Genomic DNA, 92,114 nt, shown 5'->3' on the forward strand with positions numbered 1-92,114 from the left:
CGGTGACATCGCGGCGGGCGCTGACTGATCGTCGTTGATCTGAAAGCGCGGATGCCCGGACAGGGGATGTTCAGAACAGCAGGCGATGCTGGCCAGGTTCGCAATACGGCCTGGCCTTAAGCCGCGACCTGGCTGCTGAGGGTGCCCCCGGTGGCCGTTGCAGGGCCTGCTGTCTGTGATCCTCAGTCAGACGGCAGCGTCAGCAGACGGCGCGGGAAATGGGTCAGTCGCTCAGCGCCCTGCCTCGTCACGCGCACCGTTTCACTGAAGGCCAGGCTTTGCGCTGAAATATAGAGGTGAAATACCATATCCTCCTCCAGCAACCACCGGGCTTCAGGGTGAAAGGCGCAGGAAAAATCGCTGGGACGTGGCGTACGCGTGTAGAGCCCCAGCGCATAACCGGTCACGTTGGGGTACGTGGGGCGCACGCCTGCGGCGAGAACCGCCTCGCGCGCTATCGCATCGATATCCCGTGCGCAGACGCCTGGTTTTATGGCGGCAAGCTGCCGATCCTGTATCGCGATCAGCTGCCGGGCCAGCTCAGCTCGCGCGGGGGGGATCTCACCAACAACTAAAGGACGCATCAGACGGGCGCTGTAATGCCTCACTCTGGGGATCAGCTCAACGTGCAGCACCTCGCCGCACTGCAGTCGCTGCTCGTGGCCGCTGGCATGAAGAAATCCCGCATCTCCGCTGGCTATTACGATTGGCCCTGTCTCTCCACTATCCGCGCCCAGGCGCAGAAAATCTCCCGCCGCCATCGCCGCCACGTCACGGACGCGCCAGCCGGCGCGCGCATGGTTGCTGATGTTATGCAACGTGGCATCGGCTATCGCCGCCGCCTGACGCAGGGCATCCAGCTCTGCCGGAAATTTTACACCTCGCAGCCTGTCGCTCAGCGCCGGGAGATCCTGCCAGGTCGCCTCAGGCAGGTAGCCCGACAGCTGCTGCCAGCTGTGTACGGTCATGCCATACGAGTAAAAGTCCGCGCCGATGCGTGCCTGGCGATAGCCGCGCCGTGCCAGGCTGGTGGCGACCGCGCACCAGGGATCTTCGTCGTCGCGATAACTTTCGACCACCAGCTGCGGGCACTGGCGGCGGCACGGTGCCTCATCCAGCTGGCGTAGCACCATCCAGGGTTCCCCGTTCAAAGGCACCAGGCAAGCCCGGTACAGGGTCTCAGAGACGGTATAGCCGAGCAGCCAGGCGAGCAGTTCGCCGTGATCGACGATCATCACGTCAATGGCGGCTTGTCGCATGGCGGCGCGCAGGCGGCTCAGGGCATCGGGGATCATCAGGCCTGATCATCCCGCTGGCAGATATCCAGGATGGCGAGCAGATAGATGCGCACCATATCGAGGTACTCGCTGATTTCAACGCGCTCATCCGGCATGGTGTTGTACTTGCCGCCGGGACCGCAGACGATCCCTTCCATCCCCGCATGCTGGTAAAAGTGGGCGGCATCGGTACCATAAAACGCCGGGGGGGTAATAACGCCAGTGGGCTGATCGCTGCCGCGAACGGTTTTCCAGGCGCGGTTTACGGCCTGCACGATGGGCGACGCGGGCGAAACTTCAAACGGCAGCATGGTGGGTTTATCGCGGATGCCGTCATCGAACAGCTCAGCCTGCAGCCCCGGATAGCGCGCACAGAGCCTGTCCAGCAGCGCCTGCAAATCGGCCAGCACACCGTCCACCGTCTGGCCCGGCGCGAAACGCGCCGATCCCTTCAGACGCACGAAGTCGGCGACCTGCGGGGGACGCCACTCCTCCAGCTCGCGTCCTAACGCGCCATGCACGGTGCCAATATGGCCGCGGTTGATTTTCCGGTGTTCGCTGCTTTTCGCCCCGCTGAAAATCATGCCGTTGATTTGTGGGATCAGCTCCACCGCGGCGCTGATGGCGTCGACCGCCTCTTCTCGCTTCGACAGATGACGCGTGTTGCCGGTGAGCTCGATGGTAAACATCAGCGAACCGGCGTGCATGGTCAACGCCTGCAAATCGGTGGGCTCCGCGTTGATAAAATAATCAGCGCGCACCCCCTGCTCTATGGCGGCCAGTGTGCCTATGCCCCCCTGCAGTTCACCCACGACGTAGGTCAGGATCACATCGCCTTTGAGCCTGACGCCCGCATCAATCAGCGTTTTCAGCGCGCAGAAATAGGCGGCATCGCCCGCTTTCATGTTGGAGACACCAATGCCGTAAATGAATTGATCGTCAATCTTTCCCGCCCAGGGATCGACGGTCCAGCCTTCAGTAACCGGGTTGGTATCCAGATGACCGTTAAACAGCAGGCTGTGACCGCCGCCACTGCCTGGCAGTCGGCCAATCGCGTTCAGGCGATCGCCCGGCACCGGCTGCAGCGCCGTTTCCAGCCCAAGCTGCGCCATCTGCTCAGCCATAAAGCCTGCCAGCTGGCGCTCGCCGTCGGTGGCGCTGTAACTCTTGTGTTGCACCATTTTGGCCAGGAAAGAGAGGCAAAACGCGCGATCAATATGATGAATTAACTGTTCAGGATTCATGGGCTTCTCATCAGGCTACGGACGGGGACAGGTCGGGAACATGCACAGCATTAAGGAGCGCACGCGTGTAAGGGTGTTGCGCCAGGGACGACATCTTTTCGCCGGGCAGAACGTCGACCACATCGCCGCGATACATCACAGCCACGCGGTGGGCAATCTGGCGGATCAGGTTGAGATCGTGCGTGATAAACAGGTAGGCCGTGTCATACCGGTGGCGCAGCGCCAGAAGCAGCTCAATAATGGTGGCCTGTACCGATACGTCGAGCGCTGCGGTTATTTCGTCGCAAATCACCAGCTCCGGTGGGTGGGCAAAGGCGCGGGCAATCGCCACACGCTGTTTTTGTCCGCCTGAAAGGGCATGGGGATAGCGGGTGGCGAACGCTGGCGGCAGCCGTACTTCTTCAAGCAACCGCGCCACCGCCTGTGCCTCTGTTTCGCCAGGCGGTAAGCCGTAGAGGCGAAGCGGACGCGCCACAATCTCGCCGATGGTCATGCGCGGATTCAGCGAGGCATCAGGATGCTGAAAGATCATCTGCACGCGGCGGCGATACGCGTTGTCCATCTGGGCGCGCCCCTGCAGAGCGCGGCCACCAACATTTATCTCGCCGCTGAACGGTACGAGTCCGGTGATGGCTCGCCCCAGCGAGGATTTACCGGAGCCAGATTCGCCTACCACCCCAAGGATTTCGCCCTGATGCACGGTCAGCGACACCGCGTTTGCCGCACGGGTGGTGTTGGCCTCGCGCTTCAGCAGGCGATCGATCAGGCCGTGACGACCGTAATCGACGCTGAGCCTGTCCAGCGTCAGCAGCGGCTGCGTGCCTGCGGCGTCAGTCATCAGCCGCTGCTGTGGGTCTGGCACCGCGGCAATCAGCCGACGGGTATAAGGGTGTTGCGGTGCACTGAACAGCGTGCGCGTCTTCTCCTGCTCCACGATACGACCTTTATCCAGCACGCAGACGCGATCGGCTACTTTGGCAACCAGGGCCAGATCGTGAGAAATATAAAGTGACGCCACACCGGTTTCGTCCCGCAGACGCTGGTAGAGTTCCAGAATCTGCGCTGAGCTGATCACATCCAGCGCCGTGGTAGGCTCATCAAAAATCAGGCAGTCCGGCTGACAGGCAAACGCGGTGGCGATCAGAATGCGCTGCTTTTCTCCTCCCGAGACCTGATGCGGGTAGCGTCGCATCATGCGGGCCGGATGCTTGAGTTCTACATCCTCTAGCAGAGACTCAGCCAGCTGCTGGGCTTCACGGGCGTTAAGCCTGCGATGACGCCTCAGCACTTCCGTGACCTGCTCGCCCAGCGTCAGGGTCGGGTTGAGCGACGCCGTGGGGTCCTGAAAGATCATGCCCAGTTTTGCGCCGCGCAGCGCCATCAGCGCGGGTGCCGGTAAGTCCAGCAAACTGTTACCGTTGAGGCGGATATCCCCGCTTTTCTCCTGCGCGTTGCTCGCCAGCCAGCGCATGATGGCCCAGCCGAGCGTGGTTTTACCCGAACCCGACTCTCCGACAAGACCCAGCACTTCGCCAGGTCTCACCTGTAAAGTGATCTCGCGCAGTACCGGCAGTGTCTCCCCCGTCGCGAGGCGGTAATCCAGGCTGTAATTGTCCACCGACAGCACCGGTGCGGGTTGTGTCATCATCCGTGGCTCCGCGGGTTGAGGACGTCGCGCAGCCCGTCACCCAGTAAATTAAACCCAATGGCGACCAGGGCGATCGCCAGACCCGGGATCAGCATCATCCAGGGCGCGCTGAAGAAGTAAGTGCGCGCCTCGGACACCATCAGCCCCCATTCAGGTTCGGGCGGCTGTGCGCCCAGGCCCAGAAAACTCAGGGTGGCAAACAGCATGATGGCAAACGCAACGCGAATCGTGGCCTCGACGATGATGGGAGCCAGAATATTGGGCAGCATCTCGCGCAGGATGATGTAGTGGCCCGCTTCACCGCGGGCAATCGCCGCACTGATATAATCCTGCTGGCGCGCCGCCAGCGCTACGCTACGGGAGATGCGAACCATGCCCGGCACAAAGGCGACAGTAATCGCCAGCACCGCATTCATGCTGCTCTGCCCCAGCGTGCTGACAATCAGCAGCGCGAACAGCAGGCTCGGGATAGCCATCACCGCGTCCATGGTGCGCATCATAAATTCATCGATTTTGCCGCCCAGATAGGCACTGGCGGTGCCCAGCACGGCGCCCACCACCATCGCGAGTGCGGTTGCCAGCAGAGAGAGCAAAATGGTGGCGCGTGCGCCCACCATCACCCGGCTGAAAATATCGCGTCCCATCTGATCGGTGCCAAACCAGTGTTCTGCACCCGGCGGCTTATAGCGCGTCAGTATCGAGATCGCTTCTGGATCAAAAGGTGCCACATGCGCTCCGCCAGCCACCATCAGCAGGGCCAGCAGAATAATCAGCAGGCCCGCCGCGCCCTGCGGGGAGTGCAGTAAACGTTTCAACAATTCAGGCATAGGAAATCCGCTTATCCAGAATGACGTAGGCAAGGTCTGCAAGGAAATTCACCACCGAATAGGTGGCCGCCAGGATCATCACGCCAGCCTGAATAACCGGCAGGTCGCGCGCCTGTACCGCCACGATCAGCTCGCGACCAATACCGGGGATGGCAAAAATCTCCTCCACGACCACAATGCCACCGAGCAGATAGCCCACATCCAGAGCCACAATGGTGATGGTGGGCAGCAGACCGTTTCGCAGCGCATGACGCCAGAGGATACGCCGGCGTGAGAGACCCTTGAGCCAGGCCGCACGAATGTAATCTGTGTGCAGCACGTCCACCATTTCAGAGCGCACCATGCGTGAGACGTGGGCCACCAGGATCAGCGCCACGGTCACAGCGGGCAGGATCAGGTGTTGTATCCCGCTGACGAGGTTTTCGCTCAGCGGCACATAGCCGGTAGCGGGCAGCACCTGCCAGACGTCGGCAAACAGCAGCAGTACCAGCGTCGCGGTAACAAACTCGGGAAAAGAGATACCCATGTATGAAATCACGCTCACCAGCACATCCGCGGTTTTCCCGCGACGCACCGCGGCCCAGATGCCGAGCGGCATGGCGATGATCAACATCAGTACCAGCGCACAGGCCGCCAGCAGCAGCGATCGTGAAAGCGCCGTCAGCAGCGTGGGCCCGACCTCCAGCCCGTTACGCATGGAGAGGCCAAAATTGCCCTGTAGCGCCTGCGTCAGCCAGTGCCAGTATTGCAGCCAGGCCGGGGCATTCAGCCCCAGGCGCTCGCGCACCGCAGCCAGCGCTTCCGGTGTAGCATTCTGACCCAGCAGGGTGACAGCCGCGTCTGCCGGCAGCAGCTGCGTGATGCCAAAAACCAGCAGCGACACCACCAGCAGGGTGTAGATCATCAGCAGCAGGCGTTTAAGCAGATAGCTCGCGGTCACGGTTTCTCCTTACACAGCGCGCACGGGCGCGTTGTCGGTCAGCCAGACGTGGTCGAGACGAAATACCGCGCCGCGGGGATGCAGGTGATAGCCCGCCACATGGTCGCGGCTGGCGGCCAGCAGATCGAAGAAGGTCGGGATCACTGACGGCACGTCGTCATGCATCAACTGCTGCGCTTTCGCATAGAGCGCCGTGCGCTGGGCATCGTCACGGGTTTCGCGTGCCGCCTGAATGGCGCTGTCAAAATCGGCGTTATTCCAGCGGGTTTCATTCCAGGCCGCCGTTGAGGTGTAGAGCAGGGAAAATACGGCGTCTGGCGTGGGTTGCATATTGTAAAAACCCACGTAGAAATTGCCTTTTTTCCACACCTGATCGAGATAGGTGCTGTGCGCCATGGTCTGTACCCGGATGCGGAAGCCGCCTGGCCGGGCCATTTCACGCAGCGCTATCCCCAGCTGGGTACGCGTCGCAGGCTTGTCCGAGGCCACAAGGGTTAAATCAAGGCCGTTGGGGTATCCTGCCTCTGCCAGCAGCGCTTTGGCTTTGCTGTAATCCACGGCTTTGCGGACCAGATCGGCGTAATAGGGATAGGCGGCATTGATCGGGGTGTCGTTACCCGGTGAACCCAGTCCATCAGCGACAAAGTCTACGGAGGCCTGACGATCCACGCACAGCGCCAGCGCCTGGCGCACGCGCGCGTCGTTAAACGGCTTCTGATCGCAGCCCATGTTTACGTTCAAAAACTGTCCTGACGCGACCCGAAGCGGCAGCACGCCCGATGATTTGGAGAGGCGGGCGAACTCGCTCGACTGGGCACTCAGCATCAGATCGGTATCGCCGGAAATCAACGCTGAACTCTCTGCGAGGCCATCGGGATAAACCACAACCTCTACGCCGTCGAGGTAGGGACGTGCCGGATCGTAATAGTGCGGGTTACGCTTCACCACAATTTTGCGTTCAGGATCGTATGACACCAGCTGAAACGGGCCTGCACCCAGTGAGGTTTTACTCAGCTTATCTATGCCTCCCTGGGCAACTGCGGCGGGAATGATTTTGGCGTCCGGGTAGGCGAGCATCACGGGCAGATCCGCATAGGGCGTTTCAGTTTCAATCAGTACGGTGCTGTCGTCCTTCGCGCTGACCGCGTTAATGGGGCCGATATTATGCAGCGCGGGTGAGGCGTTTTTTGGATCGAGCAGGGCCTGCAGGCTGGCAACCACATCCGCAGAGGTTAATGGTGTGCCATCGCTGAACCTTAAGTCCGGTCGCAGGGTAAACGTCCACTGCCGGAGGTCGTCACTCGCCTGCCACGACTGCGCCAGGTCAGCTTCGGCTTTCATCTGCTGCGTCAGGCGGGTAAGACCGCTGTAGAGCAATTCAGCAACCAGATACTCCGGATTTACGCGCACCTGATGCGGATTTAACACACTGACCGCCTGGTCGACACTGATGCGCAGGACTCCCCCTTTACGGGGCGTTCCGCCCGGTGTTGCGCTGGCCACCTGTGCGGCCCGGGATGTGAAAGACCAGGGCAGCATGGCTGCGCCGGTCAGAGCAGTCGAGCAGGCGATAAACTGCCGCCGGTTTAATCCTTTCATTGCGCACATCTTCTCTTCCTCGCTGGTTCAAATACCCTGGGTTGGCTGAAAATCGTCGGCGAGATACGCCAGAATGGACTGCGAAAGGGCAATAACATCTGCCATTGTTGTAAATTCATCGGCGGCATGAATACGGTTGTCGGGGCGCGCCAGGCCCCCGAGTAAAATTTCCTGAATGCCCGCCTGCTGCACCCAGCCCATGTCGGAGCTGGTGGCAGATCCCCACGGGCGGAAGGACGCGGCGGGAAAGCCAAAGCCCCGGCTCAGGGCAGCCTGCCAGCGCGGCCAGTGCGGCCCGTAAGGATCGGCTACCGGTGCCAGATGGCCAATCATCTGCACGGCGACATGCAGTGCACGGCTCTCTGCCATCGCCTGCGTGATGCAGCGGTTGAGCTCCTGCCAGACATCCTCAAAGGCTTCTTCGGGGGCATACCGACGATTGATCAGCAGTTCAAAACGCTCAGGAATGGTGGATCCTTTACTGCCGCCCTGTACCGCAGCCAGCGTCAGCAGTGACGTGAGCGGTTTTCCCTGATAATGCGGTGGGGAAGGCATGGCAGAGATGCGCTGCTCCACCTGCCCTTTAAGCTGATACAGCGCGTTCATCAGCGGAAGCGCGGCTTCGATGGCATTAATGCCTTCAACAGGATCGCCAGAGTGCGCTGAGCGTCCGGTCACAATGACCCTGAGATCCAGGCTGCCAAAGCAGCCCGCCCAGATGCGCGGCACCGCGCCGCCGTTGAAGCTCAGCAGGTGCCCGGAAAACTGTTGCTGCTCGGCAAGGTAGCGGATGCCGGGATAGAGCCCGCCCTCTTCATCAGTGCAAAGCAGAAAAACCGGGTTAAAGCGTAGCGGCAGGTGACAGGCCTGTGCGGCCCGAATTGCCGCCATGGCCGCTGCAATCGTGCCCTTCATGTCGGCCGCTCCACGACCATAGAGCCTGCCTTCGGCCTCAGTCAGGGCCAGAGGAGGAAACCGCCAGCCGTCACCGGCCGGAACCGTATCGGTGTGAAAATAGAGATTGCAGTTTTCAGCCGCCCCGCTGTTGAGCGTCGCCAGCAGATTGACGCGCTCACCCTGTGCGCTGCCATCGGGTGCCTGCCACAGCGCATCAGGCACTGAGACGCGCTGAAAATGGAAATGCATGGGTGATAACAGCTGCGTCATCAGGTCTGCGAACGCCGCATAGCCGTTGCCCGGCGGGAAGCAGGTATCAACGGAAAGCATGCGCCGCATGTCATCCGCTATGCGCGTCCCGTCCTGGACGATTTTTTCTAACGCGCTGTTAAAGCGGGAATCTTTCGTCATAAGACGCTCGTCTGTTGTATTTCTATATAGTTTATAGATAATGCAACTCAACAACGCGGGTCAATCGGTAATCGCAGACATGCAAAAAAACTATGACGCAGATAACAGAGCTTCTTTTACCCGGCTGAGTGAAGGAGAGGGCGCACCCCTGTATGAGGTCGTAAAGCGCCGTCTCAGCGAGTCTATTCTGAGCGGAGAGCTGCCTGCCGGAACCATCCTGCCAAGTGAAAGCAGTCTGGCGGCGGAATTTGGCGTCTCCGTTGGCACCATGCGCAAAGCGCTGAGTGCGCTTACCGCGGAAGGGATGCTGATGCGTCGGCGCAAAACCGGCACGGTGGTCACCGGCTGGGCCCCGCTGCATAACCTCAGTCACTTCTTTCAGTATTTTCGGCTGCACGATAAAAGCGGTGGGTTGCTCCAGTCCGACACCACTCTGCTCGATTATCAACAAAGCAGCGCGACACCGGACGAAGCGGAAAAGCTACAGATTGCCCCGGGTGAGCCGGTATACCGGCTGAAACGTCTGCGTCGCGTGAAAGGCCTTGCCGCCATGCACGAACAGCTGGTGCTGCCCGCTGCCCGCCTGCCCGATTTTCCGCTGGCCGAACATCTGCCGCCGCTGCTTTACCGCTACCTGTTTGAACGCTATGACGTGCGCGTGGCCGCCGTGCGTGAGCAGATCACCGCGACTCTGGCCAGCGAAGAGGATGCGGAACGACTGGAGCTGGATTTGCCGCAGGCGGTGCTGGTGATTGACGAGATCTCATTTGACCAGAGCGCGACGCCGGTGATCCTGGCGCATCATCGCTTCAGTACTGAACATTTTATGTACGTTAATGAGATCAGGTAGGAAGAACAGGGGCGCGTGGCCAGAAGTAAAAGGCGTGGAAGGGAGCGCCCGGCTTACGCTGACTCTGCTCTGTCGCCAGAACAAGCAGGAAAAAACAGCCAGCTTCGTTCGCTTTTAATGAAAAGGATGGCATGCGCCCCACGCTTTCCGCTTCACTCAACCGGCGTAACAGGTGCCCGCCTTTTAGTTAAAACAGTTAATTTACGCAGTAAAACCTGCATAAAAAACCGTGTCATTCGGGACTGCTGGCTATTTTAAACGCGCTGAATAGCTTATAACGATCTGCGCTGGCAGGCTGAAATAATCAGGCGTCACCGACCGGTGAGTTTCACTGTCAGTCATCTGTGAATGTTTTGGGTAACTCTGGCTGGGCGCGGATAAACATTCATCTTCACCCTGTTATTAACGCCGTCTGCCCCAGAAAAACAGTGAATTCATGAGGGAATATGAAAAAGAGCGTCGCCGCTTTCCTGATGGTTTTTATGATCCTGTCGCCTGCTCTGGCCAGAGCAGACCTGACGTTTGAGCAGGCTGTTGATGAGATCGCGCAGCATCTTACCAGCCTGAACCCCATTACATGGGTCGCGCCCGGTGAAAAATATCACCTTGTTATTTTCATCGATAATCAGTGCGTTTATTGCAGTCAGATCGTGAAAAATATCCATCACTATACTGATGCAGGCTTTTCCGTGTCGTTTTTGACGGTTGCGCCACCGGCTATTCGCGATCAGGTCACTGAAGATATGGCCAGGGTGTGGTGCTCAGCCACGCCTCAGGAAAGTCTGCGAAATGCCATGGCCGGTTTTTTACCCGCTAATGGCGCTACCCCGGAATGCACTGACACGATAAAGTCGCAGTCTGCACTGGCGGAACGTATCGGTATTCGCGCCACACCTGTTATCGTGGTTATGCAGAAAAAACCTCTCCTGTTCGTGGGGATGAAAACGCCTTCCTTTATGCTGAAACAACTTAATGAGCAGCCGCAGTAAAGGTCATATCGGCCACTGGCAGAGCGCGTAGTGCTGTCTTCGCTTTTCTTCCTGTCAGATGCGTAAGTCAGCAAATTCAGCGGGAGATATCACCTGCTGATCCCGGTCAGGGAGCGGATTTCTCAGGCGATAAAAACCGCTACCGCTTTTATTTTGAAGCGGTGACGGTTTTGCTCTCTGCCGCGTCATCATCGCGCCGGAAGTCTCTTGCCTGCGCGTAACCCCTGCGGGCGTCCGTGAAACACGCGCTATGCGGTAGCAGACCAGAATCATTTCCTCATCTCCCCCTGCCCGTCGGTATGACCGGTATGGCCATAGACGCCAGAGGCGCTTTTGTGCCTCTTTTACGATCTACTTCAAACTATCACTAACTCCTCTGGGTAAACGTCAGATTTCAGTTGCCTGATCCTCTCTCTTCACCGAATAGTAAGTAGAACGTTTTAGTAGAACGTTCTACTTCCTTTTACCGCGCCCCAAAGGCGCATTCCAGGGTTTTGAATCGGAGAAAACAGCATGAGTCTGTTCTCGGGATTAATTAAATCGTTATCAAAATTGTCGATGATAGGCCGCGCCCTGATGCTGCCTATCTCACTGCTGCCAGCCGCAGGCCTGCTGCTGGCGTTCGGCGATAAGTTTCACCTGCCGTTGATGATGAATGCCGGAGGCGTAATCTTTGATAATTTGCCTATGCTGTTTGCCATCGGTTCAGCCGTCGGGCTGGCATCAGAATCGGGCATTGCGGCACTGTCGGCGGCCGTATCGGTTTTCATTACCAATATCACCATCGGCACGGTTATGGGCATTACCCCGGAAATGGCGGCACAGGGGGGAAAATACGCGCTGGTAGTGGGCATACCAACGCTGCAAATGGGGGTATTTGGCGGGCTGCTCTGCGGTATTCTCGCCGCCTGGTGCTATAACCGTTTCCACACCCTGCAGCTGCCTGAATTTCTTGGCTTCTTTTCCGGTAAGCGCTTTGTGGCGATTGCCACCGCCTGCTCATCTTTTTTAATGGGTTTGCTGCTGCCCTACGTCTGGCAGCATATTCAGTCCGGCATTGACGCGCTTTCCGTGATGGTAAACGGCGATAATCAGGCCGCCTCAACCTTTATCTTTGGGCTGGTTGAGCGCGCGCTTATTCCGCTCGGGCTCCACCATATCTGGTATCCCTCTTTCTGGTATTCATTTGGCGACTACACAACCCAAACCGGACAGGTGATCCATGGCGATCAAACCATCTGGTTTAAAATGCTCGAAGAGGGCGTGAAATCGTTCAGCAGCGATACCTATCAGAACGCGGGCAAATTTATGCAGGGTGAGTTTCCGCTTATGCTGTTTGCGCTGCCGGCCGCCTGCCTTGCTATGTATCACGAAGCGCACACGGCCAATAAAAAGATTGCTGCCGGGATCCTTTTTTCCGCTGCGCTCACCTGCTTTCTGACCGGGATTACCGAGCCGGTCGAGTTTACCTTTATCTTTGTGGCACCGGTGCTGTATGTCTTTAACGCCATTATGGCAGGCCTGGCCTACATGATGATGTATCTGATGCATGCACACATTGCGAAATCGTTCTCTGCTGGCTTTATCGATTATCTGTCGTTTGGCATCCTGCCTTCTTTTAACGGCTATCAGACTCACTACCTGAATGCGGTGATTATCGGTGTGCCGATGGGACTGATTTACTACTTCACCTTTCGCTATGTCATCCGCCGTCTGGATATCAAAACCCCGGGGCGTACTGCGGTAACGGCGAACGTGAGTGATAAGTCCGACAACGAGGTTGCCACGGAGATCATTGGCTTGCTTGGCGGCGCGCAAAACATCAATACTGTGGGCGCCTGTATTACCCGCCTGCGTCTTGATGTGGTGAAAAGCGATCTGGTGGATAAAGATGGCCTGAACGGCGTCGGCGCGCGCGGCGTGGTCTTTATTGGCGATACGGGCATTCAGGTCATTTTTGGTGCCCGCGCGCAGTTCATCGCGCAAACCATGCAGACGATGCTGGCAAAATAACGGGCAGTCGCACTCTCCGGCGTGAGCCGGAGGGCTGAGCCCAGGGGCAGGATGAATTTTTCAGGAGCCGGTTTGAAAAAAGTCAGCATCATCGATGTTGCTAAAGAGGCGGGCGTCTCTGTCTCGACCGTTTCGCTGGTGCTGCGGCAGAAGGGCAAGATCTCTGACGCGACCATTGCCAGAGTACAGGCCGCTATTCAGCAGCTGGGTTATGTGCACAACGTGGCCGCGGCGAACCTGCGCGCCAGCACATCGAATCTGATCGGTCTGATCCTGTGCGACTTCAGCGACAGCTATGCGGTAAAAGTCATGGCGAGCGTAGTTAAGGAGCTGGAAAAGCAGGGGTTTATGGTGTTTCTGGGCCAGCCTCAGGATAATGAGGGAAGCCTCGAACGCTGCCTGCTTTCATTTAATCAGCAGGGCGTAGCGGGTGTCATCTATCTGACTTCTGACACCCGTCAGGCCTCTTTGCCGGATCGACTCCGTTTGTGTCCGCTGCCGTTAGTGGTGGTTTCGCAAACCCTGCTGGATGAGACCTGTGATCTGGTGATGCGCGATAATCGCCAGGCGGCCGCGCTGGCCACGCGCTATCTGCTGGCGCGCGGACACCGCAACATTGGCTATATCGGCGGAGAGGCGGATTGTCTGCTGCGTTTGCAGCGTCTGCAGGGGATTCGTGCCTGCCTGCGACAAAACGGCATTGTGCTGAAAGAAGAGACCGCGCCGACGTGCAGCGAAGAGACTTTTGCCGCCAGCCAGGCAACGCGTCATCTGCTGGACAATAATACCACCCTTACCGCGCTGCTTTGCCATTCACCAACGGCGCTGATTGGCGCGATAAACGGTATCCATCAGGTGGGGCGCACGCTGGGCAAAGATCTTTTCCTTACGCAGCAGGTTGCGCTGATCGGCTTTGAAGATATGCTGCACGTTAACCTGACGTCGCCATCCTTATCTTATGTCTCATCCGCCAGCGAGGAGACCGGACGGCAGGCCGCAGAACTGATCATCAGTAAGGTCAGAACGCCAGATTTACCGACGCAGCGCATTTTGCTCAGCGGTGAGCTGGTGGTGCGCGAGTCAGCCTGAGGTGAGCATCAGGCCAGCGACGTGCGCGCTGTCCGGCAGGCAGGAAGCGGTCGCGTGGCGGGTAATGGGAAAGTCGGCGGGCGGACGCATTGTCGTCTGATGCGGGCCACATCCCTGTGTGCCACGCCGGGGATGGCAAAGCTTATGCCCTGCCTCGCCGGTTACTGTGCCTGTTGCTGATTTTTTTCTGCTTCTTTTTTCTCTTTTTTGTGTGCCATGTGATGCCCTACAGCACATCCGGCCGCCGCACCCGCGACACCATGATTTTTAATATGTCCTGCGGCTCCGCCGACGACGGCACCTTTCAGACAACCTGCAGCATCAGCCTGGGAAGCGACCGATAACAGCAGGCCAAGGGTGATGACTAAACACGACAATTTACGCATCTGAATACCATCCTCATACGCATTAACAGCACGTTGCTGGTAATTAGCCTGATGAGCATAGTCGTTACGGCAAGGTAGCAGAGGCTAAAGCAGGCTCTGTTGTGTTTCAGTTTAACAAGTGTTGTTTCCTGGCGTAAAAAGTGACGCCTTTTACTCTTTTATTACTCTGGCTTAACATCTGCGCCGCGCCTGGCCTCCCGCCGACAGCGTTCAGAACAATACTGCACCTGCTCCCAGTTCTTCTCCCATTTTTTTCGCCAGGTCATCGGTTTTTTACACTGCCTGCAGTAGCGTACTGGCAGCGATTGTTTATTTCCCTTAAAGGTAGACATTTTTCCTCACATTCAGCGGGTCTGGATTCTGCTTAAAAGCCGTCAATTTCTCTGAGGCCTCGACATGAGCGTCCGGCGGATTCCGTGACCATCACACCCGGCGCAGGGATAAAATCCGTCAACAGGTGATAGACCCTTTCCATGATCTCCTGACGCGTCATATTGCCCTGATAGCTGAACACATCTCGCGGCAGCCAGTAAGTTTTATCGCCTCCGTCCGAGATACTGTGTCGGAATCCATTGTCATTCATTGCTTTGAGGAGCCGCCTGTAGTCACCGGCAGCATCCACTTCACCCCGCAATTCAATTGAAATGTCATATATGGGCATGGCATGTCTCCTTAAACATGAAGGCCTCATTTAAGTTTACTTAAGTTTTCTGTTTGTGCCATTTTTCTTGCTTACTTCTTTCACCTCCCTGCAGCTGCAAGATAAATCCTGTTGGGGGCCATCAGCAGAGAGGGGCTGGCGCTGATAACTCGCCTCGACAGGCAGGAAATAGCCGCCTGAGCAGCAATAAAACGGCTTCTGCGACCCATAGGCCTGCCATCATTTTTTCCTGTTGAACTCTGTAAATGTCCTTAACTAAGTTTTTTAAGGAGGCGCAAGAACAGGCCGGTAAATCGCGCAGATTTAATTGGGAGGTGGGTTATTTACTTCAGGAAAAATTAATCATAAAGCGGTCTTTAAATATAAAGCGGTCTGAATGATTCAGGGATTACTCCTATTATCTTGCTTTGTTTTACGCCGTCACAAAATCAGTGATAATCTGTCTATACTATCCGCTGCGTTAATGCCCTTTATCAATAATTATCTGTTGCCAGTTTATATCAGGGGTTTTTATGAAGATAATTGTAAGTGGGCGCGGTTATCCTGAAAAGCGCAATATCATCGTTAATGAGAAACATACCTATCTCGATTTTAAATACAAAAATATCTGGCTCTATTTAAATAAGATAAGAAATAAGGCCACGAAAGCTAACAAGACTTTTGTTTTTTATCCGGTCAGTTTTTTAATGCCAGACGATGCTCAGGTTATTCATCTGTTTAATGAGGTAGCCTGCACGGATAAACGCTGGGTTTCTACTTTTGAAACGGAACTGCCCCGGGTGTTGCCTGTTCCAGGGGTGCCCAAACTGGCTAACCCAGCGCTCAGAAAGCAACTCCGCCTGATCGCGGCGCCGCAGTGTGTCGCAATTGTGGCAATATCCGAAGCCACAAGACAGATTCAGCTCAGGCTGCTTAATGCCTTTCCTGAAGAAGCACCGCTGATTATTTCTAAACTGCATAAGCTTCATCCGCCGCAGCCTGTGCTTTATCAGGGGCAACGGCCGGAACAGGAAAGCCGTCTGATTTTCACCTTCGCTGGAAACGAGTTTTACCGGAAAGGCGGAGCAGAAGTCGTGCTTGCTTTTAGTGAGCTGGCCAGCGAGGGGATCGTCAGCGCCCGTGATGTTCAGGTGAATATCGTGGGTGATCTCAGGAACCGATATAATTTTGCGCACGGCCGCTATCAGGATGAGGACTATTTTTATCAGCACATTGAGACGTTAATCAGAGGGAATGCTCTTTTCAGCCATACGGCCTCGCTGCCGAATCATGCGCTTATCGATCTGTTTAAACGCACGCATGCCGGACTCCTGCCCACCTGGCAAGATACCTACGGCTTCTCGGTGCTGGAAATGCAGGCCTGTGGCTGCCCGGTTATTTCAACTAACGTTCGGGCACTGCCGGAAATTAACCCCTCAGAGGCAGGCTGGATGATTGAATGTCCCCTGAACGATATGTTTGAACTGACAATAAACTCCGCCGAGGATAAAGCCTCGCTGAGAAGATTCATTGTCTCGCAGCTGAAATCCACTATTCAGGACATTTTAGCAAACCGCGAGGCTCTGCTGTCACGTTCAAAAGCAGCATTAACCCGCATTCAGCAGGTTCACGATCCGGTGCGTTTTAAAGAGCAGCTCAATGCAATCTATGCCCTGGCCTAATGCCTCTCCAGCCCGACCCAGCGACGGCCTGCCAGCACCGTTAGCCCGGTGATGGTTACACCGGCCGCAAGATGCATGGAGAAATCAATCAGGTGTAGAGTGGTGTTGTGGCACAGCGACAGCAGCACGGAGGACATAAACGCAATGCCGCATCCTGCCAGCGCCAGGCTTCTTCCCGGCCTGAGCGAGCGCGTGCGGTGCAGGCTCACCACGGTGATCACCATCATCGGCAGGCTGGCAGAAAGCATAAACAGGTAGCAGTGCACGCCTTCGCCAAACCGCCCCGCTCCCGCAGTCGGCTGTGACGCCGACAGGTTGCTCAGGTTGAGGGCCAGCCACACCAGCGCCATCAGCACCCGCCATAACACGTTGGGCGGCTGCCGTCCGGCAAGACTGAGGGTAAAAGATCCCGTGATGGCGCTGAGGCCTAAAACAAAAGAGAGCAGTAACGTCAGCAGCGCTGTCAGCGCGCCAGGCTGCGACCAGTCGGTATAGCGGCTGTGCAGTGCCCAGCTGCTGAGCGCGCCGCACGGCAGCGCCAGTGCGGTCCAGCCCGCCACGCGCCACAGGGTTGGCCATGTCCGTCTGACGGGCTGTACCGACGCGCTAAGTTGATCGATGAGTGGATCATGATTTCTCATGTCTGCCGCTTCCATATTTACGAAGGTTGAGCATGGCGCGATGCAACAGCGATTTGACGGCAGAGAGCGACAGATTATTTTCTGCCGCTGCCTGCGCCAGGGTCTGGTCGCGCAGATGGACCGATTCCACAATTTGCCGCTGCCGTTCCGGCAGGCTATTCAGGCAGTCGGTTAAATCGTGCAGGCTGGCTTCACGCTCTTTCGGCTCAGCCAGTTGCCTCTGCAGCGCCTCATCATCCTGGATTTCCTGCCGGCGCCCACGCTGACGCAGCGCGTCAACCGCCCTGGCGGAGGCGATAGCCGCAACCCAGGGCAATATCGGTCGGCGCGGGTCATAAGTGTGACGCACGCGATGGACCGCCAGTAGTGTCTCCTGAATCACATCGTCAACCTGTCCCTCATCGGTGATTTTATGGCGCACGAAAGCCCGGATGGCGGGCACCATCGCTTTCAGTAACTGGTTATAGGCTTCTTGATCGCCAGCCTGCGCGCGGGCCATCAATGCTGGCCAGTGCTGAGCGCGCGCGTCAGTAACGGGCATCGCCTGAACGATAAGGCTGAGAGACCCGGCTTTTCGTGTTATTCACGCATTAACCTGTCTATGATTTTTTGCTGCCTTCGGCCGCGTGTTCCAGTGCCGAAATAACAATACGGGGCGTCAAAACCTGTGGCAAGACCACGGGCTTTCCTCCATCGGCAGGATATACCACATAGAGCGGCAGCCCACCGCGACCAAAATCACTCAGGGCCTGCTCTACGTCCGGGTTATATTTGGTGGAATCCGCAATCATATAAATGGTGCTGGTGCGCGCCATGGCCGACTTTACTGCCTGCGTCGATAAAGAGGTGCGATCGTTCACCTGACAGGTAATGCACCAAGAGGCGGTAAAGTTTACCAGCACCGGCTTGCCCTGCCCTTTGATAGCGTCAACGTTTTGCGGTGACCAGGCGACAGCGGCGGCCTCGTCACTTTCCGCTGTTTCAGCAGAGGGGGCTGAGGTCTTCACATCCAGCAACGGCGGCACTGTCAGCAGCACAAAGAGGGCCGTGGCAAGATGCAGTAATGCGTGCCGTTGCCCCATCATCCGGCGCTTTTGCGCCATGCCGTAAAGCCATGCGGCAAAGCTGAGCAGCAGACAGCACGCCAGAATAGCGGCCAGCGCCGCTGAACCAGCCTGACGTTCCAGCACCCAGATGAGCCAGCCCACCGCCCCCAGCATCGGAAAGGCCAGGCCGTGTTTCAGGGTAATCATCCAGGCTCCGGGGGCAGGTAGCGCGCGCGCCAGCAGCGGAAAAAAGGAGATCAGCGTGAAGGGGGCGGCGAAACCGAGCGCCAGCGCGGTGAAAATCACCACGCTGATGAGGGGCGGCTGCGTCAGCGCATAGCCTACCGCGCTGGCCATAAAGGGCGCGCTACAGGGTGTCGCCACCACGATTGCCAACGCGCCGGTCAGAGCCGATCCCACCAGGCCGCCGCGATCGCCGCCCACCTCGCCGACGCGCTGCAGGCTCAGCCCGACCTCAAACAGGCCAAACAGATTCAGCGCCGACGCCAGCATCACCAGAATCAGCAGCGCAATCACCCGCGGCGACTGAAGCTGAAAGCCCCAGCCAACAGAGGCGCCGCCAGCGCGTGCCAGTAGCAGCACGGCCACCAGCACCAGCATGGTCACGACCACGCCCAGCAAAAACGCCATGCCTTCGGCGCGCGCCTGTGCCGGTTTATCGTGATGGCGGATGAGGCTCAGCGCCTTTAGTGAGATCACCGGAAATACGCACGGCATCAGATTAAGAATAAGGCCGCCCAGAAAGGCGGCGGCAATGGCTGTCAGCATAGCAGGCTCACTCAGAGAGGGTTATGCGGGATTGGCCTGACGGTATTTTTTCACCGCATCCATGGCTTTCTGGATATGTGCATCCGGGTTTTTGTCGGTGTAGCTGAGCAGGATTTTGCCGTCTGGCGCAATCACGTAGGAGGTACGATCGGAGAGCGTTTTCCCTTTGAAATCCATGGTGCTTTTATATTCCGCGGCCACTCTGGCACCCGGATCGGCAGCAACGGTAAACTTGTCGCGACATTCAAGCTGCGAGAATTTGGCAATCTGATCGGTGTTGCCCGCAGTCACCCCAATTACCGTTGCGCCCTGCTTGTTAAACGCATCGGTTGCTTCGGCGAAGTCATGCGCCTCCAGCGTGCAGCCTGCGCTAAACGCCGCCGGGAAGAAATAGAGCACCACCGGGCCTTTTTGTAGCGCCTGCTGAAGGGAAAAAGAGGTGGCCTTTCCGGCCAGCGCGGCTTCAAGGGTAAAATCAGGCGCTTTGTCACCCACCTGCAGTGCGGCAAAGGCGCTTGTCGCAGGCAGGCTCAGCGCGAGCAGCGTGGCAGCAGCCAGGGTCTTCAGGTTTTTTTTCATACGCATGTTATCTCTCCACTAACGATCGGGCTGGGTTATCTCAGGGCTCTGATAAGAGTTTCGCTGAGGAGAGCAAAAAGGTTTCGCTGAAAGAAAAAAATTCTGCCGCCGTGGATAAAATCTGCAGCAGCGATCCTGTGTTACCCTGTTGCGCCGCGATAATTGTCAGCGAAGGTGAAATAAGGATGAATAAAAATCAAACGCCAACGCCGCACGATGCGGTGTTCAAAACCTTTTTGTCGCATCCGGATACCGCGCGCGACTTTATGGCGCTCCATCTTCCGCCCGCACTACTCAAGATTTGCGATTTGACCACGCTAAAGCTCGAGTCCGGCAGTTTTGTGGAAGATGATTTACGTCCCTATTACAGCGACGTGCTCTACTCCCTGAAAACCACGCGGGGCGACGGCTATGTGCATGTTCTGATTGAACACCAGAGCTCGCCAGACAAGTATATGGCGTTTCGCCTGATGCGCTATGCCATCGCTGCCATGCAGCGCCATCTCGACGCCGGACATAACGCGTTGCCGCTGGTGATCCCGGTATTATTTTATCAGGGCAGGCGCAGCCCCTATCCCTACTCGATGAACTGGCTGAGCCTGTTTGATGACACCGAACAGGCTGCCGCGCTCTATGGCGGGCAGTTTCCGCTGGTCGACGTGACGGTGATCCCTGATGAAGACATTATGCAGCACCGCAGCATGGCGGCACTGACGCTCCTGCAGAAGCATATACGTCAGCGCGACCTGAGCACCCTGCTTGACCAGCTCGTCACCCTGATGCTGACCGAATTTATGACCGGACAACAGGTAATGGCGCTGATAAACTATATGCTTCAGGCCGGGGAAACCCCGGATGTGAAAGCGATGATCCGTGAACTGGCACAGCGCGTGCCGCAGCATGAGGATGAACTGATGACCCTTGCACAACAACTTGAACAGATCGGTCGGAAACAGGGTCTGGAACAAGGTCTGGCACAGGGGCGACAGCTTGGTGAGCAGGAGGCCAGCCTCAAGATCGCCCGCAATCTGCTGGACAATGGTATGGATGTGGCTTCCGTCATGAAAATGACCGGCCTGTCAGAAGATGATCTGAAGCAGATCAATCACTGATGAAAAGCGGGCCGGCTCCACCCGCTGCTGAGCAAAGCAGGTGCAGACGGCCATACCATGCGCTGGCGCAGACCAAGAGAGAGGCCGTGTTCAGCGAGATCTGCCAGGCAGACTTTACGGAGCGCAGGCCATTACTGCCATCTGCTTCGCCGACGGATTTACCGCAGAAGCCGGGGTTACTGCGCGAACTGTTTCAGCAGCTGCGCCGCCGTGGCTGCTGACGATCCCGGGTTCTGGCCGGTAATCAGCAGACCGTCCTGCACAACGTATGAACCCCAGTCCTCGCCTTTTGAATAAAGGCCGCCTTTAGCAATCAGCTCATCTTCAACCAGGAAAGGCACGACGTCAGTCAGACCGACGCCTTCCTCCTCACTGTTAGCGAAACCCGTTACTTTTTTGCCTTCAACCAGCGGGCGACCTGCGGCCGTTTTCACATGGCGCAGCACGCCCGGTGCATGACACACCAGTGCGACCGGTTTGTCTGCCGCAATAAAGTCCTCAATCAGGGCGATAGAGTGTTTATCTTCCGCCAGATCCCACAGCGGACCGTGTCCGCCCGGATAGAAAACCGTGTCAAAATCAGATGCCGAGACGCTGTCCAGACGCACCGTCGAGGCGAGCTGTGCCTTCGCCTCTTCATCTGCCTCAAAGCGATGAGTCAGTTCGGTCTGAGAAGCGGGTTCATTACTTTTAGGATCCAGCGGCGGATTGCCTCCCTGCGGGGAGGCCAGCGTAATTTTTGCGCCAGCGTCTTTGAAGGCGTAATAGGGGGCGGCCAGTTCTTCCAGCCAGAAACCGGTTTTACGGCCGGTATCACCCAGCCGATCGTGTGAGGTCAGGACCATCAGAACGTTCATCTTCCTTCTCCGTATAATAAAGGTGCCCCGTTAAAAGTAGACCAGTCGTCTAGATTTTGCTGCAAAAAAAGCCGTTCCCGGCTTATTTTATTCTGCGCCTAGGAGAGAGGCTGAAGCATGTGCTGCGTGACACGCATGGCTGTATCAAAGGGGCGCGTATTGCGCGCGATCTTGACCATGATGCTGGCACCCACCCAGAGTTGATAAAGGCTTTCCGCCACCTGTTCCGGCTGTTCTTCTGTGCGTAAGGACTTTTCGGCAACGCCCGCTCTGATCGCCTTTGTCAGACGGCTGATGATGCCAGCCGTGCCCTTTTCAAGCGTCTGCCGCATTGCCTCTGACAGATCGGCAACTTCAGCACCGAGCTTGACGGCCAGGCATTTGCCCTGACACGTCTGAAAAGATTGCGTCTCCCGCCACTGCTGCCAGTAGCACATCAACTTTTGCTGCATCGTGCCGTCAGACTGACCCAGCGTTCTGTCCATCGCGGCCAGATAGTCATCAAAATAGCGTTCAAGCATGGCGACGCCAAAGGCATCTTTGGAGCCAAAGTAGTGATAAAACGAACCTTTCGGCACGCCTGCTTCGGTCAGAATCTCATTGAGACCGACCGCCGAGTAGCCTTTGCTGGCCATGATGCGCTCGCCTGTGGCGAGGATATGCTCGCGAATGTCTTCTTTATGAGGGGACGCTGCACTGTTCATAACCTGGTTATACTCGTTATTAGACCGGTCGTCTAAAGATGGCGGTATTTTTGCAACGAGTCTATCACGCATTTAGCCGGAAAGATAAAGGGCTTATTTATCAGGGGAAAAGCGGTTCCCCTGCGCGCTGACAGTTCGTCACGCCTGACCGGGCACAGGGGAAAGAGGCAAAGCGATCGCTGCTCAACGAATGCCTCCGCCGCGTTCCGCCGCAGCCTGGCGTTCTTCCGGAAGAGACGCCTAGCGCCCTTTTTTCTTGCGCCCTGGCTGGGTAAAGCGTTTGCGATTGCCCGTGCGGTCGTCGCTCTTCTCGCTTTTTTTCGGGGCGCTGCCCGTTGCCGGCTTTTTCACGGGACTGCTCTTCGCAGGCGCTTTTTTCTTTGCCGGTTTATCTTCTGATGAAGAGTTCTCAATCAGCCTGAACAGCTGCGCCAGCTCGTCATCGGTAAGATCGCGCCATTCCCCCAGCGGAATGCCTTTCAGGTTGACGTTCATGATGCGCGTACGCTCCAGCTTTGTCACCTCAAAGCCAAAGTGCTTACACATGCGGCGTATCTGGCGGTTAAGCCCCTGTACCAGCGTAATGCGAAAAACAAACGCGGACTCTTTGACCACCTTGCATTTCCTGGTCACGGTGCCGAGCATCGGCACGCCTGCGCCCATACCCGTAATGAAATCGTCGGTGATCGGCTTATCAACGGTGACCACATACTCTTTTTCGTGGTTATTGCCCGCACGCAGGATCTTGTTGACCAGGTCGCCATTGTTGGTGAGAAAGATCAGCCCCTGTGAATCTTTATCCAGACGGCCAACAGGAAAGATACGTTCGCTGTGGTTAACAAAGTCGCGGATATTGTTGCGCTCGCCCTCTTCCATGGTTGTGATGATGCCAACCGGCTTGTTCAGCGCAATCAGCACCAAATCTTCTTCGCTGCGAGGCTCAATCAGCTGGCCATTCACCTTCACGCTGTCGCCGGGAAAAACCTGTGCACCCACCGTCGCACGTTTGCCGTTAATAAATACGTTGCCCTGTTCGATATAGCGATCCGCATCGCGGCGTGAGCAGATGCCACTCTCGCTGATGTATTTATTCAGGCGTGTGGATGAGTTGAGCAAGAGAGACCTCCAAAAGGCGCGGACTATACAATAATCGGGCGGCTAAATCCTGTGAATCAGGCAGGACTGACCATTATTCTTTACCTGAAGCCGTAACGCGACGGCAGACAGCGCTTATGTAGCATATTCCCACTGCCTTTTCCCGCTTTCCTGATGCCAGCCTTGCCAGCGCCATCACAATTTCCAATGACCCGCCATCTTGTAACTTCTCAGGCTGCATGACAGCATCCAGACATGTATATACATGTAGCGTCACGGTGGTTAGCAACGTTCGATCATCACTTTTATTCCAGCTTAGCGAGGCAACTATGTCAGCGGAATTCCCTGCATCAGAGCGCGTGGAGGAGGAAGGCCGTCGGCTTTCTGAGACCCGATCAATTGATTATATTCCCCATCGCGAACGACATGGACACCCGTTCAGCCAGTTTACGCTGTGGTTTGGCGGCAACCTGCAAATCACCGCTATCGTGACCGGAGCGCTCGCCGTGGTACTGGGTGGCGATGTGATCTGGTCGATCGTCGGTCTGCTGCTCGGTCAGATTATCGGGGCGGCGGTAATGGCGCTTCACGCTATACAGGGGCCGCGCCTGGGCTTGCCGCAGATGATCACCAGCCGCATTCAGTTCGGCGTATTTGGCGCGGTCATTCCGCTGGTGCTGGTATGTATTATGTACATTGGCTTTTCCGCCAGCGGCACGGTGCTGGCCGGACAGGCGATGGCGAAACTGCTGCATATTGATAATGCCGCCGGGATGATCCTTTTCAGCCTGATCATTGTGGTGATGGCGGTGCTGGGATACCGGATGATCCATAAACTGGGCAAAGTGGCGAGCATCATCGGTGTGCTCGCGTTTCTTTATCTGTTTGTCACGCTGCTGTCGACGCACGATCTGGCGCAGGTATGGCAAAACCGCCACTTCTCCTTTTCAACCTTTCTGCTTGCGGTGTCGCTCTCGTCTTCCTGGCAGATAGCCTTCTGCCCGTATGTCTCTGACTATTCCCGCTATCTGCCGGAAGATGTTTCAGCAAAAAGGCTGTTCAGCGCGGTATTTCTGGGTACCGTGCTTGGCACCCAGGCTTCCATGACGCTGGGCGTGATCGTTGCCGCTATCGCGGGCAGCGCCTTTTCCGGCAATGAGGTGGGCTATATCGTGGGATTAGGCAGTAGCGCCACCATGGCAATGGTGATCTATTTCGCTATCTGTTTCGGCAAGATCACGTTTACCACCCTCAACGCCTATGGCAGCTTTATGTCGCTAACAACGATCGTTTCTGGTTTTCGCCAGCAAACGTCTCTTAGCCCGCGCGGCCGCATTGGTTTTGTGGTGCTGATGGTGGCTATCGCCTGTGCTATTGCCCTGATGAGCGAACCGGCCTTCCTGAAATCATTCACCCACTTTTTGCTGTTCCTGCTGGCCTTTTTTGTGCCGTGGAGCGCCATCAGCCTGACCGATTTTTACCTGGTGACCCGAGGGCATATCGATATTCCTGCGCTGTCGCAGCCAGACGGGCGCTATGGTCGCTGGAACGGGCTGGGCATTGTGACCTACTTCGCTGGCGTGTTGATCCAGCTGCCCTTTATTGACAATCCGTTGCACCACGGCTCATTAACCTGGATTTTTGCCGGAAATGATGTGTCGTGGATCATTGGCTGGTTTGCCACAGCGTTACTGTGGCTGGCATGTTCGCGCTGGGACCGCCGTGGAGCCTTATCGGCAACGCGTTATCCTCTGTCGGACGCGTTCAGAGGGCGCTAGCCAGGGGATGAAATGTTCCGCCTTCAGGGTCGGTATGGCGTCCTGGCCCTGAAGGTGTGCAGGAGAAAGCTAAACAGTAAATCAAACAATGTTGAAAAATTAAGAGCCCCTCGCGTAAAAATCCCCTCATTCTGCAATTTCTGTTTCTTTTGTGTTAATCGCACTTGCTGAACTCCCTTTGTAAACAGGCTATTTTCAGGCTTTCGAGCCGAAAGAAAATTATATTTAACAGGAAATTCTCCTGCGTTTTAAAATGAGAATTATTGAGCCCTTTTTAGAAATTGTGCGCGTCAGGTGTCATGTTATTATCTTGTCCAGACCGGTGTTACAGGTTCCAGTAAAAATGATTATTTACAGGCTTTGGGCAGGGAGGTGCGTTTTATCATTCTGGTTTTAGTTTAAATATTAAAGAAAGAACGGAATTAAATCTCTTATCAAGGAAGAGAAACCGTTACCTGTTATTGAACAATGTTAAATTCGATAAGTGGAGTAAATATAATGCGTAAAATTTTATTATCTGGTGCCATCGCTTTAGCTCTCGGCTCGGCAAGCTTTGCGGGACAGGCGGCTGAATCGGCAACTCTCTCTCTGACGGGAACGATCTCACCTGGCGCCTGTGACGTTTCGCTGAGCTCCGAATCTGTTGATTTTGGAAAGATCGCCGCATCAACGCTGTCTGATACGATGAATGAGCTAAAAGCCAGTCCGGTAACGCTTTCTGTAGCGTGTGATGCCGCTACCGCGGTTGCGGTACAGGCGGTTGATAACCGCACCAGCAGCGCGATGAATGCTGAAGACATTAAAAGTACCATGGGCATCACCTTTGCCGCGCTGAATGATCAGCACTTTTTTGGTTTAGGAAATGACAGCACGGGTGAAAAAATTGGCACCATGCTAATGAGCATCACTGGCGCTACGTTAGAGGGTTCGACAAATAACAATGTGCTGACCAGCAGCGACAAATCTGCCTGGACGATGAAAACGGTTTCTCCAACCTCTTCTCAGGTAGTAGAAAACAATGGTTATTTCGCGCTGGGTAAAACAGCCGATTCAACCACTCCTGCTGCTCTCACTAATGCCAGCTACACCATCAATAGCGGCATCTATCTGAAAAAATCGGATAAATATCCAGGTGGTGAAGAGGTGAATATCGACGGCAGCGTAACCTTCTCGGTCGTTTATCTCTGATTCCTGCAATCCATAGCGAAGGCATTACGCCTTCGCTATTTCGAGAGCTCACTATGAAAAAGTTAACCGCATTAACTCTGACGGCTCTTCTGCTGCCCACGTCGGTCTCTACCGCGCTGGCAGCCGGAATTAAACCTGAATCGTCTGTCCTGTTTCTGGACGATCAAAACCGTGAAGCAACAATTAATATCGAAAACACGGACAACAGTGCGGTGCTGCTACACACGACTCTGCAAACCCTGCCTGAAGATCGTGAAAATAAACTGATTGTCACGCCGCAGCTGGCACGCGTGGAAGCGGGAAAAAAACAACAAATACGGGTGGTATTAAAGCAGGGAGTGAAGTTAATGCAGCAAACTATGCAGCGCCTTAATTTCGTTTCCATTCCGCCTGAAGATGGCAAAAAAAATCGCGCACGGGTGCTGATTGGTCAGAATATTCCGGTGATCCTGTCACCTTCCGGTTTACCAGTAAATATTACTCCCTGGAAAGGCGTCAAGGCTGCGTGTTCAGAAACGGCGATAAAAATCAGCAATCCCACCGACTATGTGGTGCGTTTAACCACGCAAATTGATCTGTTGCCGGGAAGTAAAAACCTGACTTTACCGAAAACGTATATTTTACCGCACGAAACGTTTCAACTTCCGCTCTCACAAGGGATGGCGTGCCACAATAAGTCTATTCGCCTGCATCCCGTCACCCGGTTTGGTATTTTAACGACGCCTTATGATGTGAAACTGTAATTCAGGTCGCTATGGGTTAATGAAAAAAATAATAATTGTTAGTGTTTTTATTTGCACTGCCAGTTCGGCAGCCTCAGAAAAATTTGACCAGGAAATGTTAAAAGAGCTGGGCTATGACGCCAGCGCAGCAGATTTACTGAGCAGGGAGGCGCATTTCCTGCCCGGCGACCACCCAACGAATATTATTATTAATAACCAGAATAAAGGGATCCAGGTCATTACTTTTGATCAGGAGGGCGCGCCCTGCTGGACTGAAGATTTGCTCGCCCGGTTAGGTGTTGACGCCGGTCGATTTGATAGCAGCGATCCAGCCTGTCTGAAGCCTGGAGCGGATAGCGATGTCCACATTAAGCAGCGGGTGGATCGCAGCAGCCTTGAACTACAGTTACCCGCCGATGCGCTGCTAAAAAATATGGAATATGTGACGGGCGGCAAAGCGCTACTAATAAATTATGATGCCAGGCGCTATCAGTATCAGCCACATGGCGTAAACGCCTATCGCTCAGATACGCTCACCACGGAAGTTGGAGCAAACATCGAGCAGTGGATCCTGCGCAGTGGTCAGAGCTATTCCCGCTTTGACCGGCAGAGCAATTTCACGCGACTCTACAGCTATGCGCAACGCTCTGTTCCGGGCTGGTCATCGGTGCTGCAAATCGGTGAAATCACCTCCGCCGATCCGCTATTTTCCGGTATTACGCTGACGGGGGCGCAGATAACACCGGAAGAGACCTCGCACCAGAGTAGCCTGAATCAGGTGGCGATTGATGTGCTTGTTGCGCAGGCGGGTACCGTTGAGGTCTGGCAAAAGGATGTTCTGTTAAAAACGTTCCCGGTAGATGCCGGTATGAACACCCTTTCCGGCATTCCTGCCATAAACCAGCAGGATGCGTTTTTGATTATCAGCCATGACGCCGCAGGCGGCCGTCAACAGCAATCCATTCCCTACATTCAGGCCAGACCGGTTATCACGCTCATGGAGACGGGACCCTCTCTGGTTATGGGCCGCCTGCGCCTGACGCAGGATACCTATCCGCTCGTGATGGGTTCCACAGGCGTGTTTCATAACAGCAAAATGGCGCTGTCGGTCGGTGCGCTTGCCAGTGAACACTATCAGGCAGGTGCCTGGCGTGCCAGCATGCGTCTCACCGATCATCTGCTGGCGACGTTAACACAAACCTACTCGTTAGCCAGTCAGGATGGCCAGCAGGGTGGAAAAAAACAGGGGCTCTATCAGCAGGCAGGGCTCAGCCTTCCAGTGACGCAGCGGCTGTCACTGTCAGCGTCGGCGAACTACCGCAGCCGGGATTATGTCGATACTAACAGCTCATGGAGTTCGAAAAGAGCGGCTGGCGACACCGGGCAGATTAAATCGCAATACGCAGCCGGACTGAGTTACAGCCACCCCTGGCTTGGCATAATGACCTTTTCAGGGAGTCTCTCTCATGCCTGGCAAGGAAACGCGGCGTCAGGCTATGCGTTAGGGTGGGGGCGCAGCTTTGGCCGCGTCAATGTGAATCTCGGGATACAGAAAAACCGCCTCACTGCCGATCGTCACCGTGAAGAGCGCTACTACACCTACCTGAATTTTTCCGTGCCTCTGGGCAACAACAGCAACGTGCGCGGCTGGGTAAATCATGCCGACAGACAGATCCGCACCGGCATCGGTTACGATCACACCGTAAACGATAAGTTTGCGTGGAGTTTATCAGGCGATAAACGTCAGCACGGTGAGGCTTCGCTGGCCAGCTCAGCCACCTGGACAAATAAATATACACAGTTGAGCGGCGGCTTTTCGCACAGTGAGAGCTCGGCCAGCTACAACGCGGGTGCACGAGGCGGCGCGGTGTGGCATGGCGAAGGGATAACCTTTACGCCGCGTACCATCGGCGACACCTTTGGCATCATTTCCCTGAACAGCGATCGTCCGGATGTGGAAATTCGCACGCCTGGCGGGATGGTATGGAGCGATCGCAGCGGACACGCCGTCGCCTCCTGGAACGCGTGGCAGAAAAACACCGTGCAGATCAATCCACAGAGTCTGCCTAAAAATGTACAGGTTCCCGGCGGGATTATTGATGTCACGCCTTATCGCGGTGCGGTCGTGCCGGTCGTTATGCCCGCCTTTACCGTGCGCCGCGCGCTGGTCACTTTTCAGGAAGACGCGCGCCCCGCTCCCGGCAGTCCGGTAAAAAACAGTGAGGGCACGCTGGTCGCTTTTGTGAATGAGGACGGCACGCTGTTTTTCGACGATCTACCTGACGCGGCTCTTTTTGGCCAGCGAGCAGACGGCTCACGCTGTTCAGTGAAGCTCCTTACGCCCTGGACAAACACGCCGGGCACACTTTATGCCACCTTAACCGCGAGATGTGTAATGTGAGACAGCCTCTCTTTTTTTCTCTGATTTTTTTATCCTGCCTGCTGGCCATGAGCGCGACTCACGCGGAATGTCAGGTTCAGCTCAGCGAGGCGAAGATTGCCTATGCACCTGCCACTCGAGGTGAGCTGCTCTCTTTGCCTGGCAATTCGCTTACCGCCAGTGAGTTACGGATAGGGAACGCGCACGAACTCGATATTACCGTGAGCTGTGATCAGCCTTCTTCGATTGAGCTGGCGTTTACCGGCGCGGCTAAAGACAGCGAAAGTTATCTTTTCGGGGCAAATGGCCGGGCGACGCTGATTTTGCATGACGTTTCTATTGATAACCAGCCGGTGACAATAGAGCGTGCCGATCAGCGGGGAAGTGCAATGGCATTTACGCCCGGTCACAGCCTGCGTTTCTGGCAACATGACAGACCGGCAACCGGAACGCAGTTGCGCGGTAAAGTGGCGGTGACAGGCTGGATACCCTCAAAAGAGACGCGCGTGCACGAACGTGAAACCTGGTCACTTAACGGCGCATTTATGACCCGTAGCCGATGAGCCGACAGCGAGCTACACATACCCCATCAGTTTCAGCATGGATTGCGCCTGGTGCATCGCCTCGGCGCGGTGGGTCACCCCCAGCTTCTGATAGAGGTTACGAATATGGGTTTTGATGGTGGTTGTCGCGACCTCGAACTCGCCTGCAATTTGATCGTTGCTGTAGCCGGAGTAGATCAGACCGAGCACCTGCCATTCGCGCTGCGTCAGAGGGCTGGTGCGGATCAGCTCCGGCACATCCGGATGATTGAGCAGGCGGCTGACAAATCCCTCATCAAAATGGGCGAATTTATGGCGATGGTATTTATTAATCTCATTGAGGATGCGGCGCGCGCGATGGTTGTCCATTTCCTCCAGCGTGTTCAGCTGGATTAGCTGGCGCAGCTGTTGCGCCATGATCTCGCCTTCTATTACGAAGTGGCTGATAAAACCGGTGCCGCGCGCCAGCTTCAGGGCTTCAATCAGCGCCTGCTGCGCCTCGGCTTTGCGTCCGGTCTGCCAGTAGATTTGATTGAGCAGCAGCAGGTTGCGGTTCATATCGCTCATCAGCCGCAGCGCGTGCGCATTTTCGTTTAGCTCCTCCAGCACCACTTCAGCCTGGCTGAGATCGCCCTGCAGAATTTGCGCCCGAGCCAGGTTGCGCCACTGACCCTGTAAAAAATGGTTGTTGGCAAAGGCGGGTTTTGCGGTGTGCCGCATCCAGTGGCTGGCGCTCTGCACATCGCCCGTCATCTGCCAGTAGATCACCCTGACTTTGTCGGCATTGGCGATCCAGTCACTGTGCAGGCTGCCGTTGTTCAGCAGATTTTCCAGACGGTTCAGGTAGCTGCGCGCGTTATCCAGGTTGCCGCGCGCCAGCGAGCACTGTACCAGCAGGCCCAGACACTGGATCTGCTGCTGTGGCGGATAGCCCTTCAGAACTTTTATGCCTTCGCGTGCCGCCTGTTCCGCCTCATCCAGTCTGCCCCACGCCCACATCAGCTGGGCACGAATGCGCAGCAGGAACTCGTGCAGCGGAAACTGCGCCAGGTGCTGCTCACCCACCAGCACGAACGCCTTCTCCTGAATTTCCCAGGCGGCCTGTAGAAAGCCCTGTGCAAACAGGATTTCACTTTGCTGGATCAGGCTCCAGAGCGCATAGTGCCAGGCCTCATCACGCCGCGCCATCTGCTCGGTCTGGCGCATCAACGCCAGCGAACGGGCCAGCTCGCCTTTGCAGTGCATCACTTCACCATGCACCGAGGTGGCCACAATACGGCTATAGCGACGTGTGTCGGGCAGCGCGCTGAGCGCCAGGCGGGCGAGCCGCTCCGCCTCATCGGCATTGCCGTCGTTAATGGCGACCTGTGCGCGAACGGCGTGAAACTCACCCTGCAGGGCCGCATCCACCTCGCAGCAACACGCCTGCTCAAATCTCTCCAGCAGGTGGTTAACCTCAGAAAAGCGATGCTGGCTCTGCATCAGCCAGGCCTGTAGCAGCACCAGCCTGGGGGTTTCCAGCAGCATTGCCCAGGGGAGCGCCTTCAGGGCTTCCTCCAGTAACGCCAGTTCGCTCTGATTGAACAGTGTCCAGGCGTGCTTCAGCAGCACGTCGCGCAGCATATCCGCGTCTGCTGAAGCGAGCGCATGATGCAGTGCTTCACCCGGAAACCCCTGTGCCATCCAGCTTTCAGCCGCGGCACGATGAATGGCTGGCAACTCGGCGGCGAGTTCCCACTGGCAGCGCTGACGCAAGAAAGATCCAAACAGCGGGTGATAGCTGAACCACTGGCCTGAGTCATCCATGCGTTGCAGGAACAGCCCCTGCCGCTCAATCTCCTCCAGACGCATACGCCCGTTGGCCTCACCGGTAACGCGGGCAACCAGCTCATCGTTCATGGCGCGCAGCAACGCGCTTTTCAGCAAAAAATGGCGCGTGGCCTCATCAATGTTATCCAGCACCTCTTCAACCAGATAGTCGGTAAGGTGGCTGGCGTTGATGCCGGAGAGACGCCGGGCAGAATCCTGCGCCGAACCGGCACCCTGACGCGTTGAGAGCGCGATAAGCTGAAGCGCAGTGGCCCAGCCCGCCACATCATCACACAGGCGGTCACTCTCTTCGCTCGCCAGCGGAGCGCTTAGCCGACAGTCGAAAAACGCTTTTGCCTCGTGGTGGGTAAACGCCAGCTGCTGGCTGCCCAGCTCAAGCAGCTGCTCGCGTACGCGGAGATTGGCGATGCCAAGCTGAGGCAAATTACGCGACAGCACGACCAGCGTCAGGTTGTCGGGCTGGTGGCGCAGAAAAAAACGCATCGCCTCATGAATCGCGGGATTGGTGATGTGGTGGTAGTCATCCACGATAAGCCAGAGAGGGCGTTGCCACTCGGTCAGCTCAATGAACAGCTGGGCGAATAGCGCGTTAAGGTTAACGTATTGCCGCTTCTGCGCCAGCGTCTCGCTGCGGCCGCAGCCGCCCTGCGTTGCCTGTTGCAGCGCCGCAATCAGGTAGTCGGCGAAGCGCTCCGGCTGATTGTCACCCTCGTCTAATGAATACCACCCCAGGTCCTTTTTATCCGCCGCCCACTGGGCAATCAGCGTCGTTTTACCGTAGCCGGCCGGACTGGTAATCAGCAGCAGCCGATAGTTGCCTGCGGCGGTCAGCTTTTGCAGCAGACGAACCCGGGTGACGGTGTTTTCAAGGCGAACGGGGCGGCTGAGTTTTGAGGGTATTAACATGGGCGCACGCTTCTCCATTAACGTTCAGCGCATCATTTTTTTACGCTTCGTAATTAATCCTCATACACGTTCACGGATTCGAGGATCGAATGCAAGCTAACCTGTAAGGCAGGCTTAACAAAAGCGAGTGTTATCACACTCCTGCCCCTCTTTCAGATTTACCCTGGCCTCTCCGCCCTCGTTATCCTCCCTGATGAATTGCCTGCAGGAGGAGGAGGCATGACAAGGGGGCAGGCACACTGTCATGCATACCCTTTCCGTTATGACAGGACGCACAACATGACTTCGCAACCTTTCGACCACGCCCGTTTTACCGCCGCGCTGACGCGTCAGTGGCAGCGTTTTGGTCTGCGCGCTGCGCAGGAGATGAATCAACAGCAGTGGTGGCATGCACTGAGCGGCGCGCTGGCCGAGCTGCTGGCGGAGCAGCCCATGCAGCCCGCCACCGGGACGCAGCGCCACGTTAACTATCTCTCCATGGAGTTTCTTACCGGGCGACTGACAGGTAATAACCTGCTCAATCTGGGCTGGTATCAGGCGGTCAGCGACGCGCTCGCTCCATCCGGCATTGCGCTGAGTGAGCTGCTGGAACAGGAGACCGATCCTGCGCTCGGCAACGGTGGATTAGGGCGTCTGGCCGCCTGCTTTCTGGATGCCATGGCCACCACGGGACAGCCCGCTATCGGCTATGGTCTGAATTACCAGTACGGCCTGTTTCGCCAGCATTTTGTTGCGGGTGCGCAGCACGAGCAGCCAGACGACTGGGGACGCGATCGCTACCCCTGGTTTCGTCATAACGCCGCGCTGACTGTGCAGGTGGGTCTGGGCGGCAAGGTGACAACTGAGCAGGGGATCGTACGCTGGGAACCCGCCTTTGCGCTACAGGGCGAAGCCTGGGACCTGCCGGTGGTGGGCTTCCGGAATGGCGTGACGCAGCCGCTGCGTCTGTGGCAGGCGAAACATGCGCACCCCTTTAACCTGCAACGCTTTAATGACGGTGATTTTCTGCGTGCTGAACAACAGGGCATTGATGCGGAGAAGCTGACAAAGGTGCTCTACCCGAACGACAATCATCAGGCCGGGAAAAAACTGCGCCTTATGCAGCAATATTTCCAGTGCGCCTGCACGCTGGCCGATATTCTGCGTCGCCACCATCAGGCGGGTCGCACCATTGAGACGCTACCCGATTATGAAGTTATTCAGCTAAATGATACCCACCCGACGCTGGCGATCCCGGAGCTGCTGCGTCTGCTGCTTGACGAACATCAGCTCTGCTGGGAAGAGGCGTGGCGCATTACGCAGCGCACATTCGCCTACACCAACCATACGCTGATGCCGGAGGCGCTGGAATGCTGGAGTCTGAGGCTGGTGCGCACGCTGTTGCCGCGCCATGTGATGATTATCGAAACCCTGAACGCGCAGCTCAAAAAAGAGGTCGAGGCGCGCTGGCCCGGCAACGAGGCGATCTGGGCGAAGCTGGCGGTGGTACATAACCAGCAGCTGCGCATGGCCAATCTCTGTGTGGTAAGCGGCTTTGCGGTGAATGGGGTAGCCGCGCTGCACTCCACGCTGGTGAAACAGGATCTTTTTCCGGAGTATCACGCGCTGTGGCCGGAGAAATTTCATAACGTCACCAACGGTATAACGCCGCGTCGCTGGATCCAGCAGTGCAACCCGGCGCTGGCGGCGTTAATCAGCAACCGGCTGCGTCGCCCCTGGCTCAACGATCTGGATCAGCTCAGCAATCTGGCCCCGCTGGCCGATGACCCGGCGTTTCGCGCGGCATACCGTGCCATCAAGCAGCAGAACAAGATTGCCCTGACGCACTGGATTGCCGAAAAAACCGGAATTCAGGTGCAGCCCGATGCCCTGTTTGACGTGCAGATCAAGCGTCTCCATGAATACAAGCGCCAGCACCTGATGCTGCTGCATATCATCGCCCTGTGGCAAACCCTGGTCAGCGATCCTCAGGCGAACCTGACGCCGCGCGTGATGCTGTTTGGTGCCAAAGCGGCCCCGGGCTATGCGCTGGCCAAAAACATTATCTACGCCATTAACAGGGTTGCCGGTGTCGTGAACGCCGATCCGCGCGTCGGCGATCGTCTCAAAATTGTTTTTATTCCTGACTACAACGTGTCGGTAGCGGAGCGGTTAATCCCGGCAGCTGATCTTTCCGAGCAGATTTCCACTGCGGGCAAAGAGGCGTCTGGCACCGGCAATATGAAGCTGGCGCTGAATGGGGCCCTGACAATTGGCACGCTGGACGGTGCCAATGTGGAGATTGCTGAACAGGTGGGTGAAGAGAATATCTTTATCTTTGGTCACACCGTCGAACAGGTGAGCGCGCTGAAGCAGGCGGGCTATTCGCCGGTGATCTGGCGGAAAAAAGATGCGCAGCTCGATCGGGCGCTGACCGCGCTGGAGGACGGTACCTTTAGCGACGGCGACCGCACCGCCTTTGACGCACTGGTAAAGAGTCTCGGGCCGGAAGGCGGCGATCCCTGGCTGGTGCTGGCCGATTTCCGCCACTACCTCAATGCTCAGCAGCAGGCAGAGGCGCTGTGGGCCGATCCGGAAGCCTGGACGCGCGCCGCGATCCTGAACACCGCGCGCTGCGGCATGTTCAGTGCCGACCGCGCCATCCGCGATTATCAGCAACGTATCTGGCAGGCTGTGCGCTGAGGAACAGAATGAAACCGACAAACCATCTTGAGCGCGCAGCGCTGATTGCGCCCGATTACATTGACGCTCACGGCCGCCCCCAGCAGGTCTCTTCACTGACGCGCGAGCGCCTGCTGGGGCTGCTGCGGCCGCAGGATGCCAGCGCGTCGCCGCTGCCGCCCGCGGCTGTCTTTCGCCAGGGGGAACCGCTGGCGCTCTCGCCGACGCTTTTCACACCGGCCAGCTGGCTGCTGATCAGCGAGGCGGGCGAGCGCTGGTCAGGCCGCTGCGCGCCAGGCGAGACGATTGGGCTGCCTGCGTTGCCGGAGGGCTATCACCAGCTGACGCTGGAGCATGAGGCACAGCGCGACAGCTGCTGCATTATCGTCACGCCCGCGCGCTGCTATGAGCCGGCCGCGCTGCTGGCGGGGGAGTCGCTGTGGGGCAGCTGCATCCAGCTCTATACGCTGCGATCGGAGAACAACTGGGGCATTGGCGACTTCGGCGATCTGCGCCGGATGATTATCGAAACGGCGCGGCGCGGCGGTGCCTTTGTCGGCCTGAATCCGCTGCACGCCCTGTTTCCGGCCGAGCCGGAGAGCGCCAGCCCTTACAGCCCCTCTTCACGCCGCTGGCTCAATATTCTCTACATTGATGTTAACGCCGTGGTTGATTTCCAGCAGAGCAAGGCGGCACAGCGCTGGTGGCAGCTTGCGACAACGCAGCGGGCGCTACAGGCCGCGCGTAACGCCCGGTGGGTAAATTACAGCGCCGTAACGCACCTGAAGCTGGAGGGGTTACGGCTCGCCTGGCAGCAGTTCCGCCAGCGCGATGCGGAGGATGCGGAGGTAATGGCTTTTGACGCCTTTGTTGAGGCGGGCGGCGACAGCCTGCTCTGTCAGGGGGTATTCGACGCGCTGCATGCCCAGCAACGAGCGCAAAACAGTGACAGCCACGGCTGGCAAAGCTGGCCGGATGCCTTACAGCACCCCGACAGCGCCGCCGTTCTGGCGTTTCGCATTGAGCACGGCGATGAGGTTCGTTTTTATCTCTGGCTCCAGTGGCTGGCAGCGCAGCAGTTCGCGGCATGCTGGCAGCTCTGTCAGCAGCATGAGATGGCAATTGGTCTCTATCGCGATCTGGCGGTGGGGGTGGCGCGCGATGGCGCAGAAACCTGGCGCGAGCGGGAGCTTTACTGCCTTGAAGCGAGCGTGGGCGCGCCGCCCGATATTCTTGGCCCGCTGGGACAAAACTGGGGCCTGCCGCCGATGGATCCGCAGGCCATAGTGGCCCGTGCCTATGAGCCGTGGATTACGCTGTTGCGCGCCAGTATGCAAGACTGTGGCGCGTTGCGCATTGACCATGTTATGGCGCTGCTGCGCCTCTGGTGGATCCCGCAGGGCGAAAGCGCGGCGGAAGGGGCCTATGTGCACTACCCGGTAGAGGCATTGCTGGCAATTCTGGCGCTGGAGAGCCAGCGCCATCGCTGTATGGTCATCGGCGAAGATCTCGGCACGGTGCCGGAGGCCATTGTCGACAAGCTGCGCGACGCCGGCGTTTACTCCTACAGGGTGCTCTTTTTTGAGCAGAGGTCAAAGCGGGCTTTTCGCGCACCAGCACAGTGGCCGCGCCAGGCAATGGCGGTAACGACAACGCACGATATGCCGACGCTGCGCGGCTGGTGGCACAGTGACGATCTGCGCCTTGGCAGCGAGCTGGGGCTCTATCCCGATAAGGTCATTCTGGCCGGGCTCTGTCGCGATCGACTGGCGGCAAGAAAGGCGCTGGCGCAGACGCTGCTGCGCAGCGGTGATCTGCCACCGCGCCAGCGCTATCTGCGTGGCGGAGCACGCATGACCAGCCTCCTCAGCCGGGCGATTATACGCTACCTGGCGGGCACGCAGAGCGCACTGCTTGGCCTGCAGCCGGAAGAGTGGCTCGATATGGCGACGCCGGTGAACGTGCCTGGCACCACCGACAGCTACCCGAACTGGCGGCGCAAACTCAGCGCAACGCTGGAGGAGATGTTCAGCGATCCGACCGTTGACAGGCTGCTGGCAGAGGTGGATCGCGGCAGGAAGAGGATGAAATAGCGGATAACCGTCAGCTCGCTGCGTGCGGGCTGACGACTATTTCCGTCAGGTTTTCCTGGCCGGTTTTAATACGACGCGATTCTTTCAGGCGACCATATCACCGCTCAGTACGTTGCACTTGCGACAAACAACGGCCTTTTAACAAGCGATACACCTGTAAAAAAGGTGCGCCGTAGCGCACCAGGTGGGGCAACTCAGCACTGTCGGGGCAGCTTCACCCCTTGCCTTTAACACTGCTGATAAAGGTTTTGCGCGCCGACGTTGAGCCCAGCCGTTCCGCCTCGTCCAGCAGCTTAAGGGCTTTATCGATATTGCCCTGATCCACTGCCTGACGAATGCTCTGATTAAAGTAGCTCTCGGTATCGTCCACCAGCGGAGCAGACGATGTGGCGGGCGTGGTATGCACTGCGGACTGGATTACCGGCTGCGTGTTGCCGACCGTGACCGGTGCCGGACCAGAGGAGCCGAACAGCGGGCCCACCAGAATCGAGGACGCGGCGCTGGTCGAGACTTTCAGCCTGATTTTTCCGTTCAGGCCGTGACGCGCCACAGGATCGGGGATGTCAGGCACGGCATGGCCGGTGCCTCTGGCGTAGGCTTTTGCCGGATCGACCAGCGTGGTGGTCTGACTGATATCCTGCGCGGTGGTGAAGACCAGCAGATAGATTTTTTGCTGGCCAAGCGCCGGCGTCAGCTTCATCACGCCTTCCAGCCGGTCTGCACTCATGACGCCCGGCTGCTGGTAGGTAAAAAAGCGGCTCGGGAACCAGGCGGCGGGGCGCAGGTTTTCATCAAGCACCAGCACGTTAGGGGCGAAGACCTGATTGTGTGTTACCTCGCTGCTCAGCGTTACCCTGAGCTCGCCCTGATTCGCAGGCAGGCTGTAGGCGGCAACCGGCCCGGTGATACCCGCTACATTGAGCTGTGTACCTCCCTGCGACAGCAGGGCCGTCTGCGCGCGCGAGGTATCGGCGGGCTGCCAGCTCAGGCGTTGTAGCGTGGCCGCAGGGATGGCGGGGGCGGCAGAAAGATCCTGCGGCACCAGGTTGATATCAGCGTGCGCGGGCAAGGCAAGGCTGGTCAGCAGTGCTGCGCTCAGGCAGAGCGCGGTAAGCGTTTTCTTATTCATTTTTTTGCTCTCAACAGGCTGTGGGACAGTCGCCAGGCCAGGCAATGGCCGCGGCTGCCCTGAAACGCCGTACGTCAGGCGTACGGCTTCTGTTATTCAGGTCAGGAATGGCTTACCACCAGATTTCCATCTGCGCGCCGAACGTCCACTCATCGTTGTCGCCGCGGCTGTTGGTAAAGAGGCCGTTGCCGGTGCTGTCCGCTGCGGCCAGCGAGGTCAGATCGCCGGAGGCATCTTTGCTGTAGCCCCATTTCTCATCCCATTTGGCGTAGGTAGCGAACAGGCGCAGCGCCGGACGTGACCAGATGCTGTCGCCAGCCTGCCACTGCTGGGCAAGCGTGATTTTGTACTGGCCGTTGCGTTCACTCACCTGCTGCGATTTGACGTTGTCGTAGCCGACTTCCAGCAGGGTACTCATGATCGGCGTCCACTTATACATCGGTCTCACGCCAACGGTGTACCACTCGGTGCCGCGGTTGTTGTCGAGATCGGTATTCTGGTACATCGCCACGTACATCAAATCCCAGCGGTCGGCGAGCGAGATTGCACCGTGATCGAGAACGCGGTACATACTGCCGTTGTTGTTGATGTTGGTGCCCTGCGGCAGCCCTTTGCCCTGCGACGTCAGCGCATCGGTAGCGTACTGCAGCACAAACTTGTTGTAGCCCTTGAGCATGCTCTGGGTATGCTCCGCCGTAAACATCCAGCCATCCTTTGATGCACCGTCGTCCAGGCGATAGCCGTCGCGGGCGTTGGCGCGGCCATAATCGACGCCCAGCTCCAGCACGCCATCCGGGTTAGTTTCCAGACCGGCCAGACGGACGTCGAAAACGTCATTGGCGGTGCTGGTGGCGTAATCGCGGATGCGATCGCTGGAGAAGGTATAAGAGCCGCCCGCTTCTGAGGAGCGCGTGGCCGCAAAGGAGAGCTTGCCAAACCCGAGATCCACATCTTCCAGACCGGCACCCGGACCGGAAATATCCCAGTAGTAGAAGTCGATCATGTGCACGTCATGACGCTGGTAGAAGCGTTTACCGGCCCAGATGGTTGAGCCTGGCAGCGCGTCAATCAGGTTTTTACCCTTGACGTTGGCCTCACGGAAGGCGGGCGAGGTGGCCTCCCAGTCATTCTGCTGAGAAACGGAGTAAGCGACGTTGGTATCAAAGTAAAAGCTCTTGTCGCCCTCTTTCCACACTTCCTGACCCAGCTTCAGCTCAGCGTAGGTTTCGCATTCGTTGCCCAGACGATATTTACTTTGTGCGCCGGTGGCCTGAAAGCACTGCTGTTCGCCGCCGCTGCCGGTCCAGCCGATGCCGGAACGGGCGTAGCCGGTAAAATCGACCGCCATCGTCGGGCCCGAGAGGGTGCCCACCGCGATGGCGACAGCAACGGGAAGTTTGCGCAGAGTGATCATTTTCTATCTCCTGAGGTGATTGCTTTTATTGTTTTGCAGGGCTAAACACCAGGCTCCTGATGCAGCCTGCGACAGGCGCTCCCGTCCTCACGGAACAGGTGACAGCGCTCCGGTGGCAGGCCAATGCTCATCAGCGCGCCCTCTTCTACCAGCACGACGTCCTCCTGGCGATAAACCAGGTTTTGACGGATAGCGGGGATCTGGATATGGATTTGCGTTTCGTTTCCGAGCTGCTCGACCACCTGCACCTCCCCCTCCAGCGTGACATCGGCAATGTCGCTGGAGAGCAGATGTTCAGGACGGATGCCCAGTGACATATTGCTGCCCACCTGCACGCCCGCACTTTCGACGGGCAGCCAGATGCGCTGATCGTTTGGCAGGCGCACCTGCACCTGATCGATCGCCGTGGCGGTAACTTTGACGGGCAGGAAGTTCATGCGCGGCGAGCCGATAAAGCCCGCAACGAAGCGGTTCGCGGGATAGTGATAAAGCTCGAGCGGCCGGCCGACCTGTGCAATGCGGCCGGCGTCCAGCACCACAATTTTGTCCGCCAGCGTCATCGCCTCGATCTGATCGTGGGTGACGTAAATCATGGTGCGCTTCAGCCGCTTGTGCAGACGCGAGATCTCAATGCGCATCTGCACGCGCAGCGCGGCGTCGAGGTTAGAGAGCGGCTCATCCAGTAAAAAAACGCGCGGCTCGGCCACCAGCGTGCGGCCAATGGCCACCCGCTGGCGCTGACCACCCGATAGCGCTTTGGGACGCCGATCGAGCAGGTGTGCCAGCTGTAGCACTTCCGCCACCTGAGTGACGCGCTGCTGGATCTCGCTGCGCCTGGCGCCCGCCAGCTTCAGGCCGAATGACATATTTTCCGCAACGGAAAGGTGCGGGTAGAGCGCATAGGACTGAAACACCATGCCGATACCGCGCTCGGCGGGGGGGACCTCGTTCATCCGCTGACCGCCAATCAGCAGATCGCCACGGGTAATGGTTTCCAGACCGGCGATCATGCGCAGCAGCGTGGATTTACCGCAGCCCGACGGGCCGACGAACACCACAAACTCCCCTTCGCCAATTTCCAGATTAATGTCTTTTGACACCAGGGTCTCTCCCCAGGCCTTGGTGACATTGCGTAACGTGACGCTCGCCATGATGCTTTCCTCTCCGCTTACTCACTCTTGCCTGCATCACCGCAGACAGACTCCGGCGACCACTATGGAAAAGGTTGTGTCAGTGCACATCCTCCGCCACTGACGGTTTAGCTGGGGGATGAGAGAGGAGGAGGAGAAGGGTTACAACGGGGCAGCGCGAGCGACGCCGGGCACTTTTTTGTGATCGGCTACGCAGAGTTGCGGCGGCAGGAGTGTGCGCCAGACCGTGAAAACCGGCTGGTTTTGCTACGGGGATCACGCGCTGGCACAGGCAGGCGTAGAGCGCAGGAGGATGAGAAACCCCAGCGGATCGCCACACTGTGGGGGAAAACGATTTCCGTTTCCGCTAACAGGATGGAGTTATGACGACAATTAAAACCGGCACGCGTATTTTTGCCCTTTCCGCCCTTACGGCCATGCTGTTTTCGGCCTCGGCCATCGCGAAGATCGAAGAGGGAAAACTGGTTATCTGGATCAATGGCGATAAAGGCTATAACGGGCTGGCCGAAGTTGGCAAAAAGTTTGAGCAGGACACCGGCATTCACGTCACGGTCGAGCATCCCGATAAAATGGAAGAGAAGTATCCGCAGGTAGCTGCCACAGGCGACGGCCCGGATATTATTTTCTGGGCGCACGACCGCTTTGGCGGGTATGCCCAGTCGGGTCTGCTGGCCGAGATCTCGCCGGATAAAAGCTTTCAGGAGAAACTTTTTCCCTTTACCTGGGATGCGGTGCGCTTTAACGGCAAGCTGATCGGCTACCCGGTGTCGGTTGAGTCGCTGTCGCTGATTTATAACAAAGATCTGCTGCCTGCCCCGCCAAAGAGCTGGGAAGAGATGGCAGCCATTGACAAGCAGATGCGTGCCAAAGGCAAAAGCGCCATTATGTTCAACCTCCAGGAGCCGTACTTTACCTGGCCACTGCTGGCCGCGGGTGGCGCTTACGCCTTTAAAAAGAACGACAGCGGCTACAACGTCAAAGAGACCGGTGTCGATAACGCAGGGGCGAAAGCAGGCATGCAGTTCCTGGTCGATCAGGTTAAAGCGAAAACCCTGAACGCCGATACCGATTACTCAATCGCTGAAGCGGCGTTTAACAAGGGGCAGACCGCAATGACCATCAACGGTCCCTGGGCCTGGAGCAATATCGACAAGAGCGGCATTCACTACGGCGTGACGCTACTGCCAACGCTGAACGGTAAACCGTCTAAAACCTTTGTCGGCGTACTGAGCGCCGGGATCAATGCCGCCAGTCCAAACAAAGAGCTGGCAAAAGAGTTCCTTGAAAATTACCTGCTGACGGACGCCGGGCTGGACGCGGTGAACAGAGATAAGCCGCTGGGAGCGGTGGCGCTGAAATCCTTCCAGCAGACGCTGGAAAAAGATGAGCGTATCGCTGCCACCATGAACAACGCACGCAGCGGCGATATTATGCCGAACATCCCGCAGATGGCCGCCTTCTGGTATGCGATGCGCACCGCCACGCTTAACGCCCTGAGCGGCCGCCAAAGCGTCGATGCCGCATTGAAAGATGCTCAGGCGCGCCTGAACAAGTAATGCTTCCTCTAAAGCCGGTTTGCGCCGGCTTATCACGGGTTGTTAAGGAACCGAATCATGTCAGAAAAACCGAAAACAGGCCGCGCGGGCCAGTTGCTGAAGCGCGTTCTCGTCGGGATCTGCTGTCTGCTGGTCGGCTACCTTCTGGTGCTGATGTATGCGCAGGGCGAATATCTGTTTGCGCTGCTGACGCTGATCGTCAGCGCGACGGGGATCGGGATTTACGCGAACAGGCGCGCCTACGCCTGGCGCTATGTCTATCCCGGCCTGGCCGGGATGGCGCTGTTTGTACTGTTTCCCCTCGCCTGCACCGTGGCCATCGCCTTTACCAACTACAGCAGTACCAACCAGCTGACCCAGGAGCGTGCGCAGCAGGTGCTGCTGAGTCGGCAGTATCAGGATGGCGCGGGTATGAATTTCGCGCTCTATTCGGCGGGCGAACGCTGGCAGCTGGTGCTGAGCGACGACAGTGAACATTATGTCTCGCCGCCGTTCGCCTTTGGCGGCGAGCAGCAGCTCAGCCTGACGCGCGCCACACTGCCAGCCGGCCAGCGTGCGACGCTGAAGGTTGTGACCGGCAACCGAAAAGCCCTGAGCCAGGTCCGCGCCCGCCTGCCGGACGGCCGCGAGCTGGTGCTCAGCTCACTGCGGCAGTTCTCCGGCACGCGGCCGCTCTATCAGCTGATCGACGATCGGCGGCTCAAAAATCAGCAAAGTGGTGAGCTCTTTCAGGCCAATAAGGAAACCGGCTTCTTTCAGCGCGTCAACGCAGACGGCAGCTGGGGCAGTGAGCAGCTTAGCCCCGGCTTTACGGTGAATGCGGGCTGGAAAAATTTTGTGCGGGTCTTTACCGATGAAGGCATACAGAAGCCTTTTCTGGCTATCTTCGGCTGGACGCTGCTCTTTTCCCTGCTGACCGTGTTGCTGACCGTCGCGGTGGGAATGGTGCTTGCCTGCCTCGTGCAGTGGGAGGCGCTAAAGTGCAAAGCGATCTATCGCGTGATGCTGATCCTGCCCTATGCCGTGCCAGCGTTTATTTCGATACTGATTTTTAAAGGGCTGTTTAACCAGAGCTTTGGTGAGATTAATGTGCTGCTCAACGCGCTGTTTGGCTTCCAGCCTGCCTGGTTTAGCGACCCGCTGCTGGCTCGCAGCATGCTGATTATCGTCAATACCTGGCTGGGCTATCCCTACATGATGATCCTCTGTATGGGGCTGCTGAAGGCGATACCGGACGATCTGTATGAAGCGTCAGCGATGGATGGCGCCGGACCGCTGCAAAACTTCTTTTTAATCACCCTGCCGCTGCTGCTGAAGCCGCTGATGCCGCTGATGATTGCCAGTTTCGCGTTTAACTTTAATAACTTTGTGCTCGTACAGCTGCTGACCAATGGCGGGCCTGACCGCCTGGGCACGACCACCCCGGCGGGTTATACCGATCTGCTGGTGAACTATACGTGGCGTATCGCCTTTGAGGGCGGTGGCGGGCAGGACTTTGGCCTGGCGGCGGCAATCGCCACGCTGATCTTTCTGCTGGTGGGGGCACTCGCGGTAATTAATCTGAAAGCCGTGCGGATGAAGTTTGACTAAGGAGGCGTTATGGCTATGGTACAACCCAAATCGCAGAAGCTGCGTCTGCTGCTCACCCATCTGCTGCTGATGGCGTTTATCGCCGCGATTCTTTTTCCGCTGCTGATGGTTATCGCCATCTCGCTGCGCACCGGAAACTTCGCCACCGGCAGCCTGATCCCGGAGCAGATATCCTGGGAACACTGGCGGCTGGCGCTGGGCTTCAGCGTGACGCACGCCGACGGCAGCGTCACACCGCCCCCCTTCCCGGTGCTGCTCTGGCTGTGGAATTCGGTAAAGATCGCGGGCATTAGTGCAATCGGCATAGTGGCACTTTCCACCACCTGCGCCTATGCTTTTGCTCGCATGCGTTTCGCCGGACGTGCCACCCTGTTAAAAGGAATGCTGATTTTCCAGATGTTTCCGGCGGTGCTGTCGCTGGTGGCGCTCTATGCACTGTTCGATCGGCTGGGGCAGTATCTGCCGTTCCTGGGACTGAATACGCACGGCGGCGTGATTTTTGCCTACCTGGGCGGCATCGCACTGCACGTCTGGACGATTAAAGGTTATTTTGAAACCATCGACGGCTCACTGGAAGAAGCTGCCGCACTGGACGGTGCCACGCCCTGGCAGGCGTTTCGTCTGGTGCTGCTGCCGCTCTCCGTGCCCATTCTGGCGGTGGTGTTTATTCTGGCATTTATCGCTGCGGTAACGGAAGTGCCGGTCGCTTCGCTGCTGCTGCGGGACGTTAACAGCTATACCCTGGCGGTCGGTATGCAGCAGTATCTTAATCCACAGAACTATCTGTGGGGCGATTTTGCCGCCGCTGCCGTGCTCTCTGCTATCCCGATCACGCTGGTGTTTTTACTGGCGCAGCGCTGGCTGGTCAGCGGCCTGACGGCGGGCGGCGTGAAGGGCTAATCTCTTCATCATTGCAGTGCCACTGCTTCCTCAATACTAACCATTATTGAGGGTTTTTGGCGGCCTACGGGCCGCCGTTTTTATTTTTGCGGGTGCGCCGGCGGATACTCCCTCAGTCCTGAGACGTCATTTTCCAGACATATTTTCCTGCGGCGCCGATATATCCCCGGGCATCAGGCGAAGGTGATGAGCAAGACGCAATAATGGAGATTTCATCCGAATCATTGATAGCGCAACGCGCGCGGTATGCGCGAAGAAACTACACGCTTTTTAAACAAAAGGTGAAACGGCGGGGTAGAAGTTGCAGCAACGCGTACAGGGCATTATGCTGCTCCGGTCGTGCGTTATAACGCACAGATCGCCGCTATGTTGTCATCGTTTACGGGTGGAAAACCATGTCCCGCTTTCTTTCATTCGCCGTTCTGATTTCCGGGCTTATCAGCCAGATGGCCTGTGCCCTGACATATCCTCTGCCGGCAAACGGAAATTATCTTGTTGGTCGCACACTCACTATTACCCTCCCTGAAGGAAACCGCCGCCCGCTGGAATATTACGCCGCCCAATATGGCACGGGGTTGAGCAATTTACTGGAGGCCAACCCAGGCGTCGATCCCTTGCTGCCAAAGGGAGGAACGCAGCTGGTTATTCCGCAGCAGATTATCCTGCCCGACGCGCCTCGCCAGGGTATCGTGATTAACAGTGCCGAAACGCGGCTTTACTACTATCCCAAAGGAACAAATACGGTGGTGGTACTGCCGGTGGGGATCGGCATGATAAATGGCATCACGCCTGTTAACTGGGTAACCCGGGTTGAACGTAAAAAAGCGGGACCCTCCTGGACGCCCACCCGGCATGAAAGAGCCGATTATCTGAAAGACGGGATTTCGTTACCCGCGACTGTTGGGAGCGGCCCGCAAAATCCGATGGGAAAATATGCCTTATATATAGGCAGGCAGTATGCCATTCACGGCACCAATGCTGATTTCGGTATTGGTTTGCGCGTGAGTCATGGCTGTATTCGGCTGCGAGACAGGGATATCGAGTATCTGTTTAACCATGTTCCGGTGGGCACGCGCGTGCAATTTATCAATCAGCCCGTGAAACTTGCCAGAGAAAAAGATGGATCGCGCTGGCTGGAAGTACATGAGCCACTGTCGCAAACCGAGGCGGATTTAGCCTCCAGCGAGAAACTTCCGCTGCCTGTCAATCCTGAGCTTTTAAAAGCAATTCAGACCGGACACAGCGATCCGGCCATTATTGATGAAGCAATGAACAGGCGTTCCGGTATGCCGGTAAAAATCTCCCGCTTTTAATGTCAGCATCGTGGGAGTATGGATAGCGAATGCCGGGGTTGTTAATGGCAGGCCCAAAGGCTGGCCACCTGGCGTGGCCAGCCTGTGGCCTATTTCTGCGACTGATCTTTGCGTTCGTCGAGAGTCTGACGGTATTCGTCCAGAAAAGGTTGCTCCGCCGGATCGATACGGTCCATGCCGCTGGTGAAGCGGTGCCAGTAGGGATAGCGCGGTGCGGGGCGCGTCACGCGTTCAATGCGCTGGCGCTGCTCATCGCTCAGGGTTAGCCCGAAAGCGTTAAGGTTTTCACGCAGATGAGTTTCGCTGCGGTTGCCGACGATCAGCGCGCTGACGCCGGGACGCTCTGCCAGCCAGGCCAGACAGACCTGTGCGATTGAGGCGTTAATCTCTTTCCCGACCTGCTCCAGCACCTCGATCACATTATAGGCGTGCTCCATATCGTGCACGTAGGGTTCCGGCCAGCCGCTGCCCTGTCGCGTTGATTCGGGTGCATTACCGTGACGGCTGACCGCGCCGGTCAGCAGACCTTCGCCCAGCGGCCCCCAGATCAGCGTGCCGATCTGCTGGTCAATTGCCATCGGCAGCAGCTCGAACTCCGCTTCTCGCGATTCTGGCGTGTAGTAGATTTGCTGGCTAACGGGTTTGAGCAGCTGCTGCTCGCTGGCGCAGCCTAACGTCTTCATCATCTGCCATGCGGTGTAGTTTGAGGTGCCGAAGTAGCGAATTTTGCCGCTTTTCACCAGGTCTTCCAGCGCGCGCAGCGTCTCTTCAACCGAGGTGACGCCATCCCAGTTATGGATCTGATAAAGGTCGATATGATCGGTTTTGAGCCGACGCAGGCTCGCTTCGCATGCGGTTATAAGATGATAACGGCTGGCCCCACTCTGGTTTGGACCGTCGCCGAGCGGGCTGCGCGCTTTACTTGCCAGAATGACGTTGTCACGTTTATCACCCAGCGCCTCACCCACCACGTCTTCCGCACCGCCCATTGAATAGAGATCGGCGGTATCGATCATATTGACGCCGTGATCCAGCGCAATATCGATAAAGCGGCGCGCTTCGCTGGCATTAACGTTGCCGGTTTTTTCAAATCCTGCTTTGCCGCCGAACGGGACGGTACCTAGCACAAACTGCGAGACCAGCAGGCCTGAGTGACCCAGTTTCCGGTATTGCATTTACTTTCCTCCTCTACTGCGCAAAAAGGCGATCGTAATCGCAACGGGGTTTACAGATGTTTTATCTGTTCAGGGGAAAAAGCGTAGGAGAAGACTGGATACGGCGCAAATAGCATGCATGCTGACAGGCAGGGAGGATAACCGGATAAGCTTGTCATTGCGCCCACTCATTAATCGTCACCTGTAGTGATATCAGTCTGTATTTACGAATCACACGGTGGGTCGCACAATGACAAGGCGAAATGCCACATTGTAGGGCAATCATCTGGCAGAAAGAGAGGTAAACAACCCGAGAATAGTGCTATTAACGCTTCGGTTATAGATGGCACGGTAAATGCTTAAAAGAAAGCGTCGTGTTAAAACCGGAGCAGTATAATGACAAGTTCAGTATTAAACGAAGTCGAGGTTTCTCAGCATATAAAGAAATGGACTCAGCTGTTTCTGGGTTTGATGTGTATGATAGCCATATCCAGCCCACAATATGTCTGGGCGCTTTTTACCCGGCCATTAATGGAGAAATTACACGCGCCTCTGTCAGAAATTCAGATTACCTTTTCGCTCTTAATTATACTTCAAACCTTTTTTTCACCGCTACAGGGAAAATTAGTTGATCGCTTCGGTCCGCGTTTGCTGATTACTATCGGTACGCTTATGGCGGGAATAAGCTGGATGCTGGTTTCGCGCCTTGATTCTCTTTTTGAGCTCTATCTTTATTATGGTGTGATTGGCGGACTGGGCACCGGGATTGTGTATATCGGCGTGGTCGGATTAATGGTTCGCTGGTTTCCGGAAAAAAGAGGTTTTGCAACAGGTATGGTGGCAGCAGGTTACGGAATGGGAGCCATTCTCACGACCTTTCCCGTCACCGCATCACTGGCATCATCAGGCCTGGAAAAGACTTTCTGGCAGTTTGGCATCATGATGGCGACTGTCGGGTTTATTGCCAGCCAGGGGCTGCGTATGCCTAAACAGGGCGTAGCGGTGCATGCTGAACAGCAAGCAGTGAGGGAAACAAAAAGCTTTAGCCCAAAACAGATGCTGCGACAGCCTCTCTTCTGGCTGATGTTTATCATGATGACCATGATGTCGACATCTGGACTGATGGTCACCTCGCAGATGGCAATATTTGCAGAAGATTTTGGCATGACGTCCGTGACGATTCTCGGTATGGCTGCCCTGCCGTTAGCCATGACAATAGATCGATTTATGAATGGCCTGACGCGGCCTGTCTGTGGGTATATTTCCGACCGCATTGGCAGAGAGAAAATGATGTTTTTCGCGTTTGGACTGGAGGGCATTGCCATGACATTGTGGCTGCTGTGCAAGAGCGATCCTGTATTATTCGTGCTGCTTTCCGGTCTGGTTTTTTTTGGCTGGGGCGAGATATTCTCACTGTTTCCCGCGACGCTCACGGATACGTTTGGTACGCGTTTCGCGACAGCAAATTATGGCTGGCTCTATATTTCTCAGGGCATAGGCTCGGTGCTGGGTGGGCCGGTGGCAGCATTACTTTATCAGCATTCTCATAGCTGGAGCATGGTATTCGGCAGTGCTATTACGCTCGATATTGCCTGTGCTTTACTGGCTGTTTTTGTATTAAAACCCTGGCGGGCTCGTTTTTTATCTGCGGTATAGCCGCTCTTTTCAGGCAGGCTTAATAAATATTGTTGAGTCTGCTTTCTTTATTTCATTCGTATTTTCTGTCTTCAGTCTAATAAAATTCACTCTCCCTGGGTTTTATTCATCTGGCAGGTGTCGATTTTTTCAGATGCGACCGCCGGCCAACGCTCTTGTTAAAGACGCGACCCCTGCCGCTATCATTCTGACGCTTCTGCGCCTCGCTTTTCCCGCCTGAAGCGGCATGATCGGCTAACTTCATATAATAAGACTTATACAAACTCTGAGACATCGATCAGGAGAGCGAGTATGATTCGAGGGTGTCGCATCTGAAGAAAAAAAATGATGGCCGGGTATCAATAAAGGGTCGACAGACCGGTAAAAATGACAACGCTACGCGAAATCTGTCGGGTTCTTCCCCTGCTTTTTTATCAGATTTTACGTAGCGCACTCACCTGCTATTTCACGGAGACGTTCCATCATGATGGATGAAATCATCCCCTCACATGCGCTGATGCCGCTTTCTCAGTCGGACGACGATCTTGCGCAGCATCTGCGTGAATTTGTCCAGGACAAAGAGGCTTTTGCGCCTAATACCTGGCGACAGCTGATGAGCGTGATGCGCGTCTGTCATCGGTGGGCTTCGGCAAACAACCGCAGATTACTGCCTATGTCACCTGAAGATCTGCGTGACTATCTTAGCTATTTACACTCGCTGGGACGCGCTTCTTCCACTATTGGTACACATCAGTCGCTGATTGCGATGTTACACCGTAACGCAGGTCTTATCCCGCCGTCGACCTCGCCGCTGGTATCCCGAGCAGTCAGGAAAATTAATCGCGTGGCCGTGGTAGCGGGCGAGCGCACTGGCCAGGCGGTGCCTTTTCGTCTCAGTGATTTACAGAGGGTTGAGGCTGACTGGGCACAACAGCCGAGCCTGCGTAATCTGCGCGATCTCGCCTTTCTTCACGTGGCTTACAGCACGCTGATGCGTATCAGCGAGGTGGCGCGTTTTCGCGTAGGGGACGTCATGCGGGCGGAAGATGGTCGAATTATCCTTGAGGGATCGTGGACAAAAACCATTCTGGATACCGGGAGTCTGGTAAAGGCGCTGGGCTCGCGATCCTCCGAGATTTTAACGCAGTGGCTGGTTGCCTCCGGGTTAATCAATGAGCCCGATGCCTTTCTTTTTTCTCCTGTTCACCGCTCGGGAAAAGTGAAAGTGACGACCGATCAACCGATGAGTACGCCAGCGCTGAAAAGCATCTTCACCCGTGCATGGGAGGCGGCTGGCCCCGGCAGCCCGGCAAAACCGAATAAGAATCGCTATCGCCGCTGGAGCGGTCACAGCGCGCGCGTCGGCGCCGCGCAGGATCTGGCGCGTAAAGGCTACTCCGTCCCGCAGATTATGCAGGAAGGCACCTGGAAGAAACCCGAGACGCTAATGCGCTATATCCGCTATGTTGAGGCGCACAAAGGGGCAATGGTTGATTTTATGGAAAATAACGAAGAGTAGGCGACAGAGTTATCCACAGAAAAAGTGGACAGCCTGTGTGAAACTCAGGGAAAAGACGCGGCGAAGCCCTCATTTAAGCGGCGGACTCGCCGAAACCGGGAAGAAATAGCAACGCAAATACATCAGGTTAGAGGTTAAGCTGCCCGTTATGCATTTATGTCATGGCTGTATGAACCTGTTTTCGCCCTTTGACCCGCTTTTTCTGAAATGGTTCGGAGTAAATTGCTGTCAGCCTCATCCTTTTCTCTTTTCCACTCTGTGCGAGTACGGGGGCATATAGCCCATCAGGACTTCCTCTGCTCTTATCTGCCTCGCTGATGATAGCTGCATTTCTCGGTGGCGATGTTCGCTGTAGCGTAAGAGGAGGAGATTCGCCACGACTGCCGGTCAGTAATATTCAGGTCTGGCACTATGTCAGGCTTTTTACGCCGCCCGCGGAGACCGGTTACAGACAGCGAACCAAATAGTTACAGCATTCATTTCTGCTGATAAACCAGTTTTCCGGCCTTCGGCCGGCGGGCGGCCTCTCCAGAAGGTCATTCCAGGCGCATGTCTGAGGTTTGCACGTAAAACTGGTAAAGCGTGCACGCAGCCTGTCGGTCGCACAGTTCCTCTCACTAACGGGCACGGCGTTTCCGAAGCAGGAAAATAAGAATGCTTACTAGGCATGCTGTAACTAAACAAAGCGTTTATAGTGGGTATCATGGCCATAATGCAGTGTTTATTGCAATCAATAACAAGGTGCTTGTCTTACGCAAAGGGTAATGCCAACGCAGTATGCGAGTGCATTGAAAGCATGTTTAGTGAGAGGCATAAGTCTGCCGGTTCTGTTTAACAGCGCGACCATCACTTTTATGTACAGATCTCCGGGTACAGGTTTTTCATCAGAAAAGCGGCTGAGCGGAAAAAGCGTTTCCGGGTCAGGATGGTATTGATAGCGGTTCTGGTCGCGTCACTGCCTGCCGCAACACGGCCAGACAGCCTTGCCGTCAGACCGCATTTTCAACCCGCCTGGCTGCGGCGTGGGCGCGGAGTTTCTTTCTGACTGATTTAATCCTTCCTGAGCCCACCGTTTATCATTAAGTTAAGTGCGAAACGGAAAGAACAGGATGTCGTGGTTTTACGACATCCACTCTGAAAGCGATAATACAGGAGAGTTCCGGTTAAGGTTTATGGAGAGCGAAAAAAGACGTAAGTAAAAGGTCAGATGGGAAGAAAGCGCTTTTAAAACGTTCCGACCTGTTTTCAACGCACTGGAGTACCGGTTTTGATACAGCCCCCTGCCCTTTTGAACCAGACAGGCTATGCAGAAGCCTCATGATTTTTTATTGTCCCTTATTTTCCGTTCAGTAACGGTTTTACCGACTTAAAAAGTAAGTCTGTTGCTTATAAATCAAAGTAACGGCCATCGTTCTGTTGAGGAGTATTTCCCACCCAGGTCATGTAAAGCGATGCTGTCTACTGTTATCTGAACAGCATTCCCTTTCATTACTCACCATGCGCAACAGCTGGTCTGTACTGACAAAATTGCTGAACGAGCAGGTTTGGTTATCTGTTACCAAAAGTATCAAATTTTAGTTTTATACTGATGAATAATCGTTTACAACACGTGAGGCTAACATGTCATTAACATGATACCCCACCCTTAAATAAGCACCCAGCCACATTAACAAATACAATTCAACCAGTGATCGGCGCATAAGTGATATTGAGATTATCGTCCGTTTCAAAATGAATTTCACATCGTTAAATCTGCAAAAGAGCCTGAATAACTCTCTGCAATTATTGCCACATACATCACTCAACACCGCTGACCAGCAAAATAAAAAACACTTTCATTTCATGGACATGAATAACTTAATGCGTTTTTTAATCCCGTCCTGGCACAGCAATTGCTCTCTGTATAAAAAAACAATGCTGGAGAAAGTTAAATGACGTACAAAATTTTACTTCCACAAGAGATCATGCAGGAAGGACGAGAATATCTTGAAAGTCGCGGTTATGAGTTAATTACCGGTTCCGGTATGGAAGAAGAGGATATTATTCGCGATATTCCCGACTGCGACGGGATTATTGTTCGGCTCTCTGTGATGTCCGATCGCGTATTTAACGCGGCCAAAAAGTTAAAGGTGGTGGCGCGTCACGGTGCAGGTTATGACACTGTCGATCTGGCATCTGCAAAACGTCATGGCGTCACCGTACTCAATGCCCCTCTAGCCAACAGTATGTCAGTTGCTGAGCTGGCAATTTTTTACATGCTGCATTGTTCTCGTCATTTCAGGCTGGTCCAGGAGAAGATGCTTGAAGATTATTACTGGGCAAAACTGCGCACGCCAAAAGTCGAGCTGGACGGTAAAACCCTCGGCCTGATTGGCGTTGGCAATATTGGTTCTCGCGTAGCGATCAAAGCGCTGCACGGCTTCAATATGAAAGTTATTGCCTTTGACCCTTATAAATCTCAGGAACAGGTACCTGAAGGAGTAAGGTTAATTGACGACGTTGCTCAGATATTCAGAGAGAGCGATTTTGTCTCACTGCACTGTCCTGCTACAGCCGAAACCCATGACTTTGTTGGTGAACAGCAATTTTCAATGATGAAACCCACTGCTTACTTCATCAATACCGCACGCGGCAAGCTGGTCGATGAGAATGCCCTTTACCACGCTCTCTCGACCCATGCCATCGCCGGGGCAGGTGTCGACGTTTTGAAAACAGAGCCATTTGATCCCGCCGATCCCCTTTTTGCCCTCAGCAATATTGTCATTGGTCCGCATATCGGTGCTGCGACGAAAGAAGCCACCGATCGTGCCTCGCTGCACTCAGCCATTGGCGTTGACGAAGTCTTGTCCGGAAAAAAAGCGTCCTGGCCGGTACCGGGTTTTTAAGGAGAACATCATGTCTACTGGAAATCGTGTTTTTACCCGACGTCCCCCTTTCGATATTACGTTGCTCAAAGCGTATCAACAGCTCCCCTCTGCCAATATCGCCGATACCATGAACCGTATTGCTGTTCTTGGCAACGGCATCAGGCTTCTCTCCTCACCGCAGAAACCGATCATGGCGGGCTATGCCCTGACGGTGAAGGCGCGTGCAGGTGACAACCTTATGCTGCATGCCGCCCTGGATATGGCAACGGAAAACGATGTCATCGTGGTCTCAAATGAAGGCGATCGTTCCCGCGCATTGATGGGCGAGATCATGATGACCTACGCCTGCTACTGCAAAAAAATCGCCGGGATTGTGCTGGATGGGCCGATTCGTGACATCGAGGCTATTTCACAGATGAACTTTCCGGTCTTTGCGACCGGCTCAAATCCGGCTGGCCCGTTTAAAGAAGGTCCCGGCGAAGTTAATTCGCCGATTGCGGTTGGCGGCGTGGCGGTCTGTCCGGGCGATCTGATCGTTGGCGACGCTGACGGCGTCATCGTGGTGCCTCTGAGCGATGCGGCCACCCTGCTCGATAAAGCCCAGGAATACTCCCGATTTGATGCCGCAAAAGTGGCCGCCGCGAAAAATGGCACCGCTAACCGCGCATGGGTCAGAAAATCACTGGATGAAAAAGGTGTTGAGTTTATTGACGATCTCTACCGCTAACGAACATCCATAATGGAAGCCTGCGCGCCCGGCGGATCGGCGCGCAGTTGCACAATACAGGTATGTACACATGCTTTATCTAAAACTCTTGCCTATCCTTTTTTTCCCTGTGCTGTTCTGGCTTATGCCTCATCCGACAGCAATAACGGCACAGACCTGGCATATAGTCGGGATCTATCTTGCCATGCTTTGTGGGCTGATACTGCGCCCCTTCACCGACGCGGTTATTATGCTCATTATTTTAGGGTTCGCCGCGCTGGTTATCGATCCTGCTCCGCTGTTTGCAGGATTCGGGAGTCCCATGGTCTGGTTTATTATCAGCGCCTTTATTATTTGCAAAGCCTTTGTTATTACCGGTCTGGGTAAACGTATCGCCTATCTGTTGCTGAAGCGCTACGGAAAAAACACGCTGACCCTGGGCTATCTGATGATGGTGACCGATACCGTACTGGCTCCCGCCACCGGGTCAAATATGTCGCGCTCCGGCGGCATCACCTACCCTATCTTTCGTAATATTGCTGAGGCGCTGGGATCCACACCGGAACATAACAGCCGTAAAATCGGTGCCTGGCTCACTATCCTGATGTATGTGGTATCTATGGGTACCTCAAGCCTGTTCCTGACCGGTATGGCCACTAACTCGATTACTGTCTCGCTGGCCAACGAGATCATGCAGGTCAATCTTGAATGGCTGGTATGGTTTAAAGCTGCTGTCCTGCCTGCCGGGCTGGTGCTGTTAGTCGCACCGTGGCTCCTTTATAAACTTTACGCGCCCGAGCTGAAAACCATCACCAACGTCAACGATATTGCCAGCAGCGGATTGCGTGAACTTGGCCCGATGAAGCGCGAAGAGAAACTGCTGATTGTCTTTTTTGTGCTGGGTGTGCTTGGCTGGATGACCGGCTCCCTCACCGGTATCAAATTTATACCGGTTGGCCTCGCCTTTCTTGCCTGCCTGTTGCTCTCTGGCGTGCTGAGCTGGGAGGATGTCGTGGGCGAAAAATCGGCCTGGCAGACGTTTGTCTGGTATGGCGCATTTTACGGCTGCGCGGTCGCTCTTTCCAGAGGCGGTTTCTACGTCTATCTGGTTGAAGTCATTAAAAACTATCTTGACCTGTCGCAGCTGAACGAGATCAGTGCGCTCGGCGTGCTGGTGTTTATTAGTTTGGTGGTTCGCTACTTCTTTGTCTCCAACAGCGCCTTTGTCGTCTCCTTCTATCCGGTGCTCTTTACCCTGGGAATGACAACCCAGGCCAGTCCAGTATATATCGCGCTGTCACTGGCTTTCTCTGCAGGTTATGGCGCGCTGTTGACCCACTACGGCAACGGGGCCGGCGTATTTACCTTCTCCAGCGGGTATGTTCCGCAAAAAACCTTCTGGCTACTGGGTTCTATTATGGTTCTGGTTAACGTGTTGGTTTACTTCGTGATTGGGATCCCCTACTGGAAAATCATCGGTCTGTAACAGGGAAAAAGCACTATGAAACTGGATATTCTGATTAAAAATGGCCAGGTCGCTGATCTTGAGAGCGCAAGCTATGTGGATCGACACATCGGCGTCGTGGGTAACCGCATTGTTGATGTGCAGACCCTGGCGGACGTGAAGGCTGAAACAGTTATTGATGCAGCAGGCTGCATTGTTTTGCCGGGGCTGATTGATTTCCATGCCCATGTTTTTTACGGCGGCACGGCCATCAGCGTCAACCCTGACATCCTCTGCCTGCCAAACGGAGTGACCAGCATCGTGGATGCCGGCAGCAGCGGCTGGGTCAATTACAAACTGTTCCGCAACAGCGTTATCAACACGGCTCAGACACGTATTAAAAGCTATCTTAATGTGGTCAACGTCGGACTTTCCACACTGGGCGGCGGGCCAACGGGCTACCTGGAAAACACGAATCCGGGCAACTTTAACGTGGAGAAAATAAGCCAGACGCTGGAGGACAACCGCGACAATATTCTTGGGTTGAAACTGCGTTACAGCCAGGATATTGCCAGCGGACGCCATTTCTCCGGCGATCCTTTTTATGCCACCGTCAGGCTGGCCCGCGCGCTAAAGACCACACTATGTGTTCACGTCACCGATTCGCGCCTGACAGCCGATGAACTGATTAGCCACTTCCAGACCGATGATATTTTCGCGCACTGTTTCCACGGCACCGGCAACGCCATTCTGAACGAGAAGGGCGACCTGTTCCCGGCTATTAAAGAGGCGAAGGCGCGCGGCGTGATCTTTGATTGCTCCAATGGCGTGGCGCACTTCGATTTCAACGTGGCCCGTCGCGCCATGGAACAGGGATTTAATCCCGATATTATCAGTACTGACCTGACGCTGCGTAACAGTCTGCGCACGGACAAGGTTTTCAGCCTGCTGTTTATTATGTCGAAGTATCTGAACATGGGCATGTCGTTTTTCGATGTGGTTCGGGCGGTGACTGACACACCTGCCCGCCTGATGAGAATGCAGGGTCAGACGGGCACCCTCGCAGCCGGAGCGCTAGCCGACATTGCTATCGTGAAGGTGCGTAAAGAAAAGATCGTTTTTGCAGATACCCAGGGAACGTTGCTGGAAGGCGACCGCTATATCGATAACTGCGCCACTCTCAGCAATGGACAAATCGTCTATCGGCGCCAGCGGTTTTGAGCCGTCGTTAAGAGATATCCTTTTTAGCCTGCGTCCTGATGATGCGCAGGCTTTTTCATTTTGCCAGCCAGCACGCTGTGGCGCGCTGACCGTCGCGCTATGCTGTTTTCTGCCTCAACCGATCATCACGGATGAACTATGAAAAACGATGAAATCGCCATTTTCTCGGTATCAAAAACGATTACTCAGCGTATTTCCAACGTATTAATCGAACGGAAAATCGATATCCCGGTTTATGAATATCACTACTTTGACGTTGTAAAAAAAGCCCAGCAGCTCATCCAGCACGGAACAAAGATCATTATCAGCCGGGGCGGAACGGCGGCGTTGCTTCGCAACAATCTGAACATTCCAGTGATAGAAATTGCTCATGACCTGCATGGCGTGTATCGCATTTTACAGGAAGCGCGTAAGCAGTCGCAGAAGATCGCCGCGGTGGGCTTTCCGCAGTTTTGCAAGCTCCTTCGCCACTATCAAAATATGACTCAGGATGAGTTTAAAATTTGCCAGGTTTATAACCACTATGACATTGAGAACGTCATAAAAAATCTGGCGGATAAGGAGTATCAACTGGTTATCGGCGGCCTGACTGTCGCTGAGATCGCGAAGAAGTACAACCTGCAAGTCGTGATGGGCGATACTGATAACCTCTCTGTTGAACAGGCACTTGATCTCGCCACCAGCCTGCTGAAATACATCCGTAACGAAGAGATAAAGCTGGCGATGTGCTGCTCAGCGCTTAACCAGTCGCGCGAAGGCGTAATTTGTCTCGATCAGTCAGGCGAGATCATCAGCATCAATGCCCGTGGGATCGCGCTGTTTCATTGTCAGGCTGGAGAGAAAATCTTTCAGAAAGACGCGTTCAAGGAAATTTTCGATTACATCATTAATGAAAGGGACGTTAAGGAACACGTGCTGGAAATTGAGGGTGAGACGGTGCATCTGGCGGTAAAGCATTTCTCCAGCAAGCTCGGTTTTTACACCATCCTTACCGGCACGCGGCCCGGGCAGGTCAGCTGGCCACTTTCCCGCAGTGTTCGCAAGGGTGATCACAAAGGTTTTACGACCACCTACTCTTTTGACGACATTATTGGCTGCTCGCCGCAAATAAAGAGCGTCATCGACCAGGCCAGAATATATGCTGCCCATGATCTGCCGGTAAACATCGTGGGAGAAACCGGTACCGGCAAAGAGTTATTTGCCCAGAGCATCCACCATGCCAGTTCGCGCAGCGCCGGTCCGTTTGTTGCTGTCAACTGTGCCGCGATTCCGGAAACACTTCTGGAAAGCGAGCTGTTCGGCTATGCCGACGGGGCTTTTACCAATGCGCGTCGCGGTGGTAAGCCAGGCGTGTTTGAGATGGCAATGAACGGCACGGTATTTATCGACGAAATCAGTGAAGCGCCGCTTTCCGTGCAAATCAAGCTATTGCGTATCTTGCAGGAAAAAACCTTCAGCCGTGTAGGAGGAGAGACATTAATCAACGCCGACTTTCGCCTTCTCACCGCCAGCAATAAGGATTTGAGCGAACGGGTGGCAGCGGGTGAATTTCGGCAAGATCTCTGGTATCGGATCAATGTGCTTGAATTACGCCTGCCTGCGCTGAAAGACCGTGAGGGAGACGCGATGCTGATTATCGAATCTCTGCTGGCCAGGCAGGCGAAGGCGCTGAATTTCACAGATGAGGCGGTAGATTTTCTCAACCGTTACCTGTGGCCAGGTAATCTCCGGGAATTACAGGCGACCGTTTCCCGCCTGATTGTGCATAACGTCACCAGGGTGAATGTCGCCGTGTTACAGTCTCTGTGCGGCCTCTTTCCTGAGGCCAGCGGCCCGGAAAAAGCCATGACCTCCCTGGAGGGCGAGAGTCATTTACTGAAGAAGCAGGAACAAAAGCTGATTGCTTCAGTGTTAAAGCAGTATGATGGCGATCGTGTCAGAGCAGCCAGGATCCTTGGTATCAGTCCTACAACCCTGTGGCGCAAAATGAAGCGGTATGGGATGTAAGGCCAGCCCGGCCCCTGAGCGGCTCTCTGGTCCCCTTTTACTGCGGGCGCGCTCAGCCTGCCCACTCTCGCTCTCCTCAGAAGAGAATGGCGTAGTTTTTGTGACCTCATCCCCAGACGAGACTCTCTGTTAACCACTATAGGGAGAAGCTACTCGCTATAGCGGTTAGTACATCGGTTCACTTTATCTGCCCCTGCCAGCATGCACGGGAAGCTCAACGTTGTCATCACTGCTGCCGGAACCTGAGCGTGTTAATCGTCCTGAATAGAGTATCCACTATAGAGAGCAAAATAATGACTCTCTATAGCGGTTGTCTGTCTTTGCGCGGTTTCTGAACCACGTATCACTTCGCCCTCGCCTCTTTCCGATAGCCAGCTACCTCGATAACCACTATAGCGAGCAATGTTGCTCGCTATAGTGGTTATCGATAAATGTTAACGCTCTGAGGAGTGACTCAAGCCAGTAAGATCAAGGTGGGTAACAAGGGTTCCCGAATAGTAACCACTATAGCGAGTAATTCACTCGCTATAGTGGTTAGCAGGGTTGAAATACATCAGGCATCGAATCTGCTGTGCTTAACAGGCTTTGTCACCGCTATGTGAACAGAGACAGAGAGAAAGAGGGATATTGCTCGCTACAGTGGTTAACAGAAAAGTACAGCGGGCAGAACACAGTAACCACTATGGCGAGTAGTGTTAAAGAAACCGCCTGATGATATCCGCTACGATGGCTGAGTCATGCTCACTTGCCACGGGCTTTACGGATTTTCTCCAGAAGTTTCAGCTCAGCTTTAGAGAGCATCACCATTTCACCAGGCTGGCTGGTGCTGTCAGAAACATCATCCACCTCATCAAGCGCCAAATCTAAATCGATTTCATCACCCAGGCTGAACGGCAGCGACGCCGGTTTCAGTTTGGGGTTTCGGTTATGAATGATGAAATAAACCACTTTGCCACGCGTAACCTCGGTGTACTCCAGATAACCAATATTTTTTAGCTGCTCCATTGCACGGCGAACCGTAGCATTTTGCGTGATGGGTCGCGAAGTCAGGTTTAGCCTGGCACGCAGGCGCGCCATGGAGATAGGCGCAGGATCGGAAGGCAAACTCTCAATGTAAGTATAAAGCGCCTGGGCAGACTCTTTTCGTGCCAGCTCATTGATGGCTCGTAGCTGCAGAAGCACCTTCTTATCAAACTGATAAAGTTCAAAAATTTTGGGATCGGCCTGAATTTCAACCGTATCCGTTTTCACACTGTATTTCGCCGACTGGACCAGGTGAGTGACATACAACTCCCCTTCCCTGTTGCTGAACTGCAGTGTGTTGGTAGCAATACGCGCCAGAGAAGCCTCAAGACGGTCGCGAAGCTTTTGTGAGGATCGTGCAGAGGGAATACCGCAAAGCTTCACAAAATCCACGAAAGGCAACGTTACTTTGCTGTCGAGTACTTTATGCTTGGCAAAAGCATGAATAATACCTACCCAGGTTTTAAAATCGTTGTCCATATCAAGCCGCGCACCGGTGATCTTGATATTTTCATACCCCTCAGACTTCACGATGGACAGCTGCTTCAGTTCGTTAGTCACGTCCATGGATGAGATGGCATTGTTTTTTCGATGTCCGGTAGACTTGAGCGTGGGCACAAAGAGCCCAAGCCTCATCAAAGCAACAGGCTGCACCGTATTATTATTGTTTGGCGTCAGGTTCACCACCTGCCCTGTGCGCTTATCCGTTTCCGCAAAGGCAGCTTCAATAAGGCTGTTTTCTTGCTCTTTATCCGTCATGTTCAAAACCCGGTTTTGATACTGAATGGCGTCGGCGTGTACTCATCTCATCGGATACTAGCACTCACTACAGTGGTTATTCTACGGATGGTGTAGGTTAATTACTCGCTATAGCGGTTAGCTTTTCCTTCACTGATGCCGAAAACAGCACGTCTTGACGAGTGGACGCATAAATATTGCACCAGCAAAGGATCCGCGCTCAGCTTTGACAGGGCGTCGCTGCATATGTGAGCAAGAAAACAGGTTCAGCTCACTGTTTTGACAGCAAAGCGAACGGTTAACACGGCGATCCTGGATCTATGCAGTTATCCACAGCCTGAGAATTGTTCACCGCTCTCTGGCCCGCCTGCTCGCTATAGCGGTTAACTCACGCTGTTTTCATCGGTTAATCTGCTCTCCTCATCGGTTGATCTACTCTCCACAGCGGTTATTCTGCTCGCTATAGCGGTTATGAACACCCTCTGAGGCCAGACGTACCAAGGGCTGCGAGCGATCGGGGATCTTCTTTGATCTTTATAGGATCATATAAGGATCGAATAATTGGATCTTTCCTGTGTATAACGGGGAAAAAATGTTGCTACCCTGCCGATAAAGCCAGCCTGCCGCGAAGAGAAACAAACGCGGCAGTGGGTATAACTCAACATCAGCACAGCTCCCGGACGGAGATGAGAACGCAAGTGGCTGAAGACAGTTAACCGGCTTTGTCGATCACTGCTTTGATGGCAGCATCAATTTCATCCAGCATCGCCGCAGAAAGACGATGGAACTCATACTGCACATGCCTTTTTTCCGCATGCGTTTTTCGCTTAGCATAAGCAGTACGATCGGCAAACTGACCAAACTTCTCCGTCACGATCTGTTTGTTTTTAACCGGTCTGGTCAGCTGCTTTTTAGCTGCACTGAAAAAAGAGAGAATACGGTTTTTCTGTTCATCTGCATTCAGGGTTGAAACGGCCGTATCTTGCTGAATGCGCTGTCTGACCTGATCGACAATAAACGCAACGGAGACGCCTTCCGCTTTCGCTTCGTCTGCCACATCCAGCAACAGCTGATAATCAGGAAGTGTCAGCTCAGATACCACGGGGAAAACGTCGATAATTTCTGAAGGCACCGATGCTGCCTGAAAGGCTCGCGTGACTTTGGCATTAGAGATCCCTTCCGCTCTGGCAATTTCACTTTTGTTCATGCCCTGCTCCTGCATCAGCATAAAGCGCTGACCGAGTTCTCGCAGGTTATGTTCTTTTGCAGTCTGAATATCAGCAGCCAGTTGACGGGCGTCGCTGATATCAATGGACTCATCGGTAACCAGAATTTCCAGCCCTGCCCCGGCGAACAGACAAGCGGCGCGCCGACGTGAGCCATCCATAATTTCAATGCGATCGCCAACCGTTCGACCAATTGCCGGAAAAAACTGCTGGAGTGAAATGGTACGGGTAATATCTCTGACCGACTCCTCGGTCAGCGCAGACTGATCGCGGCCATTGATTTGCGCATCAACAAAAGTTTTCGCCTCAATCTCTCCGCTGGGAATAAACTGACGGCTGAAGGTCGCGGTTTTACCGGATTTAAGGGTAAATACACGTGACTGGTTATTACTGTTGATAAAATTAGCCATCTGCGACTGACCCATGCTGCGGCCAATCTTCTGTAGCGGTTTACTCACGGTAAGCTCCTGATGTATTCAATACGGTCAAACACGGCACGTGAAAACTGTTCGGCTTCCTGCTTTGCCTTTCGCAATGCGTCGGCACTGCCCGGATAAGAGTGAGGATTAGCGCTGATTACCGTGTCAAAAGACTCTCCACAGCGCTCAAAACCATCCAGACGCGGCAAAACGGCGTCCAGCATAGATTTGGTAAAGACTTCCCGTGCAAAGCTTTGTGAGGTCAGATGGTCATGCTTACTGGTCATCTTGGACATAAAGCCGATGTTGGCCTTAAGGCGCGGCTCTATACCCTCATTTTCTATGCGTTCGAGCATTTCAGGCAGGCGCGTCAGATATTTGAGCGTTGAATGAAAATCGACCTGTGCCGGAGGCGTCGGCGTCAGCAACACGTCGCTGGCAGCAATCGCATTGAGCATAAAGGCATCAAGGTGCGGGCCGGTGTCGATAAAGATGAAATCATAATCATCCGCCAGTCGATCAATGACGTTACGACGCAACACTTCTGATGGCGCGACGCCAGGAAGATGCTCGGCGATCAGCGCTTCCCAGTCACTGGCCACGAAGCCATCGTCAATGGATGCTGGCATCACATCCACGCCGGGCATAACGGTGGGCTTCACAAACTGTTCGCGCAGTTGTTCGGTATCAAGATCGTTCAGCATCGCCTGGGCCGCCGTTTCCAGCACTGAGCCTATGCTGTTGGTGTGGCTGAGGAACATGGTGCTTGATGCCTGAGGATCGAGATCGATAACCAGAATGCGCAAATCATTGTGCAGCATCGCAGGATGGGCGCGCATGCCGTGTGCCAGCGTGACGGTAGTGACCGTTTTTGACACGCCCCCTTTCAGATTCACCACAAAAATCACAAAAGGGCTTTTATGTTTATCCCGGTATTTAGGCACTTTACGGTGCTGATAGATATCAACAACATTCTGAATACTCAGAGCGTACTGAGAGGTACTGCCCGTCTGTCTCTTTCCGAACTCATAGCCTTTGGCTTCCATTTCGTTGATAGCAGCAACAACGGCATGTTTGCTGAGTAAAGGCAGATTCGCTACGGCATTGCGTGAAAAAGTCTGATAGTAACCTTTTTGATTAAATTCCTGTCGCTGCTGCTCAATATGATTGCTGAGCCCATGCAGCATGCCGTTGGCACGATTGGCTATTTCAAATACATCACCATAATCCCGCTTCATACATCCCTCGCAGTTGATTTTTTCAGGATTGTACCAAAAAAGATGCTGTCTGCCAGTTTTTTGGGTGAAACCCATAAAACTGGGATTTTGTGTAAAAACGAGGAAAAGAGGCGAGCGGTAATTTGTTCGTTATATCATATAGATATGTGTTTCTGGTTAAAAATAGGTTATTTATTAACCTTGTGGGCTGTTTTTTATTAAGGCACTTGCTGCTTATATAACCTGCTCATTCACCCCTTTTCAATGCTTTATGTTTATTTTATTGATCTTATTAAAAATATGCTGACGGGCTACCGAAGGTAGCGAACACATTATCTGACAGATAATATGGTGATTTTCAGGATGAAAATTTTCATTTTACCCTTATTTTACAGTATCTTAATTGTTATTTTTTCTGGCGGTATTTTACTTCATAATCAGGCAGGTCGACGCATATTGCTGGTTTATTGACCTTCAGGGTACAGACAAAGAATGTAATACTCTTATTTTGGCAGGCTTTGCTGACTCACGGTTTAACCCATCTGTCAACGACCTGAAGGTATGCCTGTAAATTTTTCCACCGGTAAAACAAAGGAAAATTCCCAGGCATGTCATTTATGTTGCGCGTGCAAAAACCCGTCTGTTTACCTGTTTCGGCTGCTCACAGAAAACATTTTTACCAGAATAAAAACAGAAGCGCTAACCACAGGGTATGACCCAGACTATAATGATTATCTGAACAGAACATGCTCTGTATATTGATCTGAAAGCGTGATGTTCAGGTCTGCTCACTACGCCCGGCTAAAGGCCTGACCTGCGGAATAAGCCCTCAGGGCTCTGATGGCAAGCTCTGCGCGAGAATAAGGAACGCCTGGCCTGCCAGTCCTCGCGATATAATCAGAACGCGCATGAAGGAAAGTCGTTAAAATATAGCTGGCGGAAAGTGTTTTCCTTGCATAGCTTCAGTGAAGCGCAAGACTTCATGGTGATTTTCAGGCTGAAAATTTGCAAAAAACAACGGCGTATCATCAAGTTAGACCGTTTTTTCTATGGTGGAAAATCTCGTTTTCACATTGAGTCATCCTGGTTTTCAAGGCGTACATCACCCGCGGATGCGGCTATCAACGTCAACCTCGTTAAGTCATCAGCAAGGTAAAAGGATGCCAGACTCCCTGTCTGCGACTTCTGACACCGCTCTATGCTTGCCGGTTTCGAAAGACATCTGTCTGGATGCCGGCTCCCCGCCTAAAATCACTGACTGTGCTATGATTCTGTTTCACAAGGCGAAGCGACTCGCGAGGCAATCACGCTGTGGTGTGTCAGTTGCTCCAGTCTGCAGCCCGGTTTCTGATGCCTGATCACAGAACTGATGTGAATCATCCCGGTCAACTTAGTGATTTCTGAATGGTTTATACAATCGACGGAATTATTGTTTATAACTCAGAGGACTCTACTCTGAGTCACATACCGACTCAGGAAACACTCAGCCTCAGTATTTCATCAGGTCGCCTTCTGGAACGCCTTCTGGATTCACACGGTGAAATCTTGTCGCGGGACACATTGCTGACGGAGGTGTGGGATAAATATGGCTTACGCGGATCCAACAGTAATCTCAACCAGTATCTGAGTATGCTCAGACGAGCGCTGGCCGGATTTGGCTGTGAGAATCTGATCATCACGGTGCCAAAAATGGGCATCAGGCTGAATACCGCTGTCCCGGTTGAGCGTGAACGCGTCACGCCGTTGATCATTGCTGAATCCGAGACCCGTCTGCGAAAGGATGCGGACACAGAGGCGCGTCATGTCAGCCCCATTGCCAGAGAAGAGATCAGCGGGATAACATCCGATGCCTCCGCCCCACCAGCAGGGCCCGCGCACTGGCTTCTTCTTGCGCTTTTGTTTGTTATCCTGCTGGGCGTAACCGGATGGAGCTATGTGAACATTCATCAACGAAATGAAGATTTCACGCCAGCCACTTTACTCCTCAAAGGAGGATGCCAGGCTGTTATTATGCAGGGCATAGACAACAGCGAAAAAGCAATGCTGGAAAAGCAGATCCTGCAAATGCTCCAGGAAAACCATCAGTTATGTGACGCGGACACACGGATTTATTTTGACCGCAATACTGCCTTTACTACCCAGAATTATGGCCGCACCATTCTGTCATCCTGCAAGACAAACAGCAGTGGACACGTCATTTCCTGCAGCAATTTCTATTATCTTGACTGGAGGATGAATTGAGACGTAGCACGGTCCTCTCGTTGGCTGCCCTTTTAGTGGTGCTGATCCTGGCAGCTATCGGCGCCGACTACTTTACCCGTTACGCACAAACCTACCCGTTTCGCTGTTCCACCTTCACCCGTTACGATCTCAGCCGCACTAATGCAGAGCCAAAAGAGTTTGCAGTAAGTCAGGACTTGCGCCTGATCGAAAAAAATACAGGATATTTACTTCTGAACGGCCAGGTAACAGACGGCAATAATGTTACCGTCCTCAACCGTACGATTGAGCTGACCAGCGGAGATAAAACTGATTACGATACCTGGCGCTATCGCATCGATAAGGTCGTAAAGTCCTCAACGGACAATACCCCTGATACGGTCTTCGATACGCTTCTGGCTGAGCTAACCCTCGATGCCTCTTTTTTACAGCTTAATGTGATTAAGGTAGATCAGAAGTCTTATCTGATTGGTGGGCCCCTCTCTTTCTGGTTTACCTGCCAGCGCTATTAAAAATTCGCTTCCGTTCTTGCGCTACTGGCAAGAACGGTTTTCCCCTCCTGCGTAACCTTCAGGCTGTTACCGTGAACCCGCCAGCAATCCTGCCCTGATCAGGGAGGAATCAGGTTGCCGCTCTCGCTGCTGATCTGATGTCACGTGTCTCAAGCGTCGTTACCCTGAATGCTGCCGTCGGACCATGCGGGCCGGCAACGTGCGCTCTGCATACACACGTCAGCGTCAGGAGAATGCCAGTAAGGAGCATGCTATCGCGGGTGAGGGGACAAAACGGAGGCGCGTGAGCCGTTCTTGCGTAGAGACGAGGGCATAAGTTCGCTTCGGGATCCCGGGAGGGTGAGAGAGGAGGACGCCACCGTTATGGCAGACGTCTACCACCGATTGTTCAGGCGAACCCGGCTTCGGCTGCTCCCCCGGCCGCGGCCGGGGGAGCACTTATTCAGGCATGCTGACGAAAACTTTTTAAAATATCAGCGAAGCGCTGCTCATCTTCACGGGTAAAGGGAGAGGCTTTAGACAAGGAGAAGATCATCAGATTTTCCATATCCAGGGTAAAAATAGCCTGTTTCTGGTACACGCGAAGCGTATCAGGACGCTCAAAATCATAACTAATCATCACGCCGGTCGTCAGATTTTCGCCTAACATCACCAGTTCAAAGGGAGCCTGATTCCAGTCTTTCATCTGTTTTTGCAGGATGCTGAGCTGGCTGTTTATATATTCTTCGGCATTATTATGATTGCCCAAAGAGTCACGAGACAAAGTAACAGGCGGTAAAATGCCACGCTTATCAGCGAGGGTATTCAGCGTCCGTTCACTATAGCCATCGGGCAGGGTGATCATGCCTTCGCTGAAGCAACAGATATTTTTATCCATGAACGATCTCCATATTTTGACTGTTTTCAGCACGAGCAAAGAGTTGCTCAGCCGTGGTTTCTGTAAGCTTACCGTTGTGCAGCACAACGATTCTGTCCGCACTCCGGATGGTTTCGGGACGGTGGGCAATAATGATCCGCGTGATATTCATACGCTTAATGGCGTTATTAATTTGCGCTTCGTTATAAATATCGAGATGGCTGGTTGCTTCATCAAGCACCAGAATCTGAGGCTCGCGATAGAGCGCGCGTGCCAGCAAGATACGTTGCAGCTGTCCGCCAGAAAGAAAGGATCCCATGTCGCCGACCAGACTCTGGTAATTCATCGGCATCTTCATGATATCGCCATGAATCTGTGCCAGACGTGCGGCGCGGGTGATTTTGTCGTTATCGGGTTCGTTATCAAAGAAGCTGATGTTTTCACTGATTGAGCCAGAGAACAGGATGTCGTCCTGCATCACACAGCCAATACGATTGCGGTGATGCTCGAAACCCGTCTGGGCAATATCCATACCGCCCACGGTAATTGTGCCTTCCTCCGGGTGCAGTAGCCCCAGAATAATCTTCGCCAGCGTCGTTTTTCCCTGACCGGATGGTCCAACAATCGCAATACTTTCACCCGCTTTTATCTCCAGGTTCACGCCTTCAATAACCCAGGGCTCGGCGGGGGCGTAGCGGAAGTAAATATTGTTCAGGGCAATGTCCTGCCCCTGTTGCGCTTCATCTTTTTGCTGCGTCAGCACCGGGCTGGCATCCGTGCAGGGTTCCGTTTCAGACAAGACGATATCGGCCAGACGCTCGCCATGCATACGCAACATGCGAAAATCAATAACGGCGTTAATCAGTCCCGCGCCGCGGCTCATAAACTGATCGGAGAAGCTGATAAAAGCGGTCAGCATGCCCGCTGAGAAGTTGCCATCCAGTACCTGAAGCGCCGCCAGCCAGACCAGCACTACACGACCCACTGACGTCAGTACTCCCTGTGCCGAACCAAACAGGATGTTAAGTTTCTGGATAACAATGCCTTTATTGGTGCTGTCCACCATAAAGTTCATATAGGCGGCGAGACGAGGCATCTGCTTGTTATTGGTTTTAACAGCCTGGATACCACGCAGCGTTTCCAGCAGGGAGGACTGCGTACGCGCCGAACTGATAATCTGCTCCTCGTTAGCCCGACGGACAGGATCGTAGGCGAGAAAACGGAGCAGGGCATAGGCAACGAAGAGGCCAATAACCAGCCAGGCCAGCTTAGCGTTATAGATAAACAGCATGACCACGGTGACAACAGACATCACGCCATCCAGAACCGTACTGATAAAGCGGGTAGTGAGCGTGCTCTGGATGGTATTCAGCGAGCCATAGCGTGAAAGAATATCGCCGACGTGGCGTGATTCGAACCATTCAAGCGGCAGCTTTAGCATGTGATGACAGACATTAATGGTCCATTGCACGCTTAGCTGGCTGGAGAACCAGCTCATTACCCATGAGCGTAGTGCCGTCACCATATTCTGAAACAGGGCAATGAGAATAAAGCCGACCCCGAGCAGGCTCAGCAGAGAATAGTCCGCGGAGACCAGCACCATATCCATCACCCACTGCATAAAAAACGGGCCAAGAACACCAAACAGCTCCAGCGCCACGGACAAAATCAGCACCTGCACAAAAGCGGATTTCGCGCCGGTCACGCTGCCCACCAGTTTTCTCATTGAGATACTGGCTTTCTCTTCTTTTTCTTCGAACGTGGCAGTAGGCAATAATTCCAGCGCCACGCCGGTAAAGGCGGTTGAGGCCTCTTTCAAGGTCAGCTCGCGAATTCCTCGCGCTGGATCGTGCAGTACAATCTTATTGCCGCGAACGCGTTTTAACACCACAAAGTGGTTCAGCTCCCAGTGCAGGATGCAGGGCATGCGCAATTTGGACAGTTCTTCCAGATCCACTCGCAGGGCACGTGAGCTCATGTTGAGCTGTTGTGCGATGGAGATAACGTCGGCCAGGGTGGCACCTTTGAGCGACGTCGCAAACCGACGACGCAAGGTGATCATGTCAATCTCATGCCCGTAATAATTAGCAATCATGCCCAGGCAGGCCAGTCCACACTCAGTCGACTGCGACTGACGAATAACAGGTAAGCGGTTAAACCAGTGAAAATTCAGTTTCTCATTTAATGACACAGCACAGACCTTTTAATTAGAGAGAAATTTTATGACCCAGCGCGAACAAAGGTTCCATAACCCATTCATAGAGGTGGCGTTGATCGACGATAAAATCGGCATCAAGTGCCATACCGGGTTTAAGGGGTTCGTTTTGCGCGTAGGCTTTGATGGTTTGCTTATCCAGAGCCACAATTACGCGGTACTGCTGTTCCTGAACGTTGCTTTTGCCAGTCATCACGGACACTTCCTGAGGAGAAAGGGCAGTGCGTGAGACCTCGATAACTCTGCCGTACTGCTGGCCAAATTTTTGATAGGGAAACGCTTTATAACGTAGTACAACTCTTTGATTAGGCTGAATAAAACCAATGGACTGCGTGTTGACCATAATGCGCGCAACCAGCTCGCTGTCGCTGGGTAAAATGGCGACCGCAGACTGACCCGCATTCACCATCTGTCCCGTCTTCACCATGATCATGCCCACATAGCCACTTTTGGGTGCACGAAGTTCGAAAGAACGGCGCGCCTCGTTTTCCGCCATAGACTGGCGGTTGTCGGCAAGCTGACGTTCGATATCATTACGTTTCTTCTCAAAATCCAGTGGCTTTTCATGCAACTGCTGCTGCGCCTGAGAAATCTTTTGCGACGTATCCAGAATTTGTCGCTGATACTCCTGGTAGCGCGCCTGGCTATCGAGCAGGTTTGATTCCTGCTCTTCCACCTGACGGCTGGAGGCATAACCCTGGCCGTGCATGGCTTTCAGTTTGTTCAGCTGTACCTGCATCAGAGCGACCTGCTTTTTACGGTGCGCCAGCTGTAGCTTGAGCTGTTCCCGCTGCAGTTTCAGGCTGTTAAGGGTTTCGGTTAAGCCCTGCATTTCAACATCATGCACCTTACTGAGCGTTGTCAGATCCTGTTGCAGCCGCTGGCGCTGTGCGGTGAGGTTTTCTGCGATGACCTGTCGCGTCTGGCCAAGCTGCGTCGATACTTCTGACGACAGCACCATAACGACATCGCCTTTTTCGACGTGCTGGCCCTCCTTGACTGGAATATCAATCACGGTAGCGCTTACGGGCGGCGGAATGATCAACATGCCATTTTTTGGCAGCAGTTCACCGGTTGAAGATTCATATTTGGTGTAGTTGCCAAAGACAAAGAAAAGCGCCGTCGCTAACGTAATGACCATGACGATTGAAATAACCAGCCAGCGATAGGGCGGACAATAAAGAGCGACGGTACCGAGACTGCCACGGTTAGCAGCATCCAGCGCCTCCTGGCGAAAAAGTGACTGTTCCATTTAGCTGTTCATCTTGTATTTGAAATTAACGACACTGAAAAAAATTCAGCATATCCACGGATAACGATCCGGTGCTTTGCGCCAGGCTTACCAACGCATTGAGATAGTTCAGGCGCGCTTCTGCCTGATCTTTTAACGCGTTGTAATATTTTTGCTGTGCGTCCAGCTCATCGTTAACCGTGCGAAAGCCCATCTCACGGCCATACTGGACGGAGCGCACTTTTTCACGCGCGGATTCAACCGCATTTTTTTCGGCATCGATCAATGCCTTACCATTGGTCAGGCTAAGCCATGCGGTACGCGTATCCTGGACAGCTTTGCGTTGTGCTTCGACGGTGGAATACTTCGCGGCTTCACGGCGATAGGCGGCTTCAAACGACTGTGACAGCTGGCCGCCACCGGCGAAGAGGGGAATTGATACGTTCACACCGTACTGCAAGCTATTGCTTTTGGAGTTGGTGCCAAAGATGGTGTCGTAAAGAAGGTTGTCATTGTCATCATTGCGGCTCCAGTTCTTACCATAGCTGGCATAAAGCGACACAACAGGCATATGGGATCCGGTCGCAGCAAGGACATCGGCGTCTGCCTGGTCGTGCTGGAAAAGGGCCACCTGTATATCCGTATTGCGTTGCTGACTCGCTTTGATCGCTTCAGCCAGCGAGGCATACGGCGTCGTTTTCAGACACTGAAAATTAACTGGATCAAGGGTATCGGGATTGATGCCGGACAGGCGGCGAATGGCTTCACCGGCCAGCAAGAGCTGATTGCGGGCTTCAATCTCTTTCGCCTGAGCGATGGCGTAGTTCGCTTTTGCTTCATCGACTTCGGTCCGGGTGTTCTGGCCATTAAGCAGACCCGCCTGTAGCTTTTCCATTTGCTGTCTGAAGTTATGGCTGGCAGCCTGGGTCGCCTGAAGCACCTCCTGTTGATAGAGGACGGTAAAATAGGCGTTTGCCACAGCATTAAGCAGTTTCTCCTCTGCTTTACGCGCCTGAGCTTCAGCGGTATTGGCAATCGCTACGCCTTTACGCCAGCCAGCATATTTACTCATGTCAAACAGGGGCTGCTTCAGGCGTACGCCATAATTATGGGAGGTGACACCACTTTGATATTTTTTATCCGGCTGTTCCTGGCGGTCCCAGCTCCCCTCCAGAGTCAGAGAGGGCAACATACCGGACATGCCTTGCCAGTATTTTTGCTTGTCAGCTTCGCTGGTTTGTTTGCTGGACTGAAGCGCAGAGTCGTAAGACATGGCTGCCTGCGCAGTCTGTTGTAGTGTGGTGGCCTGGGTGCAAAATGAGGTGCACGCCATTGCCAACAATATAATATTGTTAGTATAGTTTTTCATTTTCCCCTTACTTCATAAAAATTAAACAGGCAGTGTTAAATTAATTCCTGCGCAAAAACGTATTTAATAAGATCGGTGTTTGACTGAAGCTGAAGTTTTCGCATCGCATTATATTTTTGTGTGGCCACGGTGCTGACGCTTCGCTTACGTGCTTTGGCAATATCGACCAGACTGTATCCCAGTGCAAACAGCCTGATTACTTCAATTTCTGCGGGCGACAACAGCGAAATTATCTCACCCGAAAATGAGTCCTGTGCCAGGGGTTTCATCTGTTCAGAATAATAAGTGCCAGAGTTGTTAGTGCAAATCCAGCGAAAAGCTTTTATCAGTTCTCTGCGATCATCCCGTTTACTGATTACCGCCTTTACCGGGATTTGCATTAATTTCTTTAGTACAGCCTGGTTGGTTTGTGCAGTGAGTATAATGATGTTGATATCGGGTACTTGTTTCAGAATTTCTTCAATTTTTTTAACGCCATTTAAACCACTATGTTCCAGGCTGAAATTGAAGTCAGTGATTAATATATCTGGCTTTTCCTTTTTCAGACTGAAAATTAATTCATCCGGCTCAGCCGGAAAAGAAACAATTTCATGTCTGGTAAATTCTGTTGCCAGCGTGGACTGAACAGAGCATTCAATAAACGGGCTTTCGTCGGACACTCCCACCCGTAATGTCCTTCGTTTCTCTAGCATATCGGCCAATAAATCCTCACTTGCTGTTTCGGTATTGGGTAAAAACAGGACTCCGCAGAGCCCTGACTGTTTACTGATAGGAAAGGGTATAGGTCGCTACCGCATTCGCACTTCCGGGACTGATCCGGTCAGCTGTCTGGTAATAACGTGCATATAAAGGCACAGTCACCAGGGCCGATGAGAGCGGAAATTTCGCCACGCTAAACGGAGTCGATAACATGACGGGTTGTTGGTCTCCATTTAAAATTTGTACGCCTACACCACTTGCCGTTGACGTAGCGGAGTCGAGAGCCAGCACGCCTGAACTGGACAGTCCGCTGACCGCTTGACCCTCAAACGTCATCATTACGTCAAAAGAGCCTGAAAGCAGATTTTCGCAGTTAAGCTGAATATCAAAAGGCACTAAGGTACTGGTTTGTCCTGGTCCGGAACCCAATCCACTACTGAGACTGGCCGAATATTGACCCAACGGAACAGACTGAACCTTATTGCTGGCAACAGAGCAGGTCTCATCTTTAACCGTTACAGAATTTTTAATATTCGTGACAGAAAACTCTGCATCCTTTCCTGAAACCAGCGATCCAATTAAAAAGGCTTTGCGGATTGCGCCAACGACGCCAGTGACTGTGGACGGTTCCATCGACGCTGAGGTGCGCACAATCTGATAGGGAACGCTTATAGTTAAATCTGTAAAGGTGCCGACCGTTCCTCCAGCCTGCAGAGCCCAGTCACTTAAAAATACGCCCGTGGATACGCTGCCAGCCTGATCCGTCATATCGCCGTTGTAACCGGTATACAGCGTCAGGCCATATCCTAATGCGCCTTCTGGAATAGCGTTGCGCTTAAAATAGACTTCACCGATTTTACCCTCATAAAATTGAACAAAATTGTCCAGAGCACATTTAACCTTTAGCGACATGGTTCCCTGCGCGACAATCGTACCGACAGGAACAGAGGCAGAAATATTAATGTTTAAAGAGCTAAAATCTAATGCAGAAGCGGAACTGGTAGCTTTACACGTCAGCGTAATAGCATCGCTGGATGCGCTAGCCGCCAGAGCATGATGGCTTAATGCAAAAATACCACTCAATGCCAGTGTGATAATGCTGATAAAGCGAGCCACCCTTCCTTTATTGTTAATAATTATCATGACGGTCCACCTGATTAACCCTGGTTAGCATTTTTGTTCGTATCAGTAGACACATAACGAACAGATTGCGTTTGATCGCGATTGCACGTTGTTGTAAGCCTTGCCAGTGTCTGGTTGTCACTGGACTGAATATCGCCTGATTCCAGGTTAACCAGACAGTTATCTGCAGGTGTTTTTCCCCAGGCTACATGCAGTTGACTCACATCTTTATTAAGCCGCACATAAATTTGCCCGCCTTGTGAAACAGTCGTTATTAAATTACCGCTTTCATCTTTTACCGCTGCACCAAAGGGCAATGCATCTCCATCAGGTTTATTAGCGCGAATAAGTAAGGGTTTCCCCATGATCGTTTTATAATTTAATCGCACTATGGCACCCTCTACAGGAATAACGCGCTGTTGTGTCGCATCAAGTTCAACATCCAGAGGAATGCCTTTAGGATCTATTGCCAGTTCGTTTATACGGTACGGGTTAAGGTTAGGCACAATGGCCCGGCCTTTATCATTCAATACGATATTCGGAAATCCCAGCACATGTGCGCCACTGGCACCTTCAGCATCAACAATCGCATAGGTCGTTGACTGATACGCACTAAATGCCATGCCATCCGGCAAGGCAACCACAGTTCCGCTGGCGCCTGCAGAAGCAGAGTAATAGTTACTGCCCTTAGTATAAGAGGCATTAAGGGTACTGTAGGGCGAACGATATTGGCCGCTAACAGATCCTGCGTAATTATTCTCTTCATCCCGTGATGCAGTGACGTTATAACTGTACTGATCGCTGTCGCCTGAAATACCGTTAACAGATGTTTGCGCAGTCACGCCATCTTTACTGTGTGTTGCATTACCGGTGATATATGTTCGGCTTTTATTGCCAAGCGGAACGGAAAAATCCAGCGATAATTGCGTATCATGTCCGCCCGTTGAATATAATAATCTGTTAGCAGAAAATGTATAGAACACTCTTCCGATACTGTTGCTATAGCCGAGCTGAAATTGCGTATTAGTCCCCGCATAATCCCAGTAATTTTGAACGAAACCAGTAAGATAGAGATTCCCAAATGACTCTCCTAAATTTTGATTTGCGGTCAGTGAAAAACGTTGCTTAGGCCTTGAAAGATAATTTCGTCCGTCATTGCCATTTTTTTTATAATAGTTGTTAATGTGCAATGCATCATTAAAGCTGTAATAACCTGAGGTTGAAAATCGGTATGCCGCCAGCGTTAGATTGGTATCAGTTTGCGTGAGTTTTTTACTGTATGTCGCGCGATAACTCATTCCCTGATCTTTTTGACCGCCATAGCGCGTCTCTGCACCGGTAATATCAAGCGAAATAGCGCCGAAGGGCAGACCAAAGGCACCACCCAACAAGAGAGAGTTATAGTTATCAGATCCCTGAATGCCGGCATACCCCGTAAGGCTGTTGTTAAAGCCGTGCTGAACAGTGCCCTGGAAAACCGAAGGTGTATACGCCATATTTTTCTGGCGTGAGACCCCTCCAGTTACAGAATAATAGGTCATCCCCGGCCGTTTTAATCGCGTCATTGCTGCGTAGGGAACGCTAAAGTGCGTTTCGCTACCGTCAGCTTCCTTAACGGTAACGTCTAAGTCTCCACCATAGCCGGTAGGGTACAGATCTGTAAGATTGAATGGGCCTGGGGATACGGTCGTTTCGTAAATTTTGTTGCCATTTTGCCTGACGGTAACCTGAGCATTGCTGCGCGCAACTCCTCGAATCTCTGGCGCATAACCGCGCTGAGAATCTGGCCACATTTGATCAACCGTCGACAGCTGCACGCCTCGGAAAGAGAGCGTGTCAAAAATTTCACCGGTGGTGTTGCCTTCACCCAGTAAAATGCGGGATTTGATTTGTGGGATGTCACGCTGCACATAAGTATTTATATTCTGGTAATGATGGGAATCTTTTTTTTCCTGATGGCTCCAGGTGAAGGTGCCGTCATGACGAAGCATCCATCCGCCCAGGTTTAATCCCGCAAGGGCTCGACCATAGAATGAATCATACTCTTTACCACTATAGGCTGAGCGATAGTAGTTCGTGTTGTAGTTTAGTGAAAAAGCGTTTTCACCCTTATCCCAGAACTCTGGAGCCACGTATCCGCGCACGCTGCGCGACAGATAGATTTGTGGAATGGAAATATCCATTTGCATGTCAGCACTGTTAATGGAAGCACTGCTGCCATTAACAATCTCTTCGAGGGAGAGGCACTGGTTCTCATCACGTAAAGAAACAACCTGACTTGAACTGAGTACGGAATCTTTAATTGCCAGTGCTCTCACTAAATCATAAGAAAGACAGGCTTTTGCACGAGCCCCCTCTCTTATTACTCGCACATTGTTGCGACTTATCTGACGACCATTGAGAAGAATATCCAGCGTATATAAGCCGGGATCGATGGGGTTACCCTCGGCATAACGGGTAACATCAACCTTTACACCGGGCATACTCTTTATAAAGGCATCATCAAAATCATAATTACCATCAGCCCTGGCTGATGGTACCGCTGCAGCTAGAAATAGTGCTAAAAAGGACCAGCAAAAGTGTGTGCCGGTTAAGTCATCTACAGTAAATGTCCTTGCCATGCCTGTTCCTCTTCTTGTTACTTTAATTTACTGACTGAGTTGACTGTCCACGTCGCGAGCAGCACCATAATCATCAAGATACTGATAATGAATGGTTGGCATGATTTGATTAGGGGTTCCTCCCTTTAAGGTGAAAGCTTTGGTTTCGCCTGGTGCCAGCATGTCACCCTTCTGGGACACATATTTGCGTCCGGCTGCATCTTTAGCGGTTACCTGAGAGACGCTGACAAAATAGGGGGAATGATTAACTGCAGTGAGCTGATTGCTACCTGGTCTTTTTCGCCAGACCAGACTTGACGCTGCCTGGTTAGCCCCTTCGGCATCCAGGCTGGCTGGACGGAAAAAGATCTTGATACGGCTGCGGACAGCCATCTGGAGCTTGTTTTGATCAGATAAAGTTTTGTCTTTTGGCGGGATGTCCAGAACATTGAGATAAAAAATGGACTCTTTACTGGCAGGCAGATTATTGCCTGTATACATCATGCGTAACGTCTGTCCTTTATTCGCCTCCATACGAAAAACCGGAGGCAGCAGAACGAAAGGTACATTGATCTTATCCAGAGCCTGATTAGCATCACCATCATCAATCCATGTCTGAACGAGTGCGGGCTTGTCACCACGATTATCCAGACGAACCGTGACTTCTTTTTCAGACGCTGGATAGATAACACGCGTACCAATAATCGTTACGCTTGCTAAGGCCGACGATGAAAGCAGCGATGCCGTCAGGAGAGCGGCAATAACGTTTTTTTTTTCATAATTTACTGGGTTGGCAAAAGAAGAAAGAGAGGTGAGGGCATGGCCCCCACCTGAACCAATCAGAGGTAATTGATTGAGTAAGTAACTGAAGAAACGACGGTACCAGCAGACGCTTTATCCGTAGCAAAGTACTCTGCAGAATAAATCAGTGAAGCAGCACCTTCGCTCAGTGCACCAGTGACTGGCGACGTTGACTGCTCGGTGCTGCCTACATTGATAACCGCTTCATTGCTATCACGCAGCTGCAGCTCTACATTTTGTGCTGAACCGGTATTTGTCAGGCGGCCATTCTCATTGACATTTGCACCCTGCTCGAAGTAGGCGTAAACGTTACCTGTTTGAGTTGAACAATCTTTCAGATCGATAGTAAAACGGGTTTCGCCTGCAGTTTGGCCTGCGTTAGCCAGCACAGCCGCTGCAATTTTTGGCAGAGTTACCGTACCCGTGTTGGTACCGCCATTCACACTTACGGTACAGGTCTGGCTGTCGATGTTACCTGTGAAATTAACGGTGCCGTCTGATGCCGCCGCAGCATGAACCTGAGCAGCGACCAGCAGACCGAGAGCAATTACAGAAAACTTTTTCATATACTTTCCTTGTTGAGTTGAAATGTTTTTGCAGTGTGCTGAGTTTTTACAGAGAACGTTAAAACTCACGCTTAATTTATTGAGGAGCATTTCCCCAATAAAAATTACAGTGTCAGAAAGCCAATAACGACGGCAGCGGCGGCAGTGGCGAGTCCGACAATACCGAGGCCAAAAGTCGAACCACTTACCGGATGGGATTCCGGAATATCTTCCGGACGCACCCAGTCGGTTTTTTCTTTTGACGTGCTGGTTGTAAATTGCTTAAAAAAATCCATGATCTGTGACGTTAAGGAAGCACCGCTCACGGTTTCAATTTCTTTGCCGTTTAGTTCACGCATGATTCATCCTTACGCCGTGATTACGGGTGCATCCGGGTCAAATGTGTTTTCAACAACTTTGTTAAACCAGGCTACGGTGGTATCCCAGCCATTAATTGCGCCATAAAGCGCACCATCAACCATACCCACAACGGCTCCAGTAACCAGGCCGACGCTGCCAGAAATAATACCTGCGCCGAGGAGGCCACCCGTGTCTCCGCCGCTCATTGCCCATTTCACACCAAACGTCGTGATGCCCGTAACGGAACCGATAAATATGGCAGCGATAGTATCGAAAACGCCTGCGCCAGAAATATGCTCCATTTCGTAAGTCGTTAACTCTCTCATTCAAATCCATCCTGTTTATATTTATTTGTATCGCTTCTTGCGAACAGTGCTATTTGATGAATTAGTCAGGGCAACTTAAATAGCAAATAATCCATAATGTGACATTTTATTGCTGATATACCTTAAATGGTTACATGGATGAATGGAGTTGTTTAACACCGGTTCGTTTTTTAATTTTATTGTTTTAATTATGTTGCGTTAATCAGGGGCTTAGAATTAATTTTTATCATGACTCACTGTTTGATACGCCTGCTTTCCCTCAGATGGAGGGGCGCTCCGGTTATCTTACAGGGATGTATTTGTATTGTTTATCACCCTGACAGTGTCATTTTGTACGATAAAGCGAGCTCTGATTTATGACCCGTTATTCTTCTTCAGGACAGGTGACGCTGTCGCAAAGCAAATCCTACAGAATAAAGTTCTAAATAATTTAACATAGAAAAAACAAAAAACTAAATGCTGGGTTTTTTTGTAATTTATTCTCTTTTTTTGAGGATGTGTGTTTAACTTGCACTCAACAAGGGTGTGTTATTTCAAGTAAGGATTAATAACATTGATTCTACTATTAAAACGCGTGTTGATATATTGCTATTGTTTTTAGTTTGATGTTTTGTTCTTCTCCTGCGGATAAGTCAAAAATATAACTTTGGTTTTCTTTTGGGAACAATAAAATGATTTTTTCGGAAAAAAGTTATTAGCTAATCAGAAAATACAGGTTACTGGTTTCATTAGCTCTATTATGTGATTTTTTTGGTTTTTAATTCTGTTTTTATGGTTTTGTTTAACTTTTAAGTCTGAATTTTGACCCGGTCTTGGTGTTGAGTTTTATTTCCCTGTGTTTAATATGGTTATCAGTTTGCAATTTTAAGATTAATAAAGGGAGGTGGTCAGAAGCTAAAACTCAACGAGTCAGGGAAATAATCAAACCATGAAAAGGGACGTTAGCTATCGTTGATACTAACCACTGGCTTCGGTTGTCAGTTTGATTGAGTTAATTATTATGCATAGAGTAACTGAAAATCACGAGCGAATCATCGATGCGCTGGCTGGATATACACAGGTTGCAAATCCTGATGAAATTTCACGAGGCAAGCGTCGTTACCATTTGACTAAAGATAATATTCGTCGGGTAATGTTTATACTGGACGGCGACTTTTTACTTAAACTCAAGAACGGGCACAAGGTGCTCAATATTTTATCAGCACCTTTTATTGTAGGCGTTACGCCAGCACTTGATGATCCGCCAGTTTATCTGGAGAGGATTGATTACGGGAAAGTAAGTTTTATCGATTATGATACCTTCTGGCATTTGGTTTTTGAAAAGGACTTATTCAATGATGCAATGTCCATTGTGTCTGGTCAATATTCTGACCTGATGAGTTACATACAACTGCCAAAAGGGAATTCTTACGATGAAGTAATCTCTTTAATAGGTCGATGGAAAAAATTACCTCCTCATCTGAAAAAACGCTTTTCTGCGCTCTACCTGATCGAGCATAGTTCAGATCTTTCTAAAAGCTCAATTTGCCGGGTGCTTAAGGAACTTAAGGAAAAGGGAGAATTGGAGTTGATTAATGGTAAGTTCTGTTAAAAATAAATGTATTTGGCGAAAGGTTTGATAGCCAGAAAATTAATGAGATACTAAATGGATTTTGTTAAGGTTGTTAACTTGATTTGCAAGGACGAAAATTATTATTTCAAATCAGGTATCGCTGAAATTATCAGGGAGGCATTATTAACAGACGTTAACGTTAATTTTTTAACGGAGTGCGATAGCGAAAGTTTGCAAGTAGCGGATTTTATATTAATGAACTCTTCGCAATGGCGCCTGTTTATGTGCCAGCCTGCATACCGCTATCGCAAATCCGGATCTGTTTTGTTGGTATTCATGGATGATGTTAATGCTATCAGCCCTGCATCACTGCCCGTTTGCTACCAGTCGTTGACGGCCATTGACCGTTTTGAGTCAGTCAGACACGTCAGGGATAAGATTACCCGGGCGTGGCTGGCTGCGAATGAAGAGGAAGCTAAGGTTTTTTCCCCCTCAGACTGCTCTGCATGCCACATAAATAAAATTTCGCTGGTACAGTTGCAGATAGTCAGTTTTTTAAAAAAAGGGAAAACGATTCGGCAAATTGCCAGCATTCTTGGACTGTCTGTGAAGACAATTTATGCCCATAAATATAATATTATGAGAAAGTTCGACCTCAAAGGTGAACATGAGTTTTACCTGTTTTTGAACGATCTCAGCCTGAGTCAGCTCTATAAGGGTGTAATAGAGTGATTATTATCGATGGCCGGAGAAACGTTTATTTTCGCCTGATGCGATATCTATTCCTGCTTACAGATTTCCTGGCGTATCAGAACAAAAATTAGGATCTTTTTAATACTATTTTGCCATTTCACTGAGGAATGTTAATGAAGCATAAAATAAAAAATCATTCTGAAAATATCATTATTTCTTCAAAAGTGGTGGCTGGCATTATAGTAGGGATTGTGGTTTTTCTACTGAGCTATATTTACAGCAATTATGTGCATGCTGCGGCCCCAGAGCAGTCACCGACGGCTCAGAGCCTGAATGATCAAGAATGGAGGGAAAATGCCTATACGCATATCGTCTTCTATCGGGCGGAAGATGACCCCTCAGTCACCCGTCACCGCCTTCTTAATATTTCCATCAATAATCAATACCATACCAGCCTGATGCCTGCCTTTCGTGCCATAGAGCTGGAACTCTGCCCGGGGCAGAAACGTATCGGCATTTCTGCAGGTCAGCTTCAGCAGGGAAAAATGAACGTAGACCAGAACGAAGAAATGTCTGCAACTCTCTATTCAGGAGAGCGCTATTACTTTCAAATCTCACTGGATAGGCAGGGGAAAGTGAATGCTCACTGGGTCGATGAAAATGAGGCTAAAAGGGTGCTTACTGATTTAAAGCCAGAAAAGCGGCTTTTGTCGCGCGTTCTGAACGAGCACTACTGTCCAGAAGCCATCTATTCGATCAGTACTACCCGGTATTTTACCCATCAGCACTATTATGCTGGTCAGCCTGAATCTGAACGTCATCATACGCTGCCTAAATCTGACGCTCTTTTGAGTAGCCTGTTTCATCAGGTCAACAAAACTGCACTAAAGAGCTAACGCGTCGGTAGGTTGATTCCATTGTCGATCACCCATCCTACAGGGTAGGCGACTCACACTGTACTCTGTCCTGCCGGTTTAACTGTCCTTTACCTGGTTCTGGTTTTGAAGGTTAAAAAATAAAAATTTTCCTGTCTTGCAGAAAGGGTGAGTAACCCGGGTTTACAGGCAACGCGCTGCCTGATGAAGTGCACAGAGAACGCCCATTGCAGAGCCGCCAGATTTTATTTCCAGAAGTAACTGGACAGGGTATCCGCTCCGGATAAGAGGTGATCAGACTCCCGCTCAGGCGGCATCGGATAAAGTGGTACCGTTCTGGATTTCGCACAATCTGGTGCAGAAAGTTACGCTGGGCAGTCCCGTGTGCTCGATTTCTCACTATCTGAAGAAAGAGGCTAGCGCTGTTGTTCTGCGGGTTCGAAATGGCAACGATCAACGTCAACGGGCGCGCTCAGCCCAGCCTCGCAGCAACGCTGATTGCCGTCAGCACGGCGCGAGACGCTGTGCGCTTCCCGTTATCAAAAAAGCCAGCGCAAGCGCTGGCTTATACATTCGCAACACCCATTACTTCAGGACAGTGAGGTAGTGAACATCGATCTCCGTGCGGCCGCCGTCATGGTCAATCTCTCCTGAGATGCGCACTTTTTTGCCAGCCAGATAGCGGTCGTCGCTATCGTCCTCATCGTCTGTCTTGATACGAATACGTCCGGTTGCATCCTGAAACCAGTAGTGATCGTCATCAGCGCATCCGGTAATCGTCCCGGTCAGAGTGACGTGACGATCGTCATGCATGGTTTTGGCCTGGGCGACGGTCACGTCCTCTCTGGCAAACGCAGAAAATGACCCTGTCAGCGTTAAAACGATGAATAGTATCTTTTTCATTTCTGCTCCCTTATTAAGATCTGAGAAGATCTTTCCTGATGGTTGAAGCGGTTAAAAACTAAAACGATAGCCTGCATTAACCTGACGATGGTTGAAGCGTTCACCCCCGGTCAGGTCAGCTTCCAGAAAGAAAGTATGGTTTTTCCTTTGTGCGCTGATGCCCACACCGTTATTCCAGCCATTGCCCTTGAACGTCATCTTTTCCGGGGAACCATTGAGCGCATAGCGGGCATTGCCTTTGAACTCGCGCAGGAGGCCAGTCTTAACGTAGGTATTAAGCCTGTAATCACGCTGATTAATTTCATATCCGGCCAGCACGCTCGTCCGGCCCTGCAGGGATCTGTAGCCAGCGAGATAGACGGTTAATCCATTGGTTGCCCGAATACGTGAACCGCCCTGCCGACCTGCCGTCATCTGGAACTGCGGTTCCAGATAAAAACCGTTAGTGCCGTCAGAAAAGCGGAATCGCTTACCGGCTTCCAGCGAAGCACTCATGCCTGAGGAGACGCCATTGCCGGAAATGCGGTTCGCCTGCGTATCGCTGACGCTGAACTGGTTTCTCAGCCGGTTGATTTTTACCAGGCCATCAAGGTAGAAACCGGCCTCATTGAACCATGTGGCATACGCGCCAGCATGTTCGGATTTCGTTGTGCCCTTGCCGCTCTGGTAGCGTGGGGAGGCCTCTGTGACACCCATAAATAATCCCAGAGAAACCGGAACGTTTTCAGCAACACGTTTATCCACGCCAAACTGATAGCCGCTGTAATTCATGTTGAAATCGCTCAGCTTACCGTGGGCGAAGCTGTTGAAACGACCACTGACGCCGCGAAGCCAGACATTACCGGTAGTTTGTCCCTGGCGGATATCACCCATGCGCTGCAACAGCGTTTGCGTTTCGGCGTAGTTCATCAGATAACCGATGTTCAGAAAGTTTGCTCCGGCGTCAGCGGTAGAGGTGATGACTGACGATGAGGTGTCTGAAGCGGCAGGCGTTGGCCCGTCGGCTCTTTCCGGCTTCTCATCGGGAACCGGGGTCTCTTCACCAGGCGTAACGCTGGAGTCGGGGTCAGGCGTAACGCCGGAGTCGGGGTCAGGCGTAACGCTGGAGTCGGGGTCAGGCGTAACGCTGGAGTCGGGGTCAGGCGTAACGCTGGAGTCGGGGTCAGGCGTAACGCTGGATTCGCGGTCAGGCGTAACGCCGGAGTCGGGGTCAGGTGTAACGCTGGATTCGCGGTCAGGTGTAACGCTGGATTCACGGTCAGGCGTATCAGCGGAAGGCGTCTCCTCAGGATTCACTTCCGCTTCGCGGTGATCGTCAATCCCAGGTGACGACAGGACCCAGTTAGTACCTTGTTTATTAACGGTATAAACATAGGCGCCCAGTTCAACGTCTGAATTTCCCTTAAAGGTGGCGATACCATCTGAGGTTTCCACGACGGTCAGAACTTCATTACCGGTCGTGGCTGCGCTCCCCTGGTTGAGGATCGTCAGGCCATATTCACCTGCGCTCTTTCCCGTCACCACGATTTTATCGCCGAGACTGTTGTTCCCGTCACCCTCGCCGGCAATATTCGTACGCAGCCGGAAGTCACCCCTGCCGCTCAGACTGGCAATAGTCAGCGTAGAGAAAGCGCGGGTGTCCGTCGCAGCGGAAAGATCAATCAAGGCATTATTCAGCTGCAGGTTATCAACGCCAGAGCTGCTGGCGACCTGCCACTCACTATCGGTCAGGCTAACGTTCAGGTGCCCATCATTGAGGTGACCGCTGACGGCGCTGCCGCGCCAGAGCGAACCGGGAGCAAAGTTAAGATCAATTAATCCGTCGTTAGACACCACGCTACCGTTAATCGCCATTTTACCCTCAGCAGTCACGATGCCGGGGGCATAGCCTTCATAATAGGGGGTTCCTATGGCAATCTCTTCAGGCGCCCCCATATCTATTGTCAAATCGTTAACCAGATTCACCTGACCGCCAGCCATCGCGAGAACGCCATTATTTCCGGATGAGGCGGTCAGGGTCACCCCATCGCCGTTCACCATGCCGCCCAGCAATGACCAGATTCCCGCGCCGCCTGTGGTCTCAAGACGAATATCGGTGTTGTACAGGTTCACCGTTGCGCCTGTTGACTGCGCCGATACGGCATAAGATCCCGAAGAGAAAAGAGTATTACGTTCGTCCTGGCTGCCGAGAAAATTTATTGTGGCGCTGTCATCCATCGCAACCAGGGTACCGCTCTGCTTTGACGCCACAACACTGCCCGCACCGATGGTGACGTCACTCTCCTCCCTGGCTTCGATACCCATGGAATAAGTCCCTGAGGTGCTAATTGCTATGTGGTCGGCCGTCACTTTACCCATGCTAAAGATGGCCGCTGCGTTATCACCATTGGTGATAAGCGTTGTATGACTGCCTAAGCAGGCAATGCTGTCAGACTGAACATTGATCGCGTTTGACGCCTCTCCCAGCGTATTAACCGTTAGCGCGTCGGCGGCAAAGCTGGCCGGACCATCGGCCTCAACGCCTACCAGTGCATCAACCTGAACGCCGTGGCTGTTATGACCATCAGTTTTAATGACGCCGTCCTGACCGATATTGGCATTGCTGCCATATCCTGTGACGACAACGCCATGGCCGCGGTCACCCTGCATAAAAACGTTCAGCCTGTTCGCCTTGAGCGAGGATCCAAAGCCAACCGTAATTCCGTGAGCCGCCCGGGTTCCTGTTACTGAAACGGAGGTATCAGAGCCTAAGTCTGCTTGGGAATACTTACCCAGCAGATCAATACCAACTGCGCTCAACCCCGTGACGTTCAGCTTCAGGTTATTTGCGGTGAGCGTACTTTCAGGCCCCCGCACGACAATGCCCTGGCTGGCAACATCGGGACCGTTGACGCTGATGGTGCTATCCGTGCCCGCATCAACCTTACCGGTCATTGTCAGGGGGACGAGAATGCCGTACAGCGTGCCGATATCTTTATCCGCAATCAGCATCGTGCCATCCTCAAGCGTAATGTCACTGCCTCTCTGACTGCCTGTCATCGCCGTCTGACCAACCCCAGGCCATGCGCCAAGGCCGCAGGCGATGATTAACGCTTTCGCAAGCATACTCAGTTCGAATTTATTATTCATTCTTTAACTCTTCCTTAAGATTTAATTATCAGGTTATTAATGTCTGGACGACTTTGCGCAAAGATTGATGCGTATAAATAAGCCGAAGTCATTTCTCCGAAGAATGAGAGGGAAACAGAGTGCTAATGTGCCCTGTAATTGAAAAGGGATTGTGAAAAACGTTGAGATTATGCCGCTGCCGCTTAATGAGTGTAAAGATGATGGAAATGTCTCTGACCCATGTTCCTGTACCGCAATAAATGCCGTGAAATAATCATATTTATGATTTTTAAGGCTTATTTAAGGTGTGCTGACGAGGCTGTTTGTTAATTTTGTTCATGTGCGGTCTTTTTTGAGGGTGTTTATCTTTATCAGAATTAACGGTTTAATGAAGATGTTTAAAGCAAGTTCAGACGTGTTGATAAAACGTTGACCGATGAATGAGTAACATGCTTTCTGATAAAGAGAATAGAATTATTTGCGATTTTTTCTCAGCTTAATAATTTGCATTGTGCATTAATGTGTTTTTGAAACAGGGCGAATAGCGCTGAGCGGATAACACATTGGCAGACATATATGCTAAATTTTAGCGACGTCTATTCAGGAGCTCCTGTTATGAAGATCAATAAGATGGCCCTTTCTGCCGCGCTTATCACGGCCGGGTTGCAGCTGACGGCATGCGCGCAACAGCACTCTCAACCCCGGCCGTTAAATATGCATAACCCTGCGGCTGACTGGTGTATCCAGTCGGGCGGAAAGCTTTCGCAGGTTCAGACCGACAAAGGCGTGATCGGATATTGTACGCTTCCTTCAGGTGAACGCATTGAGGAGTGGGCGCTTTATCACCGCGACCACCCTGAAAAGGATCTTTCTAAGTAATATTGATAAAGGCTGTAAGAGAGGCGATAAACCCGGTTTGTCGCCTCTTTTCTTTTGTCCCCTTTCTTTTTTTCCCTGCTCACTGACATGCTCTCTCTGCCAGCAATCGGGAATTTTCCGGGCACGGTAAATTTTTTCCGGTTTCGTTCAGGCCAGAATAATTCAGATTTAAACCTCTCCACCCGCAGTTGCGACAGCTATGCTGAACGTTTCTCTGCTAAAAAATCATGAGGTGAATCATGCAGGCTTTGACCTTAACGTCTCCTGGCGGGCTGGATAATCTGACTCTGTCCACTCTGGCCGATCCGGGCAGGCCTGGAGAGGGGGAAGTTCGCGTGGCGATACATGCGACTTCGCTCAACTATCACGATCTGCTGGTGGCAGAAGGCGCGATGCCGACGGCCCACCAGCGCATTCTGATGGCAGACGGTGCGGGCGTGGTAGAAGAGGTCGGTGAGGGGGTAACGGAATTTGCTGTGGGTGACCGGGTCGTCTCCTGCTTTTTCCCGCAGTGGGCAGATGGTCTGCCTTTTAGTCGGGTTGCCGACTTCACCTGCACGCCGGGCGATGGTGCTGACGGTTTTGCAGCGGAATATGTGGTTCGTCCCGCGTCGCATTTTACGCATGCCCCAGTGGGCTGGAGCCATGCTGAAGCCGCCACCCTTACCACCTCCGGGCTAACCGCCTGGCGCGCCCTGGTGGGCGACGCCATCTTAAAAGCCGGTGACACCATGCTGGCGCTGGGCACGGGCGGGGTATCAATCACGGCTCTGCAAATCGCTAAAGCGATGGGGGCGCGCGTGATTATTACCTCATCGTCTGACGAAAAGCTGGCACAGGCGCGTACGCTGGGAGCCGATGAAACTATCAACTACAGATCCACACCCGACTGGGGTAAAGCGGTGCAGGATCTCACCGATGGCACTGGTGCTGACGTGGTAATCGAAGTTGGTGGGCCTGGCACGCTGGCGCAGTCTGTAACTGCGGTTCGCACTGGCGGACATATTGCGCTTATTGGCGTACTGACTGGCCATGAAGGCGTGGTTCCGACATCGCTGTTAATGGCTAAGCAAGCAAAAATTCAGGGACTGATTGTAGGTAACCGTCGCCAGCAGCAGGATTTTATCCGCGCCCTGAACCAGACCGGTTTACGTCCGGTAATTGGCCATCGCTTCACAGGACTCTCGTCTCTTGCTGACGCCTTTGCCCTTCAGCGCAGCGGCAAACATTTTGGCAAAATCACTGTAGAGTGGTAAACCGGGCACGTAACACCACAGCTGGAGAGAAAGCGTTCTCAGAACCTCCGGGCTAATTCCATACGCAAACATCCGCATCAGCATAGCCTGAAGAAACGCCTGACGCTAAGCGACAGGCGTTTTTTTACAACATCGGTGTGGTTGAAAAAGGGGCTAAAACCAGACCTGTATCTCTGCAAGAGGCGGGCTTACTGGTGAGCAGTTGACCGCATTATTGCCTGGCAGGGAGCGCTCAGCTTAAAAAACGGCACGCATCAGATGACGGTGATCGCGGTGAGGTTAAACGGTTGAAAGACGAGTGCTGGCTACTGACCAGCGTGTGGCTGTGCAGTCACTGTACCGGCGCAGGAAAAGCCGCTCCTGATTTATGCCACGTTGAAACCAGCCTGCCGCCACCGTTGCGTGTGCAGCTGTCGCCGGGCAGGTGGGGAAGGAAACTGACTTATGCTGTGCACACCAGCCTGATGTTTACAAAGCATCGCTCTTTTTTACAGAGACAGCGATGAGCGTCTTCGTTGATGCCATTGACCGGGTAGTTCGCTATCGTGGTTTGCTCGAGCCGATGTTAAAAGAGGAGGGCTGTCTGCATGATCCCCTTAAACAAGATTCGGAAAATTCGCGCCGTTTTATCTGAACAGAAAAATGGTCGTTAAAAGTACGGCTGGACCAGCCTGCTCGCACCACTTGTTTCAGCGCTCTGTGGATTTTACTGACGCAGCTGGCAGCATATTGCGATCTTATCGCGCTGGATAATGTGGCGGGTAGTGAAGTAAACAGTGAAGAGCAGGTCTGATCTGTTCGTGGCTACGATTTACTGCGTTTTGTTCAGATAAGGCAGAATACATTTTTAACCAGTACTGAACAGATTAAAGCGAAGTTTTATACTTTTTTTATGCATTAACATCTCCTGGCCTGCTTGCTCAGGCAATCATCTTCCTGATTTATTGCACTGCCTTGTCTGTGGAGTGTTATTCCTTTAAATTTTTCATTGTGTTTTATTTGGGGTATGGATGTTTTTTATTTCTGATTTTTTTATCATTTTTTTAATTAAAAGATAACTTTGATTTCATAATGGATTTATATTTTATTTGGTTAATAATCAATGGCCTGCATTTTTATGGTGCAAGTTTTGGCGTTTTTTTGATGGTGATTATTTTCTCTTAAAGCGTGCTGCCGTAGCTTTTTACCTGACAGTGATATGATTGGTTTTCTTGTTAAGGATAGGTCTAAAAATAATTTTAACTACAGGAATATCCATTGAAAAAATTAGGTAAATCGGCTTTTTACTGTACGGCTTTCATCTGTACCACCTCCTATGCAGGTATTATGAGACACGATATTTCCGCTCAGGAATATCGCGATTTTGGTGAAAATCTGGGTAAGTATGCGGTCGGTACAACCCATATCCCGGTGTATAAAAAAGATGGCTCAGTTTCCGGCTATCTTAATTTCCTGATGCCCGATTTTGGCATGGTCGCGACCAACGGTTACAGCACCCTGGTTGCTGCTTCTTATGTTGCCAGTGCCAGACACAATACCGGCTATAAAACGGTCGGATTTGGTAACGGTGCGCAATACGGCGCATCTTACCGCTTGATTAATCGCAATGATTCAACCGAGTCCAGTATTGATTTTCATTTACCCCGCCTGAACAAGGTGGTCACCGATGCAACGATCGCAGGCACGGTAGAAAAATCGGAGATCATGAAAAAGGATAGCGCCCGCTACTCCTGGTACACGCGGGTGGGCGGCGGTACGCAAAGCCAGGTCAGCGATGATCAGACAGAGCGCATCACCCTGAGCGGGGCTTATAAATGGGTGAGTGGCGGAACCGTCAATGCCAGTACGGTCAGGTTCACCTCCGGCACTTTACAGGCCAGCAGCTACGGTCCTGAAAATTCGCTGACCTCTCCGCTTGCCATCGGTACCATGGGGGGGGACAGCGGCAGTCCGCTTATGGTCTATGACGAACAGGAAAAACGCTGGAAAGTGGCAGGTGTGCTGCATGGCATTTACACAAGCAATAAGGTTTTTGATCAGACCAGTCTCTGGGAGTACATTCCAGACGGATATATTACGAAGACAATAGCAGCCAACACCTCCCCGGACGTAACAGACAGGGCAGATGAAGGGGGGCTTTACTGGAACGATAATGGCATCGCCCAGGGCAGCTCTGTCTGGTCATGGACGGGGCTGGACGCATCGTATGCAGGCGTTGCACCCTCAACTGCAACCAATGAAGAACTCGATGCGACAAAAGATTTGCGCTTCAACGGCGCAGGTGGTCCGGTCATACTCAACGCGCCCGTCAATATGGGCGCGGGCAAGCTCCAGTTCTCGAACAACTACACCGTTAAATCGGCAGAGGGTCTGAACGCCACCTGGACAGGGGGCGGTATAGAGGTGGATGCGGGCAAATCGGTGCTGTGGCAGGTCAACGGCGTCGCAAATGATGCCCTGCATAAGATCGGCACAGGCACGCTGCACGTCAATGCGGAAGGCGTTAACAAGGGCAGCCTGAACGTCGGGGAGGGGACCGTCATCCTGGATCAGCGCGCCGATGCCAGCGGCAACAAACAGGCCTTCTCATCGGTCACGCTGGTGAGTGGACGTCCAACGGTTGTGCTAGGCGATGCCGATCAGGTTGCCAGCAGCAACATTTATTTTGGCTACCGTGGCGGCACGCTGGATTTAAATGGTAATGCCTTAACCTTCAAAAAAATTAACCATACCGACAGCGGCGCCACCCTGCTCAGTCACCACAGCGACAGCCGGGCCAGCCTGAATATTACCGGCTATACCCGAGATGACATCACGTTTAATACGTTCAGCAGCAGCAATCCGAAGGGAACGCCGGGTTCAATCTATGTCTATAAAAACCCCTATACCAAAGACACCGAATATTTTCAGCTAAATACCAGCTCTTACTGGTACTTCCCTACCAATAAGAAAAGTACGTCTACCTGGACCTATCTGGGAACCGATGCGAATGCTGCGGTGGACTACCGTCTGACACAGCTGAACCAGCAGGTCTTTCGCGGTTTTCTGGGGGAAACAGATGAAGGCGCCGTTAACGGTGCTATGGACGTTAACATTCGTCCAGATAACGCCACGGCGATAACTGCACTGACCGGGGGAATGAACCTGAATGGCGACCTGAACGTTAACGGCGGCACGGTCATTCTGTCTGGGCAGCCGGTTGCACATGCGGGTGGCGTCGTGGTTGATGATGACTGGTCTACGTCGTTGTTCAAAGCCAGCAGCATCAATGTGGGCAAAAAGGCGATTTTTCAGGCCGGAGAGTATGCCAGCGTGAGTGCGAACTTTGTCGCTGACGAATCAGCTCGCCTTGTATTCGGATATAACGACAGTGACAAGGTGGAGGAGAAAAGCTGGCGCTGCTACCAAATTATCTATAAGGATGAGGTGACCTGTAGCCAGCCCGTGCGTGACGACAATACGCTGGCGCGTCTGCCTGCCACTACGGTGACCGGCGATGTTCAGCTGGCGAATAACGCCAGCCTCTACCTCGGCAAAGTCAGCTACCAGGGGGCGGTTACCTCAACGGGCACAACCCGCATGACGCTGGATACCCATGCGAGCTGGACAATGACCGGCAGCAGCAATCTGAGCTCACTACGGGCCCATAGCGGAGCGACGCTCTCAATGGTGCCAGCAGGAAGCTGGTCGGCAAAAAATCTGACCGTTGATTCACTCGATGCAACGGGCCTGGAGATAAATTTAGGCGTTAAGCCATCAACACTGGAAAGTGACAAACTGACCATTAACAGCACTGCCAGTGGCGGCAGTAACATACTGGATGTGAATTTGCTGGTGGATGCCGGTGAACAGATTGCGCTGAAACAGGATCTGGTCATGATCGATGCGCCAGCGGGCACGGCGCATGACTACTTCTCCTTTGCCAGCAGCTACAGCGGCTTTAGTGTCTATACACCTGACTATCAGGTTAAAGATGAGGACGGCCGGGTTCTCTGGGTTCTGGAGCATAACGCATCGGACCGTCCGGCTGTGTCAGATAATCCAGCTGCGTCAGATACGCCGACTGCATCAGACAGTCCAGCTGCGTCAGATACGCCGACTGCATCAGACAGTCCAGCTGCGTCAGACACACCGGCAGCGTCAGACACACCGGCAGCGTCAGACACACCGACAGCGTCAGTCACACCGGCAGCGTCAGACACACCGGCAGCGTCAGACACACCGGCAGCGTCAGACACACCGGCAGCGTCAGACACACCGACAGCGTCAGTCACACCGACAGCGTCAGTCACACCGGCAGCGTCAGACACACCGGCAGCGTCAGACACACCGGCAGCGTCAGACACAC

70 protein-coding genes are annotated in these 92,114 nt (G+C 53.4%); 32 read left to right on the plus strand and 38 right to left on the minus strand.

Features of this window, described 5'->3' with window-relative positions:
- Window positions 1-182: 182 nt before the first annotated feature.
- From HP564_RS18040 to HP564_RS18070, 7 genes are read right to left on the minus strand one after another with little or no spacing between them, the layout of a single operon-like run.
- On the minus strand, window positions 183-1,295 hold the full coding sequence (locus HP564_RS18040; RefSeq protein WP_371245210.1) for a M24 family metallopeptidase: 1,113 nt from the start codon (window positions 1,293-1,295) through the stop codon (window positions 183-185).
- On the minus strand, window positions 1,295-2,521 hold the full coding sequence (locus HP564_RS18045; protein WP_371245211.1) for a M20 family metallopeptidase: 1,227 nt from the start codon (window positions 2,519-2,521) through the stop codon (window positions 1,295-1,297). Before HP564_RS18045 ends, HP564_RS18040 begins: the two co-directional genes overlap by 1 nt.
- Before the next feature lie 10 nt (window positions 2,522-2,531).
- Window positions 2,532-4,169: a dipeptide ABC transporter ATP-binding protein gene (locus HP564_RS18050; RefSeq protein ID WP_371245212.1), complete on the minus strand. Its 1,638-nt coding sequence runs from the start codon at window positions 4,167-4,169 to the stop codon at window positions 2,532-2,534.
- Window positions 4,166-4,996: an ABC transporter permease gene (locus HP564_RS18055; RefSeq protein ID WP_371245213.1), complete on the minus strand. Its 831-nt coding sequence runs from the start codon at window positions 4,994-4,996 to the stop codon at window positions 4,166-4,168. Before HP564_RS18055 ends, HP564_RS18050 begins: the two co-directional genes overlap by 4 nt.
- Entirely contained in the window at window positions 4,989-5,936 is a 948-nt protein-coding gene (locus HP564_RS18060; protein ID WP_371245214.1) for an ABC transporter permease, read from the minus strand. Before HP564_RS18060 ends, HP564_RS18055 begins: the two co-directional genes overlap by 8 nt.
- A gap of 9 nt (window positions 5,937-5,945) precedes the next feature.
- Window positions 5,946-7,544, minus strand: coding sequence for an ABC transporter substrate-binding protein (locus HP564_RS18065; protein ID WP_371245215.1), 1,599 nt, complete (start codon window positions 7,542-7,544; stop codon window positions 5,946-5,948).
- 18 nt (window positions 7,545-7,562) lie between these two features.
- Window positions 7,563-8,843: a M20 family metallopeptidase gene (locus HP564_RS18070; RefSeq protein ID WP_371245216.1), complete on the minus strand. Its 1,281-nt coding sequence runs from the start codon at window positions 8,841-8,843 to the stop codon at window positions 7,563-7,565.
- Between the two features lie 79 nt (window positions 8,844-8,922).
- Between HP564_RS18070 and HP564_RS18075 the strand changes: the two genes are divergently transcribed.
- The 4 genes from HP564_RS18075 to HP564_RS18090 all read left to right on the plus strand — a co-directional run bounded on the left by HP564_RS18075 (window position 8,923) and on the right by HP564_RS18090 (window position 13,784).
- Window positions 8,923-9,693 carry a GntR family transcriptional regulator gene (locus tag HP564_RS18075; RefSeq protein ID WP_371245217.1) on the plus strand — a complete coding sequence of 257 codons (771 nt, stop codon included), beginning with the start codon at window positions 8,923-8,925 and terminating at the stop codon, window positions 9,691-9,693.
- Window positions 9,694-10,139: 446 nt separating this feature from the next.
- Window positions 10,140-10,682 carry a thioredoxin fold domain-containing protein gene (locus HP564_RS18080; RefSeq protein ID WP_371245218.1) on the plus strand — a complete coding sequence of 181 codons (543 nt, stop codon included), beginning with the start codon at window positions 10,140-10,142 and terminating at the stop codon, window positions 10,680-10,682.
- A 513-nt stretch (window positions 10,683-11,195) separates the two neighbouring features.
- Entirely contained in the window at window positions 11,196-12,695 is a 1,500-nt protein-coding gene (locus HP564_RS18085) for a PTS transporter subunit EIIC (RefSeq protein ID WP_371245219.1), read from the plus strand.
- Between the two features lie 72 nt (window positions 12,696-12,767).
- Entirely contained in the window at window positions 12,768-13,784 is a 1,017-nt protein-coding gene (locus HP564_RS18090) for a substrate-binding domain-containing protein (RefSeq protein WP_371245220.1), read from the plus strand.
- A gap of 161 nt (window positions 13,785-13,945) precedes the next feature.
- On the opposite strand, the gene HP564_RS18095 is transcribed toward HP564_RS18090, so the two are convergent.
- The 3 genes from HP564_RS18095 to HP564_RS18105 all read right to left on the minus strand — a co-directional run bounded on the left by HP564_RS18095 (window position 13,946) and on the right by HP564_RS18105 (window position 14,831).
- Window positions 13,946-14,170 carry a hypothetical protein gene (locus HP564_RS18095; RefSeq protein ID WP_371245221.1) on the minus strand — a complete coding sequence of 75 codons (225 nt, stop codon included), beginning with the start codon at window positions 14,168-14,170 and terminating at the stop codon, window positions 13,946-13,948.
- 161 nt (window positions 14,171-14,331) lie between these two features.
- Window positions 14,332-14,502, minus strand: a complete 171-nt coding sequence (locus HP564_RS18100; RefSeq protein ID WP_371245222.1) for a DUF2256 domain-containing protein — start codon at window positions 14,500-14,502, stop codon at window positions 14,332-14,334.
- 32 nt (window positions 14,503-14,534) lie between these two features.
- Window positions 14,535-14,831 carry a hypothetical protein gene (locus HP564_RS18105; protein ID WP_371245223.1) on the minus strand — a complete coding sequence of 99 codons (297 nt, stop codon included), beginning with the start codon at window positions 14,829-14,831 and terminating at the stop codon, window positions 14,535-14,537.
- A gap of 512 nt (window positions 14,832-15,343) precedes the next feature.
- On the opposite strand from HP564_RS18105, the gene HP564_RS18110 reads away from it, so the two are divergent.
- Window positions 15,344-16,492 carry a glycosyltransferase family 4 protein gene (locus tag HP564_RS18110; protein ID WP_371245224.1) on the plus strand — a complete coding sequence of 383 codons (1,149 nt, stop codon included), beginning with the start codon at window positions 15,344-15,346 and terminating at the stop codon, window positions 16,490-16,492.
- Here the strand turns inward: HP564_RS18110 and HP564_RS18115 are convergent.
- From HP564_RS18115 to HP564_RS18130, 4 genes are read right to left on the minus strand one after another with little or no spacing between them, the layout of a single operon-like run.
- Window positions 16,489-17,133 carry a DUF1109 domain-containing protein gene (locus tag HP564_RS18115; protein ID WP_371245225.1) on the minus strand — a complete coding sequence of 215 codons (645 nt, stop codon included), beginning with the start codon at window positions 17,131-17,133 and terminating at the stop codon, window positions 16,489-16,491. The genes HP564_RS18110 and HP564_RS18115 overlap by 4 nt on opposite strands.
- Complete coding sequence (locus tag HP564_RS18120; protein ID WP_371245226.1) at window positions 17,120-17,674, minus strand: sigma-70 family RNA polymerase sigma factor; 555 nt, start codon at window positions 17,672-17,674, stop codon at window positions 17,120-17,122. The genes HP564_RS18115 and HP564_RS18120 overlap by 14 nt, the downstream gene beginning before the upstream one ends.
- A gap of 58 nt (window positions 17,675-17,732) precedes the next feature.
- The gene (locus HP564_RS18125) at window positions 17,733-18,968 is read right to left on the minus strand and encodes a protein-disulfide reductase DsbD family protein (RefSeq protein ID WP_371245227.1); all 1,236 of its coding nucleotides are present in this window, start codon (window positions 18,966-18,968) and stop codon (window positions 17,733-17,735) included.
- 21 nt (window positions 18,969-18,989) lie between these two features.
- Window positions 18,990-19,553 (minus strand): peroxiredoxin, encoded by a 564-nt coding sequence (locus tag HP564_RS18130; RefSeq protein ID WP_371245228.1) that lies wholly within the window; start codon window positions 19,551-19,553, stop codon window positions 18,990-18,992.
- Window positions 19,554-19,732: 179 nt separating this feature from the next.
- On the opposite strand from HP564_RS18130, the gene HP564_RS18135 reads away from it, so the two are divergent.
- Window positions 19,733-20,659: an Rpn family recombination-promoting nuclease/putative transposase gene (locus tag HP564_RS18135; protein WP_371245229.1), complete on the plus strand. Its 927-nt coding sequence runs from the start codon at window positions 19,733-19,735 to the stop codon at window positions 20,657-20,659.
- 176 nt (window positions 20,660-20,835) lie between these two features.
- On the opposite strand, the gene HP564_RS18140 is transcribed toward HP564_RS18135, so the two are convergent.
- The 3 genes from HP564_RS18140 to rluF form a co-directional block, all read right to left on the minus strand.
- Window positions 20,836-21,516: a type 1 glutamine amidotransferase domain-containing protein gene (locus HP564_RS18140; RefSeq protein ID WP_371245230.1), complete on the minus strand. Its 681-nt coding sequence runs from the start codon at window positions 21,514-21,516 to the stop codon at window positions 20,836-20,838.
- Window positions 21,517-21,614: 98 nt separating this feature from the next.
- Window positions 21,615-22,220 carry a TetR/AcrR family transcriptional regulator gene (locus HP564_RS18145; RefSeq protein WP_371245231.1) on the minus strand — a complete coding sequence of 202 codons (606 nt, stop codon included), beginning with the start codon at window positions 22,218-22,220 and terminating at the stop codon, window positions 21,615-21,617.
- A 240-nt stretch (window positions 22,221-22,460) separates the two neighbouring features.
- Window positions 22,461-23,363: a 23S rRNA pseudouridine(2604) synthase RluF gene (gene rluF, locus HP564_RS18150; protein ID WP_371245276.1), complete on the minus strand. Its 903-nt coding sequence runs from the start codon at window positions 23,361-23,363 to the stop codon at window positions 22,461-22,463.
- A gap of 281 nt (window positions 23,364-23,644) precedes the next feature.
- Between rluF and HP564_RS18155 the strand changes: the two genes are divergently transcribed.
- The 5 genes from HP564_RS18155 to HP564_RS18175 all read left to right on the plus strand — a co-directional run bounded on the left by HP564_RS18155 (window position 23,645) and on the right by HP564_RS18175 (window position 29,946).
- Entirely contained in the window at window positions 23,645-25,093 is a 1,449-nt protein-coding gene (locus HP564_RS18155; RefSeq protein ID WP_371245232.1) for a cytosine permease, read from the plus strand.
- Between the two features lie 498 nt (window positions 25,094-25,591).
- Window positions 25,592-26,281 (plus strand): DUF1120 domain-containing protein, encoded by a 690-nt coding sequence (locus tag HP564_RS18160; protein WP_371245233.1) that lies wholly within the window; start codon window positions 25,592-25,594, stop codon window positions 26,279-26,281.
- Between the two features lie 53 nt (window positions 26,282-26,334).
- Entirely contained in the window at window positions 26,335-27,024 is a 690-nt protein-coding gene (locus HP564_RS18165) for a fimbria/pilus chaperone family protein (protein ID WP_371245234.1), read from the plus strand.
- A gap of 19 nt (window positions 27,025-27,043) precedes the next feature.
- The gene (locus tag HP564_RS18170; protein ID WP_371245235.1) at window positions 27,044-29,404 is read left to right on the plus strand and encodes a fimbria/pilus outer membrane usher protein; all 2,361 of its coding nucleotides are present in this window, start codon (window positions 27,044-27,046) and stop codon (window positions 29,402-29,404) included.
- Between the two features lie 47 nt (window positions 29,405-29,451).
- Window positions 29,452-29,946, plus strand: coding sequence for a hypothetical protein (locus HP564_RS18175; protein WP_371245236.1), 495 nt, complete (start codon window positions 29,452-29,454; stop codon window positions 29,944-29,946).
- Between the two features lie 12 nt (window positions 29,947-29,958).
- Here the strand turns inward: HP564_RS18175 and malT are convergent, their stop codons facing one another.
- Window positions 29,959-32,661, minus strand: coding sequence for an HTH-type transcriptional regulator MalT (gene malT / locus HP564_RS18180; RefSeq protein WP_371245237.1), 2,703 nt, complete (start codon window positions 32,659-32,661; stop codon window positions 29,959-29,961).
- Window positions 32,662-32,940: 279 nt separating this feature from the next.
- Here malT and malP point away from each other — a divergent pair, with 279 nt between their 5' ends.
- A complete protein-coding gene (gene malP / locus HP564_RS18185; RefSeq protein ID WP_371245238.1) occupies window positions 32,941-35,343 on the plus strand; it encodes a maltodextrin phosphorylase in 2,403 nt (800 codons plus the stop codon).
- Between the two features lie 8 nt (window positions 35,344-35,351).
- Entirely contained in the window at window positions 35,352-37,415 is a 2,064-nt protein-coding gene (malQ, locus tag HP564_RS18190) for a 4-alpha-glucanotransferase (RefSeq protein WP_371245239.1), read from the plus strand.
- Between the two features lie 214 nt (window positions 37,416-37,629).
- Here the strand turns inward: malQ and malM are convergent, their stop codons facing one another.
- The 3 genes from malM to malK all read right to left on the minus strand — a co-directional run bounded on the left by malM (window position 37,630) and on the right by malK (window position 41,109).
- A complete protein-coding gene (gene malM / locus HP564_RS18195) occupies window positions 37,630-38,544 on the minus strand; it encodes a maltose operon protein MalM (RefSeq protein ID WP_371245240.1) in 915 nt (304 codons plus the stop codon).
- Window positions 38,545-38,656: 112 nt separating this feature from the next.
- Entirely contained in the window at window positions 38,657-39,958 is a 1,302-nt protein-coding gene (locus tag HP564_RS18200; RefSeq protein ID WP_371245241.1) for a maltoporin, read from the minus strand.
- A gap of 41 nt (window positions 39,959-39,999) precedes the next feature.
- Window positions 40,000-41,109 carry a maltose/maltodextrin ABC transporter ATP-binding protein MalK gene (gene malK / locus HP564_RS18205; protein ID WP_371245242.1) on the minus strand — a complete coding sequence of 370 codons (1,110 nt, stop codon included), beginning with the start codon at window positions 41,107-41,109 and terminating at the stop codon, window positions 40,000-40,002.
- 362 nt (window positions 41,110-41,471) lie between these two features.
- On the opposite strand from malK, the gene malE reads away from it, so the two are divergent.
- The 4 genes from malE to HP564_RS18225 all read left to right on the plus strand — a co-directional run bounded on the left by malE (window position 41,472) and on the right by HP564_RS18225 (window position 46,468).
- Window positions 41,472-42,665, plus strand: a complete 1,194-nt coding sequence (gene malE / locus HP564_RS18210) for a maltose/maltodextrin ABC transporter substrate-binding protein MalE (protein ID WP_371245243.1) — start codon at window positions 41,472-41,474, stop codon at window positions 42,663-42,665.
- Window positions 42,666-42,722: 57 nt separating this feature from the next.
- Window positions 42,723-44,255 carry a maltose ABC transporter permease MalF gene (gene malF / locus HP564_RS18215; protein ID WP_371245244.1) on the plus strand — a complete coding sequence of 511 codons (1,533 nt, stop codon included), beginning with the start codon at window positions 42,723-42,725 and terminating at the stop codon, window positions 44,253-44,255.
- Between the two features lie 9 nt (window positions 44,256-44,264).
- On the plus strand, window positions 44,265-45,155 hold the full coding sequence (gene malG, locus HP564_RS18220) for a maltose ABC transporter permease MalG (protein WP_371245245.1): 891 nt from the start codon (window positions 44,265-44,267) through the stop codon (window positions 45,153-45,155).
- Between the two features lie 395 nt (window positions 45,156-45,550).
- Window positions 45,551-46,468, plus strand: a complete 918-nt coding sequence (locus HP564_RS18225) for a L,D-transpeptidase family protein (protein WP_371245246.1) — start codon at window positions 45,551-45,553, stop codon at window positions 46,466-46,468.
- A gap of 89 nt (window positions 46,469-46,557) precedes the next feature.
- Here the strand turns inward: HP564_RS18225 and HP564_RS18230 are convergent, their stop codons facing one another.
- Window positions 46,558-47,643 carry an aldo/keto reductase gene (locus tag HP564_RS18230; protein ID WP_371245247.1) on the minus strand — a complete coding sequence of 362 codons (1,086 nt, stop codon included), beginning with the start codon at window positions 47,641-47,643 and terminating at the stop codon, window positions 46,558-46,560.
- A gap of 375 nt (window positions 47,644-48,018) precedes the next feature.
- On the opposite strand from HP564_RS18230, the gene oxlT reads away from it, so the two are divergent.
- The 7 genes from oxlT to HP564_RS18265 all read left to right on the plus strand — a co-directional run bounded on the left by oxlT (window position 48,019) and on the right by HP564_RS18265 (window position 59,021).
- Entirely contained in the window at window positions 48,019-49,278 is a 1,260-nt protein-coding gene (gene oxlT, locus HP564_RS18235; protein WP_371245248.1) for an oxalate/formate MFS antiporter, read from the plus strand.
- Window positions 49,279-49,744: 466 nt separating this feature from the next.
- Window positions 49,745-50,776: a tyrosine-type recombinase/integrase gene (locus HP564_RS18240; protein ID WP_371245277.1), complete on the plus strand. Its 1,032-nt coding sequence runs from the start codon at window positions 49,745-49,747 to the stop codon at window positions 50,774-50,776.
- 1,931 nt (window positions 50,777-52,707) lie between these two features.
- Window positions 52,708-53,661, plus strand: coding sequence for a hydroxyacid dehydrogenase (locus HP564_RS18245; RefSeq protein ID WP_371245249.1), 954 nt, complete (start codon window positions 52,708-52,710; stop codon window positions 53,659-53,661).
- Window positions 53,662-53,671: 10 nt separating this feature from the next.
- Window positions 53,672-54,370 (plus strand): RraA family protein, encoded by a 699-nt coding sequence (locus HP564_RS18250; RefSeq protein WP_371245250.1) that lies wholly within the window; start codon window positions 53,672-53,674, stop codon window positions 54,368-54,370.
- 70 nt (window positions 54,371-54,440) lie between these two features.
- Entirely contained in the window at window positions 54,441-55,835 is a 1,395-nt protein-coding gene (locus HP564_RS18255) for a DASS family sodium-coupled anion symporter (RefSeq protein ID WP_371245251.1), read from the plus strand.
- 15 nt (window positions 55,836-55,850) lie between these two features.
- The gene (locus HP564_RS18260; RefSeq protein ID WP_371245252.1) at window positions 55,851-57,014 is read left to right on the plus strand and encodes a metallo-dependent hydrolase; all 1,164 of its coding nucleotides are present in this window, start codon (window positions 55,851-55,853) and stop codon (window positions 57,012-57,014) included.
- 138 nt (window positions 57,015-57,152) lie between these two features.
- Complete coding sequence (locus tag HP564_RS18265) at window positions 57,153-59,021, plus strand: sigma 54-interacting transcriptional regulator (RefSeq protein ID WP_371245253.1); 1,869 nt, start codon at window positions 57,153-57,155, stop codon at window positions 59,019-59,021.
- 741 nt (window positions 59,022-59,762) lie between these two features.
- Here the strand turns inward: HP564_RS18265 and HP564_RS18270 are convergent.
- The 3 genes from HP564_RS18270 to HP564_RS18280 form a co-directional block, all read right to left on the minus strand.
- Window positions 59,763-60,803 (minus strand): RepB family plasmid replication initiator protein, encoded by a 1,041-nt coding sequence (locus tag HP564_RS18270; protein ID WP_371245254.1) that lies wholly within the window; start codon window positions 60,801-60,803, stop codon window positions 59,763-59,765.
- 691 nt (window positions 60,804-61,494) lie between these two features.
- Window positions 61,495-62,466 carry a ParB/RepB/Spo0J family partition protein gene (locus HP564_RS18275; protein WP_371245255.1) on the minus strand — a complete coding sequence of 324 codons (972 nt, stop codon included), beginning with the start codon at window positions 62,464-62,466 and terminating at the stop codon, window positions 61,495-61,497.
- Window positions 62,463-63,665 (minus strand): AAA family ATPase, encoded by a 1,203-nt coding sequence (locus HP564_RS18280; protein ID WP_371245256.1) that lies wholly within the window; start codon window positions 63,663-63,665, stop codon window positions 62,463-62,465. The genes HP564_RS18275 and HP564_RS18280 overlap by 4 nt, the downstream gene beginning before the upstream one ends.
- 1,383 nt (window positions 63,666-65,048) lie before the next feature.
- On the opposite strand from HP564_RS18280, the gene HP564_RS18285 reads away from it, so the two are divergent.
- Both HP564_RS18285 and HP564_RS18290 read left to right on the plus strand, forming a co-directional pair.
- The gene (locus HP564_RS18285) at window positions 65,049-65,885 is read left to right on the plus strand and encodes a transcriptional regulator (RefSeq protein WP_371245257.1); all 837 of its coding nucleotides are present in this window, start codon (window positions 65,049-65,051) and stop codon (window positions 65,883-65,885) included.
- Window positions 65,886-65,905: 20 nt separating this feature from the next.
- Complete coding sequence (locus HP564_RS18290; protein WP_371245258.1) at window positions 65,906-66,376, plus strand: FidL-like protein; 471 nt, start codon at window positions 65,906-65,908, stop codon at window positions 66,374-66,376.
- Between the two features lie 442 nt (window positions 66,377-66,818).
- Here HP564_RS18290 and HP564_RS18295 read toward each other — a convergent pair whose 3' ends face one another.
- The 11 genes from HP564_RS18295 to HP564_RS18345 all read right to left on the minus strand — a co-directional run bounded on the left by HP564_RS18295 (window position 66,819) and on the right by HP564_RS18345 (window position 78,500).
- Complete coding sequence (locus HP564_RS18295) at window positions 66,819-67,253, minus strand: DcrB-related protein (RefSeq protein ID WP_371245259.1); 435 nt, start codon at window positions 67,251-67,253, stop codon at window positions 66,819-66,821.
- A complete protein-coding gene (locus tag HP564_RS18300; protein WP_371245260.1) occupies window positions 67,246-69,423 on the minus strand; it encodes a peptidase domain-containing ABC transporter in 2,178 nt (725 codons plus the stop codon). Before HP564_RS18300 ends, HP564_RS18295 begins: the two co-directional genes overlap by 8 nt.
- 16 nt (window positions 69,424-69,439) lie before the next feature.
- Window positions 69,440-70,699: an HlyD family secretion protein gene (locus tag HP564_RS18305; RefSeq protein ID WP_371245261.1), complete on the minus strand. Its 1,260-nt coding sequence runs from the start codon at window positions 70,697-70,699 to the stop codon at window positions 69,440-69,442.
- 25 nt (window positions 70,700-70,724) lie between these two features.
- Window positions 70,725-72,047, minus strand: a complete 1,323-nt coding sequence (locus HP564_RS18310; RefSeq protein WP_371245262.1) for a TolC family outer membrane protein — start codon at window positions 72,045-72,047, stop codon at window positions 70,725-70,727.
- A gap of 35 nt (window positions 72,048-72,082) precedes the next feature.
- On the minus strand, window positions 72,083-72,739 hold the full coding sequence (locus tag HP564_RS18315) for a response regulator (protein ID WP_371245278.1): 657 nt from the start codon (window positions 72,737-72,739) through the stop codon (window positions 72,083-72,085).
- A 70-nt stretch (window positions 72,740-72,809) separates the two neighbouring features.
- A complete protein-coding gene (locus HP564_RS18320) occupies window positions 72,810-73,889 on the minus strand; it encodes a fimbrial protein (protein WP_371245263.1) in 1,080 nt (359 codons plus the stop codon).
- A gap of 14 nt (window positions 73,890-73,903) precedes the next feature.
- Window positions 73,904-76,489 (minus strand): fimbria/pilus outer membrane usher protein, encoded by a 2,586-nt coding sequence (locus HP564_RS18325; protein ID WP_371245264.1) that lies wholly within the window; start codon window positions 76,487-76,489, stop codon window positions 73,904-73,906.
- A gap of 27 nt (window positions 76,490-76,516) precedes the next feature.
- Window positions 76,517-77,311, minus strand: a complete 795-nt coding sequence (locus tag HP564_RS18330) for a molecular chaperone (protein ID WP_371245279.1) — start codon at window positions 77,309-77,311, stop codon at window positions 76,517-76,519.
- Window positions 77,308-77,835, minus strand: a complete 528-nt coding sequence (locus HP564_RS18335) for a fimbrial protein (protein ID WP_371245265.1) — start codon at window positions 77,833-77,835, stop codon at window positions 77,308-77,310. The genes HP564_RS18330 and HP564_RS18335 overlap by 4 nt, the downstream gene beginning before the upstream one ends.
- A gap of 104 nt (window positions 77,836-77,939) precedes the next feature.
- Window positions 77,940-78,173, minus strand: a complete 234-nt coding sequence (locus tag HP564_RS18340; RefSeq protein WP_371245266.1) for a hypothetical protein — start codon at window positions 78,171-78,173, stop codon at window positions 77,940-77,942.
- A gap of 9 nt (window positions 78,174-78,182) precedes the next feature.
- On the minus strand, window positions 78,183-78,500 hold the full coding sequence (locus HP564_RS18345; protein WP_371245267.1) for a hypothetical protein: 318 nt from the start codon (window positions 78,498-78,500) through the stop codon (window positions 78,183-78,185).
- Window positions 78,501-79,500: 1,000 nt separating this feature from the next.
- Here HP564_RS18345 and HP564_RS18350 point away from each other — a divergent pair.
- The 3 genes from HP564_RS18350 to HP564_RS18360 all read left to right on the plus strand — a co-directional run bounded on the left by HP564_RS18350 (window position 79,501) and on the right by HP564_RS18360 (window position 81,641).
- Window positions 79,501-80,091, plus strand: coding sequence for a transcriptional regulator (locus HP564_RS18350; RefSeq protein ID WP_371245268.1), 591 nt, complete (start codon window positions 79,501-79,503; stop codon window positions 80,089-80,091).
- 54 nt (window positions 80,092-80,145) lie between these two features.
- Window positions 80,146-80,784 (plus strand): helix-turn-helix transcriptional regulator, encoded by a 639-nt coding sequence (locus tag HP564_RS18355; RefSeq protein ID WP_371245269.1) that lies wholly within the window; start codon window positions 80,146-80,148, stop codon window positions 80,782-80,784.
- A gap of 134 nt (window positions 80,785-80,918) precedes the next feature.
- Window positions 80,919-81,641 (plus strand): hypothetical protein, encoded by a 723-nt coding sequence (locus HP564_RS18360; protein ID WP_371245270.1) that lies wholly within the window; start codon window positions 80,919-80,921, stop codon window positions 81,639-81,641.
- A gap of 564 nt (window positions 81,642-82,205) precedes the next feature.
- Here HP564_RS18360 and HP564_RS18365 read toward each other — a convergent pair.
- The gene (locus tag HP564_RS18365) at window positions 82,206-82,523 is read right to left on the minus strand and encodes a NirD/YgiW/YdeI family stress tolerance protein (protein WP_371245271.1); all 318 of its coding nucleotides are present in this window, start codon (window positions 82,521-82,523) and stop codon (window positions 82,206-82,208) included.
- A 51-nt stretch (window positions 82,524-82,574) separates the two neighbouring features.
- Complete coding sequence (locus tag HP564_RS18370) at window positions 82,575-85,652, minus strand: autotransporter outer membrane beta-barrel domain-containing protein (RefSeq protein ID WP_371245272.1); 3,078 nt, start codon at window positions 85,650-85,652, stop codon at window positions 82,575-82,577.
- A 594-nt stretch (window positions 85,653-86,246) separates the two neighbouring features.
- Here HP564_RS18370 and HP564_RS18375 point away from each other — a divergent pair.
- The 3 genes from HP564_RS18375 to HP564_RS18385 form a co-directional block, all read left to right on the plus strand.
- Window positions 86,247-86,510 carry a DUF333 domain-containing protein gene (locus HP564_RS18375; protein WP_371245273.1) on the plus strand — a complete coding sequence of 88 codons (264 nt, stop codon included), beginning with the start codon at window positions 86,247-86,249 and terminating at the stop codon, window positions 86,508-86,510.
- A 239-nt stretch (window positions 86,511-86,749) separates the two neighbouring features.
- Complete coding sequence (locus tag HP564_RS18380; RefSeq protein ID WP_371245274.1) at window positions 86,750-87,766, plus strand: NAD(P)-dependent alcohol dehydrogenase; 1,017 nt, start codon at window positions 86,750-86,752, stop codon at window positions 87,764-87,766.
- 1,326 nt (window positions 87,767-89,092) lie between these two features.
- The coding region (locus tag HP564_RS18385; RefSeq protein ID WP_371245275.1) for a S6 family peptidase at window positions 89,093-92,114 on the plus strand (3,022 nt) is incomplete at its 3' end.

The organism is Pantoea sp. KPR_PJ (genome assembly GCF_041386365.1).
Lineage (GTDB): Bacteria > Pseudomonadota > Gammaproteobacteria > Enterobacterales > Enterobacteriaceae > Pantoea.

Bases quoted from the DNA above. Each gene is read 5' to 3' on its own strand.
- HP564_RS18140 (WP_371245230.1), bottom strand. From the start codon at position 21,516: ATGAACGTTCTGATGGTCCTGACCTCACACGATCGGCTGGGTGATACC.
- HP564_RS18355 (WP_371245269.1), top strand. From the start codon at position 80,146: ATGGATTTTGTTAAGGTTGTTAACTTGATTTGCAAGGACGAAAATTAT.
- HP564_RS18115 (WP_371245225.1), bottom strand. From the start codon at position 17,133: ATGAGAAATCATGATCCACTCATCGATCAACTTAGCGCGTCGGTACAG.
- HP564_RS18320 (WP_371245263.1), bottom strand. From the start codon at position 73,889: ATGATAATTATTAACAATAAAGGAAGGGTGGCTCGCTTTATCAGCATT.
- malG (WP_371245245.1), top strand. From the start codon at position 44,265: ATGGCTATGGTACAACCCAAATCGCAGAAGCTGCGTCTGCTGCTCACC.
- malK (WP_371245242.1), bottom strand. From the start codon at position 41,109: ATGGCGAGCGTCACGTTACGCAATGTCACCAAGGCCTGGGGAGAGACC.
- HP564_RS18325 (WP_371245264.1), bottom strand. From the start codon at position 76,489: ATGGCAAGGACATTTACTGTAGATGACTTAACCGGCACACACTTTTGC.
- HP564_RS18120 (WP_371245226.1), bottom strand. From the start codon at position 17,674: ATGCCCGTTACTGACGCGCGCGCTCAGCACTGGCCAGCATTGATGGCC.
- malE (WP_371245243.1), top strand. From the start codon at position 41,472: ATGACGACAATTAAAACCGGCACGCGTATTTTTGCCCTTTCCGCCCTT.
- HP564_RS18055 (WP_371245213.1), bottom strand. From the start codon at position 4,996: ATGCCTGAATTGTTGAAACGTTTACTGCACTCCCCGCAGGGCGCGGCG.
- HP564_RS18065 (WP_371245215.1), bottom strand. From the start codon at position 7,544: ATGTGCGCAATGAAAGGATTAAACCGGCGGCAGTTTATCGCCTGCTCG.
- HP564_RS18100 (WP_371245222.1), bottom strand. From the start codon at position 14,502: ATGTCTACCTTTAAGGGAAATAAACAATCGCTGCCAGTACGCTACTGC.
- HP564_RS18230 (WP_371245247.1), bottom strand. From the start codon at position 47,643: ATGCAATACCGGAAACTGGGTCACTCAGGCCTGCTGGTCTCGCAGTTT.
- HP564_RS18130 (WP_371245228.1), bottom strand. From the start codon at position 19,553: ATGCGTATGAAAAAAAACCTGAAGACCCTGGCTGCTGCCACGCTGCTC.
- oxlT (WP_371245248.1), top strand. From the start codon at position 48,019: ATGACAAGTTCAGTATTAAACGAAGTCGAGGTTTCTCAGCATATAAAG.
- malT (WP_371245237.1), bottom strand. From the start codon at position 32,661: ATGTTAATACCCTCAAAACTCAGCCGCCCCGTTCGCCTTGAAAACACC.
- HP564_RS18170 (WP_371245235.1), top strand. From the start codon at position 27,044: ATGAAAAAAATAATAATTGTTAGTGTTTTTATTTGCACTGCCAGTTCG.
- HP564_RS18310 (WP_371245262.1), bottom strand. From the start codon at position 72,047: ATGAAAAACTATACTAACAATATTATATTGTTGGCAATGGCGTGCACC.
- HP564_RS18075 (WP_371245217.1), top strand. From the start codon at position 8,923: ATGCAAAAAAACTATGACGCAGATAACAGAGCTTCTTTTACCCGGCTG.
- HP564_RS18365 (WP_371245271.1), bottom strand. From the start codon at position 82,523: ATGAAAAAGATACTATTCATCGTTTTAACGCTGACAGGGTCATTTTCT.
- HP564_RS18285 (WP_371245257.1), top strand. From the start codon at position 65,049: ATGGTTTATACAATCGACGGAATTATTGTTTATAACTCAGAGGACTCT.
- HP564_RS18250 (WP_371245250.1), top strand. From the start codon at position 53,672: ATGTCTACTGGAAATCGTGTTTTTACCCGACGTCCCCCTTTCGATATT.
- HP564_RS18135 (WP_371245229.1), top strand. From the start codon at position 19,733: ATGAATAAAAATCAAACGCCAACGCCGCACGATGCGGTGTTCAAAACC.
- HP564_RS18200 (WP_371245241.1), bottom strand. From the start codon at position 39,958: ATGATCACTCTGCGCAAACTTCCCGTTGCTGTCGCCATCGCGGTGGGC.
- HP564_RS18350 (WP_371245268.1), top strand. From the start codon at position 79,501: ATGCATAGAGTAACTGAAAATCACGAGCGAATCATCGATGCGCTGGCT.
- HP564_RS18345 (WP_371245267.1), bottom strand. From the start codon at position 78,500: ATGAGAGAGTTAACGACTTACGAAATGGAGCATATTTCTGGCGCAGGC.
- HP564_RS18175 (WP_371245236.1), top strand. From the start codon at position 29,452: ATGAGCGCGACTCACGCGGAATGTCAGGTTCAGCTCAGCGAGGCGAAG.
- HP564_RS18270 (WP_371245254.1), bottom strand. From the start codon at position 60,803: ATGACGGATAAAGAGCAAGAAAACAGCCTTATTGAAGCTGCCTTTGCG.
- HP564_RS18335 (WP_371245265.1), bottom strand. From the start codon at position 77,835: ATGAAAAAGTTTTCTGTAATTGCTCTCGGTCTGCTGGTCGCTGCTCAG.
- HP564_RS18225 (WP_371245246.1), top strand. From the start codon at position 45,551: ATGTCCCGCTTTCTTTCATTCGCCGTTCTGATTTCCGGGCTTATCAGC.
- HP564_RS18040 (WP_371245210.1), bottom strand. From the start codon at position 1,295: ATGATCCCCGATGCCCTGAGCCGCCTGCGCGCCGCCATGCGACAAGCC.
- HP564_RS18095 (WP_371245221.1), bottom strand. From the start codon at position 14,170: ATGCGTAAATTGTCGTGTTTAGTCATCACCCTTGGCCTGCTGTTATCG.
- HP564_RS18360 (WP_371245270.1), top strand. From the start codon at position 80,919: ATGAAGCATAAAATAAAAAATCATTCTGAAAATATCATTATTTCTTCA.
- HP564_RS18370 (WP_371245272.1), bottom strand. From the start codon at position 85,652: ATGAATAATAAATTCGAACTGAGTATGCTTGCGAAAGCGTTAATCATC.
- malF (WP_371245244.1), top strand. From the start codon at position 42,723: ATGTCAGAAAAACCGAAAACAGGCCGCGCGGGCCAGTTGCTGAAGCGC.
- malP (WP_371245238.1), top strand. From the start codon at position 32,941: ATGACTTCGCAACCTTTCGACCACGCCCGTTTTACCGCCGCGCTGACG.
- HP564_RS18085 (WP_371245219.1), top strand. From the start codon at position 11,196: ATGAGTCTGTTCTCGGGATTAATTAAATCGTTATCAAAATTGTCGATG.
- HP564_RS18380 (WP_371245274.1), top strand. From the start codon at position 86,750: ATGCAGGCTTTGACCTTAACGTCTCCTGGCGGGCTGGATAATCTGACT.
- HP564_RS18340 (WP_371245266.1), bottom strand. From the start codon at position 78,173: ATGCGTGAACTAAACGGCAAAGAAATTGAAACCGTGAGCGGTGCTTCC.
- malM (WP_371245240.1), bottom strand. From the start codon at position 38,544: ATGAATAAGAAAACGCTTACCGCGCTCTGCCTGAGCGCAGCACTGCTG.
- HP564_RS18265 (WP_371245253.1), top strand. From the start codon at position 57,153: ATGAAAAACGATGAAATCGCCATTTTCTCGGTATCAAAAACGATTACT.
- HP564_RS18045 (WP_371245211.1), bottom strand. From the start codon at position 2,521: ATGAATCCTGAACAGTTAATTCATCATATTGATCGCGCGTTTTGCCTC.
- HP564_RS18165 (WP_371245234.1), top strand. From the start codon at position 26,335: ATGAAAAAGTTAACCGCATTAACTCTGACGGCTCTTCTGCTGCCCACG.
- HP564_RS18110 (WP_371245224.1), top strand. From the start codon at position 15,344: ATGAAGATAATTGTAAGTGGGCGCGGTTATCCTGAAAAGCGCAATATC.
- HP564_RS18315 (WP_371245278.1), bottom strand. From the start codon at position 72,739: ATGCTAGAGAAACGAAGGACATTACGGGTGGGAGTGTCCGACGAAAGC.
- HP564_RS18295 (WP_371245259.1), bottom strand. From the start codon at position 67,253: ATGGATAAAAATATCTGTTGCTTCAGCGAAGGCATGATCACCCTGCCC.
- HP564_RS18155 (WP_371245232.1), top strand. From the start codon at position 23,645: ATGTCAGCGGAATTCCCTGCATCAGAGCGCGTGGAGGAGGAAGGCCGT.
- HP564_RS18105 (WP_371245223.1), bottom strand. From the start codon at position 14,831: ATGCCCATATATGACATTTCAATTGAATTGCGGGGTGAAGTGGATGCT.
- HP564_RS18050 (WP_371245212.1), bottom strand. From the start codon at position 4,169: ATGATGACACAACCCGCACCGGTGCTGTCGGTGGACAATTACAGCCTG.
- HP564_RS18255 (WP_371245251.1), top strand. From the start codon at position 54,441: ATGCTTTATCTAAAACTCTTGCCTATCCTTTTTTTCCCTGTGCTGTTC.
- HP564_RS18240 (WP_371245277.1), top strand. From the start codon at position 49,745: ATGGATGAAATCATCCCCTCACATGCGCTGATGCCGCTTTCTCAGTCG.
- HP564_RS18145 (WP_371245231.1), bottom strand. From the start codon at position 22,220: ATGAACAGTGCAGCGTCCCCTCATAAAGAAGACATTCGCGAGCATATC.
- malQ (WP_371245239.1), top strand. From the start codon at position 35,352: ATGAAACCGACAAACCATCTTGAGCGCGCAGCGCTGATTGCGCCCGAT.
- HP564_RS18305 (WP_371245261.1), bottom strand. From the start codon at position 70,699: ATGGAACAGTCACTTTTTCGCCAGGAGGCGCTGGATGCTGCTAACCGT.
- HP564_RS18245 (WP_371245249.1), top strand. From the start codon at position 52,708: ATGACGTACAAAATTTTACTTCCACAAGAGATCATGCAGGAAGGACGA.
- HP564_RS18375 (WP_371245273.1), top strand. From the start codon at position 86,247: ATGAAGATCAATAAGATGGCCCTTTCTGCCGCGCTTATCACGGCCGGG.
- HP564_RS18160 (WP_371245233.1), top strand. From the start codon at position 25,592: ATGCGTAAAATTTTATTATCTGGTGCCATCGCTTTAGCTCTCGGCTCG.
- HP564_RS18260 (WP_371245252.1), top strand. From the start codon at position 55,851: ATGAAACTGGATATTCTGATTAAAAATGGCCAGGTCGCTGATCTTGAG.
- HP564_RS18125 (WP_371245227.1), bottom strand. From the start codon at position 18,968: ATGCTGACAGCCATTGCCGCCGCCTTTCTGGGCGGCCTTATTCTTAAT.
- HP564_RS18080 (WP_371245218.1), top strand. From the start codon at position 10,140: ATGAAAAAGAGCGTCGCCGCTTTCCTGATGGTTTTTATGATCCTGTCG.
- HP564_RS18070 (WP_371245216.1), bottom strand. From the start codon at position 8,843: ATGACGAAAGATTCCCGCTTTAACAGCGCGTTAGAAAAAATCGTCCAG.
- HP564_RS18280 (WP_371245256.1), bottom strand. From the start codon at position 63,665: ATGAAGCGGGATTATGGTGATGTATTTGAAATAGCCAATCGTGCCAAC.